Source organism: Rhodococcus sp. 15-649-2-2 (genome assembly GCF_002258645.1).
Classification (GTDB): domain Bacteria; phylum Actinomycetota; class Actinomycetes; order Mycobacteriales; family Mycobacteriaceae; genus Rhodococcoides.
Map to the genome: position 1 here is coordinate 1 of NZ_NPFM01000021.1, position 113543 is coordinate 113543.

The following is a 113543-nucleotide window of genomic DNA, read 5'->3' on the forward strand; positions in this document are numbered from 1 at the left end:
ACAAGCTCTACCAAGGACAACTCCACCGCCCTGCAGCCTAGAATCGTGTCCCACATGTACCGAGACACCCGTGTCCCACATGTATCAAGACAGCACACGTAGCAGGGGTCGAGTTTCCGCTCACATGGGCGGCCTCGAAGTCGTTGCAGTGCAGACAATTCGGGCATTCTTCGGGTGACGGTGATGATTGACGGTCGATTTTCAGGAAGTTGACCGCACATCCTCAGGATCGAGGTCGACAGTGATCGACTGTGACCATCCAATCTGTGAGCGCCGAATCTGGACTCGACGTGAGTCGACCGCGCTGGGCGATGCCCACTCTCGCTGCCCTTCTCGTCGGAACAGCAGGGGCCTACGCCCTCGATCTGAACCGCGAGCACTGGGGTAATTCCTTCTATGCGGCGGCCGTTCAGGCCGGCTCGATCAGTTGGAAGGCGTTCCTGTTCGGTTCGTCCGATGCCGCGAACTCCATCACGGTGGACAAACCGCCTGCGTCGCTGTGGATCATGGAGCTATCGGTACGAATCTTCGGCCTCAACTCGTGGTCGCTGTTGTTGCCGCAGGTGCTGATGGCCGTGCTGAGCGTGGGAATCATGTACGCGATCGTCGCCCGTCGATTCGGCTACGGGGCAGCACTGATTGCGGGCGCGGTATTGGCCACCACCCCGACCTTCGCACTGATGTTCCGCTACGACAATCCCGACGCCTTGCTCACCCTCACCCTGTTGGGGGCAGCGTGGGCGATGCTGCGAGCTATCGAAGACGGACGCGCTCGCTGGCTGGTGCTGACCGGCGCTGTCGTGGGTCTCGGATTCCTGACCAAACAGCTGCAGGCGTTCCTCGTCGTTCCCGCTCTTGCCGTCGCCTACGCCGCGTTCGGTCCGCCCAAACTCGGAACTCGACTTCTGCAGTTGCTGGCCGCCGGTGCCGCGGTGCTCGTCTCCGCGGGATGGTGGGTTGCGATCGTGCAATTGGTGCCTGCGGCGGACCGGCCCTGGGTCGGTGGATCGAAGACCGACAGCATTCTGGATCTGACCTTCGGCTACAACGGCTTGGGTAGGTTGACCGGTAACGAACATGCGGGCACTGCCGGATCGTCTGCCGGTGATGCAGCGCAGGCCGGCGGTTTCGGGCCGGGTGGGCACGGACCGCAGACGGGCATCACCCGGATGTTCGCAGCCGCCCAGGGTGGTCAGATCTCGTGGCTGATTCCGGCCGCACTGGTGCTCGTGGTCGCGGGAATCGTGTTGCGCGGCAAAGCTCCTCGGCGGGACTTTCAGCGCGCCTGGTTCGTGATGTGGGGGCTGTGGCTCGTCGGGTGCTCGGTGGTGTTCAGCTTCATGTCGGGCACCTTCCACCCCTACTACACGATCGTCGTCGCTCCGGCGATCGCCGCCATCGTCGGAGCCGCTGTCCGCGAGCTGTGGGTGAGGCGCGAAAAGGCCGCGTGGCGTGCGGTTCTCGTGCTGGCATCGGCGATCACGACGGCTACCTCGTTCGTTTTTCTGGCGCGAAGTCCCGAATTTCTGCCGTGGCTGCGGTGGGTGGTGCTGGGAGTCGGGGTTTTCGTCGCAGTGGCCCTGGCGTTCCGCCGGTCCCGATCGATGTCGATTGCACTGGGGGCGATGGCAATTGCGGTCGCTCTTGCCGGCCCCGTCGCGTACGTCGCCGATACCGTGGTCACTCCGCACACAGGAGGTGGCCCGTCGGCCGGGCCCGCGGTTGCATCCGACCAGGCCGCGAATCGAAGTGGTCGAGGGGGTGAAGATGCCGAGCGGTCAACGCAATTCGGCTCTCCATCGGCTCCCGACGCGGAGCTGACCGCACTCCTCGAGGCCGATCCGCAGAAGTACACCTGGGCGGCGGCGACGATCGGATCCAATGCCGCCGCGGTCCTACAGCTCGCGACCGACGACCCGGTGATGCCGGTGGGCGGATTCTCCGGAACCGACCCGTCGCCCACACTCGACCAATTCGAGGCCGACGTGGCCGCGGGAAAGATTCATTACTTCATCGCGGGAACGGGCAAGACCAGGCCGTCGGCGATCGGTGACTGGGTGGCCGCGACCTTCGCGCCGAGGACCGTCGGTGATTACACGGTGTTCGATCTGAGTGCCTGAGGCAGTGGTGCGGTTGAGTGCCTCAGGGGGCACTCAACCGCACCGCTGGCCGTCAGCGGCCTTTTTTGATGGCCTCGAATACCTTCGGGTCGACGAGGGTGGAGACGTCGCCGAGTTCGCGGCCTTCGGCGACGTCGCGGAGGAGGCGTCGCATGATCTTGCCGGAGCGGGTCTTGGGTAGCTCGGGGACGATGGAGATCTCGCGCGGCCGGGCGATCGGTGAGATCTCCTTGGAGACTTGGGCTTTGAGTTCGGCGATCAACGCATCGCCGGTGTTCTCCTCGCCGGCGCGCAGGATGACGAATGCGACGATGCCCTGTCCGGTGGTGTCGTCGGCGGCTCCGACGACGGCGGCTTCGGCGACACTGTGGTGGGTGACCAGTGCCGATTCGACTTCGGAGGTGGAGATGCGGTGGCCGGAGACGTTCATGACGTCGTCGACGCGGCCGAGGACCCACAGGGCGCCGTCGTCGTCGTACTTGGCGCCGTCACCGGCGAAGTACCAGCCTTCTTCGGCGTAGCGGGACCAGTAGGTGTCCTTGTAGCGGTCCATGTCGCCCCAGATGCCGCGCAGCATCGCCGGCCACGGTTCGTCGAGGACGAGGTAGCCGTTGCCGCCGTTGCCCAGCGGCTTGGCGTCGTCGTCGACGATCTTGGCCGAGATACCGGGCAGTGGGGTCATGGCGGAGCCGGGTTTGGTGGCGGTGACGCCGGGCAGTGGGGAGATCATGATCGCGCCGGTCTCGGTCTGCCACCAGGTGTCGACGATCGGGGCGGTGCCGCCGCCGACGACGTCGCGGAACCAGCGCCATGCTTCGGGGTTGATGGGTTCGCCGACGGAGCCGAGCAGGCGGATCGAGGACAGGTCGTGGGCTTCGGGAATCTCCTTGCCCCACTTCATGAACGTGCGTACGAGGGTGGGGGAGGTGTAGTAGATCGAGACCTTGTACTTCTCGATGACGTTCCAATGCCGGTGCTCGTCGGGCGAATTGGGGGTGCCTTCGTAGACGACCTGGGTGGCGCGGTTCGAGAGGGGGCCGTAGACGATGTAGGAGTGTCCGGTGACCCAGCCGATGTCGGCGGTGCACCAGTAGACGTCGGTGCCGGCCTTGTGGTCGAAGACGTTGTGGTGGGTGTACGAGGTCTGGGTGAGGTAGCCGCCGGAGGTGTGGATGATGCCCTTGGGCTTACCCGTCGTGCCGGAGGTGTAGAGGATGAACAGGGGGTGCTCGGCCGGGAACGGCTGCGCGTCGTGTTCTGTCGAGGCCGTGGCGACGGTCTCGTGCCACCACAGGTCGCGTGGTGAAGTCCAGGCGACGTCGGAGTCGGTGCGCTTGACGACGAGGACGTGTTCGATCGAGGCCGCTCCGTCGACTGCTTCGTCGACGGTGTCCTTGATGGGGGCGGGTTTGCCGCGTCGCCATTGGCCGTCGGTGGTGATGACGAGTTTGGCTTCGGCGTCGTCGATGCGTGAGCGCAGTGCGGTGGCGGAGAAGCCGGCGAAGACGACCGAGTGGGTCAGGCCGAGGCGTGCGCAGGCGAGCATCGAGACGATGGCCTCGGGGATCATGGGCATGTAGATCGCGACGCGGTCGCCGGAGACGAGGCCGAGTTCGGTGAGGGTGTTGGCGGCTTGGCTGACCTCGGCGAGCAGGTCGGTGTAGGTGACGTCGCGGCTGTCGCCGGGTTCGCCTTCCCAGTGGATGGCGACCTGGTCGCCGTGGCCGTCGAGGACGTGGCGGTCGACGCAGTTGTAGGCGACGTTGAGCTCGCCGTCGGCGAACCATTTGGCGACTGGGGCGTCGGACCAGTCGAGGACTTCGGTGAACGGGGTGTGCCAGTGGAGCCGGCGGGCTTGTTCGGCCCAGAACCCGAGTCGATCCTTCTCCGCGGCGGCGTAGAGATCCGCCTGAGCGTTCGCCTGAGCCGTGAACTCGGCCGAGGGTGCGTAGGAAGCAACCGCGGTCTCGTCGGTTCCGGAGGTACTGGTCGTCATCTCGAATAGCTCTCTTTCGTCCGATGCTTTTCGCCCATGAAACGGCACTCAACAGCCGGTCTCGAGCCCCTAGTGAGGGTAGTCACATGTGATGGCGATCGCACCGTTGCAATCGCCTGCAACCCCCTGATCTGCGGTGATCGGTAGTTTCTGCACGGTGGGCGGTCATCAGGGCGGTCATCAGGGCGCTCGGGGAGTCGGCTCGGCAAGGCTGGAGTCCGCACTGTGAGAAATCGACTTGCTCAAACGTTTCGATCATGTTTCCGACTTACTCGCGGGTCAGCAAAATCTGGGGGAGTTCACATGTTCGTTTCAGGATGTGTCTAAAGTCCATCCCATCAGATCGTTGGAACGGCTCACATGCCGTGCCATGCGGTCGCCCACGAAACCCCCGGGCGTCGCGCCCGAGGAACTGAGCACGGATGACCCCGTGTTCACATCTGGATGGAGGATTTCCTTGCGTATCAAACGTGCCGCGGTAGTCACCACGGCTGTGCTGATGAGTGCGAGCCTGCTCGCCGCCTGTGGCGGTGGTGGCTCGAGCTCCGGCGGCAGCGCCGACGGGATCTACAGCATCTACATCGGCGAGCCCGAGAATCCGCTGGTTCCCGGCAACACCACCGAGAGCGAAGGCAGCCAGGTCCTCAAGGCACTTTTCACTCCGCTGGTCACGTTCAACGACGAAGACAACAGCGTCGAGTACAACGGCGTCGCCGAGTCCGTCGAGTCCGAGGACAACGTCACCTGGACCGTCAAGCTCAAGGACGGCTGGACCTTCCACGACGGCACGCCGGTCACCTCGGAGTCCTTCACCAAGGCGTGGAGCTACAACGCATTGAGCACCAACGCTTTCGGTGCTTCCTACTTCTTCGAGAACATCGAAGGCTACGCAGATCTGCAGGGCAGCGACACCGCCGCGCCCGCCGCGACCGAACTGAGCGGACTGAACGTCGTCGACGACACGACCTTCACCGTCAAGCTCAACGGACCGTTCGCCATCTTCCCGTTGACGCTCGGCTACACCGCGTTCGATCCGCTGCCGGAGGCGTTCTACGCCGACCCGACGGCATTCGGTGCGCGCCCGATCGGTAACGGCCCGTTCAAGGCCGACTCGGACTTCGTCCCCGGACAGGGCTTCACCGTCACCAAGTACGACGACTACGCAGGCGACAACGCGGCCAAGTCCGCAGGCGTCAACTTCAAGGTCTACACGGAGCTGAACACCGGCTACAACGATATCCAGGGCGGTGGACTCGACATCATGCTCGATCTGCCCGAGGATGCTTGGGCCACTGCGCGTGATCAGTTCGGTGATCGTTACGCCGATCGCGCTCGTCCCGATATCACCTCGCTCGGCTTCCCGACGTACGACCCGCGGTTCCAGAACCCGAACGTGCGCAAGGCATTCTCGATGGCCATCGATCGCCAGGCCATCGCGACGGCGATCTTCACCGACACCCGCACCCCCGCAGACTCCTTCGCCTCTCCCGTGGTCGAGGGCTACCGCGCGGACGCGTGTGGTGCCACCTGTGAGCTCAACGCCGACGAGGCCAACCGCCTGCTCGACGAGGCCGGCTTCGACCGCAGCCAGCCGGTCGACCTGTGGTTCAACGCCGGTGCAGGCCACGACTCGTGGATGACGGCCGTGGGCAACCAGATTCGCGAGAACCTGGGCGTCGACTACGCACTGCGCGGCGATCTGCAGTTCGCTCAGTACCTGCCGCTGCAGGACGCCAAGGGTATGACCGGCCCGTTCCGCTCGAGCTGGATCATGGACTACCCGTCGATCTACAACTTCCTGTCCCCGCTGTACTCGTCTGCGGCACTGCCGCCGGCCGGTAGCAACGCCACCTTCTTCAGTGACCCGGCATTCGATGCCGCATTGGCAGAGGGCAACAACGCCGAGGACATCGAAGCTGCGACGGCGGACTACCAGAAGGCAGAGGACATTCTGTTCCAGCAGATGCCCGCTACCCCGCTGTTCTACGGCCTGAATCAGGCAGTGTGGTCCGATCGCGTCTCCGACGTCAAGATCGACAACACCGGCGACATCGTCCTCGAGGACGTCGTAGTCAGCTAATAACGGACACCGGTGGGTGGCAACGGATGTGACTCCGTTGCCACCCATCGGTTCGTTTCGGCGGTGGGCTGTACGCCCGCCGAAGACCTGCGTAAGCGAGACCCGATTCGCAGGATCGCCGCATCCAAGGAGAAACCACAGTGGGTCGCTACATATCCCGCCGATTGCTGTTGACGATTCCCGTCCTGATCGGCTCCTCTTTTCTCATCTTCGCCATGGTGTACGCATTGCCCGGTGATCCCATCCGCGCCCTTGCCGGTGATCGCCCGCTCGCCCCTGCCGTCGTCGCGCAGCTGCGAGACGAGTACAACCTCGACGACAACCTGTTCGTCCAGTACTTCAAGTACATCGCCGGATTCTTCCAGGGCAACTTCGGCACCGACTTCTCCGGCCGCCCCGTGCTCGACACCATCGAGCGGGCCCTGCCCGTCACCATCAAGCTGACGATTGTCGCCGTGGTCTTCGAGACGGTCATGGGCATTGCAGCCGGTGTCCTGTCGGCCCTGAAGAAGGGGTCGTTCTTCGACAACCTCGTGCTCATTTCGACGACGTTGCTGGTCTCCGTCCCGGTCTTCGTGCTCGGCTTCATCGCGCAGTTCACGCTGGGGGTGAAACTGGGTGTCTTCCCGATCTCCGGTATCAACAACGGGTGGTCGAGCTACCTGCTCCCCGGCCTGGTGCTCGCGTCGCTGTCGATGGCCTACGTCGCCCGATTGACTCGTACGTCCGTGGCGGAGTCGATGGCGGCGGATTACATCCGCACCGCGAAATCCAAGGGAATCAGCAACCGCCGCATCATCGTTCGCCATGCGCTCCGTAATTCGCTGATTCCCGTCGTCACCTTCATCGGTGCCGACGTCGGCGGTCTGCTGGGCGGTGCGATCGTGACGGAAACGGTGTTCAACCTGCCGGGTCTCGGCCGCGCTATCTACGACGCACTGGCGCGTCAGGAAGGTGCCGTCGTCGTCGGCATCGTGACGCTCTTCGTGTTCTTCTACATCTTCTTCAACCTCGTGGTGGACGTTCTCTACGCGGTTCTCGATCCAAGGATTCGCTATGAATAAGGAAGATACGAACGCAGCTCACCACGCCGCGGACGAGGGCCAGCCGGGCAACGTCATCACCGGCGAGGCCGTGGATCTGGTCGGCCAGGCCAGCCTGTGGGGCAACGCGTGGAAGTTCTTGCGCAAGAGCCCCTTCTTCATCATCGGGTCGTTCCTGCTCGCTGTGCTCCTGGTGATGGCGGTGTTCCCGCAACTGTTCGCTCGGGGGATCGACCCACGGGTGTGCTCGCTGTCCGACTCGCGCCAGACCCCCAGCGCCGAACACTGGTTCGGCACCGACATTCAGGGGTGCGACTACTACGCCAACGTCATCTACGGTGCGCGGATCTCGCTGTCGATCGGTGTGCTGTCGGTCATCGGCGTGCTCATCATCGGTGTGCTGATCGGTGCTCTCGCAGGGTATTTCGGCGGTTTCATCGACAGCATCCTGGCTCGGTTCACCGATGTGTTCTTCGGAATCCCGCTGCTGCTCGGTGCTCTCATTCTGTTGACCGTGACCGCACAGCGCACGATCTTCACCGTCTCTCTCGCTCTGATCGTGTTCGGCTGGATGACGGCGATGCGACTGGTCCGATCGAGTGTCATCGCGATCAAGAACAGCGAGTACGTCCAGGCCGCTCAGGCGCTCGGCGCGTCCACGTACCGAATTCTGGTGCGGCACATTCTGCCCAATGCCCTTGCGCCGGTGATCATCTACGCCACCATCTCGGTGGGTACGTTCATTGCGGCCGAGGCGACACTGACGTTCCTCGGAATCGGACTGCAAGCTCCCGAGATCTCGTGGGGCCTACAGATCAACCTCGGTCAGAACGTGTTCCTGACGGCACCGTACCTGGTGCTGTTCCCGGCCGCGTTCCTCTCCGTCACGGTGCTCGCGTTCATCATGCTCGGCGACGCACTCCGTGACGCACTCGATCCGAAACGGAACTGACATGAGTATCCAGAAGGACACGGTCCTGACCGTCACCGATCTGACGGTCGAGTTCGAGGTCGAGAAGGTGTGGCGCAAGGCCGCCGATTCCGTCTCGTTCACCGTCGCGGCCGGTGAAGTACTGGCCATCGTCGGTGAGTCCGGATCCGGTAAGTCGACCACTGCCATGGCCATTCCCGGTCTGCTGGCGGACAATTCGCGCGTCTCGGGCAGTATCGTGCTCGGCGACAAAGAATTGGTCGGGCTGCCGGAGAAGCAGCTGGCTCCGATCCGCGGCAAGAACGTGGCGGTCATCTTCCAGGAGCCCATGACGGCGCTCAATCCGGTGTACTCCATCGGGTGGCAGATCACCGAGGCCATCCGCGCGCACACCTCGCTGTCGAAGAAGGAAGCGAAGGCGCGGGCCGTCGAGCTGCTGAAGCTCGTCGAGATGCCTGATCCGGAGACTCGGGTGGACTACTACCCGCACCAGCTCTCCGGTGGTCAGCGTCAGCGCGCCATGATCGCCCAGGCGCTGTCCTCGGATCCGTCGCTGCTGATCGCGGACGAGCCGACCACCGCATTGGACGTCACGGTGCAGGCCGAGATCCTCGACCTGATGCGCGACCTGCGGAACCGAATCGACGCGTCGATCGTGCTGATCACCCACGACATGGGTGTGGTGGCCGACATGGCCGACCGCATCGCGGTGATGAAGGACGGCGTCATCGTCGAAACCGATGCTGCGCAGAAGATTTTCAAGGATGCGTCGCATCCGTACACGCAGCAGTTGCTCGCCTCGGTTCCGCACCTCGGCAGCAGCATCGAGTCGGTGGCCGCGGGGACCATCGCCGAGCCGAGCGCCGTCGAGGACACCCGCGCACTGAGCATCGTCGACGGCGTCATCGACTACCCGGGCCGCACGGTCTTCCGGGCTGTCGACGGGGTCAGTCTCGATATCGAGATGGGTGAGGTGGTCGGTCTCGTCGGCGAGTCCGGCTCGGGCAAGTCCACGATCGGCAAGGCCGTGGTGGGCCTGAACAAGCTCACCGGCGGCTCGTTGTCCATTGCCGGCGTCGACATCACCAACATGTCGAACCGCGAACTGCGCGCGGTGCGCAGCAAGGTCGGCATCGTGTTCCAGGATCCGGGTTCGTCGCTGAACCCGCGCTGGCCGATCGGTCAGTCGATCGCCGAGCCGATGCTGTTGCACACCGAACTCGGCGCATCCGAGCGAAACAAGAAGGTCGAGGAGCTGCTCGACCAGGTGCACCTGTCGCGAACCATGCGCAATCGGTACCCCCACCAGTTGTCCGGTGGGCAGCGCCAACGAGTCGGTATCGCACGGGCGCTGGCCCTGGAGCCGACGCTGCTGGTGGCCGACGAACCGACGTCCGCGTTGGACGTGTCGGTGCAGGCGAAGGTGCTCGAGCTGTTCAAGGAACTGCAGCGTGAGTACGGTTTCGCGTGCTTGTTCATCAGTCACGACCTCGCTGTGGTGGAGGTGCTGGCCAAGCGCATCGCGGTGTTGAACAAGGGCAAGTTGGCCGAATTCGGTACGACGGACCAGATCCTGCGTCGTCCGACCAACGAGTACACCAAGCGGTTGCTCGCGGCCGTCCCGGTGCCGGACCCGGCCGAACAGGCCAAGCGTCGCCAGGCCCGCGCCGAGCTGTTGGCGGCAGGGGCAAAGTAGGGGTGAGGGGAGGGGGTACCGTCGTCTGTCGTGACGGACCCCCTCGCCCCGCTGTTGGAACTGCCCGGAGTTGTCGACTCCGCCGAACGCGCGCGTGACGCTCTGGGCGCGGTGCATCGACACAAGACCAACCGTCGCGGCTGGCCGGCCAACGCGGCCGAGGCTGCTGTGCGTGCAGCTCGGTCGTCGTCCTCGCTCGAGGGTGGTTCGATGGATTTTCCCCGCGAGGGTGAAGAAGGCGACCCCATCCTTGCCGGCGCACTCCGCGTCGCCGCCGCCCTGGACGGTGACGCTCTGCAGAACACACTGTCGACCTGGAAGCGCGCCCCGTTGCAGACCCTTGCTCGTCTGCACTTGTTGGCCGCGGCCGACCTCGTCTCCGACGCGTCCGCCCTCGGTCGTCCTCGCGGCGACGCGGGAGTCGGCGAGCGACTCGATCTGCTTGCTCAGCTGGTGACCGGTGGCACCTCTGCACCCGCCCCGGTGATCGCAGCGGTGGTGCACGGTGAGTTGTTGACGCTCAAAGCTTTCGGATCTGCCGACGGCATCGTTGCGCGTGCTGCATCGAGACTGGTGGCAGCATCGTCGGGATTCGATCCACACAACCTCGGCGTGCCCGAGGTGAGCTGGATGCGTCGAGCGAACGCGTACCGAGACGGCGCATCGGGATTTGCCGAGGGCACCGCGACCGGCGTCGGCAGTTGGGTGATCCTGTGCTGTGGAGCTTTCGAAGCCGGTGCGGCAGAAGCGACTTCGATTGCCGAGGCTGCGCAGTAGTGAGCACGTAAAAGGGCGGCGATGCCGACTCGCGTCGACGTCGCCGCCCGTTAGCACGGAGCGCCTGGTTACCAAGCGTGCACAGGTGGGCTGTGATGGACTACCACGTGGCCTCGGCGAGGATTCGACAGTGATGAGGTCATCCCTGCAACCGGTGCAGGGTTCTTGCTGATCATTGGCGAATTTCGCAGGCCCACAGCGCTTCTGCCATTAGGTGGCAAGCTCCGCGTGGGTGCCGGTGTCCGTGCTGGGAATCCCGGTCGGGAGAGCGAATCTTCTCTTCCGATTCGTTCTTGGCCTTGCGTTCTTCCGTACGTCCTTTGTACCCCGTGACGCGCCTCACATCAAGGGTTTGTGCCTCATCGTTTTCTACGAAGCAGCCCGTAGGTGATCACACCTGCGGCAAGAGCGCTGAAACTTGCTGCGGCACTGACCGCTACGGTCTTTCCGGACGGGGTCTGGATACGCGATCGCAGCGAGACCGGGTTGGAGAACGTGAGAATCGGCCATCCGTTGGAGGCGGCTTCCTTGCGCAGTGCGCGGTCGGGGTTGACGGCAGTCGGGTGCCCGACCGCGCGGAGCATCGGTACATCGGTGATCGAATCCGAATACGCGTAGCTCGAAGCCAGGTCGTAATCATGTTGCGCTGCCAGGGAGTTCATGGCGTCGACCTTTCCCTCGCCGTAGCAGTAGAAGTCGACCTCGCCGATGTACTTGCCGTCCACGGTCACCATCGTGGTCGCCATGCTGTGGTCGGCTCCCAGCAGTTCTGCGATGGGATGCACGATTTCGTCGCCGGACGCCGATACGATCACGACGTCGTGCCCTCTGAGCTTGTGGTCGGCGATGAGGTCGGCCGCCTCGGCGAACACGAGGGGATCGACGATGTTGTGCAGGGTTTCTGCAACGACTGCCCGTACCTGTTCGACGTCCCACCCGGCCGTCATGCTCGCGATGTGGGCGCGCATGCGTTCCATCTGGTCGTGATCGGCCCCGGAGAGCAGGAACAGGAACTGCGCGTAGCTGCTTTTGAGCACTGCCCGCCGGTTGATCAGACCTTGGTCGAAGAACGGCCTGCTGAATGCAAGCGTGCTGGACTTCGCGATGATCGTTTTGTCGAGGTCGAAGAATGCCGCGACGCGCGCTGGGCGTCGGCCGGCGGGGGCGTCGTCGTTGCTCGCGCTCTGGGTCACGTTTGTCACCATAGTGGCAGGTGGTGACCGGAGGATGTCCTGTGGTGGCACTGGCGGACTCGGCCGAAGTTCGTCCAGAAAATCCGACAGTTGAACTTGCAAACAAGGACATCCACGGGTGTAGTATTTTCTATGAGCCCGGTTCATCCCGGGCGGTGTTCAGCCCGACCCCCCGGGGCTGAACCAGACGACCCTCGCCTCCTCCCCCCCTGGCGAGGGTCGTCCTCTTTTCAGGGGTAGGTCGAAAAGTGGTACAGAGGTACCGGTATTCATCCACAGGGCCGAATCTATCCACATTCCCCCAAGTCGCGCGCATCTCGAGCAGATTCTCACGCAGGCTTGGCTCATGAAAACGGACCGGTTACAGCACAGCGCACACTCGTCCGTCGCGATGTCGATCGAACTTCGCGGTCTGCGCGAGGACGTGTATCGAATTGCGGCGGCCGCGGATTGTGTTGTGGAAGAGCAGAACTTACTGGTCGGTATCGATTCGACACGGTCGATCTGGGATCACGCCGGGACTGTTTTGATCGATTTTGCTTCCGCCGAGACTGCTCTGTCGATCGGATATTCGCGACGAGCGGGTGTCGTTCTCGTGACTGCTGCAACGCCGACACTCGACGACTGGCGAACCGCCACCGCGCTCGGTGCCGAACAGGTGATCTCGCTGCCCTCGGACGAGGATGCATTGGTGCGCCTGCTGGGCGAACCGGCGTCGGCACCGACAGGCGACGGGGGAGTCATCGCCGTTGTCGGCGCGCGGGGTGGAGCAGGATCGTCGACGCTCGCCGCTGCGCTCGGTCTGAGTGGTAGCAGCGCGGGTCGGCGTGCATTGCTCGTGGAGGGCGACCGGTACGGCAGTGGACTCGATCTGTTGCTCGGCTGGGAGAACACGCCCGGTCTGCGGTGGTCCGGGTTGGTCGTCGAAGGTGGTCGAGTATCCGCCGACGCCTTGCACGGTGCACTGCCCTCCCGGGACGGGCTGTCCGTGTTGGCCCTCGGCAGATCCGAGAGCCGGAGCCTCGGGCTGACTGCCGTCGCTGTGACGGCTGTGCTCGACGCAGGACGCGCAGCGGGCGATCTGGTGGTGTGCGATGTCCCGCGTCATCCCGGCGACACCTCCGACGCTCTGTACGCCGCCGCGGACCTGGTGGTTCTGGTGCTGCCGGCCGAGCTGCGCGCCGTCACGTCCGCAGAAGCGATTGCAGCGCACGTGGCAGATCGAAATGCCAACGTCGGCATTGTCGTTCGAGGACCTGCACCGGGCGGGCTGCGGGCCGATGATATTGCCGTTGCCCTCGATCTACCGCTGTTGACGTCGATGCGTGCCGAGCCGGGATTGGCCGAACGACTCGAGCGGGGCGGCCTCGTTCTCGGTCGACGTTCGCCCTTGGCGGCAGCGGCGAGCGGCGTGCTGGAGACCTTCGCGCAGAAGCCCGGCGCAGGGCGGTGGGCGGCATGAGCGCCGTTGTCACTGCGGATCTGTTGGACCGCGTCCGTGATCGCCTTGCTCTGTCTGCCGCCGCTCCCGTTCCGGCGACCGTGGCCGCGGCCATCCGAGCCGAGGCAGGTGGTGTCATCGGTGACACGGATATGCTTGCGGCGCTGCGGGTTCTGCAGACCGAGCTGACCGGAGCGGGCCCGCTCGAGCCGCTGCTGTCCGAGCCGGGAGTGACCGACGTGCTGGTCACCGCGCCGGATCAGGTATGGATCGATCGTGGGCGCGGACTCGAACGCACCGAGATTCGCTTCGCCGACGAAGCGGCCGTGCGTCGGCTGGCGCAGCGGCTCGCACTGTCGGCAGGTCGGCGATTGGACGACGCGCAACCCTGGGTCGACGGTCGGCTGCCTGGAGTGGGTCGGGACGTGTTCGGAGTCCGGCTGCACGCTGTGCTGGCACCGGTGGCGAGCGGGGGAACGTGTGTGTCGCTTCGGGTTCTGCGACCCGCGACACAGGGACTAGCAGCGCTGCGTGCATCGGGCGCCGTGACCGACGCCGGCTACGAGCTGCTGCGTCGAATCGTGTTCGGACGCTTGGCCTTCTTGGTCGTCGGTGGTACCGGCGCTGGAAAGACCACACTCCTCGCCGCGATGTTGGGTGAGGTGGATCCGGCCGAACGGATCGTCTGCGTGGAGGACGCGGCCGAGTTGGCACCGGCACATCCGCATGTGGTTCGTCTGGTGGCTCGTGCACCCAATGTCGAAGGGGTGGGGGAGGTATCGGTGCGGCAGCTGGTGCGTCAAGCACTGCGGATGCGCCCCGATCGGCTCGTCGTCGGTGAGGTACGCGGTGCCGAGGTCATCGACCTGATGACGGCTCTCAACACCGGGCACGACGGCGGAGCCGGAACGATCCATGCGAACTCTCCCGCCGAAGTGCCGGCGCGTCTCGAAGCCCTTGCAGCGCTGGGCGGAATGGGACGCGATGCGCTGCACAGTCAGCTTGCCGCGGCCGTTCAGGTGGTGCTACACGTTCATCGCAGCGCGGACGGTACGCGACGGTTGCGGGAGATCGGGGTGGTCGACGTCGATCCGACCGGACGGGTGCACATCGTGCCGGCCTGGTCTGTGGACAGCGACGCACTGCCGGGTGAGAGACGACTGGTCGAACTGCTGGACCGACGCTGCGGCGATGCCCGATGACGGCCGTACTGGTGCTCTTCGCAGTCGCAGTTCTGTTGTGGCCGAACAGTTCCAGGGGACTGGCGCGAGGGAAGCGCAGGGTATCGACGGTGCCGCAATGGCTGGTGCCGAGCTGCGCTGCGCTGGTTGCGGTTGTCGCGGTGTGGTGGCTCGGCGGCGTCTGGGCCGTGGGCGCAGCGGCGGTGGCGGGAGGTACCGGGTGGAGTCGCTACAGGCGGCGGCTGGAGCGCGATCGGCGTGCGATCGAATTGCATTGGTTGGCAACCGGAGTCGAGGTCATCGTCGGCGAGCTTCGGGTGGGGTCTCACCCCGCCACGGCCAGTGCGGTGGCGGCCGACGAATGCGGCGGAATTGCCTCGGCTGCGTTGCGCGGTGCGGCATCGCGGTCCAGGCTCGGCGGCAGGGCTGCCGACGGTATTGCTTCGTCCGATTCGCTGCTGGACGCCGAGCTCGGACGGCTGGCCGCAGCATGGCACGTGGCCGACGAGCATGGGCTCGCGCTCGCTGAACTTCTGGACGCTGTTCGCGACGACATGCTGGGGCGCAGACGGTTTCGCGAGCGAACCGAGGCATCGCTGGCCGGTGCGCGGGCTACGGCGTTGGTGCTGGCTGGTCTGCCGATCCTCGGTGTTGCGCTCGGGCAGCTGATGGGTGCGAATCCGCTGCAGATTCTGCTCGGCGGTGGGGTGGGCGGCATTCTGCTGTGTATCGGAACGGCACTCGGCTGCGCGGGCCTGCTCTGGACCGATGCGATCACCGGCAAGGTGACCACATGATGTGGGCTGCAGTCCTCTGCCTGGCAACGGCGTTGGTAGCGGTGCCTTCGGTCGGCGGCGGACTACGCAGACATGCAGCCGATGGCCGCGCCGAGACCGACACTGTCGATATTTCGAGACCCGACCCACTCGCGGTGGCAACGACATTCGACCTGCTCGCCGCGTGCTTGCGATCGGGCCTTCCGATCGCAACGGCCGCTACAGCCGCGGCGCAGTCCGCTCCCGCCTCGTTCGGGATCGCGTTGCGCAAAGCTGCCGATCTGCTCGAACTCGGGGCCGATGCCGAGACCGCATGGGACGCCATCGCTCACGATCCGGAAACCGAGGCGTTGGCGCGAATGGCACGCCGATCTGCACGGGCGGGCTCGTCCATGGCGTCGGCGATGACGGAACTGGCTGCGACACAACGAACTCGCGCCGAGGACGCGTCGGCCGCTGCGGCCGAACGCGCGGGCGTGCTGATCAGCGGGCCTCTGGGTCTGTGCTTTCTGCCTGCCTTCATCTGTCTCGGGATCATCCCCGTGGTGATCGGACTGGCGGGCAACGTACTGGGTGGCGGTCTGCTGTGACCGCCGCGCCGACAATCTTCCGTTGCGGAACTGCCGCGTCGGACAACAGGGAGGGGAATCGAGATGATCGAGAACGCATTGCAGGAGTTGAAGACTCGAATCGTGCTGTTCGGTGTGGAGGACGATGGCATGTCGACCGCGGAGTACGCGATCGGCACCATTGCCGCCGCGGCGTTCGGGGCGGTGTTGTACACGGTGGTGACGGGGGACAGCATCGTGTCGGCGTTGACCGGGATTATCGATCGAGCGTTGAACACCGCCGTCTGATCGCGACCGGTGATGACGGTGCCGTGACGGTGGAGGCGGCGTTCGCGATCGCGTCCATCGTTGCGGTGATCGTGGTGTGCATCGGGGCGATCGTGTCGGTGACGATGCACATCGGTTGCGTGGATGCGGCCAGGGAGACAGCTCGGTTGGCGGCCAGGGGCGATGGGGCCCGGGCCGTTTCGGTGGGGGAGAGGGTTGCGCCGGAGGGGGCTCTGGTGACGGTGAGGGAGGATGGCGAGTTCTTCGTCGCGCGGGTGGAGGTGGAGAGTCCGCTGCCGGGACTGACGTTGTCGGCGGAGGCGGTTGCGGCTGCGGAACCGGTTGCAGTGGAATGAGAACGGGCCTGCGCGACGACCAGGGTGGCGCGACGGTGCTGGCGGCGCTCGCAATGTCAGCGTTGATTGCGGTGGTGGTGATGGTGATGCACGTCGGCTCGGCGGTGGGTGCGCGCCATCAGGCGCAGTCGGCGGCCGATCTCGCTGCGTTGGCGGGTGCGGGCGCACTGGATCGTGGGGTGGCCGACGCTTGCGAGTCGGCGCGATCAGTAGCGAGCAGGATGTCGACCGATTTGCGGAAGTGCACGATCGAGGAGTGGGACGTGATCGTGACGGTGGGGCAACCGGTGTTCCTGGGTCGCTTCGGAATGTCCGACGCCATCGCCTCGGCGCGGGCGGGTCCGGGGTGACGGCTCGCCCGTCCGCCCGCTGGACTGCCCGAATCCGCAAACGCGCGCGCGTTCGCCAGGTGCGAGCGGAATCGCCCTGTTCGAGCTGGCTATTTCGCGAGCGTTCAGCGAATGCGCGCGCGTTTGCCTCGAACCCCGGCCTCGACGTTCCGCCTGCAGCGTTCAGTGTGGCGTCACTGTGCGGGCCCCGGACTGCAGAGGAGCGAGTCGGGTGAGCTGGGTGACGTGCTCCGGGGTCAGCTCTGCAAGCGAATTGACCTGCAGCAGTTGCATGGTACGCACGATTTCCTCGCGCAGGATGTCGATCATGCGGTCGACGCCCTCGCGACCTCCTGCCATCAGGCCGTAGAGGTACGCCCGGCCGACGAGCGTGAACGACGCACCCATCGCGATGGAGGCGACTATATCGGCTCCGTGCATGATGCCCGTGTCGACGGCGACCTCGAAGTCGGAGCCGACTTCTCGGACGACCTGAGGCAGCAGGTGGAACGGAACGGGAGCGCGATCGAGTTGTCGACCTCCGTGGTTCGACAGAATGATGCCGTCGACTCCCAGTTCGGCAAGACGTACCGAATCTGCCACCGATTGAACACCTTTGACGACCATCTTGCCGGGCCAGATCTCCCGGATGACGTCGAGATCCTCGAACGAGATGGACGGATCCATCGCCGAGTTGACCAACTCTCCGACCGTGCCGCCGGTAGAAGACAACGACGCGAACTCGAGCTTGGCCGTGGTGAGGAAGTCCCACCACCACCACGGACGCGGAATGGCGTTGGCGATCGTCGACGCGGTCAACTGCGGCGGGATGGAGAACCCGTTGCGCTTGTCACGCAGTCGAGCTCCGGCGACCGGTGTGTCGACCGTGAACAGGAGTGTGTCGAAGCCTGCCTTTGCTGCGCGTTCGACCAGCCCGAACGAGATGTCGAGATCTCGCATGACGTAGAGCTGGAACCAGTTTCGCCCATTCGGGTTGGTGGCCTTGACGTCCTCTATCGACGTGGTGCCCAGGGTCGAGAGGCAGAACGGAATTCCCGCAGCTCCGGCTGCGGCAGAGCCGGCGTATTCGCCCTCGGTCTGCATGAGTCGAGTGAAGCCCGTCGGGGCGATGCCGAACGGAAGCGCAGACGGCCCGCCGAACACCGTCGTCGAGGTGTCGACGTGGGAGACGTCGCGCAGGATCGAGGGATGGAACTCGACGTCGCGGAAGGCCTGACGAGCTCTGGACAGCGAGATCTCGGCGTCGGCGGCACCGTCGGTGTAGTCGAATGCCGCGCGCGGGGTGCGTCGACGGGCGATGGTGCGGAGATCGTCGATGGTGAGTGCGGCGTTCAGGCGTCGTCGACGCAGATTCAGATCGGGCTTCTTGAACGATAAGAGGTCACGGAGATCGGAGGGGTTGGGTATCTGCCGGGTGATGGGCATGTGACGGTCTCGATTCTGTGGGCTGATCCTCTCCCCACCACACCACCCGAGGTGTTGGCAACGACGAGCAGGGTGGCGTGCCCGTGCCGCGGCCCGTCAGCTCCGCATCAGCTTGTGCAGCGCATCGGCGATGTCGGGATCGGTGTATCCACCGGTCCGGGCCACGAAAGTCGTTCGGGTGACTGCCAGTACGTCGCCTCGCTGATCGGTGAGGGTGTTACTGGTGACCATCACGTCGCTTCCCGAGGATTGCCGAAACGATTCCAAACACAGGTCGGAGCTGACGCGGTCGCCGACCTGCATCGGTCGGCGGATCAGGATCTGTTGATCTGTGTGTAGGACATCGCTTACGGAATAGCCGATCAGCAGGTGGGCGAACAGTTCGGGCAGCAATCGGGTGCCGATGACGCTGACGAAGGTGACCGGAGCGATCAACGTGGCGTAGCCGAGCGCAGCGGCCGCGATTTCGAGGCGATGGGCGGGATGGTCGTCGTGGACGGATCGAGCGAACTCGCGAATCTGTTCGCGACCGACCTCGTAATCGTGCGGTGGGAGGTAGTGGTACCCCACTTTTTCGACAATGGCCGGAACAGTCACTTGGTCGATCACTGTCATGTCGAACCTCCAGAGGCTCCGAGCCTGTGCCGAGTCATCAGAATTGGAACAGGCTCAGAACTGACACGCCGTCAGAGTCGCGCACATTTGCGATCGATCACAGTCGAGTCGACGGTGTGCTGGAGATTCGCCAGGGCTCCGCATGTTGCCGGGTGCGGATGACAGCGCGCGTCGCGTCCAGACCTCTGACAAATGCGCGCGCGTTTGCCAGAGGCGCGCGGAATCGCTCCGTTCTGGCCGCAACCTTGCGCGCGTTCAGCGAATGCGCGCGCGTTTGCGGGCGAACCCCGCACTCCGAACCCCGCACTCACACCGAAGCGCTCGGGACCCAAGCCGGGTCAACCCTCTCGAGTGATGGCCGCCAAGACCGCGGTCAACACTCGAACAGCACCGTCTTTGTCCAGTGGATCGTTGCCGTTTCCGCATTTGGGTGATTGCACGCAGGATGGGCATCCGGTCTGGCATTCGCAGGAGACGATGGCGTCTTTCGTGGCCGCGAGCCAATCTGCGATGGCCACGTGACCGCGGTCGGCGAAACCTGCTCCGCCGTCGTATCCGTCGTAGACGAAGACCGTCGGCAGCCCGGTATCGGGGTGTAGAGCCGTCGACACTCCGCCGATGTCCCATCGATCGCACGTTGCGACCAAGGGCAGCAATCCGATGGCGGCGTGTTCGGCTGCGTGCAGAGATCCGGGGAATCGTTCGTACGGAACCCCGCTGTGCTCCAACAACTCCGGGGTGATGGTGTACATGACGGCTCGGGTGTCGAGGGTCTGCGCAGGCATGTCGAGTTCGATGGAATCGAGAACCTCGCCCGAGAGCAGGCGTCGGAGATATCCGACGACCTGATGGGTGACGTTCACCTGCACCAGCGCGACGCGCACCTCGCCGTAGTCGACGGATTCGTGCACCGCAGTGATCGAGATGTCGGTGATCTCGCGGGCCGAGGTGTTCCATTCGGGTTGCTCCGCGTGCACCAACGCCAGACCGGCGTCGAGATCGAGTTCGTCGACCACGAACGACTCGCCCTGGTGGATGTGGACGGCACCGGGATGTGCAGTGGCGGGCGCTCGTCCGCCGTCGACCGTACCGAGCATGCGGCCGGACTCACCGTCGACAATGGCGACCTGCACACCGGTGCCGCCGCGGATGTTCACCGCACCGTGCGGCGAGAGTTGCTGGCCCTCGGGCGTGATGAACCATCCGTGCGGCCGCTTGCGTACGTAGCCCTTCAGCTCGAGCTCTTCGAGCACCGATTCCGCGCTCAGTTCCTCGGCCTCGGGCAGGGTGATCGGCAGTTCGACTGCAGCGCAAAGCAATTGCGGGGCCAGAATGTAGGGGTTCGTGGGGTCGGTGACGGTGGCCTCGACGGGCTTGTCCAGCAGGGCCGCCGGGTGATGCACCAGATACGTGTCGAGTGGATCGTCCCGCGCCACGAGAACCAGGAGCGATCCTTCTCCGCGACGTCCGGCGCGGCCGCCCTGCTGCCAGAACGACGCCACGGTACCGGGGAAGCCGGCGACGATCACCGCGTCCAAACCGGCGATGTCGACGCCTAACTCGAGTGCGTTGGTGGTGGCGACGCCCAACAACGTGCCGTCGGACAGATCCGATTCCAGTTTTCGCCGGTCCTCCGCCAGATACCCTGCGCGATAAGCGGCGACGCGTCGCACCAATTGCGGGTCGACGTCGGCGAGAATCCTCTGAGCGCCCAGTGCGGTGACCTCGGCTCCGCGCCTGGAGCGTACGAATGCCAGCGTACGGGCACCTTCCACCAACAGATCGGCCATGATGCGCGACGCCTCCGCGCCTGCGGATTTCCTTACCGGAGCACCGTTTTCGCCGGTGATCTCTTTCAGCAGCGGTGGTTCCCACAGTGCGACGGTGCGGGCTCCGTGCGGGGAGCCGTCCTCGGTGACCTCCTGGCACGGCGCTCCGATGAGGCGGCTCGCAGCCCGCCCTGGCTCGGACGTGGTGGCGCTGGCGAGCACGAACACCGGGGATGCACCGTAGCGAGCGCAGAGGCGTCGTAGCCTGCGGAGCACCAACGCGACGTTGGATCCGAAAACGCCGCGGTAGTAGTGACATTCGTCGACAACCACATAACGAAGATTGCGGAGAAACCGAGACCAGCGCTCGTGCGAACCGAGAATGCCCAGGTGCAGCATGTCGGGGTTGGTGAAGATCCACCGCGCATTGGTGCGTGCCCACTGGCGAATCTCGATCGGAGTGTCACCGTCGTAGGCGCTGGGGAACACCTCTGCGAGTTCGCCTGACAGTTCCCGCAACTCGTCGGTGATCGAGATGGTGGTGCGTAGCTGATCGGCACCGAGGGCCTTGGTGGGAGCCAGGTACAGCGCCGTCGCCCGAGCGTCGGCAGACAGCGTCGTCAGAATGGGAAGTTGATACGCCAACGATTTGCCCGACGCGGTGCTCGTCGAGAGCACCACGTGATTGCCCTCGGCGGCGAGCGTTGCCGCACGTGCCTGATGCGTCCACGGTTGTGCGATCCCACGAGAGGTGATCACCTGCACCACTTCCGGGCCCACCCACGACGGCCAGGAGGCGAACTGCGAGGCCCGTGCCGGCAGTTCGGCGACGTGGGTCAGCGGGCTCTCGTTCGCGGGCGAACCCGCCAGTACCCGATCCAACAAACGCTGCCCGTAGCTCGCGCCATCCGCACCGTCCAGCGGATGCTTCTCGCTCACTGCCGGTCTCCATGCATTCGTTCGATCTACAAGCGCCGTCGGGCTCTTCGCGACCTGGGATCCCCATGCTATCGCGGGCCATCGACGGCTCGTTCGTGCCCTGGTGGGAGCCGCAATTCATCCGTCTCGTGTTGTGCGTTTCCACAACATGGGCAAATTGTTCGAAAAGGGTCGGTTTTCGACTGTTGCGAACGTGGAGTTCATGGTTCACTTGACGCGGTCGCAGCTTCTGTGTTCGTTCTACGCTTCGCAGGATCTCATGTTGCGGGCGCGGTACTGGGAGAGCTCGTCCATCAGGGGGAATCCTGAGGGGGATTCGTACAAGTGCAGCGGTCGGAACCGGCCCGATGGATCGAAAGTGCGCTCCATCGAATCCGGTGTTAGAAAGAGAAGGAAAAGCATGGCACAGGGAACTGTGAAGTGGTTCAACGCCGAAAAGGGCTTTGGATTCATCGCACCAGAAGACGGCTCCGCTGACGTTTTCGTCCACTACTCCGAGATTCAGGGCAGCGGTTTCCGCACCCTCGAGGAGAACCAGCGCGTGGAGTTCGAGGTCGGCCAGGGCACCAAGGGTCCTCAGGCAACGGGCGTTCGCGCAGTCTGATCCGAGTCGAGAACTGTCATCCCCCTTTCGCGGTGGGCTCCGGTGGAGTCGATCGTGGGAGGGGGATGACTCGTATCCGAACCACCCGAGTGCGGCGAAAGCCGTGAGCGTGGCCGCCGATGTCCTAATGTCCTTGCTGTGAACCAGCTGTCCTTCTTCTCCGCCGAATCGTTGCCGCCCGCGGTGACCGATCTCAGTGGGCTGCTGGCTGCCACCGGCCACGTCGTCACCTCCGCGGGCTCGGCCCGTATTTCTGTCGTCGTCGACGCGCAGTGGCGCGCGGAGGCCATCGCCGAACTCATCGCGCAGTGCGGTCTGACTGCAGAGTTGGGGCGATCGGAGGAGAACCGGCCGTTGGTGCGTACCGCGTCGGTGCCCGAACTGTTCGCACTGGCGTCTCTGTGGACCAAGGGTGCTGTCAAAGCCGTCCCTCCCGGGTGGATACCGGGTTCGCGCGAGCTGCGCGCCTGGGTGCTGGCGGCCGGTCGTCCCGAGGCCGAGGGTGAGCGGTACGTGCTCGGACTCGATCCTCACGCACCGGACACCCATTCCGTCCTCGCGCAGTCGTTGATGCGTGCTGGCATCGCGCCGACGCTGATCGGCACTCGCGGCTCCAATCCGGGGCTGAGAATCACCGGTCGACGACGGCTGTTGCGTCTCACCGAGAACGTCGGTGAGGCTCCCCGGAACGTGGACGCACGTACCATTTGGCCGCGCGCGGAGTAGGCCGATATGTGACTGATCTGCGAGTATTTGGTCGACGTATGTCAGTCTGTTAGTAGTGGGACAGGCAAATCTGCCTGTGAAAACGCACTAGGGAAGGTTCGGCAGCAAGGTGGCAGCACGTAAGAACGGCACGGGGGACAGCTCCGCCGAGCCGCGTCGTCTGGTCATCGTCGAGTCTCCGACCAAGGCAAAGAAGATCGCCCCGTACCTCGGGAGCAACTACGTCGTCGAAGCCTCCGTCGGCCATATTCGCGACCTTCCCCGCGGTGCCGCGGACGTCCCCGCCAAGTACAAGGGCGAGCCCTGGGCGCGTCTCGGTGTGGACGTCGACCACGATTTCGAGGCCCTCTACGTCGTCTCGCCCGAGAAGAAGGGCAAGGTCGCAGAGCTGAAAAGCCTGCTCAAAGACGCCGACGAGCTGTATCTCGCCACTGACCCCGACCGCGAGGGTGAGGCCATCGCCTGGCATCTCCTCGAGACCCTGAACCCCAAAGTCCCTGTTCGACGCATGGTCTTCCACGAGATCACCAAGCCGGCGATCCTCGCGGCCGCCGCCGACACTCGCGACCTCGACCAAGACCTGGTCGACGCCCAGGAGACCCGTCGTATCCTCGACCGTCTCTACGGCTACGAAGTGAGCCCGGTGCTGTGGAAGAAGGTCATGCCGAAGCTGTCGGCGGGCCGAGTGCAGTCCGTCGCCACCCGCATCATCGTCCAGCGTGAGCGCGAGCGGATGGCATTCCGCAGCGCCGAGTACTGGGACATCTCCGCCACGCTCGACGCCGGTGCCGAGGCGAGCCCGCGCAGTTTCGGAGCCCGGCTGGTCAACGTCGACGGCAATCGCGTCGCCGCCGGCCGCGATTTCGGTGCTGACGGCAAGCTCAAGACCGAGTCCGTGACCGTGCTGGACGAACCGCGTGCCCGACGCCTCGCCGAGGCTCTCGAAGGCGTCGATCTGACGGTCGCGTCGGCGGAGGACAAGCCGTACACCCGTAAGCCGTACCCGCCGTTCATGACGTCGACGCTGCAGCAGGAGGCCGGCCGCAAGCTGCGCTTCAGCTCCGAGCGCACCATGCGTGTGGCGCAGCGTCTGTACGAGAACGGCTACATCACCTACATGCGTACCGACTCGACGTCGCTGTCCGCGTCGGCGGTCTCCGCGGCACGGGCGCAGGCGACCGAGCTCTACGGCCCCGAGTACGTGCATCCGACTCCGCGGCAGTACACCCGCAAGGTCAAGAACGCGCAGGAGGCGCACGAGGCCATCCGCCCCGCGGGTGACGTGTTCCAGACTCCCGGTCAGCTGCACTCGGCGCTGCAGACCGACGAGTTCCGGCTGTACGAGCTGATCTGGCAGCGCACGGTGGCGTCGCAGATGGCGGATCTGCGCGGCACCACACTGACGCTGCGCATCACCGGAACCGCAGGCACAGGCGAGGAGTGCACGTTCTCCGCATCGGGTCGCACCATCACGTTCGCAGGCTTCCTCAAGGCCTACGTCGAGAGCGTCGACGACGAGGCGGGCGGTCAGACCGACGACGCCGAGTCGCGTCTGCCCGCGCTGAAGGCCGGCCAGGCAGTGACGGCCACCAAGCTCGATCCCGACGGTCACACCACCAATCCGCCGGCTCGATTCACCGAGGCGTCGCTCATCAAGACGCTCGAAGAGCTGGGAATCGGTCGGCCGTCGACGTATTCGTCGATCATCAAGACCATTCTCGACCGCGGCTACGTCTACAAGCGTGGCAGTGCTCTGGTGCCGTCGTGGGTGGCATTCTCGGTGATTGCTTTGCTGGAAGCGCACTTCGGGCGTCTGGTGGACTTCGATTTCACCGCCGGCATGGAAGACGATCTCGACGCGATCGCGGGAGGCCGTGAGCGACGCGGCGATTGGCTGCAGAATTTCTACTTCGGCGGCGAGACCGGAGCCGAGGGTTCGGTGGCGCGCTCCGGTGGCCTGAAGAAGATGGTGGGCCAGAATCTCGAGGAGATCGACGCGCGCACCATCAACTCGATCCGTCTGTTCGACGACTCCGAGGGACGCGAAATCCATGTGCGCGTTGGCCGTTACGGTCCGTACCTGGAGCGGATGGTCAAAAACGACGACGATCCCGACGGCGACCCGATCAGCCAGCGCGCCAACCTGCCCGACGATCTGCCGCCGGACGAGTTGACCCTCGACTTCGCCGAAAAGCTCTTCGCCACACCACAAGAGGGCCGCAAGCTCGGTGTCGATCCGTTGACCGGCCACGACATCGTCGCGAAGGAAGGCCGTTTCGGGCCGTACGTCACCGAGATCCTGCCCGAGCCGGAACCCGAGCCGACGCCGCCTCAGCCCGATATCGTGCCGATCCCGACCGGTAACGACGGTGATGGTGGCGGTGGCGTAAAGACTGCGGTGAAGAAGGCTGCAGCCAAGAAGACACCGGCCAAGAAGGCCGCCGCGAAGAAGGCCACCGGCCCCAAGCCGCGGACCGGCTCGTTGCTCAAGTCGATGGATCTGGCGACGATCACGCTCGAGGATGCCCTCAAGCTGCTGTCGTTGCCGCGCATCGTCGGCGTCGATCCCGAGTCCAAGGAAGAGATCACCGCGCAGAACGGCCGCTACGGCCCGTATCTGAAGAAGGGCACCGACTCTCGCTCGCTCGCGGACGAGGATCAGATGTTCACGGTCAGTCTCGAAGAGGCTCTGAAGATCTACGCCGAGCCCAAGCGTCGCGGACGTCAGGGGGAGGCCAAGCCGCCGCTGCGCGAGCTGGGCGTCGACCCGATCAGTGAGAAGCCGATGGTGATCAAGGACGGCCGATTCGGTCCGTACGTCACCGACGGCGAGACCAACGCGAGCCTGCGCAAGGACGACGAGGTCGAGTCGATCACCGACGATCGCGCGTCGGAGTTGTTGGCGGACAGGCGTGCTCGCGGCCCCGTGAAGAAGAAGGCACCGGCCAAGAAGGCGGCCGCCAAGAAAGCCCCGGCAAAGAAGACTGCGGCGAAGAAGGCTCCGGCCAAAAAAGCTGCTGCCAAGAAGACCGCCACCAAGACCACTGCCGCGAAGAAGGCCCCGGTCAAGAAGGCTCCTGCGAAGAAGACCGAGAGCGAATAGCCTCACGAACTCGAAGTTGTGGACGGAAAGACAGCCGAAAGCCGCCGTAGCTTCGAGTTCGGCGATCGACGGGAACATTCGGTCGACGGGATGCGTCGAACCGTCGTGAAGCGCGGATTGATCGGCCTCGTAACCCTCGGATGCGTCGTTGCAACGTCGACGGGCTGCTCTCAGGTGGTCCAGGGCCGAGCGACGCTAGCCGAGCAGGGTTCGGTGACTCCGTCGGTGTCCAGGCCGGACGTGCCGGCAGGTGAGCTGTTCGATCCGTGTTCGTTGCCGCTCGCGAGCTTGGATCCGAAGGGCGCGCTCGAGTTGAAGGACTCGCTCACTCCAGGGATACCCGATACATCCGGCGTCTGTGTGTGGACGAGTTCGGACTACTCGCTGTCGGTGACCGTGTCCGTTACCGAGTTCCTGATCTTCTCCGATCCGAAGTCGACTCCGGATGTGGAGGACGTGCGGTCGGAGAAGGTGGGTGCCTTCACCTTCGACGTGTTTCGAATCGGTTCGACCCTCGACGACGACGGGAAGAGTCAGTCGTGCAATGCACAGACCACGACGTCCGGGGGAAACGTGAGCTTGAATGTGTTCGAGATCGACTTCGAGCCCACGGAACCGATCGATGCATGCGCGACGACCGAGGGCATCCTGCGATCGCTCGAGCCGTACCTGCCCGCGCCGAAGTAGTCGGTCCCAACCATTAGGGTTGGCGTCATGGCGGGTGTGTTCGATCGGTTGGTCGGTCAGGAAGATGTCGAGGCCGATCTGACGGCTGCCGCGGTGGCTGCTCGTACAGGTGTCGACTCCTCGGCGATGACGCATTCGTGGCTCTTCACCGGCCCTCCCGGATCGGGGCGCTCCGTAGCTGCTCTGTGCTTCGCTGCGGCCCTGCAGTGCACCACCGAGGGTGTTCCCGGGTGCGGTCACTGTCAGGCGTGTTCGACGACGATGGCCGGTACCCACGGCGATGTGCGACGCGTCGTACCCGAGGGCCTGAGCATCAGCACCAAGGAGATGCGCGACATCGTGTCCATCGCCTCGCGTCGGCCGAGCACAGGTCTGTGGCAGGTGGTCGTGGTGGAGGACGCCGACCGTCTCACCGAGGGTGCCGGAAACGTGTTGCTGAAGGTGGTCGAGGAGCCGCCGGCGCGGACCGTGTTCCTGCTGTGTGCGCCGTCGGTCGATCCGCAGGACATCTCGGTGACCTTGCGCTCCCGATGCCGCCATGTCTCGTTGGTGACGCCTACGGTGCCCGCGATCGCTCAGGTGTTGCAGACCCGCGACAAGCTCGACGCCGAGACGGCGGAGTGGGCCGCGTCGATCAGCGGCGGGCATGTGGGCAGAGCGCGTCGGCTCGCCACCGACGAGGACGCTCGCGCGCGGCGCAAACGGGCGCTGGCTCTGGCGTCGGCCGCGGCCCGGCCCAATCAGGCCTACCTCGCGGCAGAGGAACTGGTGAAGGCCGCAGAGGACGAGGCCAAGGAGATGAGCGCCTCCCGCGACGAGGCCGAGACCGAGGAACTGCGAACGGCTCTGGGCGCGGGCGGAACCGGCAAGGGTGCAGCGGGGGCGTTGCGCGGGTCTGCCGGTGTGCTCAAGGACCTCGAGAAGCGGCAGAAGTCTCGGGCCACCAGAACCGGTCGCGATTCACTGGATCGGGCATTGATGGATCTCGTCGGCCTGTATCGAGATGCACTCGCCCGCTCGTACGGATCGACCGCGACGGCAACGCACCCCGACATGGCCGAGCAAGTGGAGCGGATGGCGAAAGCTGTCTCGCCCGAGGCATTGCTGAAGAGCATCGAGGCGATCCTCGAATGCCGAGAGTCATTGGCGGTCAACGTGAAACCGAAGTTCGCGATCTATGCGATGGTGGCGACTCTGGGCGACGTGCTGCGTTAGTCCTTCGCTTTTTTCCGCGCCCGCGAAGCCCGGAGATTGGCAACGTTGCCGCAGGTCTTGACGTCGTGCCAGACGCCACTGTTGTTGCGGGAGCGGTCGTAGAAGGCAGATCCGCACAACGCGTTCTTGCATCGCTTGAGTCGACGCCACGTGTCTGCTTGTTGTGCGAGAAGCGCTTCGGACCAGATCTCCGACGCGATGTACTGGACCCCGCTGCCGGTGGGCGAGAGTCGGACGATGCCATCGGTGCCCGGTATCAATTCGACGCTCACCGCTGGGATCGGCGGTAGTTCTCCGGCGACGGCTGCTTCGACGTTCGCTCGCAGCGTTCGGAGGGCCGCCGCGTCGTCGTCCGACAGCGGCGTTTTCCAGGTTGTGGACGCTGCCTCACCGTCTGCGATGAGGTCGGGAAGTCCGTACACGTCGATAGCTCGCGTGTTCAACAAATTCTGAACCACCTGCAGGCCGTCGGGTGCCGGTGCGAGGTGAAAGCGCTCTGTCGGCGACTGTGACATAAGTGAACAGTATTTGACTATGTCGAACTGGTCAACTAAGACTGACATAGTCAAAAGCTTTTAACCTCTGTCGTAAGGATGAGTTCGATGGTGTCGATTTCGGGAGCAACGGTGTTGGTGACCGGCGGTCAGCGCGGTCTGGGCAAGGCGACGGTCGATGCGTTGCTCGAGCGTGGGGCAGCGAAGGTGTACGCGACTGCACGGAACCCACGCGAGGACTCGGATCCTCGTATCGTCCCGGTAGCACTCGACGTCACCGACGCGGATTCTGTTGCAGCGCTTGGTGATATCGCATCCGATGTGTCGATCGTGTTCAACAACGCAGGCGCTCCAGGAACAACACCGTTGCTGGCGACATCGATCGACGACGTTCGCACGGTGTTCGAGACCAACGTGTTCGGGGCCCTGCGGATCGCGCAGGAATTCGCGCCGATCCTGAAGGTGAACGGGGGCGGAGCACTGATCGACATCCACTCGGTGCTGTCGTGGCTGGGCGGTGCGGGCGCGTACGGGGCATCCAAGGCGGCGATCTGGTCGGCGACCAACTCGCTGCGGCTCGAGCTGGCCCCGCAGGGGACGCTGGTCGTCGGAGTCCATCTGGGATACACCGACACCGACATGATCGCCGAACTCGACGTCCCGAAGAACGACCCACTTGACGTGGTGCGCCAGGTTCTCGACGCCGTCGAAGCGGGCGAGACCGAAGTGCTCGCCGACGACCTGACCCGGCACGTCAAGTCGATCCTCAGCGGACCGGCGGAGGGCCTGGGCCTCGCAGGCTGACCGCCGAGGGGAGGCGATTTTCGTTTCGATGTGATGCTCCGTTAGACTCACCAACGCCGAAAGGCACGCCGCCTTAGCTCAGTCGGTAGAGCATTTCACTCGTAATGAAAAGGTCAAGAGTTCGATTCTCTTAGGCGGCTCCACCAGCAGGCCCCCGACATGCACCAGCGTGTCGGGGGCCTTTTCTGTTGTTCGATTCGGGCCGGATCGACCTGTTCGCCGCGTCGGTCCTGCAGGATCAGTTCATGCGAACCGACGAGGTACACGGTGCCGGGCTGATGACAGCGGTCGTCACCACCGGCACCGGTGGATACGACAAGCTCATCGTGTCCGAGGTGCCGAGACCCGTGCCGGGTCCGGGTGAGGTGCTCGTTCGAGTCTTGGCGGCAGGGATGAACAACACCGAAATCAACACGCGCATGGGCTGGTACCAAGACGGTGGGTGGAACGACACGACACCGTTTCCGCTGATTCAGGGCGCGGACTGCTGCGGGATCGTATGTGCGGACGCCGAGACCGACGAGTCCATCCTCGGTCGCCGTGTCCTGGTTCGATCGTGCATGCGTGTCGACGGATTCTCGTCGGGCGAGACGCGCTGGTTGGGATCGGACATGAACGGCGCGTTTGCCCAATTCGTCGTCGTTCCGGCGAGCGAGGTCTTCGCGGTCGAGTGTGGGTGGGCCGACGCCGAGCTGGCGACGATCCCGTGTGCGTACGGCACGGCGGAGAACATGATTGCTCGCGCGGGAGTCCGTCGAGGGTTGACGGTGCTGATAACCGGCGCGTCGGGCGGGGTAGGTTCTGCCGCAGTGCAACTCGCCGTTCGGCGAGGCGCGCGCGTGGTCGGTATCGCGAGCCCTGCCAAGCACGATCAGCTCCGCGAACTCGGCGTCGACGAGGTCTACGGACGCGACGTGGACGTGGTAGGCACCCTCGGCAAGCGCAGCGTCGATGTGGTGATCGACAATGTCGCCGGCGCAGGGTTCGGTCGGTTGCTCGATCTTCTCGTTCGTGGGGGAACCTACGTGTCGTCGGGTGCGATCGCAGGGCCCCTCGTCGAGTTGGATCTACGGACGATGTATCTGAACGATCTCACGCTCCTCGGGTGTACAGCGTGGGGCGAGGACGTGTTCCCGAACCTCGTGTCGTACATCGAAGCCGGTGAGATTCGGCCGTTGCTGGCCGATTCTTTTCCGCTCGAGCAGATCGCGGCGGCGCAGCAGCGCTTCGTGGAGAAGGACCACGTCGGAAAGTTCGTGCTCGTTCCGCCCGAGGTTCTCGATCAGGCGTGATCGGCAGCCGCGCCGGCACCGTGGCAATGCAGTATTCGCCGTGCACGCCCGAAACTAGCTCACCAGCTCGAAGTCCGCGCGGCCATAACTCACGCCGTTGATCTGGAGCTCGATCGCGTGCGGGCCGGGGTAGTACTTGCGTGTGGTCAAGGTCCTGAATGAATGGTTCCGCCGGACGTCGATGCTCTCACCGGGCGCGATCGTTGTTGTCTTCAGTTTGAACGTCTTTCCGGTCACCCCACCGTTGGCCTTGGTGTGGTGAACGATGTAGTCGATCACTACCTTTGCGGGTTCGAGGCCGAGGTTGCGGATCGATGCGCTGAATTCCAGGCTTTCCCCGATGGGCAGCTCCGCGACGTCGAGGGCCGGGCCTGTCACTTCCAGTTCGGCCGGCGCGAACCCCAGTAGAGCAAGCGCATCGGTGTTTCCGTTCTTGATCACTGTCCGAAGCGCGTGTCGCACAAGCCGGCCGGTGTTCGCATCCGGGTCGTCGAGCCACCGCGCTGCGGCCTGGACGACGATGTCCGGGACATCTCGGCTGAAGTCGTTGAGATGGTTGGCAACCGAACGCCGAACGTACTCACTGTCGTCTCGGTACAGCCTGTCCAGAATCGGCACCGTGACGCCCGGACGCTCGAGGATCTCGGGGACCCGCACCGACCACGGAAGGTACGGGCGGGTCCCTTCCGATGCCAGACGGCGCACGTGCTCGTCCGAAAATTGCGTCCATTCGAGCGCGATGGCGAGAGAGCGATCCAGATCGGCTCGGAGGAAAGTGCGGATGGCGAATTCCGAACTGAGTCGGCCGGTGAGCTCGGCGAGCAACGACATCCCGTCGTCGAAGGCGCTCGAGGTCTTCTCCTCGACGGCCTTCGACGCAACAGCGCTCGTGACGGGCCAGACCAACCAACCCTGGAAGTCCGGATCCGTGGCTGCCCGTCGGATGGTGCCGGCGAACTGGACGTAGGTGTCAGGCAGTCCGGTCAGAAGCGCATCACGCAGCAGATCGGCGCGCGCTCTGAGCGCGAGTGGGCCCAGCAGACCTGCCGCAGCATCGAGTAACGACAGATCAGCGCTCGGTGCAGCGCTGTGTATGGCGCGGAACAGCGAGCGGGCTGTGTCCGGTCCGATGAGTTCGTCGGCAAAGGGCATGAGAGGTTCTTACCCTGAAGCAGTGACATCGTAGGGATGCTAGCTGTTTGCGGTAATTGGGCTGAGGGGCGAGATCGGCTCCGATCGTCGTCGTCGGGCACATTGAGGTCCGAAATGACCGAAGCGACACCCAAATTCGGGCCGCGCGAACATCAGCGCTTCGAATCGGACTGGGATAACCTTCGCGGATCAACATGCGCTGGGCTGCTGGTCGACTGGAGTTCTCCGGCTGGACCGGCCCCTGTGCACCATGGGCCATAACCCTGGGGGGTCGCGTCGTGCCCGTCGTCCGTGTCGAGTTGCATCGGGGTGCGTGTTCCCGGCACCGTTCCGGAGAGCCTTCACTGTGAGCGGGTGGCTTTCGGTGGTGATTCTCAACGGAATCACCGCTGCTGCGTATCTGGGGATCGTGCTGTTCATCGTCCGGGGGCTGCTGCGAACAGGGCAGCTCCGAACCAACCGGTTGGCGGTCGCGACGGCAGCGATCTTTCTGACGTGCGCCGCTCATCACCTGGTTCATGCGCTGCACTTGCTGGCGGGGTTCGACAGTCATGCCTCGCATCTCGCCGCAGGCTCCGACACGGGCATGCTCGACGCGATGCGCGAGTCGATGGGAGGAAGCGTCGACGTTGCGGTGACGGCGTCGACCGCGCTCGCCGGTGTGATCTACCTGGGGATGCGTCGCTTCTACGGTCCGTTGCTCGGCTCGCCGGCGATGTTCGACCATGCGAGCGAGGCCCGGTATCGGCAATTGGCGGCGAACTTACCGCACACGTCGGTGCTGCTCGTGGATTGTGATCTGCGGTTCGTCCTCGTCGAAGGTGGCGGACTCGTCACGGAGGGTTACGACCCGCAGCGGATGGAGGGCCAGCTGTTGCGGGATGCGGTGCCACCGGACGTCTACACCCAACTCGAACCGCACTACCGAGCTGCGGTGGAGGGCAACGAGTCTTCGTTCGACACCGTCGGCCACCGAACGGGCGCGATCTTCCAGGTCAAGACCAGACCTTTGCGCGATGGTTCGGGCCGGATCGTCGGTGCGATGGTGCTCTCCGAGGACGTCACCGCCGAGCGGCAGGCAAGATCCGAGCTCGAGCAGGCGCGAGCTTTCCGTGACGCAGTATTGACGGCGTCACCGGACATCACCACGGTGACCGCTGTCGATACCGGCCGCGTGACGTGGGCTTCTCGTAGTCTTCGATCGCTGCTGGACGGGCCGAATGCGGACGGGTCGGTAGACGACGATCGGCCGTCGTGGAGCGGGCTCGGTAGGCCCGACGACGCGACCGACGGGGACGATCGACTGGACGGGGTGGTGGAAGAAGATATCGATGTCGTTCGTGCCGCGGACCGGGAAGCGGCATCGCTGCCGGAGGGGGAAAGCGTCAGCATTCGGTATCGGGTACGGGCGTCCGACGGCACCCTGCGGTGGCTTTCGCGACGCACCACCCCGTTTCGGCACGGGCCGTCGGGTGCAGTGGCGGAGGTGCTCTCGGTGGTGCGAGAGGTGACCGACGTCGTGGAGGCGGAGCGCGCCCTCGAGCGGGCAGCCTTGCAAGATCCGCTGACCGGTCTCCCCAACAGGATGATGTTGCTGGACCGAATCGGCTCGGCGATCGAGCGCGGCGCGAGTACGGGGGCTGCGGCTGCGGTGCTCTTCTGTGATCTGGACGGATTCAAACGAGTCAACGACACCGGCGGCCACGCTGCCGGTGACGCGGTCCTCGTGGAGGTTGCTCGACGTTTGCGGTCGGTGCTGCGAGCCGATGATTCGATCGCCCGAGTGGGCGGTGACGAGTTCGTTCTCGTCATCGAAGCGCTGCCCGCCGAAAGCGGATTCGACAAGCGAGTGGGCGGTGGATTGGCCGAGCGCGTCGCCGAGCGAATCCGGACGGTGCTCGCGGCACCGATCGTTCACCGCGGTCGCCAGTACGTGGTGTCGGCCAGTGTCGGGATGGTGCTGGTTCGCAAGGGTGCCAGTGCGCAGGAAGTGCTGCGGGACGCGGACTCCGCGATGTACCGGGCCAAGCAGCTCGGCAAGGACAGGATCGAACTGTTCGACGACGCGTTGCGCGCGAACGCACTCGAGCGTGCCTACGTCGAGCAGACTCTGCGGAGTGCGCTCGATTCCGGACGACGTGGTGCCGCGACGCTGAGCGTGGCGTATCAGCCCGTCTACGATCTCGAGAGCCGGCAACTCGCGAGTTTCGAGGCTCTGGCCCGCTTGCGTGACGACAGCGGCGCAGAGATCACGCCCGACAGATTCATCCCGGTTGCGGAGGACACGGGGCTCATTTCGGAGCTGGGCGAGCGGGTGCTCGACGATGCGCTCAGAACTCTCGCGCAGTGGCGGTTCGCGAACCCGCCCACCTCCGTGTCGAACGCCCCCGTCACTATCGCGGTGAACTTCAGTGCCCGGCAGGCTCAGCACGTCGACATGTCAGCGGCGGTGGGTGCTGCCCTCGCTCGGCACGACATGGCACCGGTGGATCTCGTCCTGGAGCTGACCGAGTCGGTGCTTCTCGAATCGGGTTCCTCGATGCTGCGTCAGCTGGGCGAACTGCGCGCACTGGGCGTTGGAATTGCCATCGACGACTTCGGCACCGGGTTTGCGAGCCTGCGGTACCTCGCCACTCTCCCGGTCAGCGCGGTGAAGATCGATCGTTCGTTCACGGCCACCATGACCAGCGATTCGACGAGCAGCAGCATCGTTCGGGCGATCATCAACCTCGCCCGCGATCTGAATCTGGGTTGTGTGGTCGAAGGCATCGAGACTCTCGACCAACTCGACGCACTGCCGAGTTCGGTTCAGGGACAGGGCTATCTGTTGGGCCGGCCTGCGAAGGTCCCCGCTGACACGTGGGGTTCCTGAATTTCTCGCCCGAGCTGCGGCAACCGGGAAGCATTGCGCTCGCCGGTGCGTTGAAGAGAAGTAATGGATGATCTTCTGGTTGGCCCCACCCGACTCTGGACGCCCTCTCGTGTCCTGGTCACCAAATCCGCGTCCGAATTACCGCACACCGCAGAAATTCTTCGCCGTTGCGAGGCGGCCGGGGTCGTTGACATCGACATCCTCCCAGGTGATCGCTTGACCGGTTTGCGCGGTGAGTCCGAGCGAGAGACCTACGCGCGAGCCAAGACGACGATGGCCGTGGTGGTGGCACCGCCGAGTGTGTCGAAACCCCAACCCATTCCGCCCAGTGCGGACTGGCGCATCGACCTTGCGAAGGGGTGCCCGGCGCACTGCCAGTACTGCTATCTCGCGGGCTCGTTGTCGGGGCCACCGATCACCAGAGTGTTCGCCAACCTCGACGACGTCCTGGCCGGTATCGGCACTCATGCGGGCCGTGGTTCCATCACCTCCGGCACCGAGGAGCGGGGCCACGAGGGCACTACCTTCGAGTTGTCTTGCTACACCGACCCATTGGGGATCGAACACGTGACGGGGTCCCTTGCGGAGGCCGTTCGCAGAGTGGGCGCGGGTGTGTACGGCGACGACGTTTCGCTGCGTTTCACCACGAAATTCGACGACGTCAACGAGCTGGTGACGCTGGACCATGGTCGCCGCACCCGAGTTCGGTTGTCGGTCAACGCAGATGACATCGCACACCGATTCGAGGGTGGAACCGCCCGCATGCCGGCTCGGATCGAGGCACTGCGGCAGCTGGCGTTGGCCGGTTACCGAGTCGGGCTCACCATTGCCCCGATCATGCCCATCCCGGAGTGGCGAGAGCAGTACGGGCGATTGCTCACCGATGTCGCCGACGCGTTGCGTGATGTCCCCGATCTCGATCTGACCGCCGAAATCATCACTCACCGGTTCACGCCGTCGAGCAAAGACGTGCTGCTGGGCTGGTATCCGGGAACGAAACTGGAGATGGACGAAAATGCGCGCACCGCGAAGAGAAACAAGTTCGGCGGAGTGAAGTACGTCTACCCCAAGGACACGATGGCCGAGATGCGCAGCTGGTTCACCGACGAACTTCGCGGCGTCCTGCCCGAAGCACAGCTGCTCTACTGGACCTGAAGTACCGGCCGCGCTTGTAAGGCGCTGCGCTGCTTCATCTTTCCGGAGGTCGCCTTGGATAGGAGAGCGTCCCAGGTCGAGACTCCGTTGGCGGCGTGTTATGGTACGAAACGTGCCGTATCGTAATGGGAACGACGAACCTGAGCAGCCGCCCACGTCTGTCGGGCGTCCGCGGGACGCGGAGCGGGAAGCAGAAATCCTGAACGCCGTCATCGGCCTGTTGGGTGAAGTCGGCTACGACGCCGTGACATTCGAGGGGGTCGCACGTCGAGCCGGAGCGTCGAAAGCAACTCTGTATCGACGCTGGAAGACCAAGCGCGACATGGTTATCGCAGCTGTCAAAGCCGGTCCGGCGCAGCGCGTCGACTCGGACGAGATCGACACAGGAACCTTGCGCGGTGACCTCCTGGCGCTGTGTGCACGCCTGCGGCACAGCATGACCGCCGCCGACAGTTCGATGCCGTTACTACTCCTCCAAGCCGGGCTCGAGGACCCTGACCTGTGCGAGGAGATCGAGCGAGCGACCGGCCCAACCGGTTCGCGGCTCCCGAATTCGGTACTCGATGCTGCGATACGTCGCGGTGAGCTACCCGAGGGGGCAGACCCGTTTCCATTCGAGGAAGTGGTCGGCTCGGTGGTTCTGCTTCGGCGCCTCAATGGGCTCTCGATCGATGACAGCTACCTCGAATCACTGATCGATTCAGTTGTCATCCCCGCCTTGAAGGCCTCGGCACTCACGACCCGCCGGCTTCCACCCGGGATCTTCTCCGGCCACCCCGATCACAGAACGAACGAGGAGAAACGATGAACGACATGAAGATCGACGATTTCGACTACACGGTGATTCCGGTCGAGGAAGAGATCGAATCGAGCGTCGCCGTAGCAGGCAGTGGTCCCGCTTTGGTTCTGCTGCATGGCTTTCCTCAGACCCACTACATGTGGCGAGATGTCGCGCGTGAACTCGCGTCCCGCTTCACCGTCATCGTGCCCGATCTCCGGGGCTACGGGGCCAGCTCGAAGCCGGCCGAGCGCGATGCAGCGACCTATTCGAAGCGCACCATGGCGGGGGACGTCGTGCGGGTGACGCAGTCACTCGGGTTCGAGCAGTTCGGGTTGGTAGGACACGATCGCGGCGCGCTCGTCGGCGTTCGTGCGGCACTCGATCACCCGTCGACGGTGCAGTACCTGGGGATTCTGGATGTGTTGCCGACGGCGGATACGTGGGAAGTTCTGCGGGGAATCGACGCGAAGGTGGCCTGGCACCTGTACTTGATGGCGCAGCCTGCGGGTTTGCCGGAGCGAATGATTCGGGCAGTGGCTGCCGAATTCTTCGGTTCTTTTCTCGACGCGTGGGACCCCGACGGCTCGACGTTCTCGGACGAAGTCCGTCAGCATTACATCGACAGCTCGGTCGCCGCAGTCGACTCCATCGTTGCCGACTACCGAGCGACTGCCGGCATCGACCTCGAGATGGATCTACAGGACCGCATCGACGGCAGGCGTCTCGCCATGCCCGTAGGGGTGATATCTCAGGACTGGGGTTCGCAACTGGGCTTCGACGCGGCCGCGCTCTGGGGTGCCTGGGCACCTGATCTGACGTACGAGGCCATCGACGCAGGCCACTTCATGGCGGAGGAGAAGCCGACAGAGATCGCGCGCTTCATCACCCGTTTGTCCGAGCGCGCCGAGGTGTCATCGGTGCCGTCATAGGGCATCGAATCGGTCTCGCGCTCGCTCGATGTCGTCCATATGCGCGGTTGCCCACGCCAGCAGGACGTCGACGGGAGCCCGAAGTGTTTTGCCCAGTCGAGTGATTCGATATTCCACCGCCACCGGGCGGGTGCTCAGAACCGTGCGTTCTATGATCCCGTTGCGTTCGAGCTTCCTCAGAGTTGCGGTGAGGGACTTCTGAGTCACCTCAGGAATCGCGCGGCGGAGATCGTTGAATCGGCAGGGGCGCTCGCACAATTCGTTCAGCACTTGCAGCGACCATTTGTCGAGCACCTGATCCAGCAGTTCACGATGCGGGGCGGTGATCGTCAGTTCTGCGTTGCCGTCGGCGGTATCGGTCATGAAACCAGGTTCCCTTGAAGTGTCCTTTGTGTACCAGGTATCAACGTTATACCTGAATTTCTACGACGAAGGGATCACCTTGAGCGTCACCCGATTCACCCCGTCCGGCATGATGCAACCCACCCCGTATCACCACGTGGCGGTGGGTCAGGGTTCTCGACATATCCACGTCAGCGGCCAGATTGCGCGGAACGGTGACGGGTCGGCGGTCGCCGAGAACGACCTGGCCGGGCAGGTCGCGCAGGCGCTCCGCAATACCGCGATCGGATTGACCGGTGCCGGAGCTACATTCGGGGACGTTCTGCGGTTGACGTTCTACGTCACGCATTGGGCTCCCGAGCTGATCGGTGAGTTCATGGACGGCGTCACGCGCGTCGCCGACGAGATCGGACTGCCGACTCCGATGCCCCCGGCATCGCTGATCGGAGTGGACTATTTGTTCGAGCCCGACGTACTCGTCGAGGTCGAGGCGACGGCCATTCTGGACTGACCCGCCGACCGGTGACTTCTCGTCGGCGCGTAGGTCGATACTGACAAACCGACCCGACCTCAGGAGTGACATGGCCATTCTGACGTACAACATGATCGTTTCCCTCGATGGCTACGTCGAGGACTCCGCAGGCAGTCTCGATTACGCCATGCCCGACGCGGAGACGCATCGATTCTTCAATCGTCAGACGGAGGAGACCGCGGCCTTCCTGTTCGGCCGTCGAATGTACGAGGCCATGGAGGACTTCTGGACGGCCCCGGAACGCGCCGACGGCGAGGATATCGAGGCGGAGTTCGCACGGCTGTACGTAGACACACCGCGCACGGTCTTCTCCGACACCCTCGACTCCGTTGCCGGCGGGTGTCGGTTGGTGCGCAGTGCCGATGCAGTCGCCGAGGTGCAGCGGATCAAACGAGAGACCGAGGGCACCATAGCCGTCGCCGGTGCCGCACTGGCGAAGTCGCTGGTCGACGAGATCGATCAATTCGAGGTCATCCTCCTGCCGACCATCCTCGGCGGCGGGAAGCCCTACTTTCCGGTCGGGCAGCACCTCGACCTGGCTCTGGAAGAGCACCGAGTGTTCGCGGCCTCCGGGTGGGTCTACATGCGCTACAGCGTCTCTCGCTGACTTCGGCCCAGTCCATCGAGCACAGCGCACAATGAACACATGAGCTCCGGACATCGTCGCAATTGGTGGACCCTTCCCTCGCATCAGTTGTGGCTCGACACCGAATCGTCTCGTCTTCTCGATTTCGGAACCTCACTCGACCACCCGGCCGGTGGCGCGGCGTGGTTGGACGACCGCGGGAACCCCGATCTCGATCACCCGGCGCTGACGTACATCACCGCACGGATGGCGCACGTGCACTTCCTGGCGTCGGTCCAGGGGTATCCCGGGTCTCGCAGGAAAGCCGATCGAGTGTTCGACGGCCTACTGACGACGTTGCGGGACAGCACGAACGGCGGCTGGTTCGAGTCCAGCGCCGACGCGACCTCGCCCGATGCTGTCAAGAACGCGTACACGCATGCATTCGTGGTACTGGCCGCTTCGGCTGCCGCCGCCGCGGGGCACCCTGATGGTCGGGGTCTTCTCGGCGAAGCCCTCGACATCGTGGCCGCACGTTTTTGGGACGAGAACTACGGAATGTGTGCGGACACATGGACTGCCGACTGGACCGAACTCGACGACTACCGCGGAATCAACGCCAACATGCACATGGTCGAAGCGCTGTTGGCTGCCGTCGATGCGGGTGCGCCCACGATCTGGCGTGAACGTGCAGTATGCATCTGCGACAACGTGTGCACGTGGGCTGCGGCCAACGACTGGCGCATTCCGGAACACTTCACTGCAGAATGGATTCCGCAGCTCGAGTTCAATTCGGACGACACCGCCAACCAGTTCAAGCCGTACGGGGCGACGGTGGGTCACGGATTCGAGTGGGCACGACTTCTGGTGCAGGCCAGCATGGTTGCGACCAGCGTCCACGGCCACGACTACGTCGAGTCGGCGAAGTCTCTGTATCACCGAGCGGCGCAGGATGGCTGGCAGCCGGGCCCGACCCCGGGGTTCGTGTACACCACCGACTGGTCCGGACGCCCTGTGGTGACCGAGCGACTGCACTGGGTGCTGTGCGAGGCGATCGCCGCCGCCGCGACGCTGGGTCGTCACACCGGAGAAGATCGGTACCACAACGACTATCGCGAATGGTGGGACGTTGCGGCCGACTCCTTCATCGACCACGTCGGCGGCTCCTGGCATCACGAACTCGATTCCGACAATGTTCCAGCGGCGACGGTGTGGAGCGGCAAACCCGATCTTTATCACGCCGTCCAAGCGACGTGGATCAGTCGATACGAGCTTCGCTCGAGTCTTCTGGCCTCATTCGGATAGCCTCTCGCCGCACGCGCTCGCGTCAGATCAGGGTGTTCCCGGATATGCGTCACCGTCGTGTCGGACCATTATGGAGGCATGGCTCGAATACTGCGTCCACGTACCGCGCATCGCACCGTCGCGTACTTTCTCGCACTGTCGAGCGCAGTCTTTGCCGCTGTGCACGTAGCGTGGGCTGCCGGTTGGCGCGGTGGTGTTCCAGCGGAGATCGCGCCCATCGGTGAACGGCCGGTGTTCCTCGCCTACGACCTCGTCGCGACCGCGATCATCGCCATTGGAGCGGGGCTGTTCGCCTGGTTCGGAACCGGCATCGAATCGACCGTGTGGCATCGGCGAGTGACGTGGGCGATGTCGGTCGGATCGTGCTTGGCTTTGGCTCGCGGTGTCCCCGCGCTGATGCTCGATGTCTTCACGCTCGCACGAGGTGATCAGGTGCAGACAGTCGGGATCATCGCCGACCTCTGGTTCGGTGTAGTCGGCATCGGAGGATTCGTGATCGCCAGATCAGCGCGGAAGCTCCAGTCGACGCGCAGTTAGAACGCGCTGTCCAGAAGTGCACCGTCGGCACGTCTCGACCGAGAATGCATCAGCTGGACGTCCGGTGTTCAGATGTTGTTGTGTGCGCTCTATACCCTGGCGAGATCATCCCATCTCGAAGGGCAGATCATGGAGCTCAGGCATCTGACGGCGTTCATTGCCATCTCCGAAGAACTGCACTTCGGACGCGCCGCCGCCCGACTGCACCTCACCCAACCGTCGTTGAGCGCCCAATTGCAGAAGCTGGAGAAGTCGCTGGGAGTGACGTTGGTGGCCAGGACGTCGCACGAGGTGACGCTGACACGAGCGGGTCGCGAATTCGAGAGTCAGGCGCGGCTCATAGTTCGACAGATGGACACGGCGGCCAGGGTCACCCGGGCGGTCGCGACCGGTGAGGAACGGTCTCTCAACATCGGTTACAACTTGCCGGCCAGCCGGCACGTACTGCCCGACGCCCTGGCCCGGATGAATCGCGATCACTCGGACGTCGTGGTTTCGCTGTGGGAGAAGCGAACCGGCCCACAGTTGACGGCTCTGAAAGACGGCACTCTCGATGTTGCGCTCGTCTACGGCCGCCCTGGATCGGGGGAGTTCAGGCATCGCCGGGTGCTGCAGGGTTTACCGCTTGTCGCCGTGGTCGGCAGGAAACACAGTTGGGCAGGTCTGTCCCGAGTTCCGTTCGCGGACTTGGCAGGTCAATCCTGCATCTTGTTCGACCGAGAGCAGTGCCCGGCGATGTACGACTCCATTTTCGCGGCGGCCGCCGACAACCGCATCGGACTCCATGTGGCTCAGACTGCCGATGACCCAGGTGCGACGGCTCACGTGGTGTCGGTGAAGCCATTGGTCGGGTTCGCGTCGTGGTCGCGGGCGACCTCGGCGGGGATGGGAGCCGTTGGGTCGAACACAGTGGCCGTCAAGCTGTTCGATCCAGTCCCGACAATCGATCTGTATCTCGTCTGGCGAGGCAACGAGTGCAACCCCGCAGTCGACGCTTTCGTGCGTTGTATCGAACCGGCGTGATCACTTCAGGCCCGACCTGACGAACGCGTCGACGATGTGCCGTTGCAGAACGACGTAGAGCAGGAACACCGGTAGGCACGCCATTCCTGCGACAGCCATCATCGGTCCCCAGTCGGTGCCCTCGGTGCCCATGAAGCTACGCAGACCCAGTTGCAGGACGGCGTTGCTTCGCTGCAGTACCACTGCAGGCCAGAAATATTCGTTCCAGGAGTTGACGAACAACAGGATCGACAGGGCTGCGAGTGCGGGCCTGAGGTTGGGGACCACCACAGTCCACAGGATCGACCACGAGGAACGTCCATCCATTTGAGCGGCCGAGATCAGCTCTTTCGGAAAGCCTGCCATGTGTTGACGAAGCAGCAGCACGGCCAATGCTGAACAGAGTGTGGGCACGACGACGCCCGCGAGGGTGTTGATGAGCCCCAGCTGATACAGCAGAACGTAGTTCGGCAACATCGTCACCTGGAACGGCACCAGCCACGTGCCGACGAACGCGAGGTACAGCAACTTCTGGAACCGGAACGTGTACATCGCGAAGGCGTACGACGCCAAGACAGCGATCAGCAGCTGCGCCGTCGACGACGCGAGCGCAACGGCAAACGTGTTGCCCAACAGGCCGAACAGGTCCACCTTGTTCGCCGCGTCGACATAGTTGGCCACTGAGAGGGGCCACGGCACGGGGGAGAGCGAATAGACGTCGTCGGGGCGGCGCAACGACGTCGCGAACAACCAGTAGATCGGAAACGCGCACGCCAGCGCGGTGATGCCGAGAATCAGATGTCCGCGTACGCGGCCGATATCAATCGTCATGAAAGGCAACCTTTTCCGACAACCACACGAGACCGCCTGCGAGCGCCCCGAATCCCACGAACAGCACGATGCCGGCGGCCGCGCTCAGGCCGGCATCGAAAGTGCGGAAGCCGTAGTCCCACAGCAGGTAATAAATGTTGGTGGTAGACCGAGACGGACCGCCCTGAGTCAGGGTGTCGATGAGCGGGAACGTCCACTGAGCGCTCAACAACACAGTCATCAGGGCGAGGAACACCAACGTCGGCGACAGCAGCGGCAGAACGATCCACCGGTCGATCTGCCATTTGGACGCACCGTCCGACTCCGCAGCCTCCTGGTACGACGTGTCGATACCGGCCATCCCCGCGGACACCACCAGAACTGCAAAACCCAGGAAGTGCCAACCTGTGATCACGATGACGACGAACTGTGCGGTGTCGGCGTCCTGAATCCAGTTGCGATCGGAGCCGATGACGCGGTTGACGATGCCGGCACCTGGGTAGAGTAGCCACTGCCACACGGCCGCTCCGGCGACGGGCGCGATGAGGAACGGCGCGAAGACGATGCTCTGGTAGACAACCCGTGCGCGTCCGTTCACCTTTCGGGTGGCGAACGCGATGCTCACCGGAAGTACGATGGAAAACGGCAACAGTCCGATGATCAAAATCACTGTGCGCCGGAGGGAATCTCCGACGGCCGGTAGCTCGAGCAGTCGTCGATAGTTGTCGGCACCGACCGGAACCATCGGTGTGGTCGGCAGGAGGTTCCACGAGTAGGTCGACAGTTCCGCGGCCTGCACCAGTGGTCGGTACGTCCACACGATCAACAGGCCGACAGCCGGTGTCAGATACAAGTACGGCTGCGCCGACCTGATCACCCGCCGCCACCGGCCCTGGCGAACGAGGGGCCCTGCATTCGTACTGACGACGGTCTCGAGCGGTCGATCCGCCACGGCGATGAACACCCCTTCTCACCCGGCCTGGTGTGAGAGATGGGCGAGCTTGTCGAGTACCGATTGCCGAGACTCGTCGTACACGGTGGCGGCAGGCGCCACCTCGACGGCGGTTGCGGTGAAACCGGATTCGAGCAGATCTACGCGAGTGAAGCCGAAGCCGGAGAGGCCTCGGTGCCGCCCGGCCGGGGGAAAGGTGTCGACACGGTACGACATCGCAGGACCGACCCACACCGGAACACCGCCGACGGACCCTGCACCTGTGTGGTGGGCGTGGCCGCAGACGATCACCCGCACGTCCGATCCCGCAATCGCGCACTCGAGGTCAGCAGGGTTCTGCAGCCTCAGATAGTCGACCGTCACCACCGGCGACGAAATAGGCGGGTGATGCAGCACCAGGATCGTGCCACGAAGTGATGGCACCGCCAATACCTCTGCAAGCCAACGTAGTTGATGTGGCTCTATCCGGCCGTCGTGCCGCCCCGGTGTCGAGCTGTCGAGGACGACGATGCGAACTCCGTCGACGACCTGCACCGAGTCGAACGTGCGATCCGGGTCCGACGCCCGAGGGTCGTCGAGTAACTCGCGACCGAACGCCGCCCGCTCGTCGTGATTTCCCATCGCGTAGATCGTTGCTGCACCCAGTGATTCGGCCACCGGATCGACAGCACCCCGCAGTCGACGGTACGCGGCCGGATCACCGTCGTCGGCCACGTCACCGGAGAAGATCATCGCGTCGATGCGCTGCCCGGAGGCCGCGAGCATGTCGAGAACACACGTCAGATTGGCAAATGTATCGACACTTCCGTGGACAAGTTCTCCTTCGGCCCGCAGATGCGTGTCGCTCAACTGCACGAGCGTGAATCCTGCCCCCTTGGGTCGTTCCGCGGGCTCCCCTCCTGCCTGCTGGGGTCGTTCCGCGGGCTCCACTCCCAACCCCCTCATGACGCGGGCAAAAGTGTCGCGGCCTGCTCGCGAGCGGCAGTCAATGTCGCAGCCGGGTCTGCACCCTGGTACACGATCGATTCGACGGCGTCCATCATGCCGTCCCGGATCTGAAGATAGTCATTGCCGGGCATCGACACCCACGGCTCCATCGTTTCCAGCTGCGTCAGGTTGGGTTCGATCAGCGGATTGGACTCGGCCCACTCCTTCAACCCGTCGGGATCGTCGACGAGCCCGGTACGCAAGGGCAGGTAGCCGATACCCTTAGAGATCGCGATGTAGGACTCTTCGCTGGTAAGGAACTCGATCAGCTCCCAGGATGCACGCTGCTTCGCGGGGTCGGAGGCGAAGGTGAACAGTGACGCCCCGGAGTTGGTCGGTACGACGGGCTTCGAGCCGAACGACGGCATCGTGGTGGCCCGCAGGTCCCACTTGTCCTTCGCGCCCTTGATGAATGTGCCTTGTATTGCGCTCGTTTCGAGGATCATTCCCATGTCGCCGCGGGCAAAGGCTTCGTACCCCTGTTGCTGGCTGAGCTTCGGCGTGGCCCCGGCGTCGACGAGTCCGCGGGCCATGGCGGTGGCGTCGACGGCAGGTTCTGCATCGAACTCGAGCGTCGACCGGTCCTGCGATATCGCTCGACCGCCGTTGGACCGAACCAGGCTCTGGAAGCACCAGTCCTTGGCCGATTTGGTGAGGCAGTCCAGATACACCCCGCCCTTACCGGTCTTCGACGCGATGGCCGATGCGGCAGTGGCCACCTCGTCCCACGTGGTCGGCGGAGTCGCCGGATCGAGACCGGCCTGCTCGAACAGTGTTGCGTTGTAATAGAAGACAGTCGTGGAGAAGACGAACGGCACTCCATATGTCGTGCCGTCCCAGTCGGCAAGTGCTCGCGCAGTAGGGGCGTACGGGTGCCGTACGCCGTCGAAGTTGCGCTGTACCTCGTCCTTGCCGACGAGATCGTCGAGCGACTTCGCGCCCAGCTGGTGGATGGTGAAGTCGAGGTCACTGAAACCGAGCTGCGCCACGTCCGGCGGTGCCCCGGCGACCATCTGGCTCTGGATACTCGACACGGTGTCGGTGGCGGGATTGGGGCTGTTGCCCTGAGGCTTTTGCGCGGTGACGGTGATGTTCGGATGTTGCTTCTCGAACTCGGAGATCAGGGCGTCGAACGTGTCCGTCCAGGCGCCGGCCAGCCCGTAGTTGTAGCTCTCGAAGACGATAGATACCGGTTGATCAGGGGCGAGTTCTGGAATAGATGCCGGTACTGCTGTCGAGGTGGGGGCGGAGGTACTGCCGAGTCCTCCGCAGGCAGTCAACAGCAGAGCGCTCACTGCCAGCGCTCCCGATCCGATGAGAATGCGTTTCACTGTCTGCACTTTCCGTTCGATGAGACGAGAGGGATGGTCAGGCGACGTAGAGCGGTGATCGGTCTCGGGCAGGTGTGTCCTCGGGTGCCCAGATCAGGCGTCGCCCGGTTTCGGGGTCGAACAGATGCACGTCCGTGGGCTCGACCCGGATGGAGATCGGGTTTCCCACGCAGGCCTGGGACGGGCGAGATGCTCTGATGCACAATGTGTTCAAGCCTGCTAGAACGTGGACGAGCTCCTCGCTGCCGAGGTTTTCCACCGTCGTGACGTCGGCATGTAGGCGAGCGGGTGCGTCCGTGATGTGCATCTTCTCCGGCCTGATGCCGACTGTGACCGGCTGATCGGTATGTGCGCCCGCCTCGATCCCCAGGGGAATGTTCACTCCTGGAGCCACGGCGTGAAGTTCGCCTCGATGCGCCGTGACGGTGGCGTCGAACAGGTTCATCGGCGGGGCACCGAGGAATCCGGCCACGAAAACCGATTTCGGGGTGTCGTAGAGCTCGGAAGGTGTGCCGACCTGTTCGATGCGGCCGTTGTCCATCAGTGCGATTCGCGTCGCCATCGTCATCGCTTCGACCTGATCGTGTGTGACGTAGAGGAAGGTGGTGCCGATCCGCCGATGCAGTTCGATCAACTCGGTGCGGGTGGCGCTGCGGAGCTTGGCGTCGAGATTGGACAGGGGCTCGTCCATCAGAAATGCGCCTGGATCTCGAACCATGGCCCGCGCCAAAGCAACTCGCTGCCGCTGCCCGCCGGAGAGCTCGGCCGGTCGTCTGTACAACAGCTCACTCAGATCGAGGGCTGTGGCAACGGCGGCCACCGAATCCGCAATACGGCTACGGGAGAATCTGCGTGACCGAAGCGGGAAGCCGATGTTCTTGGCAACGCTCAGGTGCGGATAGAGCGCGTAACTCTGAAACACCATCGCAAGGTCTCGGTCACGCGGCGGCACGACGGTGATGTCTTTGCCGTCGAGCAGGATTCGGCCGCCGGTCGGCTGGGTCAGGCCTGCGACCAGTCGAAGCAGGGTCGACTTCCCGCAGCCGCTCGGTCCGAGTAGAACCAGGAATTCGCCGTCGGCGATATCGAGATCTATCTCCGTCAACGCATCGCTGCTGCCGAACTTTTTGGATACGGACTCGAGCTGTATACGGCCCACCGCACAACCCCTCACCTGGTGCTGTCGAATCGATGGCCATATGCCAACACCCGCTGGTGTATCGGAGGTGAACGCAACGCGGTCGTCGCGGCGAGCAGAACGCAGAGCAACCTCGTTGAGCTGGAACGATAGGTTGTCGCACTCAACCGATCGTCAACGCAACAGCGCCGAAACCTTCCTCTGGGTCTGGATCGTCGTCTCGTGCCCGACAGTAGAAGATACAATGCGATCATCCAGATCTCTGTCATCGTCACGGTGGTGGCCCTCGGGTGAGCGCGGCCGGCCTGCTTCGATCACCGGAGTCGGCTGTGTAGTCAGTGATTCCGATGTTGTGTCCGAGCCGATCGACGTATCCGGTGAAATTCCCGGGCTGTTCGGAGGTCGGGCTGCCCCCGTCGAGTGAGGGTGCAATCTCGATCCCTACGATCCAGAGTCCGCGTACGGCCCCGAAAGCTATGACGCCGACATAAATGAACAGCTTCGTCTCCGAGGACGGCACCACACAGCTCACGCGTTCGGTGACAGTGACACGACCGTCCGGAGTACAGGTATCGGTGCGATCGACGGTTGACCTCGACCCCACCCAGTACGCACCGCTGGTGTTGCCGGAACCACTGTCTTTCGAGGTGCTCGATGCTGTGGCGCAGGCTCCGATTGCGCAGTGGCCATGACCGATTCGCAGAGAAGGTCCACCATCCGCGCCGGAGTTGCGGTTGCTGTCGCCGCCGTATCCGTCGTCGCTGCAGTCGTCGTGGTATCGATGCAGGATGTTCCCGTCGAACAGCCGTCGGACGTCCAGGCTATGACACCGACGTTCTCGGAGGAGACAACAACCACGCAGGCACCGACCGGGCCCATCCTCGACCCGACGTGGCAGATCGACGCGGAGACCGTCTACGGACGCGAGTTCGCCGCATTTCGTTCTCCCGCAGCAAATCTGCAATTCGATTCGAGTGTCGCCGGGGTGATCGACGCCGGTGATGTTCTCGTCACTGCCGCGGGACTGCCGAATCCTCGGTCGTATTCCGTGGATTCGATCGAGTTCGTGGCCATCGATGCCGAGGACGGGAGTATCCGGTGGAAGAAGTCACCCGGCAGTGTCGACCAGTGCGCAAGCGAGCTCGTGGGTAACGACATCGTCTGTCTGGATTCGTATTCCGACGTACCGTCCATCGTGAGGATCGGCGTGGACGACGGGGAGGCACGGAGAACGCCGATCCCCGAAGCCTGGTTCCCGTACGCCATCGAGAGCGACGGGCAGTCCGTCTTTCTGCTCGAGGGCAACCCCGAGGACGGCGAATCGGCGTTGCACGGGGGTTCCATCGATGCCCTCGATCGGATGTGGTCGCGCCCGATCACGTCATTCGCGGGCTGGGACGGCGTCGAGGGCCCGCTGATTCACGTGTCCGACGGACGAGGGCTTGTCACCCTCGGCGGTGAGGCCACATTCTTCGATCCCCGTACCGGAACGCCGCTCGACGGTCTCGAATTGACCTCCGACACAACCGTCGTCGACGCAGGCGGTGCGGACGTGTGGACGCTGCGCGATCCGTACGCGTCCGAGACGACCGTCGGCAACACCGCTTGTTCGTTCGAGGAGAACGCGCTCGTGGCCACCACGGAATCGAACGACGTGCGGTGGCGATGGCCACTGCCCGAACGGTCCGACGGATTCACTGAGTCGGGTTCGATCGTCGAGACCGCGTCGGGGGTGTTCTTTCTCGGAACCGATTCGATCGTCCGTCTCGAATCGGTGCCATCATGACCTCGTGATTCACCGAAAGCACAGTACGTCGAACTATTCGCGGTGCGGGGTTCGCTCACCGGTGTTCGGGTCGACGTCGAACAATTGGTCGGTGCTGTCGGGTGCGTAGACGACCGTGTCGATTTCACGAGCGCGGCGTCGGGCACCGTCTCGAACGGCGAAGAACGCGGCACCGAACAGCACGACGACGGTGACACCGGCAACGATGGCCCACCCTTCGAAGCCGCCCGCCAAGGCGGCGATCAGACCGCCTGCGGCCGCGATTCCAGCGAAAATCAGGATGACGGCCAACATGTTCTCGACCGCACGTGCCCAGCTTGTCTTGGAAGGCCTTTTCTCGACCATGGGGGATGTTCCTCTCGCTAAGTTCCATCCCCGGATACCCGGAAGTCCGTCGACTATGCCGTCGGCCTTGCGAAGCGCTCCGCTACTGGGCCTTACGTGCGCGGTAGGCGGCAACTGCCGCTCGGTTGCCGCAGGTCGTGCTGCAGAACCGGCGTGAGCGGTTGCGTGAGAGATCGAGAACCAACCCGTTGCAGTCCGGATCTGCACAGACGTCGAAGCGGGACAGCTCGTCGGCGCGGATGACGTCGATCATCGCCATCGCAGTTTCGACAACGATGCGGGTGGCGAGCGGACTGTCGTCGGCCACAGCGTGAACGTGCCAGTCGAGGTCTCCGTGGCGGACCAGTCGCGGCAGGGCCGAGGACTCGGCCAGCAGTCGGTTGACCTCGACCACGGCGTCTTCGCGGCTGCTGGTGAGCAGAGCGCGCAGGGTCGGCCGTAATGCCCTCACCGCCTCGAGCTCGGCGTCGTCGCCGTCGAAGCGGCCGGAGTAGCCCTGCTCGGTGAAGAACTCGGCCAGCTCGTTGCGTGTGGTCAACGTGTCCGGATCCTCGGCGGAATTGACCAATGCCACGGCGGACAGAAGCGACAGTTCTGCGTCATGAGCAAAAAGCATGTTGACACCTTACCAAGTCGGTCTCTACTGTCACATGTCATGACGGCTTACACTCATGACACGACGGTGGACCTCGCGGCCACGCATGACGCTGCTGCGCGCTCGCGCCGGCTTTCGGGGCTCGGGTTCGCGTTGCTCTCGGCCGCGTCGTTCGGGCTCTCCGGTTCGCTGGCCACGGGATTGCTCGATGCCGGCTGGACTGCAGGCGCAGCGGTGACCGCGCGAATCCTGCTCGCCGCCGCGGTCTTGCTGATTCCGTCGATCCTGGCGCTGCGTGGACGCTGGAGCTTGCTGGCCAAGAACTGGAAGCTGATCGCGGCGTACGGAGCGTTCGCAGTCGCCGGCTGTCAGCTCGCCTTCTTCAACGCGGTCGGGCGCATGGAAGTGGGTGTAGCGCTGCTCATCGAGTTCACCTCGCCGGTAGCCGTCATCGGGTGGATGTGGTTCCGCCATCACCAACGCCCCGGCCGCTCGACCCTGGTGGGTGCGCTGTTGGCCGCAATGGGTCTGGTGCTCGTGCTCGACCTGATCTCCGGTGCCGACGTCGACACCGTCGGCGTGCTGTGGGCGCTCGGCGCGATGGCCGGTGCTGCCGTCTACTGGGTGCTCTCTGCCGACGAGACCAATGGACTTCCGCCGATCGTGCTCGCAGGCGGAGGCTTGCTCACGGGTGGGCTGATCCTGCTCGTCGCCGGACTCGTCGGCATCGTGCCGTTCGCAGCCCCGCTCACCGACGTCACCTTCGTCGATGCCGTCGTTCCGTGGTGGGTTCCGATCGTCGGGCTCGGAGTGGTGACGGCAGCGCTTGCCTACGTCCTCGGGATCGCAGCCGGTCGACGTCTCGGTTCGCGGTTGGCGTCGTTCATGGGTTTGATGGAAGTTGTTGCGGCACTTGTGTTCGCGTGGCTGCTACTCGGTCAAGCGCCGGCGCCGATCCAACTCGCCGGTGGCGCGCTGATCCTGCTCGGCGTAGTCGTCGTCAAATCCGGCGAACGATCCACCGCGGATGCCCCGGTGGAGCCGCTGCAGAGCAGAGCCTGAGCTTTCCGGTTCCGACCCTGCCGCTAGCCGTCGACGCGTCCGAACACCACCGCGGCCAGGATGGTGTGGGCGCTCGCGATCACGGATTCGAGAGGTTCGCGTTCGGGGGACAGCAACCATTGCTGAGCAATGGTGAGGACCGCGCCGACGAGGCCCATCGCCAATGTTCGACGGTTCGGCCCGGCCAGGCCGCGGCTGGCCCCGACGGTCTCGGCCACCTGTAGCACGGTCGTGGAGAACGAGGTGGTGGTCTTGCGGTACAGCGCGTCGACGGTAGGGGACACGCCGAGGATTTCCACGAAGGCAATGCGAGCCGATTTCGGCTGCTCGGCGACGAACGTGAAGAAGCCGGTGAGTGCCCCTCTGAGCACCTGTTCGCTGGAATCCCGCTCTGCGGCTGCTCCGACGAGGATGCTCTCGCGCATCGCGTCGGTCGCCCGGGCGTAGGTGGCCATCAACAAGTCCTCGCTGTTGGTGAAGGACTCGTAGAAATAGCGCTTGGTCAGCCCGGCCTCGTTGCACACCTTCTCCACGGTCGCCGTCCGGTATCCGGTGGTGCCGAATACTTCGACGGCTGCGTCGAGCAGGCGGATCCGACGCTCCTGTTGCCGCTGCTGCGGATCGGCACCTCGGTAGGTGCGGCCGACTTCACTGTGATGGATGGTCACACACAGATCTTGACACCGCTCGGTATCAGATGCAAAGTGTTCGCAGACAAGCATTCGGATCGAGGGGGAGCACATGGCGGCGTCGACGCTACGGAACAAGGTGGTTCTGATCACCGGAGCAGCACGGGGAATCGGTGCCGCCACTGCGCGCGACCTGGCCGGCAAAGGTGCCCGGCTGGTCCTCGTCGACGTCGACGAGGCCCCGCTGCGAGAGCTGGCGACGCAGCTGAAGGCCGAAGCGTTCGTCGCCGACGTCCGAAATCTGGACGACATGCAGCGCGCCGTCGACGGCGGGATCGAGGCGTTCGGAGGCATCGATCTGGTGCTCGCCAACGCAGGAATCGCCAGCTACGGCTCGATCATGCAGGTGGACCCGGCCACGTTCCAACGCGTCATGGACATCAACGTGATGGGCGTGTTCAACACCGTCCGCGCTGCGTTGCCGTCGTTGATCGAACGCAACGGCTACATCCTCGTCGTCTCCTCGCTGGCCGCGTTCACCCCCTGCCCCGGTCTGGCGGCCTACAACGCGAGCAAGGCTGCGGCCGAGCATTTCGCGAATGCGCTTCGGCTGGAGGTCAATTACCGGGGTGTGGACGTCGGCTCGGCTCACATGGCGTGGATCGACACCCCGATGGTGCAGGACGCCAAATCCGATCTCACGGCATTCCAGGACTTGCTTGCGGTACTGCCCGGCCCCCTCGGCAAGACAATGACCGTCGAGCAGTGCGTCGACGCCTTCGTCGACGGCCTGGCCAAGCGCAAGCGTCGCGTGTACGTACCGCGCTGGGTGGGTGCAGCGTCCTGGTTCAAGGCCGTCATCACCTCGCGCGTCGGCGATCGCAGCATGCTGGCGCACGTGCCGACCATCCTGCCCAAGATGGACGAAGAAGTAGCTCGCCTCGGTAGGTCCGAGAGCGCTCGCAACAAGACCAGCTGACCCCCCACCGAAGGAATCGTTGCTGATATGACTGCCGTACTGACTACCCCCGAGGTCGATGTCCTCATCATCGGTGCCGGCCTGTCCGGTATCGGGGCCGCGCGTCACCTCGGGCACGATCTGCCCGGGAAGACGTACACCATCCTGGAAAGCCGCGGGGCGATCGGTGGAACGTGGGATCTGTTCCGTTACCCCGGCATTCGCTCCGATTCCGACATGTACACCCTCGGGTACAGCTTCAAGCCGTGGATGGGTGAGAAGTCCATCGCCGACGGCACCGACATCCGCAACTACATCGTCGAGACTGCCCGAGAAGCCGGCGTCGACAAGCACATTCGGTACCACCACAAGGTCGTCGCCCTCGAATGGTCGTCCGAGCAGCAGTTCTGGACGGTGACTGCGCAGCGTAGCGACACCGACGAGACCGTCACGATCACCGCGTCGTTCGTGTTCTCCTGCAGTGGTTACTACAACTACGACAAGGGATTCAGTCCCGAATTCGCCGGCCAGGAGAATTTCGGTGGGCAGGTGATCCACCCGCAGCACTGGCCCGAGGATCTGGACTACGCGGGCAAGAAGATCGTCGTCATCGGCAGTGGCGCAACGGCGATCACGTTGGCACCCAATCTCGCTCGCGATGCCGAGCACGTGACCCTGCTGCAGCGCTCGCCGAGCTACATCCTCTCGCTGCCGTCCAAGGACCCGATTGCGCAGGCATTGCGGAAGCGACTGCCGAAGAAGCTGGCGTACAGCGTGACTCGACTCAAGAACGTGTCGATGGCCATGTTGATCTTCACCTTGAGTCAGAAGTACCCGGAATTCATGAAGAAGCGGATCCGGAAGCTCCAGGAGGGGTGGCTGCCGAAGGGATACGACCTCGACACCCACTTCACCCCGTCCTACAACCCGTGGGATCAGCGGCTCTGCCTGGTGCCCGACAACGATCTGTTCCGTTCGATCCGCAAGGACGAGGTCTCGATCGTCACCGATCACATCGACAGCTTCACCGAGACCGGTCTGAAGCTGAAGTCCGGGCAGCACCTCGACGCCGATATCGTGGTCACTGCAACGGGATTGAACCTGTCCGCACTCGGCGGCGCGACGTTCCGTGTCGACGGTAGAGACGTGGATCTGCCCAGCACCATGGCGTACAAGGGCATGATGCTCACCGGCATCCCCAACTTCGCTTTTGTGGTCGGATACACCAACGCGTCGTGGACACTCAAGGCCGACATGGTCTCGAACTACGTCATGCGACTTCTCGCGCACATGGACGAGAACGGGTACAGCACCGTCGAGCTCGAACGCGATCCCTCCGTCGACGAAGAGCCGTTTCTCGACTTCGCCGCCGGTTACGTGCTGCGGGCCGTGGACAACTTCCCGAGGCAGGGCAGTGAAACTCCGTGGAAGCTGCGGATGAACTACTTCCGGGACCTGCCGGTTCTGCGGTACGGCAAGCTCGTGGACAAGGCGATGAAGTTCGGGCGGCCCCGCTCGAAGGTCGCGGTCGGTTCCTGACGGGAATAGATCCCGTCCGGGATCGTTTGTTCCGGACATGAAAATTGGCATCATCGGAAGTGGACAGATCGGCGGCACGCTCACGCGCCGACTCGCAGCACTCGGTCACGAGGTTCGGTTCTCCAACTCGCGTGATCCGGAGACTCTCGCCGACCTGGCGGCAGAAACCGGAGCGACCGCGGTGTGGGCCGCGGATGCCGCAGAGGATGCCGACCTCGTCATTCTGAGCATCCCGCAGAAGAACGTTCCGGATCTCGCTCCAGGAATCACCAGTGCCCGCAAGCCCGGAGCGCCGATCATCGAGACGAACAACTACTACCCGCAGCAGCGTGACGGGCTGATCGAGGAGATCGAAGGCGGAACACCCGAAAGCGTGTGGGTGGCCCAGCAACTCGGTGAGCCGGTGATCAAGGCCTTCAACGGAATTTGGTACAAGCACTTGCTCGAGAAGGGCGTACCGGCCGGGACCGACGGGCGCATCGCGCTTCCGATCGCAGGCAACGACGGCGACTCGAAGAAGTTCGTGTTCTCGGTCATCGACGAGCTCGGCTTCGACCCGGTCGATGCCGGAACCCTCGAAGAGTCCTGGCGACAGCAGCCGGGTTCGCCGGTCTACGGCAAGGACTTCGGAGTCGACGCCACCGTCGAGGCCCTGAGCAAGGCAACCGAAGAACGCAGCGAGGAGTGGAAGGCCTGACAGCTGGGCTGACTACAGGTCTGTGTCGACTACAACTGCCTTGAACTACCTGACGCGGCCCTCGCGGAGTGTGCGCTCCGCGAGGTCGCGTAAGGGCCCGGTCAGGGCAGAATCCCCGACTCGGCACGAATGCTCGCCCACCGACACGCTCCAGACGAATGTGTCGCGGGCGTTGGACTCGGCCGCGTCGGTGGCCTGCTGATCGGCAAGGTACGGCTGCGCGGCCTCGACCAACGACTGCCATTCCGGCTCGTCGGTCTCGACGACGCCACGCTTGGACATTCCAGCGACGCCGCCGGTTCGCAGTACCTCGATGCGCAGGCTCATCTGCCCTCGATCACACCCGATCGTCGTTCGGCTTCGGTATGGGCTCGACCCCGGTTGTCTTCACCCCCACGGTAGACCAACCCGAGGCCACAGCCTCGGCAACGTCGGACCCGGCTCCGAATCGCTTGTTCGCCGCCGCGAGTGTTGCGGCGGCAAAGCCGGCGAAGTCCACTGTCGGTGCGAGTCCGCCGACAGTCATCGTGTCGAACCAGACCTGCCCGACGCGGTCCCACGCCGGACCTCCCAGAGTGGTCGCGGCAACGGCGAACGCCCGGTTGGGAATACCCGAATTGATGTGCACCCCGCCCTCGTCCTCGGTGGTGACGACAAAATCGTCCATACTCGCCGGCTGCGGATCCTTGCCCAACACATCGTCGTCGTACGCGGTGCCGGGCTCGAGCAACGAGCGCAGAGCCTTCCCCTGAACGGCGGGAAGGAACAGACCTTCACCGATCAGCCACGACGCGTCCTCGGCGTTCTGCTTCGCGGTGTACTGCTCGACGAGTGCGCCGAAGACGTCGGAGATCGACTCGTTCAGTGCGCCGGCCTGGTCCTTGTACTCGAGCGGAGTGGTGTACTGCGTGAACCCGTGCGCGAGCTCGTGCGCGATGACGCCGAGTGAGACGGTGAATCGAGCGAACACCTCGCCGTCACCGTCGCCGAACACCATGCGCGAGCCGTCCCAGAACGCGTTGTCGTAGTCCTGGCCGTAGTGCACCGTCGCGTCGAGGGGCAGGCCACTGCCGTCGAGGCTCGAGTAGCCGTAGACCTCGTCGAAGAACGCGTAGGTCGCGCCGAGACCGTCGTATGCCTCGTCGGTCGCGGCATCGCCGGTGGGATCCTCACCCTCGGCGCGAATCTGCTGGCCCGGGAGGTCGCGAGTCGATTTCGCGTCGGCGATCGTGCGTTCGAGTGTGCCGCCGGTCCGCGGCGCGATGGCGGTACGTGCCTGGACGACTTCTCGCCCCGCCCGCATCTCACGGTCGGCGAGCAGCGTGGCGCGGGCACCGGCTCCCTGGAGCCGTTCGAGCAGAAACGGTGGAACTACAGAATGGAACGTCACGCGGTGACCCCCTAGGTCCGTGGCATATGTGGTGATGTGTTCCAGTGTGCCCGAGGGCACCGACAATTCTCGTTCCTCGGCGCAGAGCTCACTCGCACATCGTCGACAGATCGACGCGGTCCACCTCGCTCGGGGGACGCAGTGCGGTGACGGTCGCCCAGTTCCGGGCCAGTAGGGAGGCGTCGGAATCGTCGTCCTCGGCTCGGATCGCGTCGAACCGGACGGTGACGAAATCTTCTCCGCGGTCTCCTATTTCGGCCTGTACCGCGCCGTAGCGAGCCAGTGACGCTGGGACGATTCCGGCGAAGTCGGCGAGGGGAACGTCGGGAATGTTGACGTTGACCACGGCATCGACCGTCAGGTGCGCGACCATCCATGTCACGGCCAGGTGTGCGACGTGTTCGGCGGTCTCCCAATGCGACGGCCGAGTGGCGAGCGACGACAACGCCATGGCAGGAACCCCGTGCGTCAGGGCAGTCAGCGCCGCACCCACCGTTCCCGAATGCAGAATGGCAGCACCGGTATTGGGGCCGTGATTGATACCCGAGAGCACGAGGTCCGGTACGTCGCCGAAGGCCCCCCTCGTGGCGACGAACGCGATGAGGGCAGGCGAGGCCTGCACCGCATAGGCCGTCACATCGGGTAGCCCGTCGATCTCGGTCATCTCGATACCGAGGTGGTCGTCGACGCCCATTCCCGTCAACGAAGCGCTGGCACCACTGCGCTCCTCGTGGGGCGCGGCCACCACGACGTCGAGGCCGGCATCGAGGGCGACCCGTGCCAGCAGGGCGATGCCTGCGCTGTGCACGCCGTCGTCATTGGTGATCAGGGCTCTCATTTCTTGCCCGCCTTGCTGTACGGACGCACGTCCACCGATTCGGTCAGCCCGAGTACCAGATCTTTTCGGCCGCTACCGAGGCCGCGGCGGGTGACGTTGGCGGTGCCCGCGCCTCCACCCAGCCGTAGCGACTCCTGCATCGACATTCCCTGGGCGATTCCGGCGGCGATGCCGGCGCTCATCGAATCGCCTGCGCCGTGGTGGTCGACCATCTGCAGACCCGGGGTGACGATCTCGAGCACGTCGCCCTTCACCAGAGCCAACGCCGGGTCTCCCGCTCGTGAGATCACGACGACCTCGGCACCGGCGTCGTGCATCTTTCGCATCGACTCGATCAGGTGCTTCGGGTCTTCGGACTCGGCACCGCCGTCGGCGATGAGATCCTCGTGACTGACCTTGAGCACCGTGAGACCGCCGGTGAGAGCGGCCTGCATCGTCGGTCCCGACAGGTCGGCTACCACCGGGACATCGAGCGCGCGTAGGTCCGCGCACAGCCGCTCGTACACCTCGGCCGGCACGATGTCGTCGGCATGCGGACCGCCGAGGATCGCGACGTCGCTGCGGGCACCGGTGGCGAGCGCGGCACCGAACAGATCGTCGAGTGCATGCCTGGCCAGCGGCGGTGGGTCCACCGTGGCCAGTACCTCACGCTTTCCGCTGCGGCGATCGTGCACGTAGGAGCCACTTTCCTGGCCGATATCGATGGAGACGACGGAGATGCCCTCACTCTCGACGATGCCGCGCAGCACGGCACCGATCTCGCCGCCGAAGACCCCGGCGAGCGTGACATCGAGTCCGAGCACCGACGCCATTCGCGCGATCCAGTGACCCTGACCGCCCGCGTGGACGTGCAGTTCGGTACTGCCGTTCGGGGCGGCGTCGAGAGTGACCGTCAACAGTGGAGACGGTGCGAAGACGAGGGCAGTGGGTGTACGAGAGGAGGAAGGCACCGATCGCGAATGCCCGATTTGTCAGGTCCGAAACGGATAGAGCGGGAAGGGTCGGTCGAAGAAGTCTTCAGAATCGACGACGCAGGCGCATCCCGATGGGGCGTCCGTCCGGGTCGACGAACAGGCGGTAGGCGAGTGCGGCGAGTCGCTGTTGCCAGACGGGCGGCACCGAGATCTCGTGCCTGCGCAGCCGGCCGACGGGCCGGGACTCGGCGGACGGGTTGCGATGCCAGTTGTCGAGAGCGGTCGCGCTGGCCGAGACCACATCGAAGAACTGCTGCGGGTCGACGAGGTCTGCGTCGTCGCCGTCGGCCCGTCCCAGGTGCTCGCGGATCAGTTCGAGTCTCAGGTTCCGTGCGTGGGTTCTGGCACCGTCGCCGAGGCCTGCCGGGTCCAACGGCGCCCGATCGTCGCGCTGCTCGTCGACAATGGCCGCGGTCAGCTCCGAATCATGGGTCCAGGAGCGGCGATTGAAGTTGTCCGATCCCACCGCGGTCCACACGTCGTCGATGATGCAGACCTTCGAGTGCACGTATACCGGTATGCCGCGGTCGTTTTCGATGTCGAGTACCAGAACGCGGTCGCCGCCGGCCGCGCGGATGACCCCGAGTGCAGCCGAGTGTCCCAGCAGCGCAGAGGGAATGGTCAAGTTGCTGTCGTCGTCGAGGTGCTTGGGGACCACCACCACCAACTTCAGGTTCGGCTTCCGGCGCAATGCCGCGGCGAAGACGCGAGCGACGTCGACCGACCACAGATATTGATCCTCGATGTAGATCAGCTCGGTGGCCCTGTCGAGAGCTTTGGCGTACGCGCGGGCCGCGCTGCGCTCGCCCTTCGTGGCGAACGGGTAGGCGGGGCGCCGGCGGGGGTAGGTACGCAACAGCTGCACCGAGCACGTGCCCAGGGGCTCCGGGGGTGCCGCCGCGGGAGGGAGTTCCGACGGCTCGCGCGTGACTCCGCGCAGCAGGTCGGGTATCGCGTGCCATGGCAAACGGGAGAGAGCGGCCGGATCTTCCCAGCGTTCGCGGAAGACGTCTTCCACGTCCCGCACCGCCGGGCCTTCGATCTGCACCTGCACGTCGTGCCACGCGGGAATCTCGCCGTACTCGGGCGGGAAGGGACGTGAGACAGGATCGCCGAAGTGATCGGCGTCATCGCGTCGGGCACGGGCCAGGTCGATGCCACCGACGAACGCGACGTCGGGCAGATCTTTCCTGCCGTACCGCACGACCACGAACTTCTGATGGTGGCTGCCCAGCGTCAGCACGCGCTGGTCGAGGATGACCTCGCCGCCCGCCTCCTCCAGCCGCAGTGCGAGCTTGCGGTTCTTCGGACCGGTGAAACCGAGGGTCTCCATGTGGGAGCGCCACACCATGCCCTTGACGATGCCACCGCGGTGCGCGACGGCGGCCAGGGCATCTTCGACGGTCACGCCGTCGTCGGTGAGCAGCTGCTCCGGGTCGCCGCGCCAATCGGTGAAGAGCACCAGATCGTCGCGCTCGGTCTGCTCGAGGGCTCCTGCGAGTGCAGCGAAGTAGGTCTTGCCGTGCACCAGATTTTCGACGCGGTTGCCCTCGGTCCACGCCGAAATACGGGTGTCGTCGTTGCCCCGCTCGGGCGCGGTGAGAAACCACGGGTGCGCGGGGTCGAAGTGGCGCTCGGGGGCAATCAGAGCGGAGGTGGACCGGCCGAACTTCTCGGCAACTCCGTCTACGACGCGCCGGATGCGCTGCACTATCACGCACGCATCATTTCACCCGGTTTGAAGGCGAGAGTGGGCGGGCACCCCGGCGATATGACTCAGGTACCCAACGTCACGCTCAGAAACGGCAAGCAGATTCCCCAGCTCGGCTTCGGCGTCTTCCAGATCGACCCGGAGGAGACCGCGAAGGCCGTCGAAACGGCGCTCGAGATCGGCTACCGACACATCGACACCGCCGAGATGTACGGCAACGAGAAGCAGGTCGGCGAGGGCATCCGTAACTCCGGAATCGATCGCGAATCTGTCTTCGTCACCAGCAAGCTCAACAACGGCTTTCACCGGCCCGACGACGCGCGGAAGGCATTCGACAAGACGCTCAGCGACCTCGGAACCGACTACGTGGACCTCTTCCTCATCCACTGGCCCCTACCCACTCGCTACGACGGCGATTTCGTATCCACGTGGAAGACGTTGGAGGAGTTCGCAGCCGACGGCCGCGCCCGCAACATCGGTGTCTCCAACTTCCAGCCCGCCCACCTCGATCGCCTCGCAGAGGAGACCGATACGGTCCCGGCGGTGAACCAGATCGAGGTGCACCCGTACTTCGTCAACAACGATGTATGGGCCTACGGCCGTGAGCATGCCATCCCCACCGAGGCGTGGTCGCCGATCGCTCAGGGCAACGTCCTCGACGACGCGGAACTGCAGCGAATCGCCGATGCGGCAGGCAAATCCGTTGCACAGGTGGTGCTCCGCTGGCACATTCAGCGCGGCAACATCATCTTCCCGAAGTCGGTGACGCCGGAGAGGGTCAAGGCCAACTTCGAGATCTTCGACTTCGAGCTCAGCTCCGCCGATGTCGACGCCATCACGGCTCTCGACAAGGGTGAGCAGGGACGTACCGGACCGAATCCGGATACGTTCGACATGATTCCGGACTAGCACGTAACACTGTGGGCCCGAACGTCTTCGGACGTTCGGGCCCACAGTGTTACCACTCTGCAGTCGTTCGATCAGCTCTTCAGAGTCGATCCGGTTGCGGCGGTGACCTGCTCGGTGGTCACGCCGGGTGCCAGTGCCACCAGCTCGAGGGTGCCGTCGCCGACGACGTCGATGACGGCGAGGTTGGTGATGATGCGATCCACGACGCCCTGGCCGGTGAGAGGCAGAGTGCAGGCGTCGAGGATCTTGGGGTTGCCGTCGCGGTCGGTGTGTTCCATGACGACGATGACGCGTCGGGCACCGTGTACGAGGTCCATCGCGCCGCCCATGCCCTTGACCATCTTGCCGGGCACCATCCAGTTGGCGAGGTCGCCGGTGCGGGAGACCTGCATGCCGCCGAGCACCGCCGTGTCGATGTGGCCGCCGCGGATCATTCCGAAGCTCAGCGACGAATCGAAGTATGCTGCACCGGGATTGACGGTGACGGTCTCCTTGCCCGCATTGATGAGGTTGGCGTCGACCTTGTCCTCGGTGGGGTAGGGTCCGGTGCCCAGGATGCCGTTCTCGGAGTGCAGGGTCACCTTGACGTCGTCGGTCAGATATCCCGGGATGAGCGTCGGCAGTCCGATGCCGAGGTTGACGTATTCGCCGTCGATCATCTCCGCTGCGGCACGTTCGGCCATCTGATCGCGGGTCCATCCTGCACTCATGCTCGCACTCCTGAACTGACGGTGCGCTTTTCGATGCGCTTGTCCTGTGGCCCGGTGTGTACGACGCGTTGGACGAACACGCCGGGCAGATGTACGTGGGCTGGGTCGATCTCGCCCGGCTCGACGAGGTTCTCGACCTGCGCGATGGTGATCTTGCCGGCCATCGCAGCGAGAGGATTGAAGTTCATCGCGGTCTTGTCGAACACGAGATTGCCTGCCGTATCACCTGTTTCGGCGTGCACCAGAGCGAAGTCGGCGTTTATGGATTCTTCGAGTACGTATCGCTTGTCGCCGAACACTCGCGTTTCCTTGGGCGGCGATGCGATGGATACCGAGCCGTCGGCGTCGTAGCGCCACGGCATTCCGCCGTCGGCGATGGGGCTGCCGACCCCGGCGGGGGTGAAGAATGCGGGAACGCCGTTGCCGCCGGCGCGAAGTCGTTCGGCGAGGGTGCCCTGAGGGGTCAGTTCGACCTCGAGTTCGCCGGCGAGGTACTGCCGGGCGAACTCCTTGTTCTCTCCGACGTACGAGGCAGTGACCCGGCGAATACGTCCCGCTGCCAACAGGATTCCGAGTCCGTAGCCGTCGACGCCGCAGTTGTTGGAGAACACCTCCAGCTCGTCGGCGTCGGTGTTCGCGATGGCCTCGATGAGAGCGTCCGGAATACCGCACAGCCCGAAGCCGCCGACCGCGATGGTCGCCCCACGGCCGATGTCCGCGACCGCATCGGCAGCGGACGCGTAGGTCTTTCCTGTCACAAGAACTCCTGATGTGTTCGTTGAGCAAACGATGACTTCAGTGAACCTGAGCTGCACTTCGTTGTGGCAAGAACGGCTCTGATTGCTCGGTCGGTGAACGGATTGAGGCATGGTGTCCACTGAATGGACGTACGATCCTCGGGTGACGTCATCGGATGCCAACGCGAGTGTGATCGGGAAGATCTGTTCGTTGCTGAGGGCAGCGGGAGCCGAGGAGCCGTCCGGTGCCTCCACCACTGCCCTCGCGCGGGCGGCCGGTATCGCGCGACCCACCACCCATCGCCTGCTGTCCACGCTCGCCGAACAGGGATTCGTCGATCGTGACACTGCGACCGGCCGCTGGTCGCTGGGGCCGGAGATCTACCTGCTGGGGTCCATGGCGGCCCTGCGGTACGACATCACCGACCAGGCGCGAAAAGTCGTGCAGGCGTTGGCAACCGAGAGTGGTGAGAGTGCGTTTTTGTCGGCCCGCCGGGGTTCGGAGACGGTGTGCCTGCTTCGAGTGGAGGGAAGTTTTCCGCTGCGCTCGCATGTGCTGTACGAGGGAATCCGGCTGCCGCTCGGAGTGGCGTCCGCAGGGTTGGCCATTCTTGCGCACCTACCGGATCGGGAGGTCGACGAGTATCTCGATGCCGTGAACCTGGTGCCGGAGTGGGGAGAGAGTCACTCGGCCGTGGAGATTCGCAGGCGGATAGCGAATACCCGCTCCACGGGATTCGCCGTCAACCCGGCGTTGCTCGTGGAGGGTAGCTGGGGGCTCGGTGCCGCCGTTTTCGATCGCGCCGACAAGCCGGCATGGGCGCTGAGCTTGACCGGTGTCGAGACACGATTCCGCGACGATCGACGACGGGAGCTGGGCAAGATGCTCCTCGACGCGGCGCACCGACTCACCCTGCAACTGGGGGACCGGCCCACACCCGGCTAGCTGTCGAGCTCGTCCAGGATGTCCGCGGCGTCCTGGCTGCCTGCGGCCGCCAGCCTGTGCAGCTCGACGCGATCACCGCGTTCACCGGCAAGTTCGACCAGGATGTCGACGGCATCGGTACTGCCTGCGTCGGCGAGGGAGCGCAGTTCGTCGAGGTCGTTTCGAGAGCCTGCGAGTTCGACCAACTGGTCGAGTGCATCCTGATCGCCGCTGCTGGCCTGGGCACGCAACTCGGCCAGCTCGGCCGCGGTTGAATCGGGCTCGGTCATGGGTCGGAGTGTAGAACGATTCGTCGAATAGTGGCAGGCCAGCCTACCTTTTTGCGGCCTGTGCGTTCTTGTCGGTGGGTCGAGATAGTCTTCTTTCAGTTCGAACGCATGTTCTGAATCGTTGCTCACCGGGGGGTGAAAAATGGGCGCAGTACCGACCGTGTCGCTGGAGGCATTGACCGCTGCTGCGTGTGCAGAAAATCGTCAGGCCGCTCGCAAGATTTCCGCCTGCTATGACATCCATCGGAGCTGGATCACCCACGACACCAAGCACAAGCACTACAGCCGGTACGGACGCACCGAGATGGCAGTGGCGTTGGGCTGTTCGGCGACGGTCGCCGAATCGTACGTCTCCGTGGGCGTCGCCCTGCACACCCGACTTCCACTGCTGCGGTCCGCATTCGAGTCCGGGGAGATCGACTTACCCCGGGTACGGACGGTGTGCCGCATCCTCGACAACCTCTCCGACGAGATCGTTAGAAGGGTCGAGGGCGAGATCGTCGAAGCAGCCCGCCGGTCGTCACCGGGTCCGTTGGAGAAGGAGATCTGGGACATCCTGCTGCGGGTCGCGCCGGAGGAAGCGGCAGCGTTGCGGGAGTTCGCGAAGCGGTTTCGCAACGTCAGCTACAGCCCCGCCGGTGAGTTGGCGCGGATTCGAGCGGAATTGACCGCCCCCGAGGCCGCCGCTGCGTGGCAGCTGCTCGAGGAGATGGCCGACACGCTCTGCCCGAAAGATCCTCGCGGTAAACAGGATCGCTTGTGTGATGCGTTCATGGCCCGCATGCACGGCGAACCCCGCTTGGCGTGCCTGTGCCAGCGCGATGACTGCCCGAAAGAAGATGCGGTGCTGCCGGATCGTCGGGTGCCGTTGACGATGATCACCGTCGACATCGCCACCCTCATCGGACTATTGGCGAACCCCGCGTACCTGGCCGGGCATGGATCCATCGATCCTGATCTCGCGCGGGAGTTGGCGCGCAACAGTCAGTGGCAGATCCTGCTCACCGACGCAGTCACCCTCGCGGAGAAACTCGGCCTGGCGGTGCAGAACCCGGAGACCGGGGAATGGGAACGACGCTCGGACGGCGAGAAGGCCGAGGGTGCACCAGGATCCGACACGGGAACAGACGCCGACGCGGACATGGACATGGACAAAGACGCGGCCGCGGCCGCGGACTCGGCTACTGATGAGGGAATGGGGTCGGCCACGGATTCGGGTAGGGAGGCTGATTCCTCGACCGAACCGACCTCGGCCGGTTCGCCTGCACCTGTACCCGCTCCTGCGCGTGGACCGGGGAGCACCTCGACACCGGCACCGGTACGAGAGTCACCGGCAGATGAGGTCGACGAGACCGGCGATGCCGAGGAGAACGACGAGTCCACACCCGTACCTGCGACCGGCCCGTCGGCAACCCCCGACCCGGACGCTACCGATCCTGTCCGGAAGCACGCGGCAACACGCGCGACGGCAACGGCGACGGACCCGCGAGGGGACGCAACGTCGGACACCGACCGTGAGGCAGCTGCGTCGTCTGATCCCGCATCGGATTCACGATCACCTGCGGAACTGACATCGCCGGCACCTGATATCACACCGAGCTGTTCGGAATCAGGCTCTTCCACAACGCCATCCGGCTCCACAACGCCATCCGGCTCCACAACGGCATCCGGCTCTACAACAGCAGGTCCGACGGCAGTACCTGAACCAGCGGCGGCCACCGCGTCATCGCCTACTCCGAAGCCTCCGGCCGAGCAAGGTTCGTTACCGGATCCAGTCCCAGCAGCGACTGGCCCGACCGACCCGGCACCGGGCGACGATCGACCTCAGCGTCGCCTCCAGTCGCTGACCTCCGCTGCAGCCTTGTTCTGCACCCACACCCCAGTCGGCAGGGGCACACGGCACAGCTCTGCCCTCGATCTGTCCTCCGTAATCCGGCGCAGCAACCGAACCATCCGCACACCTGCCGGCCTCTACCTCGGAAACGCATCGCTGGCCGCTGCACTCGAAGCCGCCATCGCCGCCGACCCCACCCTCGGAAAATCCGTCGCACGCGACCCCCTGACCGACCGAGCCCTGATCTACCGACCCGACACCCTCACCACCGCAGCAGTCCGCCTGCGCGACCGGCACTGCCGCTTCCCCGACTGCCACCGCCCCGCCGCACGCTGCCAACTCGACCACATCATTGCCTTCGACCACGCCAACCCCCTCGGCGGCGGCTGGACCACCGTCAACAACCTGCAATGCCTGTGCGAGTTTCACCACACCGTCAAAACCGCCGGCTACTGGACAGCCGTCATGCTCCCCGGCGGGGCGATCCTGTGGACCTCCATCTCGAAGACCACCCGCATCACTCTGCCCGCCAACGGCACAGCCGTACCCATCCTCGGCAACGACCTGAGACCCCACATCCCCACCAAACCCAGACGATCCAGCATCATCGCCTACCCCCACCCACCCGACAACGAACAACCCGAGACAGACGACACGGCAGCACCACCGTTCTAGGCGATGCTGCCGTGAATCCCTGTGCCTGCTCCGTCAGACCATGTGCCCGCGGCCTCAGACCAAGTGCTGAATGTGGTCGCGCGTGAATTCGATGCGCTCGTCCACGCGGCCGTCGCCCACCTTGTTCACCCACTCCGGATCGGACAGCAACGCGCGCCCGACGGCCACCAGATCGAACTCGTTGTCCTCGAATTGACCGACGAGCGCGTCCAATCCGGTCACACCCGACGCAGCATCCTCCGACCATGCCGAGGTGAAGACCGAGTCGAGCCCGACCGATCCGACGGTGATGGTCGGAACTCCGGTGAGCTTGCGGGTCCAACCGGCCAAGCCGAGCTTTCCATCGTTACCGTCCAGCTCGGGGAACGCCGGGTCCCAGTGGCGTCGGGTGGAGGCGTGCAACACGTCCACTCCGGCGTCGACCAGTGGCGTCAGGACGCGTCCGAGCTCCTCGGGGTTCTGTGCGATCCGAGCGTCGAAGTGATTGCTCTTCCACTGCGAGAATCGGTACACGATCGCGAAGTCCTCGCCGACGGCCGCACGAATCGCGGCAACAACCTGTGCGGGGAACCGGGTACGGGCTTCGAGCGAGCCGCCGAACTCGTCGTCGCGCACATTGGTTGTGGCCCAGAGGAACTCGTCGAGCAGGTAACCGTGAGCACCGTGCAGTTCGAGGCCGTCGAAGCCGGTGTTCTTCGCGTTGACCGCAGCCTGTACCCACTGCGAGGTGAGTTCGTCGAGGTCGGCGTCGGTGAAGGCTCGACCGACCGAGGAGCCGTCGAGTGCAATGCCGGACGGGCTGACAGTGGTGACGTCGGGGAACAGGCGAGGCTCGGTGCCGCGCTCGACACCGAGGTGCCACAGCTGCGGAATGATGGCGCTGCCCTCGGCGTGTACCGCGTCGACGACGCCCTTCCATCCTTCGAGGCTGGCGTCGCCGTAGATGCGCGGAACGCGGGTGTGAGGACCTGCGGCGGGGTCGGGGATGTAGGTGCCCTCGGTGATGATGAGGCTGGTTCCGCCGGCGGCGCGCTTGCGGTAGTACTCGGCGACGTCCGGGCCGGGGATGCCGTCGGGCGAGAAGGCGCGCGTCATCGGGGCCATGGCGAAGCGGTTACGGAGCTTCAGCGACTTGACCTCGAACGGCTCGAAGAGCCCGGTGGTGGACAGATGCTGAGTTGTGGATGCAGTTTCGGTCACGCCTGCGCACAACCTGTACCAACCCCGAGCTATTCCCCGTGCGGGGCTGTTAGCGTCGGATGCTTATGAGCCCTTCGCCGCTGATTTCTGCCGCCGAACTGCACGATCTCTTCGAGATGGGACGGGCCCCCGTCGTCCTCGACATTCGGTTCACGCTTCAGACCGGGAGCGACAGAGCAGGTTACGAGGCCGGGCACATCCCGCACGCGCAATTCGTCGATCTCGATGCCGATCTGGCTGCCCCGCCGGATCAGCGCGGGCGTCACCCATTGCCCGACGAGGAGACCTTCGTCGCAGCGATGCGCGGTGCCGGGGTCAGCGACGACTCCTCGGTTGTGGTCTACGACGGAGGTCCGGCGACCGCGGCCGCGCGCGGCTGGTGGCTGTTGCGTTACTACGGCCACGCGGACGTGCGAGTCCTCGACGGCGGTTTGGCTCAGTGGGTGGCCGCCGGGTTCCCGATCGGAACCGCACCGTCGATCGTTGCAGCCGGATCGTTCACCGCCCGGCCATCCCTGGCACGAGTCCTCGACGTGGACGACGTACTCGATTTCGCCCGAGACAACGTACTGCTCGACGCGCGGGCACCCGAACGATTCCGCGGCGAGGTGGAGCCGGTGGATCCCGTGGCCGGTCACATCCCGGGCGCGATCAACCGACCGACGACCGACAACGTCGATTCGGACGGAAAGTTCCTGGATCCCGAGGTACTCGATGGCACATTCGGTGGACTTGTGCCGGAAGGGAAAGGCGTCGCTGTCTACTGCGGATCCGGGGTGACCGCCGCACACCAGATTCTTGCGCTCGAGCTGGCGGGTATCGACGCTGCGTTGTATCCGGGATCGTGGTCGGGATGGATCACCGACCCGACGCGCCCGAGGGCGTGACGGGCACCCTCTGACCAGCGTGTTCACACGATCAGGGTTGAACTTGAATCCAACTTCAACTATACCTGGGGCATGAACGTTGAAGGCAAGGTTGCCATCGTCACCGGCGGTGGTGGCGGGATCGGCGGGGCCATCGCTGCTCGACTCTCGGAGCACGGCGCACGCGTCGTCGTCTCCGACCTCGACGAAAAGACGGCCCAAGCGGTGGTCGACGCCATCGAACGAGACCGGCCGGGGACGGCCGTCGCGGTGGCTGCGGACGCGTCGAACATCGCGGATGTCGAGCGACTGATCGCACGGGCCGAGGACTCGTTCGGTCCGGTCGATCTCTACTTCGCCAACGCCGGCATCAGCGGCGCACCCGGACTCGACGCCACCGAACAGGACTGGGACCTCTCGTTCGACGTCAACGTGCGCGCGCACATCCGCGCCGCGCAGCTGTTGGTGCCGGGTTGGCTCGAGCGCGGTGAGGGATACTTCGTCAGCACCGCCTCGGCGGCCGGCTTGCTCACCCAGATCGGTTCGGCCACATACGCAACGACCAAGCACGCGGCCGTCGGATTCGCCGAGTGGCTGAACGTCACCTACGGCAACCGAGGCATTCGTGTCAGCTGCCTGTGCCCGATGGGCGTCAACACCAAACTGCTCTACGAGGGACGCGAATCCGGAGATGCATTGGGAGCGGCCGCAACTGCGGCGGTACTGAGCGCCGGTGCCGTCCTCGAACCCCTCGATGTTGCCGATGTGGTGCTCGACGCGATGGACCGTGAGCAGTTCTTGATCCTGCCGCACGAGAACGTACTGGACATGTACCGCAACAAGGGTGCCGACTACGACCGGTGGTTGCGCGGCATGCGTCGCTACCAGGACAGCTTGCTCGACAACAACCGATAGGGGCCCACCGTGGCATTTTTCGAGACCTCCGACCGTGCGAAGAAATACGAGTCGGATCTGTTGGAGTTCATGGACTCTCACATCTACCCGGCCGAGGCCGTCTACGAGCAGCAGATGCTCGAATCGGGTGACCCGCACTTTCAGCCGCCGATCATCGAAGACCTGAAGAAGGAAGCGCGCTCGCGTGGACTGTGGAACCTGTTCCACCCGCATCCCGAGTGGGGCCCCGGTCTGACCAACCTCGAGTACGCCCCGCTCGCCGAGATCATGGGCCGCAGCCTGCTCGCCCCCGAGGCGTGCAACTGCAACGCACCGGACACCGGCAACATGGAGGTGTTCACGCTCTTCGGCACCGACGAGCACAAAGAGAAGTACTTGAAGCCGTTGTTGGACGGCACAATTCGCTCCGCTTTTGCGATGACCGAGCCCGACGTCGCCAGTTCCGATGCCACCAACATCGCGATGAAGATGGACCGCGACGGGGACGACTTCATCCTGAACGGTCGAAAGTGGTGGACGTCCAACGCGATGCACAAGAACTGCAAGGTTCTCATCGTCATGGGCAAGACCGATCCCGAGGCGGCAACGCACCGTCAGCAGTCGATGCTGGTGGTACCCATCGACGCACCCGGTGTCACCGTCCTGCGCAACCTGCCGGTCTTCGGCTACATCGACCGAGAAGGTCACGCCGAGGTGCTCTTCGAGGACGTGCGGGTGCCGGCGAAGGACGTATTGAAGGGGCTGGGTGAGGGCTTCGCCATCAGTCAGGCCCGCCTGGGACCCGGCCGCATTCACCACGCCATGCGCACCATCGGCGTTGCCGAACGTGCGCTCGAATTGCTCTGTCGCCGTGCGGTATCGCGAGTGACGTTCGGGAAGCCGGTGGCGATGCGCTCGAACATTCAGGACTGGATCGCCGAAGCGCGCATCGAGATCGAGAAGACGAGACTGCTCACGTTCAAAGCCGCGTACCTGATGGACACGGTCGGGAACAAGGAAGCGCGCACCGAGATCGCCGCCATCAAGGTTGCTGCACCCGAGATGGCACTGAAGATCATCGACCGTGCCATCCAGGTGCACGGCGGCGGCGGAGTGAGCAACGATTTCCCGCTCGCGATGATGTACGCCCACATTCGCACCTTGCGTCTGGCCGACGGTCCGGACGAGGTGCACAAGATGTCGATCGCGAAGATGGAGCTGAAGAAATACCTCTGAAGGTAGGCCACCGCAGCAAGGTGAGCCTGTGCTAACTTCTGCGGATGAAACGGACATTCCTGGGGTGCGCGCTCGGTCTGACGACCGCGTTGACGCTGGTCGCGTGCAGTAGCGGGGCAGCCGACGACGCCGGACCCGAAGCCCGCACCGTCACGATCGACACGCTTGCGGGACCGACACACATCACGGGAACGCCGGAGCGCATCGTCGCCTTCGGGCAGCAGTGGGTCGACGCGCTGCTGGAATTCGACGTGCAACCCGTCGGGTACGTCTCCGCCGGATCGAACGGCGACGAACGCGGGCTCTACCCCTGGCAGTCGGCAGTGAGTTCCGATGCCGAGATGCTCGACCCGGCTGCGGTCGACCAGATGGACGGTGCGGTGCCGATCGAGCAGATCGCGGCGCTGCAGCCGGATCTGATCCTGGTGTCGGGAATTGCCTCGATCGAACCGTATGCAGGTTTGGCGGATTTCGCTCCGACGATCCTGCCCGAGTCCGACAGGGTCGAGACCTGGGAATCGCAGATCGAGACCCTCGGCCTTGTGCTCGATCGGGAAGACGACGCCCGGCGAATCATCGACGAGGGACACGCCGTCACCGACGACATCAAGCAGGAGTATCCGGCACTCGACGGTAAGACGGCGGTGCTCTCCCAGTTCGTCTTCGACTCCCAGCAGCTGGCGGTTGTCGCCGACCCCGAAGACGGTGCGGCCCAGGTGTTCGGCAGCATCGGCCTCAGTGTGCCGCAGAGTCTGGTCGAATCACCCGACATCTCGCACGGACGCATCGTGCTCAGCCCCGAGCGGCTCGATGTGCTGACGGCCGACCTGGTCGTGATGCTTCCCAATGGGGGAACGCGGGAAGACCTGGAGAAGCTTCCGGGATTCTCCAGTCTCCCTGCGGCGTCAGTTGGTGGAGTAGCCGTGGTGGATTACGGGACGGTCGTCGGATTCAATACACCGTCGAAAGCGTCGGTCGAGTACTCGCTGAACAAGATTCGACCGCAACTCGAGGCAATAGCAAGTTAGCTCCGGGGTGTCCAGGCCGGGTCACGGCCGATGAAGGCCATCAACTTGTCCTGAGTGGACGCGTTGTCGCCGACCGGGACGGCGGGCCCGTACTGCCCGCTGTCTCGTAGCATCTGCTCCAGCGGTCGCATGGCGTCGAGGGCCGCAGCGCAGCGCTCCTCGCCCAAGTCGGGTTCCAGGCCAAGGGCTTTCGCCAGGTCCCAGGTGTGCATCCAGATGTCGGCGGTGTAGAACATGTCGACCGCCTTGTCCACCGGCATGTCTCCGGTGTGCGGGTTGCTCAACACGCGGTCGGAAGGGTCGTCGAGAATTGCCTGGATGTCGGCGACGTGACGCTTCCATGCGGCGACAGGGTCGGCATCGATGTCCAGTGGCAGGAACTCGATTCCCGCACCGTGCGCGAGAAAGCCGCGAGACCATTCGATCAGGTGCTTCACGACATCGATTGCGGCCCAGTCCGATACCGGGCTCTGGCGTGACCAGTCCTCGGGCGAGGCGGACTCGACGAGCGCGGTGAACGTTGCCGCGTCTTGTAGGTGCTGTTGGGCCGGCCCTGTTCGTTGATCGAGCAGTTCGTCGAGTTTGTCGTAGCCCTCCCTCACCCCGACATCCATGCCGCTGGACAGCATCCCGTCTCGAGTTGCGAAGTCCGACATCACACTGAGCACTTTCAGGAGCGTGCCCCCGCCGTCGCGGCCCTCGAACGTGAGTGTCTCGAGGGCAACCGAATCGGGTTGGCCCTCGTAGGTGAACGTCCACACGATCCGCTCGTTGCCTCTGACCTCGTGGAAGCTGCCGAAGAAAGCTGCGATCTCCTCGCCGTCTCGATCGTTGGCAAATGCCCAGGAACCTCCGGTGTGGCCCTCCCACTTCAGAATTCGCGTGGTCAACGATCTAGGCCCCACCCATTGCCGATACAGCTCGGGATCTATGTGGGCGCGGAACACCTGCTCCGGCGTTGCATCGAACTCCCGAACGATCTCGATCGTGGGTACTTTCTCGTCCGCAAGGATCTCGGTTTCGTACATGGTTACGACGCTTCTTTCGTGTGCGGGGCCTTCGTGTGGTTTTCCTCGATGTCCATGCTGCCCAGCAGGGCGTCGAGGCGTCGATAACGTTGTTCTGCTTCCTGTCGATAGCGGTCGATCCATTTCGCCACGAGGCCGAACACCTCCGCGTCCAGATGCACCGGCCGACGCTGGGCATCTTTGCTGCGGGTGACCAGGCCGGCCTCCTCGAGCACCTTCACGTGCTTGGATACGGCCTGCAGGCTCATGTCGTACGGCTCCGCCAATTCGCTGACACTCGCATCCGAGGCGGCGAGCCGTGCCACCATGTCGCGTCGAGTGGGGTCGGCCAAGGCCGCGAACGTCTTGTCGAGTTGCTCCGTGTGATCCTCCATCGGCTCCTCGCTTTCTCGATGAAGCCGAGAGTAAGCCGCGTGACGTGCATAGTCAACCATTTGGTTGAGTACTTCCCTTGGCCTACCCTCGTCGGATGGGCATCGGTGATGACATGGTGCGGGACGTGATCTCTCTAGATCTGGGGCACCCGCTACGTGTGGCGATCGACGGGGTGACGGCATCGGGAAAGTCGACCTGTGCGCGGTGGCTGGTGAGTGCTGTTACAACGCAGGGGCGTCCTGCGATTCATGTGACCATGGACGGGTTCCATCACCGGCGCGCCTATCGGTATCGGCAGGGGCGAGCGTCGGCTGTCGGTTACTACCAGGACGCATACGACTTCGACGCGCTGTGTACGCAGGTGCTGATTCCGTTGGGACCGAACGGAAGCGGCGAAATCCGGCGTCGGATCATCGATCTGGCGTCCGATGAGCCGGTGGAAGATCCGCCTGAGCCGGTGCCTACCGACGCGATCGTCGTGGTGGACGGAACGTTTCTGCACCGGCCGCCGCTGCCTGACTACTGGGACTACACGGTCTTCGTCGACACCCCGATGGACGTCGCACGGGCTCGCGGTACAGCCCGGGATGCGGATGCGCTCGGGGGTGAAGTGGCCGCGGGTATGGCCTTCGACCAGCGCTATCACGCGGCGTGCCGGATCTATCTGGACGAGGTGGATCCGCGCGCGCGAGCCACTCGGGTGCTGCCGGGTATTGACAGCCTGCTGTCAATGGGGTGATGATTGACAGCATACTGTCAATCGATGCGAGGACGTTCCGATGACCACCATTGCGCTCTACGCCACCGACACCATGGCCGACTGGGAATACGGGTACCTCACCGCCGGCCTGGCCATGGCCCGTGAACAAGACCCGGAAGCCAACCGGCTGATCGTCGCCTCGGAGACGGGGGAGGCTGTGACGACGATGGGAGGATTGCGCATCACGCCGGACGTCGGCTTGGCGGATCTGCCGACACTCGACGCGTTGATTCTGCCGGGAGCGGGCAGTTGGGAGTCCGGGCACGACACGGTACTGAAGCTCGCCGCCGTACTCGTTGCGGCGGGGACCCCGGTGGCGGCGATCTGCGGTGCCACCTACGGACTGGCTCGGACCGGACTGCTCAACGACCGGCCACATACGTCTAATGCTGCCGAATTTCTCACTGCTGCAGAGCAATACAGCGGAGCCGAGCACTACCGAGACGACAAAGCGGTGTCCGACGGTACGGTCATCACTGCCGGCGCGACGGCACCCATCGAGTTCGCCAAGCTGGTATTCGAGCGGCTGAACGTGTTTCCGCAACCCGTCGTCGATGCCTGGTACGGCCTGTACACGACAGGCGAGCGAAAGTACTACGACCAGCTGGCGGGGGCATGACCGACCGCAGCCCGGAGGGTGATGCGCTGACGGCGGTAGTGCTGCCCGTTTTCGAGCTCAACGGCGAATTTCTCGCTGCCGCACAAGACATCACCGAGCCGACGGGCCTGACTCCGGCCTGGTGGCAGGTTCTGGGGGCCACCCTGGACGAGCCATTGTCGGTCGCTGATATCGCGCGACGCGTCGGGTTGGGATTGGCACGGCAGAGCGTGCAGCGGACGGCAAATCTGTTGGTGGACAAAGGCTGGGCGGTCTACGTCGACAACCCTCACCACAGGCGGGCCAAGCTACTCGAACCCACCTCCAAGGGGCGCGAGACAGTCGCCGCACTGAGAGATGCTCAACACGCGTGGTCGGACGCCGTGGGTGCCGCGGTGGGTGAGAACGAGTTACGCTCTTTCGCGGAGACTCTGGAGAAGATCCTCGCAGCCTCACGTCACTACCGCGGTGGCCGTGCATAATTCGGCAATGGCTGTGCTCGCACTACTGCTCTCCGGACTGCTGGCCGGTTTGCTGTCGCAATCCGACGGGGTCGACATATTCGGCGACAGCAGCGTCGGCGGCGTGCTGCTCTCCAGCGGTGGAGGGGGAGTTGCGGCAGCAGTGATTGTGGCGTCGGGTCTGGCGATGCTCGTTCGTCGGCACAGTATTCTGGCCGGCCTGTCCATCGCCGCTGCAGTTGTCGCCGGGGTGACGGCACTGCTGATGCCCTCCGACCTCGCCGAGGTGGTGGCAGGCGGAGTTCTTCTGGGATGCACTGCAGTACGGGCGAACGGTGCACGAGTTCGACAAGCGCTGCTGATCGGGTCGTTCCTTCTCGGTCTGCTCAGTGCAGGCGCGGTCGAGGCTCTGCACTACCCGAGTGTCCCGCGTCGCTACGCCGATTACCTCACCGAGTCCGATATCGGCACACCAGTGGTCGTACCGGTCCTCTGCGCCCTCGTGGTGCTGACGGTGTTCTTGGCAGCTCGTGTCGACCGCGGTGACGACTGTTCGTCACCCGAGCGGAACATCCGTACGGTCGGGGCGATACTGCTGGTCTCGATCGGTGGCCTTCTGCTCGATGTACTGTTCGGGCTCAGCGTGTTTCAGAGCGAATACGGGTTCGTCGGTCGTTGGTACTTCGGAATCCTCGTCGTACCCGTACTGTTCGCGGCCGCTGCTCTGCTGCCGGGCCGCGGTGGCAGGCTCGTTCTCGCCGGGACCGCCGTCCTGCTCACCTCGAACACCACTTCCGGTGTGGGTATCGATGTGTCGGAAGGAGTCTGGGTACTCGGGCTGGTGGCCGTCACGGCACTCGCCGTGTCGGTCGGTGTGGCACTCGGAATACGCTGGGGGCGTTCGTGGATCGGCATCACTGCTCTGGCACTGGTCTGTGTGACCGCACTGTTCGAGTACCCGCCGCTGGACAACGTGCACTACGTGGCAAGTCTGGTGGTTTTCCCCGCAGCTGCGGCCTACCTGTACGTCTCGTGCACCCCCTCGACCCCCACGACCGCGACCCCCACGACCTTGACGCTGGGCCTCGCGGTTCCGGTGGCGATCACGGTCCCGATGGTCGTCACCTACGGCTGGACTGCCTACACACCGTTGACGTCGATCGACACGAGCACGTTCTCTCCCAGCATCGACCTGTGGCTCTCGACGGGAGTTGCCTTCACGACGGTGGTGCTCGCCGGCGTCGGGATGTGGGCCCTCGGTCGTCGGCCACTACTGAATTGATCACCGGAGTACCGTTTTCTGCATGGCTTACAGATACCTCGGAAACAGTGGACTCAAGATCTCGGAGATCACCTACGGCAACTGGTTGACGCACGGATCGCAGGTGGAGAACGATATCGCCACCCAGTGCGTACGCGCGGCTCTCGATGCGGGCATCACCACGTTCGATACGGCCGACGTCTATGCCAACGGAGCTGCCGAGACGGTGCTGGGCGACGCGCTGAAAGGCGAGCGTCGGGAATCGCTCGAGATTTTCACGAAGGTCTACTTCCCCGTCGGACCCAAGGGCCCCAACGACACCGGACTCTCCCGCAAACACATTCTCGAAGGCATCGACGCCTCGCTGCGTCGGCTCGGCACCGATTACGTGGACCTCTACCAGGCTCATCGCTACGACGTCGAGACCCCGCTCGAAGAGACCATCGCCGCCTTCGGTGACGTCGTCCGCCAGGGAAAGGCGCTCTACATCGGCGTCTCGGAATGGACCGCCGACCAGCTCCGCGCCGGGCAGGAACTCGCCCGCCAGAACGGCTTCTCGATCATCTCGAATCAGCCGCAGTATTCGGCTCTCTGGCGTGTCATCGAGGATCAGGTGATCCCGACGTCGAAGGAACTGGGCATCTCGCAGATCGTCTGGTCGCCCATCGCCCAGGGTGTGCTCACCGGTAAGTACCTTCCCGGTCAGCCCCTGCCGGACGGTTCTCGCGCGAAGGACGACAAGGGCGGCGACAAGATGATCGCGCGCTACCTCGACGATCAGACGCTCACCCGGGTGCAGCAGCTGAAGCCGATCGCCGACGATCTGGGAATCACCATGGCGCAGTTGGCCGTTGCATGGGTGTTGGCCAACGACAACATCGCCGCCGCACTTGTCGGTGCCTCGCGACCGGAGCAGATCGCCGAGAACATCAAGGCCTCCGAGGTCACCCTCGACGCCGACGTGCTCGCGAAGATCGACGAGGCACTCGGTGATTCCGTCGAGCGTGACGCGGGCAAGACGGGCTCGCCCGAGGCACGTCTGGTCTGAGCACCCGAAGTTGCCGGTCCGACCGACAAGGCGAAGCGAACAGGGTAATAAGGACGTATGGACACGATCACCGTCGATACACCTCAGGGCCAAGTTCGCGGTCGGACCGGCGCAGGCGTCACCTCGTTCCTCGGAGTGCCGTACGCCGAGGCTCCGTTCGGACCCCGCCGATTCCAAGCGCCGTCGCCGCCGCCGACCTGGGATGGGGTGCGCGACGCCCTCGAACTCGGGGCGACCGTCCCGAAGGTGGGCTACCGTCCGCCGACCAGTGAGATCCTCAGTGAGCCGGTGGTACCCGGCGAGGACTGCCTGAACGTCAACGTCTTCACCCCCGATGCCGGCGGCTCGGCACCGGTGTTCGTCTGGATCCACGGTGGCGCATTCGTCAATGGCAGCAACGCCATTCCCACGTACGACGGTTCCGCCTTCGCGCGCGACGGCATCGTGGCCGTGGTGATCAACTACCGACTCGGCGTCGACGGTTTTGCACTGATCGATGGAGCTCCCGCCAACCGCGGGATGCTCGATCAGGTCGCGGCCCTCGAATGGGTACGCGACCACATCGCTGCCTACGGCGGCGACCCGGCCCGGGTGACCATCGCGGGAGAGTCGGCCGGCGCGATGAGCGTCGGCACCCTGATGTCGATGCCTCGTGCCGAGGGACTCTTCCAACGGGCGATTCTGCAGAGCGGAGCCGGCCACCACGTCATCACCGCCGAGACTGCCGCCAAGGTATCCGCTGCATTGGCCGCCTCGCTCGGCGTCGAGGCGACGGTCGACAGCCTGGGGTCGGTGCCGGTGGATGCCTTGGTCGATGCTCAGCGTGAACTGTCCGATCGAATCACGGCCGAGGCTCCGACCGGAGCCTGGGGTGAGCTCGCCCTGAACGTGATGGCATTCGAGCCGTACATCGACGGTGATATCGTTCCGGCGCTGCCGTTTTCGCGAATCATCAGTGATGGCGCGAGCGCACAGGTGGACGTGCTGATCGGAACCACCAGCGAGGAACATGCGTTCTTCATCGTCCCGGCCGGGATTGTCCCGCACCTCACCGAGGACTACGTGAAGATGGTCCTCGCCGGGTATCGAGCCGACCCGTCGGCGCTGGACCGGTACCGCGAACAGCTGCCCGACGCCTCGGCCGGCGAGCTGATGATCGCCGTCATGACCGACTGGTTCTTCCGTATCCCGGCCACGCGCCTGGTCGAGGCCCGCTCCGGTAACGCCTTCGTCTACGAATTCACCTGGCGCTCATCACTGTTCGACGGCGCGCTCGGGGCCTGCCATGCACTCGAGATCCCGTTCGTGTTCGACATGCTGCACAAGGCCGAGACCGCACGAATCACCGGCCCGAATCCGCCGCAGAAGGTTGCCGACGAGATGCACCGTGCCTGGGTCGAATTCGTGCGCGACGGCTCTCCCGGATGGGACTCGTACGGCACCGACCGTGCGGTGATGATGTTCGGGGACGAGCCGGGAGTCGTTCTGGACCCGCGGCCGGCGACTCGCGCGGTGTGGGACGGGATACGCTGAGCACCTGAGCGGCTGCGCCGCATGTGCACGGAACCTCTTACTCTGCTACGAGGTTCCGCGCTCATGGGTCACCGAAGGTGATGCACTTCCTGCAGCCCGTAGACCGGGGTATCGATACCCTCGTAGCGCGCCTTGATCTGGAGCGCGAGGTAGAGCGAATAGTGTCGCGACTGATGCAGATTGCCGCCGTGGAACCAGAAGTTCTCCTGCTGCGTCGGCTTCCACATGTTGCGCTGCTCGCCCTCCCAGGGGCCGGGATCCTTGGTGGTGTCCGACCCGAGGCCCCAGCATTTGCCGACCTTGTCCGCGGTCTCCTGATCGATCAGGTCGGCGACCCAGCCGTTCATCGAGCCGTAGCCGGTGGCGTAGACGATGAGGTCGGCCGGCAGCTCGGTACCGTCTTCGAGGACGACGCCGGTCTTGCTGATCCGCTCCACCTGTCCGGCAACGAGTTTGATCTTGCCGTCCGCGACGAGCTCGGATGCGCCGACGTCGATGTAGTAACCCGAGCCGCGGCGCAGGTACTTCATGAACAGTCCCGAACCGTCGTCACCGAAGTCGTGTTGGAAGCCGGCCTTCTCGAGGCGATCGTAGAAGTCCTTGTCCTGCTCCGCGATCTGCTGATACACCGGGATCTGGAACTCGTGCATGATCCGGTACGGCAGCGACGCGAACGTGAGATCGGCTTTGCCCGTGGTCATTCCGGACTCGACGGCCCGCTCGGAGTACAGATCCCCGAGGGCGATCTCACACAGCGAATCGGACTTGACGATGTGAGTCGACGAACGCTGCAGCATCGTGACGTCGACGCCGGTCTCGTACAGAGCCTTGCAGATGTCGTGTGCGGAGTTGTTGGAACCGACGACCACGACGCGCTTGCCGACATAGGCGTCGGGACCGGGGTGTTCGCTGGAATGATGCTGCTCGCCCTCGAACTCGTCCATGCCGGGGAAGTTCGGGACGTTCTTCTTGCCGGACATCCCGGTGGCCATCACCAACTGCTTGGGCCGCAGGATCACTTCCTCACCGTCGCGGTCGACGACGACCGTCCACTCCTTCGCCACCTCGTCGTAGGTGGCGGACTTCGCGGTGGTCTTGCTCCAGTACGGAACTTCCATGACCTTGGTGTACATCTCGAGCCAGTCGCCGATCTTGTCCTTCGGCGCGAACACCGGCCAGTTCGGCGGGAACGGCAGATAGGGGAGGTGGTCGTACCAGACCGGGTCGTGTAGGCACAGCGACTTGTAGCGTCCACGCCACTGATCGCCGGGGCGTTCGGCGCGGTCGACGACGATCGCAGGCACCCCCAGCTGTCGGAATCGAGCTCCGAGAGCGATACCGCCCTGGCCGCCACCGATCACGAGGGCATACGGCTGCACGCTGTAGCCGAGCTCGTTCTCCTCGATCTCCTTCTTCTCCGCCCAGTTCTGGGTATCGGCGTTCGAGCCGTGCACCGCGCCTTTGATACGGGACTTGCCTTGACGCTCCTCATGGCCCTTGAGCTCCTGCATGGTCGTCAGCAGAGTCCAGGCCACGTCGTCGCCGGTGTCGGCATCGACCGTCAGGCGCAAGTGCCCTTTACCTCGGCTCGTTGCGGTCTCGAACTCGATCCACGCCGAGACGACGCCGTCCGCCTCGTCGGGTACTTCCGTGGTGTGAAAGCCCGTCGGATCGGTGTCGTCGAGTCGCTGCGACAGCATGTCGCTGACGCCGTCGCGACCCTCGACGGTCTTGAGATTCCAGGTGAACGTGACGAGATCGCGCCAGAAGCTGCTGACGGCGAACATGCCGGCAACGCGGGGGATGTCTCGTGCGACCAGTGCGTCCTCGAACTTCGACAGCCAGGCGTCGACCCGTTCCTGCGGGGTGTGTGTGCGGGTGATGTCGACCGGTTCGATGGTCTGCGTCATGAAAACTCCTCGTGGCGAAAGTGTGCTCGTTGTGTGACCCAGCACACTCCCGCGCCGCGGCGAAGTCGAGAGTTGCAGTGGGTTGCAGCGCGCCGAGGTATCGACCGCGTCGAGAATGAACTCGGGTGACCTGCCTACGTCTGAGTGGGCCTGAGAACCAGGGCTCCCAGAAACTGACACACCTGCAGTGCCAGCGCGAGATCGAGCTTGTCCCCGCTGGTCGTGTGTAGTTCGAGAGCTTTGGTCACCCGATACTTCACCGTGTTGCGGTGGACGTTGAGTTCCTGGGCCGCGTGCAGATGACTCTCGTCGTGCGCGAAATATGCATGCAGGGTGTCTCTCAGCACGGCCGCGTTGGGCGTGTCGTCCGCGAGCGTGCCCAGCGTCTCCCAGACCCAGTACCGGGCCGAATCGAGATCCTGGGCGAGCAGCGACACGATGGCCACATTCTTGTCGCCGTAGCCGAGAACCTCACGCACCGGTGTCCCGGGTATCGACGCGATGGAGTAGGCGGCGCGTGCCTGCTCGTGGGTCCGGCGGAACCCGTCGACGCCCTTGCCCGGTAGCCCGACGGCCATGCGGGTGGACTGGTCGAGGCGAAGGGCCGCGGCAAGTTCGGCCGTATCGACCGTCGGCGTGCGGGTACCCAGGGGGATCCAGGCCCACGCGGTTCGGCGATCGATCGCGGTGACGATCGGCGGACCTGCGGAGCGCATCGCCGCGGCGGCGCGGCGGGAAATGACGTCGATCGATCCGAGGGTCGTCGTCGAGTCCGATCCATCGCTCCACACGACGACACCGAGATGATTCTGGTTCAACAGGTAACCGGTGTGGGCCTCGAACGTCGTTGTGGTTCCGCTCCGGTCGGCCAGCAGTGTGTGAATGGTCGACGAATGAACGGTTCCCTTGGCACCGATCCACCGAATGCGTTCGGTCTCGTAGGCGTCGAAGACAAACAGTGTTATCCAGTCGATGTAGTTGTAGACGACGTCCGAAATATGTTTCAGGACAGCGAAATCGAGCTCCGAATCGTTCGAGTTCTTCTTCACTTCCTCGAAGCAGATACTCATCATTTCGTTCTGGCCCAGGTGATAGGCCCGCACCAGCGAATTCGACGGAACATCGCGTTGAGCAAGGCGCAGTGCGTACTCGACGGCTGCGGTGGTCGGCTGCAGGCGGTCGACCGGAATGTCGTTGGCCAGTACATGCACGATCGTCGAGATGTTGCCGTGGACAGAGGCCTCGAGAAGCTGCACGAGGACGGGGTCGTCGTCCAGATGATCGATATCGTGCGCCATGAGCGAGGTCATCGCCCGGACCATGTCGAGTTCTCGCGCCGACAGCGACCGCGCGACCTGTGCGACGGCGGCGAGAACGTCCTCGTGGGCCGTCGCAGGCACATGAGCAAGCCGGCTGCGGGCAACCGCCCGACGGTCCTCGGGTTCGAGGTTCGTCACCCCACGTCCTTCTTCTGCCGCCGTAGGTGTCGCAACGCGGACTCCGCTGCGTTGTATCCGCACATTCCGTGTGCGCCGGCACCCGGGGGAGTCGACGCGGAACACAGATACACGCCGGGAACTCCGATACTGTACGGATCCAACGCAACTCGAGGTCGAAGTACCACCTGAAGTTCGGTGTTCGCGCCCCCGATGATGTCGCCGCCGAGGTAGTTCGGATTCGACGCCTCCAGTTCGGTCGGGGAGGTGACGACGGTGGCGACGACGATATCTCGGAATCCAGGTGCGAATCGTTCGATCTGGGCGATGATCGCCTCGGTCGCGTTGCCGGTGAATCCGTTGGGCACATGGGCGTACGCGTACAGCGGATTGATCGACCCGGCAGATCGCGTCGGGTCGGCCACGTACTGCTGGCCCACCAACACGAACGGCCGATCCGGCATGACGCCCAGATTGATCGCCTTCTCGCTCGCCGCGATCTGCTCGAAGGAACCTCCTAGGTGAACGGTGCCGGCGCGCCCGCACGCGGCGTTCGTCCACGGTACGTGTCCGTCGATCGCGAAATCGATCTTGAACGCGGCCGGAGCACGACGAAACTTGCGGTAGGAGCGCGCGATACGAGAGGGCACCGCATCGCCGTAGATGTCGAGAGCGCCGCGCGGTGACGTATCGAGCAGGACCACGTCGGATCGGGGAATGTCCGAAGCCGTCCGTACTCGAACGCCGGTGTCGATCTTGCCGCCGTGATCGGCCAGCATCGACGCCAACGCCTGCGTTATCGCCCCGGAACCGCCCTCGGCCACCGGCCAGCCGTAGCGATGACCCGAGGCCGCGAGCATCAACCCGACGGCCGACGTTGCCGGTCGGTCCAATCGGTAGTAGGCGTGCGCCGCCAGCCCGCCGAACATCGCTCTCGCCTTGTCCGTTCGCCACCACTTCGCCGACACGGTGGCCGGTAGCAGTGCGCGTGGACCGAAGGCCACAAGGGCCAGCGGGTGCCGCGGCACGTTCGCAATCGGACGCATCAAGTCGGCAGCGAGGACGTCGAAATTGCGGGCCAGGTCCCCGAACATCCGGTTCCAGCGCACCCCGTCGACACCCAGACCGTCGGCCGTTGCCTCTATCGACCGGTGGATCGATCCTGCATCACCGTTGTCGAGCGGATGCGCGCAGTCGATGTCCGCCAGTCGCCACCGCAGACCGTAACGCTCGAGGTCGAGCGTGCGCAGATACGGCGAACCCGCACCCATCGGATGGAACGCCGAACACAGATCGTGCGTCACACCCGGCACTGTCATCTCGGCGCTGCGCGTTCCCCCGCCGATGGTGTCCGCAGCCTCGAGAACATGAACATCGACCCCGGCGCGAGCGAGGCGTACCGCGGCAGCGAGCCCGTTCGGCCCGCTGCCGACGACCACGGCTGTGGTCATACCTGCTCGCCGCGTTGCGGAGTGGGCGCGACGACGGAGTCGCCTGCGGGGCGTGCGGTGTTCTCGCGCATCTTCGGTTCCTTCACGGTGCCGGCATCGGTGGCGGCGCGGTTCGCGTCGATGTCCAGTGTCCACGTCACAGTCACCGGAATCGGGCCGTTCGGCAACCACGGCTGCTCCTCGATGGCATCGGAGACCTTGTACGTACCGCGTTCGATGACTCCCAGAGCCGCATCGATGACCTGATATTGCTGGTAGTTCTTGTGAATGGGCTGCGACTCGATCCAGACCACGAGAAATTCTCCCGGCGCGAAATTGCATCGGCGTTGAATCGCCGCGATCAGCTTGGCGTCGTGCAGATGGCCGTCACCGAAGTTGAACGCCACGATCGAATTGCACGAGAACTCGGCGTCACGCAACGTGTAGGTGTCGATGTCCTCGCCGAGGTGATTCATCATCAGAGAGAACAGTGCGCGACCCTGGCTGTGCATCGAACGCCAGCCGAGCAGCTGGTGCATCACCACGTCGGCGACATCGGCCGGATAGGTCGCCAGCAGTTGAGTGCGAGTGTTCTGGCTCGGCCGCTTGATGAACTCGTCGATCTTGTCCTCGCAACCGGGAGCGAACGCCCACGTCGCCGACGCCCAGTTGCCGGCGTACTGACGCATCGAGGGCAGGAACGAGACCAGATCGGGTCGGAGGTTGCCGACGATCGGGAAGAACACGAGCGCAACGACGATGACGGCCAGCAGCACCGGAGAGGAGAAGTTCCATACGGCGAAACCGTCGGCGTTCGGGAATCCGAGGAAGAGGAACACCGCCGCGAACGCGAAGAACAGATTCCATTCCAGCGGGACGGCGAGCGGGAACGTCGAGGTGATGAACAGGTGGAACGCGACCATCAGTGCGGCGGCAGCGAGAGCGACGACGGCATTGGTGGTGAAGAGCAGGACCAGCGGCGTCGCGACCTCGACCAACGTTCCGAGGACATGGCCGATGCCGCCGGCCATGGTGGACGGGCGAAGGTCGTCCGGGAAGTTGCGGTAATGCGCGCGCTTGAGACGGGTCGAGGTGATCCACGGGGTGTTCGAGAGCATCGGCGGAATGACCATCGAGAAATGGTGGCCGAGCTTGGAGATTCCGGCACCGACCCACACCGAGACCATCAGCAGTTTGAGGGCGATGATCATGTCGACGAACGGCAGTAGCCCGAAGAACAGCACGGCTGGGAAATACTGCTCACCGCGGGCGGCGATGAAGATGACCTTGTCGCGCAACCCGATCACGACGAGAAGGGCGGCGAGGATGATCATCAGTGCGGGCCGCACCAGGCCGTTGTTGTCCGCGATCGCAGAGTCGATCGAGCTGCTGTGCACGCCGGGAAGGATCAGTGCGGCAACGATGTCGACCACGATCGCGGCGTAGACGATGACATCGAAGACCGTCCGGCTGTCACCGGAGGTGAAGGGCACCTTTCCCGGCCACGGTGGCAGGCGAATCGTGTTGGGGCGCAACCAGAAGAGCGCGCCGCCCATCATCGGCTCGAAGTGACCGGCAAGCGGGCCCCAGGATCCGCCCAGGCCGAGCGTTTCGAGGAGTAGCGTCCACAGCAGGATCTTCTGGTACACGATCGGTTCGTTCCACCACGCTGAGAAGTCGAGAGGATTGTGCCCGGAGGTCAAGGTGGCTATCGACACGCCGATGGCGAGGTAGAGGACCGCGAGTTTGAGAATGTAAATGGTGTGCACCATCTTCGGGGTTCCGAAGCCGTGGTCGGCCCAGTGGGTCGACATCGCCCGCAGTCGGTCGCGGAACGGTAGATCGAGGAAGGTGGCCGGGTCGACCGGCGGGAAGTTTCCTTCTTTGAATCCCATGTCGTTACTCCTGTGTGGGTGGTGTGGGTACGGGTGATCGCCTCACCGGCATCGGACGCTGGTGAGTGAGATGTTCGGAGCTGGAAATGTCAGCCGACGGGTGCGGCGGCGGAGCGGAGTTCGGTGCGCAGACGGGGTTTGTCGATCTTGCCGACGGGGTTCTTCGGGAGCGCGTCGACGAGGTGAATCGCAACGGGCAGTTTGACTTTCGTGACGAGATCACGGAGATGGTCCAGAAGATCGGCGGATCCGACGGTTGCGGCCGGGTAGGTCACCACGTACGCGACGGGGACTTCGCCGTACACCTCGTCCGGTGCGCCCACGACGGCAACTTCGAGCACATCGGAATGGGTGGCGAGGGCATTCTCGATTTCCTTCGGATAGATGTTCTCCCCACCGCGAATGATCATGTCCTTGATGCGATCGACGAGGGTGAGGTAGCCATCGACGTCGAGGTGTCCGACGTCGCCGGTGTGCAGCCATCCGTCGACGACGGTCCGTTCGGTCTCCTCCGGGCGACCGAAGTAGCCGCGCATGACATTCGGGCCCGAGATCAGCACCTCACCGACGGTTCCGACGGGCAGGTGGTGGCCGTCCTCGTCGACGATGGCGATGCTCTGGCCCGGCAGTGCCGGACCGACGGTTCCCAACTTTCGGAGTCCGGTGGGAGGATTGCACGCCGATGCGCAGGTCCCCTCGGTGAGGCCGTACCCCTCGACGAGGGCGAAACCGAATCTCGACTCGGCGCGGTCGAGAAGTTCCTTGGAGATCGGTGCGGCCCCGCACACGCCGAATCGGACGGACGAGAAGTCCGATTCGAGGTCCGGTGGCTGCGCGGCCAGCAACGCGTAGATCGTGGGGACGGCCGAGAAATAGGTCGGGCGAAGCTCTTTCACGTCCTCGAAGAATCTCGTTGGACTGAACCGTCCGGTGATGCTGACCTGGCCTCCGGCGATCAATGGAGCGAGAACGCTGACGCAGATGGCATTGACGTGGAAGAGCGGCAGGACGAGCAGGCAATGATCGTCGGCGGTCAGATCGAGATGTGTTGCCATCGCCGACGCCATGTACTGCAGATTGGCGTGGGTCAGCTCGACGCCTTTCGGACGCCCCGTGGATCCGGAGGTATAGATCAGCAGCGCAAGGTCGTCGGACCCGGGTTCGACCGAGCCGAGATCATCGAACGATGATGTGGTGGTGGAGCGGAGTTCGTCGGCCGAGATGTCGTCGACGGTGAGGCAGGCGATGCCGTCGACGCGCGGACTGCCGCTGTCGGTGATCGCGATGACCGCACGCGAGTCCGTGATCTGATGATGGGCCTCGGACGGCGTCGAGGTGGGGTTCACCGGAGTTGCGACCGCACCGATACGCCACGCGGCCATGATCGCGATGATCAGTTCGACCCGGTTGGGAAGTATCACGGCAATCACGTCGCCTGTGCGGACCCCGTGTGCGGCCAACTGCGACGCGAAAACATCTACGCGCCCTGCGAATTGGGCGTACGTCAATTCGGAGTGGTCGTCGCGAACGCACGGTCGATCTGCTCTTTCGGCCGAAGAACGCCACGGGAAGTACCCGATGACCGTCATGTGTGGATCCCCTCGCTAGTGCTGTGATCCACGACACTAGTGACGGAAGGGGGGTGTCGATAGAGCTCGCGAGGCCAGAGATCGGCTCATCTGTTGTTCTCGGAGCATAAACACGACCGACGTCGATCGCCGGTCGTGTCTCGGCTGTTCGTCTCAGGCGGGCGAGAGCTTCTTCAACCCCAACGACTGGAATCCGACGACGTAGATCAAGGTCCAGAGCACCAGCCAGTCGATGAATCCCAGTGCGTTCCCGGAGATCCCGGCGGCGACGGTGGGCTCGTGCAGTATGTGCTCCGCGACGACGTAGTAGTAGGCCAGGAACGTGCCGATGGCCAAGGCGAAGGTCAGCACCGCGCGCCCCGCCGCGGGGAAGCGATTACCGAAGCCGTTGGCCCAGAAAATCATCCAGAAGGCCCAGCACACGCCGATCTGCGCCGGGAACTGCTTGATGACGGAGCCGAGCTCGGCGGTGGCGTCGGACCCGACCAGGAGCTTCGCCAGGGGAACCATCAGGAAGTAGATCACGGTGCCGAGAACCGCGTTGCCGACCGTTGCCGCCAGGGCGGTCCGTCCGCCGCCACCGGCCAGTTTCCACGGCCAGTTGTCGAGGGTCTGGCCGGTGAGGATCACCGAGACGACGATCGAGTAGAACCAGCCCAGTGCGGTGTCGACGGACATCAGTGGATCGGTGGCCGAGAGCGAGACCGACGGCAGTCCGAACACGAAGTACAGCGCGAGAGTCGGGACGGCAACGAAGGCGATCTCGCACAGCCCGATCAGCGGTTGCTTCATACGCAGTACGGTCCACGGCCAGTGCTGCCAGTTCAGGACCACCATCACCCAGGTTCCGAAACCGAACAGCACGAACAGCGCACCGGCGAAATAGCCGAGTCCGCCCTCCCGAGAGCCGGCGAAATCGGGATACAACGACCCGAGGCCGCTACCGAGGATCCAGGTGACGGCCACGGCGAACACTGCCGTCGAGGCCAGGATGGTGAGCCCGCGTATCGGTTGCTTCAGTGAGTCGAATCCGGCGAATTCGCAATCGAATCCGATGAACACGATGAACAGAATTGCCCAGAACAGCGCGGCGTTGAAGGGGAGGGGATAGAAGTTCCACGGACTGGTGGTCGGGTCGGCCAGCAGATACCACGTCGCAAGCGACACGGCCACCACGACGGCGAGGTTGGCAACTCCGAACACGAGCCAGTTACCCTGTGGTGGAGTGATTTTCGGCTTGCTCAGTGGGCGGTCTGCGGTAGCGGTCATGTGCTGCTCGTTTCGTTCGAGGCGAAGGTGACGCCGTCACTATGAGCTGAATCACACCCGACCGTCAGGGTTGCGGGAGGTTGCACTGCGGCCGGCGCAGTGCAACGCGGTGCAACCCTGGCGGTTGTGCTCCGGGTCACATAAACCTGAGTGCATCCAATCCAGTCAGGAGTGAAAACCGATGCGCGCAGCTATGTACTACGGACCCAACAAGGTGGAGATCACCGACGTCCCCGAGCCTCATCCCGGTGAAGGGCAGGTCAAGATCAAGATCGGGTTCAACGGAATCTGCGGAACCGACCTGCACGAGTACTACGCCGGCCCCATCTTCATCCCCACCTCGCCGCATCCGCTGACCGGTCAGGAGATGCCGCTGATCCTCGGGCACGAGTTCTCGGGAACCGTCACCGAGCTCGGCGCGGGCGTGACCGGCATCGCGGTCGGCGACCGCGTCGCCATCGAGCCGCTCTATCGGTGCGGACACTGCGGGCCGTGCCGGGCGGGCAACTACAACATCTGCGCGCAGATCGGCTTCCACGGACTGATGTCCGACGGCGGAATGGCCGAATACACCGTGGTCCCCACCGACATGATTCACGCCTTGCCCGACAACGTCTCGCTCGAACTCGGTGCGCTCGTCGAACCGATGTCGGTCGCCTATCACGCTGCGACACTCGGAGATCCGAAGACCGAGGACACCGCGATGGTGTTCGGAGCAGGGCCCATCGGCATCGGACTGTGGTTCGCGCTGCGCGGCAAAGGACTCGACAACGTCTACGTCGTCGAACCGTCGCCGACGCGTCGAGCATCGATCGAGGCCCTCGGAGCGAAGACCCTCGATCCGACAGCTCTCGACATCCCGGCCTACATCGCCGACCTCACCTACGGCAAGGGTGCCGACGCCATCTACGACGCAGCCGGCGTGCAACCTGCCGTCGAGGCCGCGCTCGGTTGTATCGGTGCGCGTAAGCCGCTGATCAGCGTCGCTATCTACGAAAAGCCTCTCACCACGCCGCTGCAGAAGCTGGTGATGAACGAATCCCGAATTCAGGGCTCGCTGTGCTACACCTCCGCCGACTACGAGGCCGTCATCGATCTGATGAGCCAGGGCCACTACGACACGACTGGCTGGGTGGACAAGATTGCGCTCGACGGCGTCATCGACGACGGGTTCGAGGCGCTGCACGCAGGCACGAAGATGAAGGTTTTGGTCGATCCTTCGACTGGAGCATCCGCATGAGCGCGGTGTTGGTGACCGGAGCGGGTCAGGGCATCGGCCGCGCCATCGCGTTGCGGTTGGCGAACGACGGTCACGACATCGCATTGGTGGATTTGGCCGAGGACAAGATCGCAGGCGTCGCCGACGAGGTGCGTCGAACTGGCTCGAAGGCAACGACATTCGTGGCCGACGTCAGTGATCGCGACCAGGTGTTCGCGGCCGTCGACCACGCGCACAGCGCGCTCGGCGGGTTCGACGTCATCGTCAACAATGCGGGAATAGCGCAAGTGGCCCCGCTCGACGATGTTCGGCCCGAGGACGTCGCGACGATCTGGGCCGTCAACGTCGACGGCGTGCTGTGGGGAATCCAAGCGGCCGCAGCAACATTCAAGTCTCTCGGCCAGAAGGGCAAGATCATCAACGCGTCGTCCATCGCGGGTCACGACGGATTCGCGATGCTCGGGGTCTACAGCGCAACAAAATTCGCGGTTCGGGCACTGACCCAGGCTGCGGCCAAGGAATATGCCGCTGAGGGCATCACCGTCAACGCGTACTGCCCCGGAGTGGTGGGCACCGACATGTGGGTGACCATCGACAAACGGTTCGCCGAGCTGACCGGCGCCGCGGAGGGCGAAACCTACGACAAGTTCGTCGGCGGTATCGCTCTCGGTCGGGCGCAGACGCCCGAGGACGTGGCAGCGTTCGTTTCGTATCTCGCTGGACCCGACTCGGACTACATGACGGGCCAGGCACCGTTGATCGACGGTGGCCTGGTCTATCGGTAACCCCCGTTGATGTCGATCTGTGAGCTGGAGCACAATTGACTGTGATGACGCAGTCGACAGGTCCTGAACCTGCGCTGGCGGCCGGCGAAGACCCGCGCCGCTACGCGCAGATTCTCACTGCCGTGTACGACGCGACCATGACCGGCGGCAAGTCGCCCGCGCGTCCCCGCGAGGTCATCGGTGACTCGTGGCGGCGGTTGCAGACCCTGGGAATCGACCCCGAACTGGGCAACCCCGCCGAGACGCAGATGGACGTGTCCGATCTCGAGCTCAGCCGTCGAGAATCGGGGTTGTTCGACATCCTGGACGATCTGGCCCGCGGCCTGGAATCGGTGGTGCAGGACGGGGACAACATCCTCGTCGTCGCCGATCGGCACGGCCGGGTGCTGTGGCGGAGCGGATCGACGGCCGTACTCGACCGCGCCGACGACCTCGGATTCGTCGAGGGGGCCAACTGGGCGGAGGACTCGGTGGGCACCAATGCCATCGGCACTGCGCTGGTCTCGCGGCGCGCGGTCCAGATCTTCTCGGCCGAACACTATGTGCGGAGCCATCATTCGTGGACGTGTGCCGGAGCACCCATCCGTGATCCGCGAACCGGTCAGGTACTGGGAGCCATCGACGTCAGCGGTCCGGCCAAGACGGTGCACCCCACCACCATCGCGCTGGTCGACGCCGTCGCACGGTTGGCCGAGTCCCAACTACGCGAGATTCATCGGTCCACCCTCGATCGACTGCGTTCGGTGGCCGCACCGATGCTCGCGCGGTTGCAGTCCCCGGCGCTGGCCGTCGACGCGAACGGATGGGTTGCGGCCGTCGAATCGGTGGCACTGCGCAATCGCATCCTGCTTCCCGAAGATCTGGCGACGGGCCGATTCTGGTTGCCGACCCTCGGCGTGTGCGACTTCGAGCCCCTGCCCGGTGGATGGCTGGTGCGACCCACCCCCGAGAGTTATTCCGCAGGCTCCACTTCCGGCGTCGCAGATGTGGGGTCGACGAGAATTCGCATCGACCTGCGCAATTCGCAGAAGCCTCGCGTCGAGGTCCGCAGTGAAGTGGGGGAGTGGACCCACGAGCCGACGCCCCGGCACGCCGAGATTCTGTACCTTCTCGCCACGAATCGGCACGGGCGAACGGCCGCCCAGATGGCCGCAGATCTGTTCGGCGACGACGGCCGTGCGATCACCGTGCGGGCCGAGATGTCGCGACTGCGCAAACACCTCGCCGGCATCATCTCCACGCAGCCGTATCGGTTGGACGAATCGGCGACCGTAGAGGTGATCACGCCGTCGGACATGAGTCGGTTGCTACCGCATTCGTCGGCCCCGGCGATCCGGGCGGCACGGGGCTGAGCCGTAGCGCAGAATCGAGGAATGAACCGCCTCGCCCGAATCCTCGATGCCTCGGATCCGGGACAGGTACGGCTGCGCAGTGCGTCGGCGACCACGCTCACGGTGCTGCTGGCGATGGTGACGCTGGTGTTGACCACGCGCGCCATCGGGCAGCCGGTGACGGTCGCGATGCTCGGAACCGTGGTGGCGATGCAGGCTTCGGCGGCAGTGAAGGACAAAGACCAGCACAGTCGGCTCATCACCACCGCGCTGATGGCGCTGCCTGCCTCGGCGGCAGTGACGTTGGCGGCGTTGCTCTCCGAGCTCGGCAAGGTGGCCGACGTCGGCTTCATTGCGGTGTTGTTCGCGGCCGTGTGGGTCCGCAGGTTCGGTCCTCGCGGCACTGCGCTGGGGATGGTGGCGTTCATATCGTACTTCTTCGCACTGTTTCTCCGCGCGACCCCGGGGCAGCTGCCGATGCTCATCGCAGCGATCCTCGGCGGTTTGGTGATCGCGCTGTTCGTGCGAGCGGTGATCTTCCCGGATCGGCCGATCGTGGAAGTCCGTCGGTTGCTGTTCGCCATGCGGGCGGTGTCGGTATCGGTGCTCGAGGCGGCGTCGAGGCGAGAAGACCGTGACTTGAACCTGTTGCGCCGCAGACTCGACCGGCTCGGCAACACCGCGCTGATGATCGACGACTGGCTCGACCGACACGACGCCGGTCAGTTGCTCAGTGTCACCAGCACCGATCTGTCGCTCCGCGTGTTCGACGCCCAGATCGCGACCGAACAACTCGTCAGCTCGCTCTGGGCTCTCGATCCGGCCAAGCCATGGCCCAAAGCGCTGGGCCAGGCAACAACGGCACTCGGGTCGGTCCTGCAGAACACGCCGTCCTCGGAACAGCTTCGGGCCGCCCGTCGGATGGCCGCGACGGCCGCCGAACGTGCCGATCCGTCGACCCCCGCAGGCATCGCTACGGTCTCCGCGCAGCGAGCCGTGCAGGCGCACATCGCTATTCATCACATCACCACCAACGCAGTCTCGGTTGCCGCGAGCCCCGAGCCCGAATCGACCGAGCCCGCGGCAAAGGACGAGCCGAGCGGACTGAACCCCAGCACCAAGGCCGCAATTCAGGTGGCCGTGGCCACCAGCGCGGCGACCGTGTTGGGTGAACTGGTCTCGCCCGACCGCTGGTACTGGGCGGTGCTGACGGCGTTCCTGGTGTTCACCGGGGCGTCGACTCGGGGCGAAATCCTCACGCGCGCAGGCCAACGCGTCCTCGGAACCATTGCAGGCGTGCTGGCCGGTGTGGTGATCGCCGCACTGGTGGGCAACAATCAACCGCTGCAGCTGGTGTTGATCGTCGTCTGCGTCTTCTTCGCGTTCTACCTGGTGACCGTGGCGTACGCGTTGCTGTCGTTCTTCGTCACGATTCTGCTTGCGATGCTCTACGGGCTGCTGGGCACCTTCAGTATCGAGGTGCTCGAGCTTCGTATCACCGAGACCGCCGTCGGCGGCGTGGTCGGTATCGTCTCCGCGTACTTCATCTTCTCGACCGGAACTCGAAAGACGATGGTGGACAGGGTCGATACCTACCTCGAGCAGTTGGACGCGTTGATCGAGGCCAGTGTCGAAGCGGTTGTGGCGCCGGGAGAAGAGACCGACCTGGTGGCGTCGACCCGCGCGCTCGACAACGCATTGAAGGACGTCGTGACGGCCGGAAAGCCACTCGTACTGGGGCCGACGACCCGCAGCAGGCGAGGCGCGAAACGACTGCTTCGAGTGTTGGCCGTCAGTAGCCGATCTGCCCATGCATTGGCCCGAGCAGGCGTGCTGGCCTCTCGCGCCGATGCGCAGACGGCCCCGTCGGACGACACGGCCCGGGCTCTGCGCGATGCTGCGGCTCTGGTGCGCGAGACCGTACGTCACGTCGAGGCGGCCGCGGCGGGCAAGCACGTCGAGCCGCCGGAGAAGGTCACCGAGACGACAGTCCTGGATGTCATGCTCACCTCCACCAACGCGCCCGGTCCACTGCGGGGTGCGGTGCGCGCGCTGAACACGATGAACCGAACTCTCGCGGACGTGCTGAGTCGGGGTTGACCTTGGCACGGTGACAAGGTCTTGGCTGGGCCGCATGAACTCGATGAATTCGGTAAACGGGGCACTGCACCACAGCAATCCGTCGGCTCGGCTGCGGGCCGCGCTCGATCTCGGTACGACACCGGATCTGCAGTTCCTCGACGCACTGCTGCAGCGGTGCGCCGTCGAACCGGATTTCCAGGTTCGGGAAATGTTGACGTGGGCGCTGATTCGGCTACCCGCGTCGTCGACGGTTCCGCGGTTGATCGAGGAAGTGCGATCCGGCGGGGTCCAGGCTCGCAGCCAGGCGTTGCACACGTTGTCCAAGATCAAGGATCGGGCGGCGTGGCAGGTCATCACCGAGGCGTTGATCTCCGACCCCGACGACGAAGTCGCACGTAGCGCGTGGCGAGCTGCGGTGGTTCTGGTTCCGACCGGAAGCGAAGAGCAGCTGGCCGCGATGCTGGGCACGCACCTCGGGCGAGGTGGCTACGACGTCCAGCGGAGCCTGAGTCGCGCTCTGGTCGCACTGGGTTCGGTGATCGAGCCGATGTTGCGGCACGCCGCGTCGAGCAAGGATGTTGCTGTTCGTGCCCACGCGCGGGCAACCGAGACGCTGCTCCGAGACCCGGATGCCGGGTTCGCAGTGTTCGAGGCCAAGCGTGTCGATGCCCTTGGCGTAGTCGACACGGCAGGGTGAGATAGGACGATGTTGATCGGTGAGGTGGCGCGGCGGTCCGGGGTCAGTGCGCGCATGCTCCGGCACTACGACCGGCTCGGGCTGGTGCAGCCGACCTCGCGGAGCAGTACCGGTTACCGCGAATACTCCCCGGAGGATGTTCGACGCCTGTTCCACGTCGAATCCCTGCGTTCGCTCGGTTTGTCGCTGCACGACGTCGGTCGTGCGCTGGACGATCCGAGTTTCGCGGCCTCGGGACTCGTCGACGAGCTCGCGGGCCGAGCCGAAGAACGCATCGCGCGAGCTACCGAATTGCTCACCCGGCTGCGTCGCATCGGCAGTGCCCGACCCGACGATTGGGAGGACGTGCTCGGCACGGTCGCGATGCTCGGCGATCTGCAGTCGGTGAGTGCAGGAAAGCGACAGTCGGCGGCGCTGGCGTCCGTCGGAGATCGACCCATTCCGGCGGAGGCCCTGGCCGAGGCAGTGCTGCGCGAACCCGCAACCAACGTGGCCGGCGCACTTCGGTGGGCTCTCGCACAGACGGGTGGCGATGCGATGGGGCCGCTGCGCCAGGGCCTGCACGCACCGGACCCCGAGGTGCGCCGCCGGGCCGTCGATACCGTCGTCGAGATTGCCCACCCCGACGCCACCGACGTGTTGCGCGAGGCGCTGGTCCACGACGACGAGCAGGTCAGGCGGGTCGCTGCGGTGGAGCTGGCGGCCCGGGGAGTGGCCGACGCCGTCCCGACGCTGATCGAGATGGTGCACGACGGAACGAACGATGTCGACGCCGCGGACGCACTCGGGGTGCTGGGATCCGACGCGTCGACAGTTGCGGCGTTGATGGACGGGCTAGACGATGTCGCCGTGAGGCTGCGAGTGACGCAGGCGTTGGCGAGCATCCCGGGACCGGCAGCACTGCAGGCGCTGCAGGAATTGACCGGCGACGCGGACCGATCGATTGCCCTGACGGCCCAGTACATCCTCGGCCGGAGGGAATGAGCCCTTTCGGTACCGTCGAGGTCATGAAGGCATTCGGATTGTTCGCGGCACTGCTGATCACGTTGACTGCCTGCTCCACCGCCACCACCCCGGCCGCGTCCACCGAACCCGTTGCCGATAATCAGGTCACCGTCGCCGATCGGATGTACTCGCCGAAGACACTGACCATCTCCGTGGGAGAGACCGTCACGTGGGTGTTCGCGGACAAAGGCATGGCACACAACGTCGTCGCCGACGACAACTCGTTTCGCAGTCAACTCATGGAGACCGGCCAGTTCACGCATACCTTCGACACCGCGGGCACCTTCACGTACCACTGCACGCCGCATCCGGACATGACGGCATCTATCGTCGTCGAGCCCTGAAACTCCTAGGCTCAGGGGCATGACGGCACCGACCCGATCGCGCAGCATCGCCGCACCCCTCGGTGTGGCCGCTGCGGCTGTCGGTGGTGCAGTGCTGCTGCACGTTCGCGACCCTCGCACCTCGACCTACCTTCCCTGCCCGTTCCATGCACTGACCGGACTGTGGTGCCCCGGATGCGGAGCCACCCGTGCTCTGGGTGACCTCAGCCGCGGAGACGTCGCGGCGGCCGCGTCGAGCAATGTCGTTGCGGTTGTCCTTGCGATCGTTGCGGTCGGGGTGTGGGCGCTGTGGCTTCGAGCGCGCTGGACCGGCCGTTCGCTGCCGCGCCCGCGCTTCACCCGTCCGACGGTGATCGTCCTGATCGCTGTTCTCGCCGCCTTCACAGTGGTGCGCAACACCTCGTGGGGCAGCGCAATCGCCCCGACCTGAACCGAAGGAAATGCTGTGCTGCTGGAAATCTTCTCGATCATCGTGCTGCTGGGCGTACTCATCGCGCTCATCCCCACTGCCCGACGCGTGTTCAAGAAAGGTGACGACGAATGAGCGATTCCCTGAAGGACCGGGTGCGAGCGAAGCTGCTCGCACAACTCGCCGACGACGGTGGAACGGCCGCCGAGCAGGCCGAGGGCGACGACCCGCGGCTCAACGCACTGCGCGACGACCTGGAGGCACTCGAGTCGGCGCAGGACGGGGATCCGGTGATCGACGACATCGCCGCACGCCACTGGGTGCCCTGACCGTTCTGCCCCTGGGGAGTCAATGTGACGTTCGGTGGCCTTTTCGGTAGTCAATGTCACGTCGAGTGGACTTTTTCGGGTCCCGAATTGGTGCACAGTTGAGGTGCATCTAGTATCTATGTTGTGCTCGAGACGAAATCTGCCGCCGATACGGCGTATGCGACGGTCAAAGAGCTCATCGTTTCGGGTGATCTGCCCGGCGGTGAGCTCGTCAGCGAGGGTGAAATCGCGACTCGGCTCGAGATCAGTCGCACGCCCGTACGCGAGGCGTTTCTGCGTCTTCAGGTAGAGGGGTGGATGCGTCTGTACCCCAAGCGCGGGGCACTGGTGGTGCCGATCGCGGTGGGTGAGGCGGAGAGTGTCGTCGATGCGCGTCGCCTCGTTGAGGCAGGAAGTGTTCGCGCGTTCATCGGCGACGTCACCGCCCGGACATCTGTGGTGAACGCGCTACGCGAGAACCTGCAGCTGCAGGAGAAGTTGGCGGTCGACGGCACCGCCGCGCAGTTCAGCGCAGTCGACGCCGACTTTCATCGCACCGTCGTCCGAGCCGGTGGCAATCCCTTGCTCGACGCGTTCTACGACGGACTTCGCGAGCGTCAGCGCCGGATGACCGCAGCCTCGGTGACGCGCGATCCGGGTCAGATCTCGCGCATCGTCGACGACCATCGCCGACTCACCGACCTGATCGAGGCCGGCGACGCAGACGGATTCGAGCGGGCCGTCGAACAACACATGCTCGGGGTGCACGGCCTACGACCGGACAGGTCAGTCGGAGCAAACAGGGGGGGAACACGATGAGTGAAACGCTCACGAACGAACGAGACATCGAGCTGACTGCGCGACGCTGGCTGCTGGTCGCGTCGGGCATGTTCGCCGTCGCCTGGGGCGGTAACGAGTTCACGCCGTTGTTGGTGATGTACCGGCTCGATCACGGCTTCTCGGCCGTGGTGGTCGATACGTTCCTGTTCGCCTACGTCCTGGGCATCATTCCGGCGATGCTGATCTGCGGGCCGCTGTCCGATCGACTCGGCCGACGCCCGATCATGTTGCCCGCCCCCGCAATTGCCGCGGCCGGTTCCATTCTGATAGCACTCGGACCCGACAACGCCTTCATGCTCTTCGGTGGCCGTGTGCTCAGCGGCATCGCACTCGGAATCGGCATGGCCGTGGGCGGCAGCTGGGTCAAGGAACTCTCCAGCCGCGATGCCACCGCCAAGCCCGGTGCCGGAGCGCGCCGAGCCGCGATGTCGCTGACGGCGGGCTTTGCCCTCGGTGCCGGAGTTGCCGGTGTGCTCGCGCAATGGGCACCGTGGCCGACGCACCTCGCCTACAGCGTGCACGTGCTCATCTGCATCGTCGCCGGCGTCGGCATGCTCTCCGTTCCCGAAACACGCACCGCGACAGTGACATCGAAGAGCAAGAAGCTGCTCGACGACCTGAGGATCCCGTCTGCTTCGCACCGCCGGTTCCTGTTCGTCGTGCTGCCGTTGGCACCGTGGGTGTTCGGTGCCGCAAGCGTCGCCTACGCGGTGCTGCCGTCACTGATGGCGGATGCTCTGGCCGACGAGCCCGGGGGCGGCTATCCCGTGGCCCTCTCGGCGGCGATGGCGGTGATCGCCCTCGGCTCCGGATTTGCGATCCAGGCCGTCGGGCGACGGATCGACACACCCGCCAGTGCGCGAGGCGCTCTGGTTGCACTGACTCTGTTGGTGGTCGGCATGGCTGTCGCGGCGTGGGCGGCGTCGGTGCTGACCATTGCCGCAGCGCTGATCGCGGCAGCGGTACTCGGATGTGGATACGGCATGGCTTTGGTTTCGGGTCTGCAAGAGGTGCAACGTATTGCGGGCCCCGACGATCTCGCGGGCCTCACCGCAGTGTTCTATTCACTGACATACCTGGGCTTCGCGGTGCCTGCCGTGCTGTCGGCGCTCACCGAGACCTGGCCCGGCGTGGTGACCTACCCGATCATCTTCGGATTCGGCGCGGTGATGGCTGGAATCTGCGGCCTGGTGGTGCGATCGAACACGTCTGCTCACTTGCCGAGCGCGTAGAGGCGGTTCGGCTCTAGGATCAGCGGCATCATGCTGCAGTCCGCGCGCACTGTCCCGCCGCACCGAGTGCCTTCGACGGCGGCGCTCGCGGCTGCAACCGCATGGAACCGACGCGAGGCGTACTGGTTTCTGATCGCCGTGATCGTGCCGGCTGCCTGCTGGTCGAGGTATCCCGAGCTGGTGCCGTACTTGTTCGCGATCGTTCTGTTCGGGGCGCTGGTGTGTCGCTGGAGACGGATCGGTCAGTGGATGTCGATGCTGCGATGGGGAGTGATTGCAGACGTCGAGACCGTGGACACGGCACTGCGCGGCGACCGCAACCTTCGGCTCGCGCACGCGACCGGCTGGAACGTCCAACGACGTTGGTACACAGGCGTTGTGACCGAGTCTGCGGTGCGGTACCGGGCTGGGGAGGCGCGCGGTCACCTGTTCGTTCGGGGACTGCCGTTCACCACAGGGGTGGTGCTCGTGCACTCGAAGCAACCGGCCGCAGCGATGGTCATCAGCGACTTCCCCTGCGATCTGCAACTGGACGGCAAGGGACGCTGGGCGGCGTCGTTCCCGCACGGCTTCTGGCGTCAAGCACTGGCAACGACGGCACTGTACGGCTACGCGGTTGCTGGGTTGACGGTGTCGCTCGGGTATCGCTGACGCCGGCCGATTCGAGGGCGCGACCTACGGCAACGACGGCAACTGCTTGTCGATCAACCATGCGTCCCACAGAGTTCGGGGGCAACCGAAGCGGGAGGCGAGGTCGGTGAAGTCCGCGGTCGCCACCGTCGAGTAGCGGTACTTGGAGGTCCATTCCTGGATCAGTCCGAAGAAGCGCTCGTCGCCGATGGTGCGCCGGACCGCGTGCAGTGCGAGAGCACCGCGCTTGTAGACGCGATCGTCGAAGATGCGCTCGGGCCCAGGATCGGTGAGCTGCAGATCCATGGCCAGACCACGCTGAATGGTGTGCGCGCGCTTGGCCTTGTCGTGAGCTGTTGCGCCGCCGGAGTTCTCGGCCCAGATCCACTCCGAGTAACACGCGAATCCCTCGTGCAGCCAGATGTCGGCCCACTTGCCGAGGGTCAGCGAATTGCCGAACCACTGGTGCGCCAACTCGTGTGCCACCAGACGCTCGTAGTACCGGGAACCCGAACAGTGATTGGCCCCGAAGATCGACAGCCCCTGCGCCTCGATCGGAATCTCGAGATCGTCGTCGGTCACCACCACGGTGTACGACGCGAAAGGGTAAGGGCCGTACAGCCGTACGAAAGTGTCCATCATCTGCGGCTGACGGCCGAAATCGTGGTCGAACTGTGCGCGCAGTCGCGGGGGAGTGATCGCCTTCATCGGCACCGGCCCCGGGCTGACGATGCGATGCTCGTACGGACCGATCTGGATGGTCGCGAGATACGTGGCCATCGGCTCGGGCTGCTCGTACACCCACGTGGTGCGGCTGGCACGAGTTTGCTTGCGCACCAACGTTCCGTTGGCCACCGCGTAGTACGGCGAATCGGTGGTGATGGTGATGCCGTAGCTGGCCTTGGACACCGGATGATCGTCACACGGAAACCACGACGCAGCACCGTTCGGCTGACTCGCGACGATCGATCCCTCGGTGAGCTCTTCCCAGCCGACCTCACCCCACAAACCGTTGATCGGCTTGGGAGTTCCGCCGTACGCCACCGTCACCACCAATGCCGCACCCGAGGCGATCGGTTTGGCGGGCGTGATCTTCAACTTGCCGCGTTGATGGGTGAACTTCACCGAACGCGAACCGTTGACCGATACCTTCGTCACGTTCATCGCCGGGCCGAGATCGAACGCGAACTTCGACACCGTCGCAGTGGTGACCGCCGTGATCTTCGCCTTGCCCGTCAACCGGTTGCTCTCCACCTTGTACTCGAGGTCGAGCTCGTAGCGTGAGACGCGGTAGCCGCGGTTGCCGTTCTGCGGAAGATACGTGTCGATCGGGTTGTCGCTGGAATCGACGTCGAACACCGGTGCCACCAATCTGCCTCCCACGATCACCCCTCGTTTCGGTCGTCGCGAATACGCGGAAAGGGATCACCCTTGGCCCACGGCGCGATCGGATTGCCTTGCCAACGAGTATGCGCGGGAACCGTATCGCCGCGCATCACCAGGGAGGCAGGCCCCACCGTCGCACCTTCACCTATACCCGAAGCGGGCAATGCGACACAGTGCGGTCCCAAAGTTGCGCCTGCGCCGAGATCGACAGTGTCCATGGACATGATCCGATCATGGAACAGGTGCGTCTGCACAACGCACCCTCGGTTGACCGTCGCACCGTCGGCCAACGTCACCAGATCGGCCTCCGGCAGCCAGTACGTCTCACACCAGACACCGCGGCCGATGTCCGCGCCGAGCCACCGCAGCCACATGTTCAGCACGGCGGTGCCCTCGGCTGCGCGTGCGAACCACGGCGCGGCGACGGTCTCGACGAACGTGTCGGCCACCTCGTTGCGCCACACGAACGAGCTCCACAGCGGGTGGTCGGTCTTGCCGATCCGGCCCACCCACAACCACTTCGCCAACGCCGACACTGCCGCAGCCACGAAACCGGCGACGAGCAGCACGACGCCACTGAGCAGCGCAGCCAACCAGTACCCGACGGAGTCGGCGATGGCGGTGAGCCCGAACAGCACCCCGAGCCCGATGCCGAACGTCACGACGACGGGAATCAACCGGCATGTCTCGACGAGTGCACGGGCGATCTTCAACTTCCTGGGCGGATCGAACGTGCGCGACGAGTCCGCGCTACCGGCCGCCCGACGCAATCGCACCGGTGGGCTGCCGAGCCACGACGAGCCCGACTTCGCCTTGTCCGGCGTCGCCGACAGCACCGCGACCAAGCCGTTCTTCGGAACGGTTCGCCCTGGCCCGGTCATGCCGGAGTTACCGAGAAACGCCCGCTTGCCCACTTTGGCGTCGCCCAGATGCATCCAGCCGCCGCCGAGTTCGTAGCTGGCGACCATGGTGTCGTCGGCCAGGAAGGCACCGTCGGCGACGGTGGTGAACTTGGGGATCATCAGCACGGTCGACGCTTCGACGTCCTTGCCGATCTTCGCGCCGAGGAGTCGGAGCCAGTGCGGTGTCAGCAACGATGCGTAGAGCGGAAAGAGAAACGTGCGCGCCGAGTCCATCAACCGTTCGGTGGCCCAGACCTGCCAGCCGATACGGCTGCGCACCGGGTGGTATCCGCCGACGAGTCCGATGCTGAGCAACCGGACTGCGACAACGGTGATCAGTGCGAACACCGCCAGTGACACCAGAGTGGCGACGGGCAACATCACCAGTCCACGTTGGAAGGCGTCGAGCACGGAGTCGGCAGTGTGAATCCACCAGCCCATGAGCACCAGGCTGACACCGATGGAGAACAGTGCCATGCCCGAGAGGAACAGGGATGCGACGCCGTACGCGAACACCCAATGGGTCGCGCGCGGAGGTGTCTCGGCGGGCCACGGATGATCGGCCTTGCCGACCTTCTGCGCCGGCGAACCGGACCACATCTGCCCGGCCTTGACTCGGCCGACGACGGCAGAGCCGGCGGTGACAACCGCGTTCTTACCGACCTTGGTTCCGGGAAGGAGTGTCGAGCGGGCACCGACAGTGGCACCGGCACCGATCTCGATGCCGCCGATGTAGACGAGATCGCCGTCGATCCAATGCCCGGACAGATCCACCTCGGGCTCGATGGAACAGCCGTCGCCCAGCTCGAGCATGCCGGTGACCGGCGGCAGCGTATGCAGGTCGACGCCTTTGCCGATCTTCGAACCGAGAGCGCGCGCGTAATAGACCATCCACGGCGCACCCGAAAGATTGGAGGCACCGCTGGCATCGGTCAATCGTGTTGCCGCCCAAAGCCTTATGTGCATGCTCCCGCCGCGCTTGTATGCACCGGGTTTCAACCCGGCCAACAGGACGCGAGATCCGATCACCGAAATCGCCATCCGCCCGACCGGCGTGATGAACAGGACGAAGGCGAGCAGAATCCACCACCACGACAGCGTCGGAGCCCACGACACGTCGCCGAACCACGACATGACGTTGAACAGCAGCCCCAGCCAGGTGACCCACTGCAACCCGGTCAAGGTGGTCAACGGAACCGTCGCCAGAATCTGCGCCCATTGGGCGGTGCGCGATGTGGGGGCGACCTCACGCGGAACGGCCTCGACGACCGGCTTCAGGTCGTCGAGATACTGTGCGAGCGAACCCAATCGGGGATGGTCGTACAACTGCGCGACGGTGACCTCGGGGAACCGCTCACGCAGTGCCGTCACCAGCTGCGCGGCCGAGAGCGATCCGCCGCCGTTGGCGAAGAAATCGGCGTTCTCGTCGGACACCTGAGCACCGAGGATGTTGGTCCACAGCTGCGCCACCCACCCCGCCGTGCCGCCGAGCGCCGACGCACCCGCCAATCCGGGCAGTGGCCACGGCAGAGCATTGCGGTCGACCTTGCCCGAGGTGCGCGTGGGCATCTCGTCGACCAATGCGAGGCGCGGTACGAGCGCCGACGGAAGCTGCTCGGCCAACAGTGTTCGGGCGGCCTCGAGATCGAAATCGGGGTCGGTGCTGGCGAGATAGCCGACCAGAACCGAGTTTCCCGCACCGGTCTTGCGCACGGCCGCAGCAGCACCGCTGACGCCCGGAAGTGCTTGCAGCGCATTGTCTATCTCGCCGAGTTCGATGCGTCGACCACCGAGCTTGATCTGATCGTCGGCGCGGCCCTGAAAGAGCAGGCCCTCGAGTTCGAGCTTGACCAAATCGCCGCTCCGATACGCCCGCTCCCATCCGAGTGAGGGCATGGGCGCGTACTTCTCGGCGTCCTTGGCCGGATCGAGATACCGCGCCAGTCCGACGCCGCCGATGACGAGTTCTCCGATGTCACCGACCTGTACCGGAGCGCCCGACGCGTCTACCACGGCCAGGTCCCACCCGTCGAGGGGCAGACCAATCCGGACGGGACCCTTCCCGTCCATGATGGCCGCGCACGCGACGACCGTTGCTTCGGTGGGGCCGTAGGTGTTCCAGACCTCGCGGCCCTCGACGGCGAGTCGCTCGGCCAGCTCCGGGGGGCATGCTTCACCGCCGAAGATGAGCAGCCGCACCGCCTCGAGTGCGACCGCGGGCCACAGCGACGCGAGGGTCGGCACCGTCGAGACGACACTGATGTCGCGGGAGACGAGCCACGGACCGAGATCGAAACCGGATCGCACCAGCGAACGCGGCGCGGGCACAAGGCAGGCACCGTGTCGCCACGCCAGCCACATCTCTTCGCACGACGCGTCGAACGCCACCGACAGGCCGGCGAGCACGCGGTCGCCGGGGCCCAGTGGATCCTTCTGCAGAAACATGCGCGCCTCGGCGTCGACGAACGCCGCCGCATTGCGATGACTGACCGCAACGCCCTTGGGTGTGCCGGTGGAACCCGAGGTGAAGATGACCCATGCATCGTCCTCGGGAGTGGGTGGCACAGCATTGTGTTCGGGTTCGTCCTGAGGGATGTCCTGCTTGGGGGCGGTCCCGGCCGCGATACCGCCTGCGGTGACGATGGCCGTCACCTTGGCCTCCCCGAAGACCAGCTCGGCGCGCTCTTCGGGGTCGTCCGCGTCGACCGGAACGTAGGCAGCACCGGCCGCGAGGATGGACAGAATGGCCACGTAGAGCGAAAAGGAACCCGACGGCATGCGGATGCCGACGCGATCGCCGCGCCGGACGCCGGCATCGGCGAGCCACTTGGCACCCTCGGCGATGTCGTCCAACAATTCGGAGTAGCTGACCGACACGGCACCGTCGTCGATGGCGGGGGCGTCGGGAAAACGATGGGCGGTGTCTCGGAGAACGTCGATGAGCGTCCGGGCGGGAGGAGCGAGAGACGAGCGAAGAAACGCCGCCGGTGCAGGCGCGATGTCCGCGCTCGAACCCGGCAGATCGTTCTCTTGATGCACAGACAACCGGGCGTCCTTATCGATTCGTTGGCAAGTGACTCTGTGGTGCTGGTGAGCAGCAGCGCCGTTGGTTATCTCACGTTCTGTTTGCCAGCAGGTGAACGAGCGCGCGTTCCCACCGCGGAAATCCTACTGCTGCACACGTGTGAGTCCCGGCTTGACAAAACCGCAGCGGGTTTGCAAAGGTTTTGTCCACGGTCACGAGTACCAGCATCAAGCCCCGGCTCGCTGGTCGGCAACCCTCCTCCGCGGTGGGGTGCTCCGGGTGACGACCAGGCTGTTGCCGGAAAACCGGCGCGGCAAGCGCGGACTCGTTCACGAACTCTTCGGTTGCGGGTCCCTCGAACGTGAGGGCTTGATCTGTCATGACATCTGTACTTTCCCGCCCCTGTGCTCCTTTTGCCCCTGTTTCGGGCACGGATCTGCAGGTACCCCTGGTGCAGGGTGGCTCGTGCACGTACGCCAACTTCGACTACGCGGCCAGCGCGCCGGCCCTGGCGGCAGTGACCGATCGGATCGCGGACCTGCTGCCGTTCTACTCGAGCGTGCATCGAGGTGCCGGCTACGCCTCGCGCGTTTCGACGGCTGCCTACGAGAAGGCTCGGGTGACCGTCGCAGATTTTGTTGGTGCGCAGAAGGATTCGGTAGTGGTGTTCACGCGGAACACCACCGACTCGCTCAATCTGCTAGCCGCGTGTGTGCCGGGCGACACCGTAGTGCTCGATATCGAGCACCACGCGAACCTGCTTCCGTGGCGTGATCGCCGCGTCGTGGTGGCCGCGTCGACACTGGCCGAGACCATCGACCGACTCGACGCCGAGCTGGCCGTGAAACCTGCTGCACTGCTGGCGATCACGGGTGCGTCGAACGTCACCGGCGAGGTTCTTCCCATTGCGGAACTCGCAGCTCTGGCACATCGGCACGGCGCGCGGATCGCGGTGGACGGTGCTCAGCTGGTTCCGCATCGCCGCATCGACATCGCTGCCCTCGGCGTGGACTACCTCGCCTTCTCCGGGCACAAGCTGTACGCGCCGTTCGGTGCGGGAGTGCTTGTGGGCGCACGTGATTGGCTCGACGCCGGTGAGCCGCACCTGGCCGGTGGCGGCGCGGTACGCAGCGTGAGCATCGACCACACGGAGTGGGCCCCAGCACCTCAGCGGCACGAGGCAGGCACTCCCAACGTGCTCGGAGTTGCCGCACTGGCTGCAGCCTGTGAGGCCATCGCGGGATTCGACGACGCCGAGCTGCAGGCACACGAGCACGAATTGTCGTCCCGACTGCGGGCCGGCCTGGCTGCTCTGGACGGCGTCGAACTACTGCAGGTGTGGGCCGACGCGCCCGACACCGTCGGCATCGTCACCTTCACGGTGGCCGGACGCGACCCGGGTGAGGTGGCCGCGTACCTCTCGGCCGAGCACGGCATCGGAGTGCGGGACGGAAAGTTCTGCGCGCATCCACTGCTCCGCCGACTGGGCCATGCAGACGGCGCGGTTCGAGCCAGCATCGGCCTCGGCAGCTCGTCGGCCGATGTGGATCGACTCGTCGGCGCACTCGCCGCTCTGGTCGAGTCGGGACCGAACTGGCACTACGCGGAGGACGCCGGCTGGTGGAACCCCGTACCCGACCCGCGACCGTTCCCAGACCTCGCCGATGGGGCGGCCGGGGTTGGATCCCCGTGCACCCCTTCGGACGGTTAGCATGGCGTCATGACCGTGAGTGTCGCGTGGCTGGGCAACCGCCACTGGTGCAACAGATACGTGGATCTGTGCCGCACTGCGTCCGGCTCGTGTTCGATTTCGGCTCCGCTCCGACCGAATGCGTTCTCCGACTTCTAGAATCAGGACCACCACTCATGTCGCACAACCACACTCGCGTCGCCGTCGAAATCGACTCGATCTGGTCCGAACTGACGCTGGGTCCGGACGCGGACATCGTCCGAATCCAGGCCTCCGACCTGCGGGAAGCACAGCAGCAACGCGCGCGGCTACGCGCAGAAGCCGTCGAGCGCGGCGAGTCGGCCGACGGTACAGCTGTGTTCCTCGACCTCGAGATCCACATCGCGGCCGATGCTCGGACGGCTCGTCGCGAGTTCGCCGGACTGGACGCGCCGATCAGCCCGTCGTCCATCCGCTACGTCGGCACACCGTCGGGATTGGCCAGTCTGATCTCCGACGTCACCGCGGCCGACGTCGCCGACGGGGTGACGTTGACAGTGCTCGGCGATGTGGCTCGCCAGGCGGTTCTGGTCAACAACGCTGTACTGCCGCTGCTCGAATCCCGCGGGACCAGACTCGACATCGACGTCGTCGACACGGTCCTCGGCGCACCGATCGCCCCGACGCTCGCATCCTGACCAGACGGTCAGGTGACGTCGATCGCCAAGCCCGCGGTGATCCGCAACAACTCGGTGTACGTCGACCGAAAGATCGTGTTGGTGTGGCCTGCCGCGGCCCACACCTCGGGGTGACCGGCCAGATCCTGGTCGACGAAGGTGTCCAGGTTCGTGGGGTGGCCGACCGGTGCGATACCACCGATCGGCTGCCCGGTCGCGTGTTTGGCCGTGTCGAGATCGGCCCGTGCCAACCTGCCACCGAGACGCTCACCCGTGTGCCCGAGATGGACATTGTGTGCTCCGGACACGAGCAACAGCACCGGCTCGTCGTCGAGTAGAAACACCATCGACTTCACGATCGCACCCACCTCGACACCCAGTGCCGCAGCGGCATCGGCGGCAGTGTGGGTGCCCTCCGGACTGTTCACCACCACTCCGTGATGACCACGTGAAATCAGAGTGTCGGCCACATGGGCTGCATTCGGATGAAGTAGCCGGGACATGACCCAACCCTATTGCCCCGCGACCGTTTACGCAGATGCGTCCAGATCACCGAACAGTCTCAATCGCGCCATGCCGCCGTCGGGGAAGATGTCCATTCGAACCTCGGAGACCGGAGTCTCGTGGTCGAGTACGAAGCGATGCCGGGTGTCGGGCTGCAACGTCGTTCGCGGCAACAGCTCGATCCATTCGCCGTCGCCGAGCCGGCCGCGCAACGATGCGGCACCCGGCGCATTGCCGAGGAAGCACGTGGTGTCGAGCTCGGCGAGGCGGACGAGTCCGGTGCCCGCCAGCTGCACCTGGACCCAGTCGTTCGCATCGTTGCGTCGACGCGAGGTCTCCCAGCCCTCACCCATCGACCGCGGAGGGCCGGGGAACAGCAGATTGTTGGGGGAGCTGTAGAACATGTTGGAGCATGCCGAGACGTAGGCACCGTTCTCGAGTGCGGCCAGGTCGACCGGCCCGGCCGCGAGGAACTTGGGGTCGGGCTTGCCGCGGCCGAGTACTCGCAGGCGAGCAACTCCGCCGTCGGGATAGATCGACAGCTTCACGTGCGTCCACCGAGCGTCGGAGGTGACCTGGAATCTGTTCTCGCTGTCACCGTTGACCGGACTACGGGCGACGATGGTGGTCCACTCGGTCTGCGTGCGTAGCTCGTCCGGGGAGGCAAACCCCTCGACCTCGGCGGCCTCGATCGAGATTTCCGGCGGATAGTTGCCGGTGAACCACGAGGTGTCGACGACGATCGCCGATACGACGCCGGGTGCCCCGAGACGCACGATGGCCTCGTCGTATCCGGCCTCACGTCGCCGACGCGTCTCCCAGCCGTCGTAGATCTGACCCTTGTGCCCGAACGTCGCCGTCGAATAGTCGGCTTTGCCCGGACTGACGAGATTCTCCTTCTCCGCGAACGTCTCGTCGTTCGCCCACACCACTGCGCCTCCGAGAGTGCGGACGGCGAGATCTGGCAGGGGCAGGGGGAAGGTGGCAGTCATGGGATCACACTTTACTGGTCTCGCGCGAGCTCACCGGGTTGTGTGCCCGCCGACGCCGCAGTGCCGCGGTACCAAGGAGTGCCGTACCGGCCAGGAGGTAGAGCGCAAGTCCGAGTGCCGGCTGCCCCAGCCCGGTGCCGGAGAAGTACACGATGCTCCGCACGCCCTCGGTGCCGATGCCCGGGGTGATCCAGCGCCCGATCGAGGCGTAGAACGACGGCAATACATCGGCTCCGAAAGCTCCTCCTGCGCTGGGGTTTCCGAGGATCACGAACAGCACGATCGCGGCAGGCACCGCAGCGACGCCGATCAGTGCGCGCAGGCCCATGGTGACCAGTCCGGTGGCGAAGACCACGCCGGTACCCAGCAGGGTGAGTGGGAACCAGTGGCCGGCAAAGGTTTCCAGAACGTGGGTGGTGAGGAAAGCTCCGAACGCTCCGGATGCGAGGGAGTACACCGCGAGAATGCCGACGTGCATGTAGGTTTCGCGGCGCGAGGACGGTGCCCCGATCAGCAATCCGAATGCCGCGGCCAGCAGATAGCCGCCGACGACCCAGCCGGCCGAGAGGTAGAAACCGGACAACCCTCGGTTGTCGTGGACCCCGACCGGGATCTCGTCGCGAACCACGAACTGACGGCCCTGCGCGGCGTCCACTTCGGTGAAGATCGATTGCAACGCGGTGGCCTCGGAACTGCCTGCCGCACTGGCAGTGATGAGCGTGTCCGTTCCGTTCGCGCCGACGACATAGGCCCCGATGATGTCGCGGTCGCGGAGCAGCGAGCGAACCTCGGCGGTGTCGACCGCGGTGCGTGCGTCGAGCGGCGCACCGTCGATGGCGTCCAGACGATCGGCGGTCTGCTGATCGAGTCCTTCCGGGAGGCCGGCTTCGGTCACCACCGCGATCGGGATCGCGTGCGGCGTCGGCTGATGGAACGCCGAGACGTAGCTGAGGATGAAGCCGAGCTGTAGCACCAGGACTGCGGCGGCGAGCAATGACATCTTGCGCATGGGTGAACTCCTGAACGGTGTGAAATCTGCGGGGTCGATTCCCGTGAGTCTTGTCGATACCCGAGGTATTCAATACTCTAGGTATCGTGATTGCCGAGGAGCAAGAAAAGTGGGGGTCGACACAGTCGCAGCGACGACCGCAGCGTGCCGACGTACGAGACCGACTGCTCGCCGCCGCAGCCGACGAGTTCACCGAACGTGGTTATGCCGCAGCCAAACTCGTTGACATTGCGGACCGCGCCGGCTTCACCAAGGGGGCCGTGTACTCGAACTTCGAGTCCAAGCAGGCGCTGTTCGCCGAGTTGCTCGCCAAACGCTCACTCGACCTCGCGGCCCGCGTGCTGGCCCACATCTCCGATCTGGACTCCGGTGCCGCAGCAGGAGCAGGCGGCAACGAGATCGCCTCGTGGGTGGTAGCCGAACCCCGCTGGCCGCTGCTCACCGTCGAGTTCGGCATCCTGGCCGGCCGCGACCCGGCCGTCGCCGATCGTTACCGCACCGACCGTCGAGCGCTGCGGCGTGAGCTCGAACGTCTCATCGCCGAACGCGCGGACCAGTGGGGCGTGGGCGACAAGTTCGATGCCCGACGCGTCGCGACGTCACTGACGGCCTTGATCTCCGGATTGGCCGTCGAACATTCGGTGGATCCGGAGGACATCGACGAGGGAATCATCGCCGACGCGGTGTCCGAATTGTTCGCCGGAGCGATAGCTAGGGCACATCTCGATTGAGGGCGACCGCACCGGGTAACCACGCAAGATGAATGCTCAGAATCCGGATCCGGACGTCACCGCAGGACTCGAAGCGGGTGGCGGCGTCACCCCAGGAGACACCCCGCCCGCCGAGACAGGTATCGGCGGACCCAACCACGAACCGCCGCAGCGCAGCCGAGTGATGCCGATTGTGATCATCTGCGTGGTCGCATTGTTGGCCATTTTGATCGCCGGTGGATTGATCGGTCGCGTCGTCGGCCTGTTCGGCTGATCTCGCTCAGAACAGGGGCCAACCACCCTCGGGGCCGAGAAGTCGGTTCAGTCGGATGTGGTTGATCTCCGCGAGCTCGTTGCGCATGATCTTGCGCTCGGTGCGGTCGTCGTTGTCGAGTCTGTGTCCCAGATCCACCAGGATCTCGCGTGGCTCGAACCCCTCGGGTCCGAACATCACACTGGCCACGTACGGAAATCCGAAGCGCTCGCCGTAGGCGCGAGCAGCGGTTCCCAGCGCTCCTCGCGTGTTCGCGTCCATGGCGGCGCATACTTTGCCGGGCTCCGGAAGATTCGCGGCGAGCGAATCGACGTCCTGGTCCGACAACTCGGCCAGTTCGGTATCGGCTGCGGAGAACAGGTCGGCGCGGGAGCGATAGCTGCGGCCGTCGGCCACCCGTGAGGCCCACGCCACCGAGCAGCAGCACTCGTACAGTGCGTGCACCGCTTTGCGACGCGGCAGGTCGTTGAACGTTTCAAGTCCCAATCCCTGGTGCATCAGCATGTGTCGATAGTGGGCCGACTGCGCCGGATGTACCAGAGCTGAGCAGGGACTTAGCGCAGACGTTACGCGCCGTAACATGCGGTGCGGCAATCTCGGGCGATCCCGCTAGGCTCGCACGCATGACGGAACGTACCTGGAAAGCCTTCTCGGTCGAGATCGCGGACCACATCGCGCAAGTGACACTTCTCGGGCCCGGCAAGGGCAACGCAATGGGCCCCGACTTCTGGAGCGAGAGCACCGAGCTGTTCGCGCAGCTCGACGCCGATCCCGAGGTTCGGGCAGTGGTGCTCGCCGGCTCCGGCAAGAACTTCACCTATGGACTGGATCTGGCCGCGATGGCAGGTACGTTCGGTCCTCTCATGGCAGACAAGGCGCTGGCCGGTCCTCGAACGTCCTTCCACGACACCATCAAAACGATGCAGAAGGCGATCAACGCCGTCGCGGACTGCCGCAAGCCCGTCGTTGCAGCGATCCAAGGCTGGTGCATCGGCGGTGGCGTCGACCTCATCACCGCCGCCGACGTGCGATACGCCAGCGCCGACGCGAAGTTCAGCGTGCGCGAGGTGCGGGTCGCGATCGTCGCCGACATGGGTTCTCTGGCCCGGCTCCCCGCGATCATCGGCGACGGCCACCTGCGTGAGCTCGCGTTGACCGGCAAGGACATCGACGCGGCCCGCGCCGAGAAGATCGGCCTGGTCAACGACGTGTTCGAGGACCACGATGCCACCCTCGCCGCCGCCCGTGAGTGCGCGGCCGCCATCGCCGCCAATCCGCCACTGGTGGTGCAGGGCATCAAGACCGTACTGGACCACTCCCGGTCCTCCAGCGTCGACGACTCGCTGCGGTACGTGGCGGCCTGGAACGCCGCCTTCCTCGCCTCGCACGATCTCACCGAGGCGATCACCTCCGTGTTCGAGAAGCGGCCGGCTCAGTTCACCGGTAGCTGACGTGGTCGAGTTCGCCGAGGAGTTGGGCACCCAGCTGGTTCGATTGCAGCGTCTACGCGAGCGCAACATCGCGCAGATCTCGTCGTCGGGTGGCGTCGAGGGTGCCGCCTACGTCTGTCTGTTCCGGCTCTTGCGTGACGGGCCCATGAGGTCCAGTGAGCTTGCCGCCATGGTGAATTCGGATCCGTCGACGGTGAGCAGGCAGGTGGCTCAGCTCGTCGAACTGGGACACGTCGAGCGGCTGCCCGACGAACGGGACGGTCGGGCCTTCGTCCTCGCGGTGACGCAGTCGGGCCAGGAAGTTGCCGCGGCGATTCAGCAACGCCGAACCGAGGCGCTCGGGCGAGTCATCGAGAAATGGGACAGGGACGACAGATCGGCGCTGGTCGGGCTGTTGGACCGATTCTTGACCGATTACGAAACCGTCAGGCCGGACCTACCCGATCAGCGCACGGGTAACGTCTGAGCCGCGAGGAACCTGAACAACGTCGGATCGCGAGTTCGTCCCGTGCTCGTGATCCCAGCGACGATCGGGACGCAGGCGATGCCTTACCCGGACGCTCGAACTGCCCGAACGGACGGAGGGAATGTGGTGCCAACCGATCACGACAGACCTCCCCGGTCCTCCGACCGGGGACCAGGATCGGGTTCGGTTCGGCTCGAACGCCGCGTTGCGAGAGGAATCGCATTTCTCGTTCCGTCCTTCGGGTTGATCGGCTCGATCATCATGCTGTCCGCCGACGGCCCGGTCGGCGCGACGGCCGTCGTGATCTGCATGATCGTGCTGCTCTCGACCGTGCCGGTGGGAGCGTGGTGGTGGCTGCGCTCGGTCGACGCGTCGCACATGCCCGGGTGGTTCGTGATCTACGCCGACGTGGGCGTCGCGGTCATGCTGCTCACCTTTGCCGACCGGAGCTTGGCTTTGTACGGTGCAGCCCTGTTCTCGGTGATCGGCACCTACATCGCCTACTTCTCCCGGCGCAACGTCCTCAAATTTCACACCGCATTCGTCAACGCCGTGATTCTTCTGCTCGCCGTGCTGGCCGTCGTCGAGCAGCCGGGCGATCCCGCGTCGATCGTCGCGCGGGCACTGGTGACGGTGTTGGTGGTCAACTCGGTGCTGGCGTTCAGAGCCGTCATTCAGCGCCAGCTCGACCTCGCCAATACCGACTCTCTGACGGGCCTGCTCAACAGGCGAGGCCTGGAACTTCGGCTGGACCGAATGATGGCCCGTTTGACCGAGGAGCAGTCGGCGGCGCTGATGGTGGTCGATCTCGATCAGTTCAAGCTGGTCAACGACACCTACGGTCACGCCGTGGGCGACCGAGTTCTACGCCGAACGGCCCGGCGCCTCACCGCCGCGACGGGTGGACGGCCCTGCGTGGCGCGCACCGGGGGCGAGGAGTTCACGATCGCGGCACCGGTCTGCGGCGACTCGGCCGACCACCTCGCAGACGATATTCGCGAGGCGGTGCACGATGCGAGTGACGACGTGCCGGTCACGGTCAGCATCGGTGTCGCCGTACTCGATGCCGATCGGTGGCGAGCGGCCGTGTCCTCGTACGCCGCAGCCGAGCTGGTGCGCAACGTGCTGCTCGATGCCGACACGGCAATGTACGAGTCCAAGCACGCGGGTGGAAACAGAACGACGGTGTATGCCGGCGATTGATCAGCCGACACACACCGTCATTCGTTCGGGGAGAACGATCAGCGCAAGGCGCTCTTGGGGTCGTTCCACAACTGGTCCGTGAAGTCCTCGAGCGCGACGAGAACGATGGTGTCCTCGGTGCGGCGCAGGATCGACTTGCTGGCGCGTACCTGAACGACGTCACCGGTCTTGTCGGTCATCCGCCACAGCGAATCCGCGCGGGTGGCCACCGTCGTCAGGAACATGTCGGCGACGTTGACCCCCTCCGGTGCCCGGTCGGGAAAGATGTCGTGCAGGTGGAAGTCCACGCGTTCGGTGCGGTCGAGACCGAACAGATCGTCGAAGGCCTCGTTTGCGAACACGATCGCACCGCTGGGATCGACAGCGAGGATCGGCACCGGAATTCGGTCGAGAACGACCGTCACCGGCAGATCGGGGAACTGCGTCGGATCCGAGATCGCCCGCGAGTCGAGATTGCGCCGATCACCGGCGGCGCCGTTGGAACTGCTGTCGGTCATAGGTCTCCCCAAACTGTGTTTCGCCGGCGCGCGGCCGAGACGAAGTGTGTAGTGCCGAAACGATCAGTGACCCGGATTGTCCGTCAAGCGCTTGAACGATGCGGCGATTTCGGCCTCGGCCTCTGCGCGCCCCACCCAGTCTGCCCCGGTGACGTGCTTGTTGGGTTCGAGATCCTTGTAATGAACGAAGAAATGCTTGATCGCGTCGAGTTCGAACGTCGATACGTCGCTCAGATCCTGGATGTGATCCCAGCGGGTGTCACCTGCAGGCACGCACAACACCTTGTCGTCGCCGCCCGCTTCGTCGACCATCTTGAACATCGCGACAGGCCGCGCCTCGACGATGACACCCGGGTAGACCGACTCGGGCAGCAGCACCAGTGCGTCCAGCGGATCGCCGTCCTCGCCGAGCGTGTTCTCGATGAAACCGTAATCGGCTGGATACGCCATCGCGGTGTAGAGGTAGCGGTCGAGGCGTACACGTCCGGTGACGTGGTCGACCTCGTACTTGTTGCGCTGCCCCTTGGGGATCTCGATGGTGACGTCGAACGGCACGTGCAGTCCTTACTGTCTTCGTCGAGCCGCAGGGGCCCGAGCGGTTGCGAATGTCTCGATGGTGGCGGCGCAAGGCTACCG

The 113543-nt window shown here is 64.6% G+C and carries 107 protein-coding genes, 1 tRNA gene, 1 pseudogene and 1 riboswitch; of the genes and pseudogenes, 68 read left to right on the forward strand and 41 right to left on the reverse strand.

Annotated elements, in window-relative coordinates; translation table 11 throughout:
* The first annotated feature begins 266 nt into the window (after positions 1-266).
* Positions 267-2120 (forward strand): glycosyltransferase family 39 protein, encoded by a 1854-nt coding sequence (locus tag CH305_RS11885; RefSeq protein WP_306436920.1) that lies wholly within the window; start codon positions 267-269, stop codon positions 2118-2120.
* Positions 2121-2172: 52 nt separating this feature from the next.
* Here the strand turns inward: CH305_RS11885 and acs are convergent, their stop codons facing one another.
* A complete protein-coding gene (gene acs / locus CH305_RS11890; RefSeq protein WP_094703812.1) occupies positions 2173-4116 on the reverse strand; it encodes an acetate--CoA ligase in 1944 nt (647 codons plus the stop codon).
* 457 nt (positions 4117-4573) lie between these two features.
* On the opposite strand from acs, the gene CH305_RS11895 reads away from it, so the two are divergent.
* The 5 genes from CH305_RS11895 to CH305_RS11915 all read left to right on the forward strand — a co-directional run bounded on the left by CH305_RS11895 (position 4574) and on the right by CH305_RS11915 (position 10643).
* Positions 4574-6196 carry an ABC transporter substrate-binding protein gene (locus tag CH305_RS11895; RefSeq protein WP_032380685.1) on the forward strand — a complete coding sequence of 541 codons (1623 nt, stop codon included), beginning with the start codon at positions 4574-4576 and terminating at the stop codon, positions 6194-6196.
* 140 nt (positions 6197-6336) lie between these two features.
* Entirely contained in the window at positions 6337-7260 is a 924-nt protein-coding gene (locus CH305_RS11900; protein WP_032380042.1) for an ABC transporter permease, read from the forward strand.
* A complete protein-coding gene (locus CH305_RS11905; protein WP_094703813.1) occupies positions 7253-8191 on the forward strand; it encodes an ABC transporter permease in 939 nt (312 codons plus the stop codon). Before CH305_RS11900 ends, CH305_RS11905 begins: the two co-directional genes overlap by 8 nt.
* Position 8192: 1 nt before the next feature.
* Positions 8193-9866: an ABC transporter ATP-binding protein gene (locus CH305_RS11910; RefSeq protein ID WP_037149938.1), complete on the forward strand. Its 1674-nt coding sequence runs from the start codon at positions 8193-8195 to the stop codon at positions 9864-9866.
* A gap of 30 nt (positions 9867-9896) precedes the next feature.
* Positions 9897-10643 carry an oxidoreductase gene (locus tag CH305_RS11915; RefSeq protein WP_094703814.1) on the forward strand — a complete coding sequence of 249 codons (747 nt, stop codon included), beginning with the start codon at positions 9897-9899 and terminating at the stop codon, positions 10641-10643.
* A 359-nt stretch (positions 10644-11002) separates the two neighbouring features.
* Here CH305_RS11915 and CH305_RS11920 read toward each other — a convergent pair whose 3' ends face one another.
* Positions 11003-11848, reverse strand: coding sequence for an HAD family phosphatase (locus CH305_RS11920; protein WP_230592590.1), 846 nt, complete (start codon positions 11846-11848; stop codon positions 11003-11005).
* 334 nt (positions 11849-12182) lie between these two features.
* Between CH305_RS11920 and ssd the strand changes: the two genes are divergently transcribed.
* The 7 genes from ssd to CH305_RS11955 all read left to right on the forward strand — a co-directional run bounded on the left by ssd (position 12183) and on the right by CH305_RS11955 (position 16776).
* A complete protein-coding gene (gene ssd / locus CH305_RS11925; protein WP_179278269.1) occupies positions 12183-13298 on the forward strand; it encodes a septum site-determining protein Ssd in 1116 nt (371 codons plus the stop codon).
* Positions 13295-14479 (forward strand): TadA family conjugal transfer-associated ATPase, encoded by a 1185-nt coding sequence (locus CH305_RS11930; RefSeq protein ID WP_094703976.1) that lies wholly within the window; start codon positions 13295-13297, stop codon positions 14477-14479. Before ssd ends, CH305_RS11930 begins: the two co-directional genes overlap by 4 nt.
* Complete coding sequence (locus CH305_RS11935; protein WP_094703815.1) at positions 14476-15255, forward strand: type II secretion system F family protein; 780 nt, start codon at positions 14476-14478, stop codon at positions 15253-15255. The genes CH305_RS11930 and CH305_RS11935 overlap by 4 nt, the downstream gene beginning before the upstream one ends.
* On the forward strand, positions 15252-15824 hold the full coding sequence (locus CH305_RS11940; protein WP_094703816.1) for a type II secretion system F family protein: 573 nt from the start codon (positions 15252-15254) through the stop codon (positions 15822-15824). The genes CH305_RS11935 and CH305_RS11940 overlap by 4 nt, the downstream gene beginning before the upstream one ends.
* Positions 15825-15887: 63 nt before the next feature.
* Entirely contained in the window at positions 15888-16091 is a 204-nt protein-coding gene (locus CH305_RS11945) for a DUF4244 domain-containing protein (protein WP_032380048.1), read from the forward strand.
* 23 nt (positions 16092-16114) lie between these two features.
* Positions 16115-16426 carry a TadE family type IV pilus minor pilin gene (locus CH305_RS11950; RefSeq protein WP_094703817.1) on the forward strand — a complete coding sequence of 104 codons (312 nt, stop codon included), beginning with the start codon at positions 16115-16117 and terminating at the stop codon, positions 16424-16426.
* Positions 16423-16776, forward strand: a complete 354-nt coding sequence (locus CH305_RS11955; RefSeq protein WP_094609312.1) for an Rv3654c family TadE-like protein — start codon at positions 16423-16425, stop codon at positions 16774-16776. Before CH305_RS11950 ends, CH305_RS11955 begins: the two co-directional genes overlap by 4 nt.
* 162 nt (positions 16777-16938) lie before the next feature.
* On the opposite strand, the gene CH305_RS11960 is transcribed toward CH305_RS11955, so the two are convergent.
* From CH305_RS11960 to CH305_RS11970, 3 genes are all read right to left on the reverse strand, one after another.
* Positions 16939-18201, reverse strand: coding sequence for an alpha-hydroxy acid oxidase (locus tag CH305_RS11960; protein WP_094703818.1), 1263 nt, complete (start codon positions 18199-18201; stop codon positions 16939-16941).
* 96 nt (positions 18202-18297) lie between these two features.
* Positions 18298-18816, reverse strand: coding sequence for a MaoC family dehydratase N-terminal domain-containing protein (locus CH305_RS11965; protein WP_094609314.1), 519 nt, complete (start codon positions 18814-18816; stop codon positions 18298-18300).
* 338 nt (positions 18817-19154) lie between these two features.
* A complete protein-coding gene (locus CH305_RS11970; protein WP_179278270.1) occupies positions 19155-21524 on the reverse strand; it encodes a DEAD/DEAH box helicase in 2370 nt (789 codons plus the stop codon).
* Positions 21525-21924: 400 nt separating this feature from the next.
* Between CH305_RS11970 and CH305_RS11975 the strand changes: the two genes are divergently transcribed.
* From CH305_RS11975 to CH305_RS11995, 5 genes are all read left to right on the forward strand, one after another.
* Entirely contained in the window at positions 21925-22128 is a 204-nt protein-coding gene (locus CH305_RS11975; RefSeq protein WP_005248460.1) for a cold-shock protein, read from the forward strand.
* Positions 22129-22266: 138 nt separating this feature from the next.
* Positions 22267-22854, forward strand: a complete 588-nt coding sequence (locus tag CH305_RS11980; protein ID WP_032404600.1) for a hypothetical protein — start codon at positions 22267-22269, stop codon at positions 22852-22854.
* A gap of 109 nt (positions 22855-22963) precedes the next feature.
* Positions 22964-25957 carry a type I DNA topoisomerase gene (topA, locus tag CH305_RS11985; protein ID WP_094703819.1) on the forward strand — a complete coding sequence of 998 codons (2994 nt, stop codon included), beginning with the start codon at positions 22964-22966 and terminating at the stop codon, positions 25955-25957.
* Between the two features lie 18 nt (positions 25958-25975).
* Positions 25976-26644, forward strand: a complete 669-nt coding sequence (locus CH305_RS11990) for a DUF3558 family protein (RefSeq protein ID WP_094703820.1) — start codon at positions 25976-25978, stop codon at positions 26642-26644.
* 27 nt (positions 26645-26671) lie between these two features.
* Positions 26672-27859: a DNA polymerase III subunit delta' gene (locus tag CH305_RS11995; protein ID WP_094703821.1), complete on the forward strand. Its 1188-nt coding sequence runs from the start codon at positions 26672-26674 to the stop codon at positions 27857-27859.
* Here CH305_RS11995 and CH305_RS12000 read toward each other — a convergent pair.
* A complete protein-coding gene (locus CH305_RS12000; protein WP_094703822.1) occupies positions 27856-28374 on the reverse strand; it encodes a CGNR zinc finger domain-containing protein in 519 nt (172 codons plus the stop codon). The two genes, CH305_RS11995 and CH305_RS12000, sit on opposite strands and share 4 nt — an antisense overlap.
* Positions 28375-28461: 87 nt before the next feature.
* Here CH305_RS12000 and CH305_RS12005 point away from each other — a divergent pair, with 87 nt between their 5' ends.
* The 3 genes from CH305_RS12005 (at position 28462) to CH305_RS12015 (ending at position 30449) form a co-directional block, all read left to right on the forward strand.
* On the forward strand, positions 28462-29157 hold the full coding sequence (locus CH305_RS12005; RefSeq protein WP_094703979.1) for an SDR family oxidoreductase: 696 nt from the start codon (positions 28462-28464) through the stop codon (positions 29155-29157).
* A gap of 67 nt (positions 29158-29224) precedes the next feature.
* Positions 29225-29300 (forward strand) — tRNA-Thr (locus CH305_RS12010).
* A 102-nt stretch (positions 29301-29402) separates the two neighbouring features.
* A complete protein-coding gene (locus CH305_RS12015) occupies positions 29403-30449 on the forward strand; it encodes a zinc-binding dehydrogenase (protein ID WP_256983705.1) in 1047 nt (348 codons plus the stop codon).
* A 54-nt stretch (positions 30450-30503) separates the two neighbouring features.
* On the opposite strand, the gene CH305_RS12020 is transcribed toward CH305_RS12015, so the two are convergent.
* A complete protein-coding gene (locus CH305_RS12020) occupies positions 30504-31601 on the reverse strand; it encodes a DNA alkylation repair protein (protein ID WP_094703823.1) in 1098 nt (365 codons plus the stop codon).
* Positions 31602-31947: 346 nt separating this feature from the next.
* Here CH305_RS12020 and CH305_RS12025 point away from each other — a divergent pair, with 346 nt between their 5' ends.
* The 4 genes from CH305_RS12025 (at position 31948) to CH305_RS12040 (ending at position 37338) form a co-directional block, all read left to right on the forward strand.
* Positions 31948-34473, forward strand: a complete 2526-nt coding sequence (locus CH305_RS12025) for a bifunctional diguanylate cyclase/phosphodiesterase (RefSeq protein WP_179278271.1) — start codon at positions 31948-31950, stop codon at positions 34471-34473.
* Positions 34474-34536: 63 nt separating this feature from the next.
* The gene (locus CH305_RS12030; protein ID WP_094703825.1) at positions 34537-35628 is read left to right on the forward strand and encodes a spore photoproduct lyase family protein; all 1092 of its coding nucleotides are present in this window, start codon (positions 34537-34539) and stop codon (positions 35626-35628) included.
* Between the two features lie 112 nt (positions 35629-35740).
* Positions 35741-36436: a TetR/AcrR family transcriptional regulator gene (locus CH305_RS12035; protein ID WP_256983706.1), complete on the forward strand. Its 696-nt coding sequence runs from the start codon at positions 35741-35743 to the stop codon at positions 36434-36436.
* Positions 36433-37338 carry an alpha/beta fold hydrolase gene (locus CH305_RS12040; protein WP_094703827.1) on the forward strand — a complete coding sequence of 302 codons (906 nt, stop codon included), beginning with the start codon at positions 36433-36435 and terminating at the stop codon, positions 37336-37338. The genes CH305_RS12035 and CH305_RS12040 overlap by 4 nt, the downstream gene beginning before the upstream one ends.
* Here the strand turns inward: CH305_RS12040 and CH305_RS12045 are convergent.
* Complete coding sequence (locus CH305_RS12045) at positions 37333-37701, reverse strand: helix-turn-helix domain-containing protein (protein WP_032404607.1); 369 nt, start codon at positions 37699-37701, stop codon at positions 37333-37335. The genes CH305_RS12040 and CH305_RS12045 overlap by 6 nt on opposite strands.
* Before the next feature lie 109 nt (positions 37702-37810).
* On the opposite strand from CH305_RS12045, the gene CH305_RS12050 reads away from it, so the two are divergent.
* From CH305_RS12050 to CH305_RS12070, 5 genes are all read left to right on the forward strand, one after another.
* Entirely contained in the window at positions 37811-38191 is a 381-nt protein-coding gene (locus CH305_RS12050) for a RidA family protein (RefSeq protein ID WP_371828283.1), read from the forward strand.
* Between the two features lie 70 nt (positions 38192-38261).
* On the forward strand, positions 38262-38819 hold the full coding sequence (locus CH305_RS12055; protein ID WP_032404608.1) for a dihydrofolate reductase family protein: 558 nt from the start codon (positions 38262-38264) through the stop codon (positions 38817-38819).
* A 39-nt stretch (positions 38820-38858) separates the two neighbouring features.
* Entirely contained in the window at positions 38859-40082 is a 1224-nt protein-coding gene (locus CH305_RS12060) for an AGE family epimerase/isomerase (protein WP_094703828.1), read from the forward strand.
* 78 nt (positions 40083-40160) lie between these two features.
* Positions 40161-40619, forward strand: coding sequence for a hypothetical protein (locus CH305_RS12065; protein WP_032404610.1), 459 nt, complete (start codon positions 40161-40163; stop codon positions 40617-40619).
* 129 nt (positions 40620-40748) lie between these two features.
* Entirely contained in the window at positions 40749-41642 is an 894-nt protein-coding gene (locus CH305_RS12070; protein ID WP_032404997.1) for a LysR substrate-binding domain-containing protein, read from the forward strand.
* Here the strand turns inward: CH305_RS12070 and CH305_RS12075 are convergent, their stop codons facing one another.
* The 5 genes from CH305_RS12075 to CH305_RS12095 form a co-directional block, all read right to left on the reverse strand.
* Positions 41643-42452 carry a carbohydrate ABC transporter permease gene (locus CH305_RS12075; protein WP_037149115.1) on the reverse strand — a complete coding sequence of 270 codons (810 nt, stop codon included), beginning with the start codon at positions 42450-42452 and terminating at the stop codon, positions 41643-41645.
* Complete coding sequence (locus CH305_RS12080) at positions 42442-43383, reverse strand: carbohydrate ABC transporter permease (protein ID WP_094703981.1); 942 nt, start codon at positions 43381-43383, stop codon at positions 42442-42444. Before CH305_RS12080 ends, CH305_RS12075 begins: the two co-directional genes overlap by 11 nt.
* Before the next feature lie 18 nt (positions 43384-43401).
* Positions 43402-44238 (reverse strand): metallophosphoesterase, encoded by an 837-nt coding sequence (locus tag CH305_RS12085; protein WP_256983709.1) that lies wholly within the window; start codon positions 44236-44238, stop codon positions 43402-43404.
* An 86-nt stretch (positions 44239-44324) separates the two neighbouring features.
* The gene (locus CH305_RS12090) at positions 44325-45701 is read right to left on the reverse strand and encodes an ABC transporter substrate-binding protein (protein WP_094703830.1); all 1377 of its coding nucleotides are present in this window, start codon (positions 45699-45701) and stop codon (positions 44325-44327) included.
* A 37-nt stretch (positions 45702-45738) separates the two neighbouring features.
* Positions 45739-46860 carry an ABC transporter ATP-binding protein gene (locus tag CH305_RS12095; RefSeq protein WP_032404613.1) on the reverse strand — a complete coding sequence of 374 codons (1122 nt, stop codon included), beginning with the start codon at positions 46858-46860 and terminating at the stop codon, positions 45739-45741.
* Positions 46861-47330: 470 nt separating this feature from the next.
* Here CH305_RS12095 and CH305_RS12100 point away from each other — a divergent pair, with 470 nt between their 5' ends.
* Positions 47331-47531, forward strand: a complete 201-nt coding sequence (locus CH305_RS12100) for a hypothetical protein (RefSeq protein ID WP_032404614.1) — start codon at positions 47331-47333, stop codon at positions 47529-47531.
* Entirely contained in the window at positions 47528-48625 is a 1098-nt protein-coding gene (locus tag CH305_RS12105; RefSeq protein ID WP_094703831.1) for a hypothetical protein, read from the forward strand. The genes CH305_RS12100 and CH305_RS12105 overlap by 4 nt, the downstream gene beginning before the upstream one ends.
* A 33-nt stretch (positions 48626-48658) precedes the next feature.
* On the opposite strand, the gene CH305_RS12110 is transcribed toward CH305_RS12105, so the two are convergent.
* Together CH305_RS12110 and CH305_RS12115 are read right to left on the reverse strand one after the other, a co-directional pair.
* A complete protein-coding gene (locus tag CH305_RS12110) occupies positions 48659-48970 on the reverse strand; it encodes a hypothetical protein (RefSeq protein WP_141215839.1) in 312 nt (103 codons plus the stop codon).
* An 82-nt stretch (positions 48971-49052) separates the two neighbouring features.
* Positions 49053-49586: a CGNR zinc finger domain-containing protein gene (locus CH305_RS12115; RefSeq protein WP_032404616.1), complete on the reverse strand. Its 534-nt coding sequence runs from the start codon at positions 49584-49586 to the stop codon at positions 49053-49055.
* Between the two features lie 39 nt (positions 49587-49625).
* On the opposite strand from CH305_RS12115, the gene CH305_RS12120 reads away from it, so the two are divergent.
* Positions 49626-50627: a DMT family transporter gene (locus CH305_RS12120; protein WP_032404617.1), complete on the forward strand. Its 1002-nt coding sequence runs from the start codon at positions 49626-49628 to the stop codon at positions 50625-50627.
* A 23-nt stretch (positions 50628-50650) separates the two neighbouring features.
* Here CH305_RS12120 and CH305_RS12125 read toward each other — a convergent pair whose 3' ends face one another.
* Entirely contained in the window at positions 50651-51295 is a 645-nt protein-coding gene (locus CH305_RS12125) for a TetR/AcrR family transcriptional regulator (RefSeq protein ID WP_032404618.1), read from the reverse strand.
* Positions 51296-51368: 73 nt separating this feature from the next.
* Here CH305_RS12125 and CH305_RS12130 point away from each other — a divergent pair, with 73 nt between their 5' ends.
* The 3 genes and pseudogenes from CH305_RS12130 to CH305_RS12140 all read left to right on the forward strand — a co-directional run.
* A complete protein-coding gene (locus CH305_RS12130; protein ID WP_032404619.1) occupies positions 51369-52235 on the forward strand; it encodes an SDR family oxidoreductase in 867 nt (288 codons plus the stop codon).
* A gap of 27 nt (positions 52236-52262) precedes the next feature.
* Entirely contained in the window at positions 52263-53753 is a 1491-nt protein-coding gene (locus CH305_RS12135; protein ID WP_094703832.1) for an NAD(P)/FAD-dependent oxidoreductase, read from the forward strand.
* A 22-nt stretch (positions 53754-53775) separates the two neighbouring features.
* Positions 53776-54450: pseudogene (locus CH305_RS12140) on the forward strand (NADPH-dependent F420 reductase); the annotation flags it as partial.
* A 45-nt stretch (positions 54451-54495) separates the two neighbouring features.
* On the opposite strand, the gene CH305_RS12145 reads toward CH305_RS12140, so the two are convergent.
* The 5 genes from CH305_RS12145 to CH305_RS12165 all read right to left on the reverse strand — a co-directional run bounded on the left by CH305_RS12145 (position 54496) and on the right by CH305_RS12165 (position 59369).
* Positions 54496-54777 (reverse strand): protealysin inhibitor emfourin, encoded by a 282-nt coding sequence (locus CH305_RS12145; protein WP_052058257.1) that lies wholly within the window; start codon positions 54775-54777, stop codon positions 54496-54498.
* A 10-nt stretch (positions 54778-54787) separates the two neighbouring features.
* Positions 54788-55840 carry a M4 family metallopeptidase gene (locus CH305_RS12150; protein ID WP_256983711.1) on the reverse strand — a complete coding sequence of 351 codons (1053 nt, stop codon included), beginning with the start codon at positions 55838-55840 and terminating at the stop codon, positions 54788-54790.
* Between the two features lie 88 nt (positions 55841-55928).
* Positions 55929-56678 (reverse strand): 5'/3'-nucleotidase SurE, encoded by a 750-nt coding sequence (gene surE, locus CH305_RS12155; protein WP_037149093.1) that lies wholly within the window; start codon positions 56676-56678, stop codon positions 55929-55931.
* Positions 56675-57628 carry a 1-phosphofructokinase family hexose kinase gene (locus CH305_RS12160; RefSeq protein ID WP_256983712.1) on the reverse strand — a complete coding sequence of 318 codons (954 nt, stop codon included), beginning with the start codon at positions 57626-57628 and terminating at the stop codon, positions 56675-56677. Before CH305_RS12160 ends, surE begins: the two co-directional genes overlap by 4 nt.
* Before the next feature lie 67 nt (positions 57629-57695).
* On the reverse strand, positions 57696-59369 hold the full coding sequence (locus CH305_RS12165) for a phospholipase D-like domain-containing protein (protein WP_094703835.1): 1674 nt from the start codon (positions 59367-59369) through the stop codon (positions 57696-57698).
* Positions 59370-59423: 54 nt separating this feature from the next.
* Between CH305_RS12165 and CH305_RS12170 the strand changes: the two genes are divergently transcribed.
* Complete coding sequence (locus CH305_RS12170; protein ID WP_094609330.1) at positions 59424-60272, forward strand: aldo/keto reductase; 849 nt, start codon at positions 59424-59426, stop codon at positions 60270-60272.
* Positions 60273-60343: 71 nt separating this feature from the next.
* Here the strand turns inward: CH305_RS12170 and CH305_RS12175 are convergent, their stop codons facing one another.
* The gene (locus CH305_RS12175) at positions 60344-60982 is read right to left on the reverse strand and encodes a 3-oxoacid CoA-transferase subunit B (protein ID WP_094703836.1); all 639 of its coding nucleotides are present in this window, start codon (positions 60980-60982) and stop codon (positions 60344-60346) included.
* Positions 60979-61740, reverse strand: coding sequence for a CoA transferase subunit A (locus CH305_RS12180; RefSeq protein ID WP_032404628.1), 762 nt, complete (start codon positions 61738-61740; stop codon positions 60979-60981). Before CH305_RS12180 ends, CH305_RS12175 begins: the two co-directional genes overlap by 4 nt.
* A gap of 109 nt (positions 61741-61849) precedes the next feature.
* Here CH305_RS12180 and CH305_RS12185 point away from each other — a divergent pair, with 109 nt between their 5' ends.
* Positions 61850-62665: an IclR family transcriptional regulator gene (locus CH305_RS12185; RefSeq protein ID WP_094703837.1), complete on the forward strand. Its 816-nt coding sequence runs from the start codon at positions 61850-61852 to the stop codon at positions 62663-62665.
* On the opposite strand, the gene CH305_RS12190 is transcribed toward CH305_RS12185, so the two are convergent.
* A complete protein-coding gene (locus tag CH305_RS12190; RefSeq protein WP_094703838.1) occupies positions 62662-62934 on the reverse strand; it encodes a hypothetical protein in 273 nt (90 codons plus the stop codon). The genes CH305_RS12185 and CH305_RS12190 overlap by 4 nt on opposite strands.
* A gap of 142 nt (positions 62935-63076) precedes the next feature.
* On the opposite strand from CH305_RS12190, the gene CH305_RS12195 reads away from it, so the two are divergent.
* Positions 63077-65443, forward strand: a complete 2367-nt coding sequence (locus tag CH305_RS12195) for a DUF222 domain-containing protein (RefSeq protein ID WP_094703839.1) — start codon at positions 63077-63079, stop codon at positions 65441-65443.
* 54 nt (positions 65444-65497) lie between these two features.
* On the opposite strand, the gene CH305_RS12200 is transcribed toward CH305_RS12195, so the two are convergent.
* Positions 65498-66643, reverse strand: a complete 1146-nt coding sequence (locus tag CH305_RS12200) for an NADH:flavin oxidoreductase (protein WP_037149069.1) — start codon at positions 66641-66643, stop codon at positions 65498-65500.
* A 65-nt stretch (positions 66644-66708) separates the two neighbouring features.
* Between CH305_RS12200 and CH305_RS12205 the strand changes: the two genes are divergently transcribed.
* The 4 genes from CH305_RS12205 to CH305_RS12220 all read left to right on the forward strand — a co-directional run bounded on the left by CH305_RS12205 (position 66709) and on the right by CH305_RS12220 (position 70667).
* Positions 66709-67530, forward strand: a complete 822-nt coding sequence (locus CH305_RS12205) for a sulfurtransferase (protein ID WP_032403729.1) — start codon at positions 66709-66711, stop codon at positions 67528-67530.
* Between the two features lie 72 nt (positions 67531-67602).
* Positions 67603-68424 carry an SDR family oxidoreductase gene (locus CH305_RS12210; protein WP_094703840.1) on the forward strand — a complete coding sequence of 274 codons (822 nt, stop codon included), beginning with the start codon at positions 67603-67605 and terminating at the stop codon, positions 68422-68424.
* A gap of 69 nt (positions 68425-68493) precedes the next feature.
* The gene (locus CH305_RS12215) at positions 68494-69639 is read left to right on the forward strand and encodes an acyl-CoA dehydrogenase family protein (protein ID WP_373454557.1); all 1146 of its coding nucleotides are present in this window, start codon (positions 68494-68496) and stop codon (positions 69637-69639) included.
* Between the two features lie 44 nt (positions 69640-69683).
* Positions 69684-70667 carry an ABC transporter substrate-binding protein gene (locus tag CH305_RS12220; RefSeq protein ID WP_080734309.1) on the forward strand — a complete coding sequence of 328 codons (984 nt, stop codon included), beginning with the start codon at positions 69684-69686 and terminating at the stop codon, positions 70665-70667.
* On the opposite strand, the gene CH305_RS29690 is transcribed toward CH305_RS12220, so the two are convergent.
* Both CH305_RS29690 and CH305_RS12230 read right to left on the reverse strand, forming a co-directional pair.
* A complete protein-coding gene (locus CH305_RS29690; RefSeq protein WP_052077687.1) occupies positions 70664-71695 on the reverse strand; it encodes an SRPBCC domain-containing protein in 1032 nt (343 codons plus the stop codon). The two genes, CH305_RS12220 and CH305_RS29690, sit on opposite strands and share 4 nt — an antisense overlap.
* 2 nt (positions 71696-71697) lie before the next feature.
* Entirely contained in the window at positions 71698-72069 is a 372-nt protein-coding gene (locus tag CH305_RS12230; RefSeq protein ID WP_094703842.1) for a helix-turn-helix transcriptional regulator, read from the reverse strand.
* A gap of 95 nt (positions 72070-72164) precedes the next feature.
* Here CH305_RS12230 and CH305_RS12235 point away from each other — a divergent pair, with 95 nt between their 5' ends.
* Genes CH305_RS12235 through CH305_RS12260 form a run of 6 tightly spaced genes read left to right on the forward strand, consistent with a single transcriptional unit; the run spans position 72165 to position 77731 of the window.
* Positions 72165-72809: a hypothetical protein gene (locus CH305_RS12235; RefSeq protein ID WP_094703843.1), complete on the forward strand. Its 645-nt coding sequence runs from the start codon at positions 72165-72167 to the stop codon at positions 72807-72809.
* A 40-nt stretch (positions 72810-72849) separates the two neighbouring features.
* Positions 72850-73449 carry a DJ-1/PfpI family protein gene (locus CH305_RS12240; RefSeq protein WP_094703844.1) on the forward strand — a complete coding sequence of 200 codons (600 nt, stop codon included), beginning with the start codon at positions 72850-72852 and terminating at the stop codon, positions 73447-73449.
* A complete protein-coding gene (locus CH305_RS12245; RefSeq protein WP_094703845.1) occupies positions 73446-73910 on the forward strand; it encodes a MarR family winged helix-turn-helix transcriptional regulator in 465 nt (154 codons plus the stop codon). The genes CH305_RS12240 and CH305_RS12245 overlap by 4 nt, the downstream gene beginning before the upstream one ends.
* 7 nt (positions 73911-73917) lie before the next feature.
* Positions 73918-75171, forward strand: coding sequence for a hypothetical protein (locus CH305_RS12250; RefSeq protein WP_094703846.1), 1254 nt, complete (start codon positions 73918-73920; stop codon positions 75169-75171).
* A 22-nt stretch (positions 75172-75193) separates the two neighbouring features.
* Positions 75194-76198 (forward strand): aldo/keto reductase family protein, encoded by a 1005-nt coding sequence (locus CH305_RS12255; protein ID WP_037149047.1) that lies wholly within the window; start codon positions 75194-75196, stop codon positions 76196-76198.
* 57 nt (positions 76199-76255) lie between these two features.
* Positions 76256-77731: a carboxylesterase/lipase family protein gene (locus CH305_RS12260; protein WP_094703847.1), complete on the forward strand. Its 1476-nt coding sequence runs from the start codon at positions 76256-76258 to the stop codon at positions 77729-77731.
* A gap of 68 nt (positions 77732-77799) precedes the next feature.
* Here CH305_RS12260 and CH305_RS12265 read toward each other — a convergent pair whose 3' ends face one another.
* The 6 genes from CH305_RS12265 to CH305_RS12290 all read right to left on the reverse strand — a co-directional run bounded on the left by CH305_RS12265 (position 77800) and on the right by CH305_RS12290 (position 87260).
* A complete protein-coding gene (locus tag CH305_RS12265) occupies positions 77800-79641 on the reverse strand; it encodes an NAD(P)/FAD-dependent oxidoreductase (RefSeq protein WP_094703848.1) in 1842 nt (613 codons plus the stop codon).
* A gap of 134 nt (positions 79642-79775) precedes the next feature.
* Complete coding sequence (locus tag CH305_RS12270; RefSeq protein WP_094703849.1) at positions 79776-81098, reverse strand: CdaR family transcriptional regulator; 1323 nt, start codon at positions 81096-81098, stop codon at positions 79776-79778.
* The gene (locus CH305_RS12275) at positions 81095-82528 is read right to left on the reverse strand and encodes an NAD(P)/FAD-dependent oxidoreductase (RefSeq protein WP_094703850.1); all 1434 of its coding nucleotides are present in this window, start codon (positions 82526-82528) and stop codon (positions 81095-81097) included. Before CH305_RS12275 ends, CH305_RS12270 begins: the two co-directional genes overlap by 4 nt.
* The gene (locus CH305_RS12280; protein ID WP_094703851.1) at positions 82525-84402 is read right to left on the reverse strand and encodes a DUF3556 domain-containing protein; all 1878 of its coding nucleotides are present in this window, start codon (positions 84400-84402) and stop codon (positions 82525-82527) included. Before CH305_RS12280 ends, CH305_RS12275 begins: the two co-directional genes overlap by 4 nt.
* Positions 84403-84491: 89 nt before the next feature.
* Positions 84492-85991, reverse strand: a complete 1500-nt coding sequence (locus CH305_RS12285) for a class I adenylate-forming enzyme family protein (RefSeq protein ID WP_094703852.1) — start codon at positions 85989-85991, stop codon at positions 84492-84494.
* A 153-nt stretch (positions 85992-86144) separates the two neighbouring features.
* Positions 86145-87260, reverse strand: coding sequence for a hypothetical protein (locus CH305_RS12290; protein ID WP_094703853.1), 1116 nt, complete (start codon positions 87258-87260; stop codon positions 86145-86147).
* A gap of 181 nt (positions 87261-87441) precedes the next feature.
* Between CH305_RS12290 and CH305_RS12295 the strand changes: the two genes are divergently transcribed.
* The 12 genes from CH305_RS12295 to CH305_RS12350 all read left to right on the forward strand — a co-directional run bounded on the left by CH305_RS12295 (position 87442) and on the right by CH305_RS12350 (position 98163).
* On the forward strand, positions 87442-88500 hold the full coding sequence (locus tag CH305_RS12295; protein ID WP_094703854.1) for a 2,3-butanediol dehydrogenase: 1059 nt from the start codon (positions 87442-87444) through the stop codon (positions 88498-88500).
* Entirely contained in the window at positions 88497-89264 is a 768-nt protein-coding gene (locus CH305_RS12300) for an acetoin reductase (protein WP_094609357.1), read from the forward strand. Before CH305_RS12295 ends, CH305_RS12300 begins: the two co-directional genes overlap by 4 nt.
* A gap of 44 nt (positions 89265-89308) precedes the next feature.
* Entirely contained in the window at positions 89309-90616 is a 1308-nt protein-coding gene (locus tag CH305_RS12305) for a GAF domain-containing protein (protein WP_094703855.1), read from the forward strand.
* Between the two features lie 21 nt (positions 90617-90637).
* Positions 90638-92695, forward strand: coding sequence for an FUSC family protein (locus CH305_RS12310; protein WP_094703856.1), 2058 nt, complete (start codon positions 90638-90640; stop codon positions 92693-92695).
* A gap of 43 nt (positions 92696-92738) precedes the next feature.
* Positions 92739-93374: a HEAT repeat domain-containing protein gene (locus CH305_RS12315; protein WP_218828589.1), complete on the forward strand. Its 636-nt coding sequence runs from the start codon at positions 92739-92741 to the stop codon at positions 93372-93374.
* 9 nt (positions 93375-93383) lie between these two features.
* Positions 93384-94358: a HEAT repeat domain-containing protein gene (locus CH305_RS12320; RefSeq protein WP_094703858.1), complete on the forward strand. Its 975-nt coding sequence runs from the start codon at positions 93384-93386 to the stop codon at positions 94356-94358.
* Positions 94359-94381: 23 nt separating this feature from the next.
* Positions 94382-94723: a plastocyanin/azurin family copper-binding protein gene (locus CH305_RS12325; RefSeq protein ID WP_094703984.1), complete on the forward strand. Its 342-nt coding sequence runs from the start codon at positions 94382-94384 to the stop codon at positions 94721-94723.
* A gap of 19 nt (positions 94724-94742) precedes the next feature.
* The gene (locus CH305_RS12330; protein WP_032403751.1) at positions 94743-95153 is read left to right on the forward strand and encodes a DUF2752 domain-containing protein; all 411 of its coding nucleotides are present in this window, start codon (positions 94743-94745) and stop codon (positions 95151-95153) included.
* A gap of 110 nt (positions 95154-95263) precedes the next feature.
* A complete protein-coding gene (locus CH305_RS12335; RefSeq protein WP_032380110.1) occupies positions 95264-95461 on the forward strand; it encodes a hypothetical protein in 198 nt (65 codons plus the stop codon).
* A 123-nt stretch (positions 95462-95584) separates the two neighbouring features.
* Positions 95585-96259 carry a GntR family transcriptional regulator gene (locus CH305_RS12340; RefSeq protein WP_094703859.1) on the forward strand — a complete coding sequence of 225 codons (675 nt, stop codon included), beginning with the start codon at positions 95585-95587 and terminating at the stop codon, positions 96257-96259.
* Positions 96256-97512, forward strand: a complete 1257-nt coding sequence (locus CH305_RS12345; protein WP_094703860.1) for an MFS transporter — start codon at positions 96256-96258, stop codon at positions 97510-97512. The genes CH305_RS12340 and CH305_RS12345 overlap by 4 nt, the downstream gene beginning before the upstream one ends.
* A 30-nt stretch (positions 97513-97542) precedes the next feature.
* The gene (locus tag CH305_RS12350; protein ID WP_094703861.1) at positions 97543-98163 is read left to right on the forward strand and encodes a hypothetical protein; all 621 of its coding nucleotides are present in this window, start codon (positions 97543-97545) and stop codon (positions 98161-98163) included.
* A 24-nt stretch (positions 98164-98187) separates the two neighbouring features.
* On the opposite strand, the gene CH305_RS12355 is transcribed toward CH305_RS12350, so the two are convergent.
* Positions 98188-99525 (reverse strand): M1 family metallopeptidase, encoded by a 1338-nt coding sequence (locus CH305_RS12355; RefSeq protein ID WP_094703985.1) that lies wholly within the window; start codon positions 99523-99525, stop codon positions 98188-98190.
* Positions 99526-99527: 2 nt separating this feature from the next.
* A complete protein-coding gene (locus CH305_RS12360) occupies positions 99528-103469 on the reverse strand; it encodes a Pls/PosA family non-ribosomal peptide synthetase (protein ID WP_080734308.1) in 3942 nt (1313 codons plus the stop codon).
* Between the two features lie 196 nt (positions 103470-103665).
* A riboswitch (SAM riboswitch) is annotated at positions 103666-103781 on the forward strand.
* A gap of 53 nt (positions 103782-103834) precedes the next feature.
* On the opposite strand from CH305_RS12360, the gene CH305_RS12365 reads away from it, so the two are divergent.
* Positions 103835-105166, forward strand: coding sequence for an aminotransferase class V-fold PLP-dependent enzyme (locus CH305_RS12365; protein ID WP_094703862.1), 1332 nt, complete (start codon positions 103835-103837; stop codon positions 105164-105166).
* Between the two features lie 155 nt (positions 105167-105321).
* Positions 105322-105822, forward strand: a complete 501-nt coding sequence (locus tag CH305_RS12370; protein WP_094703863.1) for a hypothetical protein — start codon at positions 105322-105324, stop codon at positions 105820-105822.
* Positions 105823-105830: 8 nt separating this feature from the next.
* Here the strand turns inward: CH305_RS12370 and CH305_RS12375 are convergent, their stop codons facing one another.
* Genes CH305_RS12375 through CH305_RS12385 form a run of 3 tightly spaced genes read right to left on the reverse strand, consistent with a single transcriptional unit; the run spans position 105831 to position 108306 of the window.
* On the reverse strand, positions 105831-106304 hold the full coding sequence (locus CH305_RS12375; RefSeq protein WP_094703864.1) for a YbaK/EbsC family protein: 474 nt from the start codon (positions 106302-106304) through the stop codon (positions 105831-105833).
* Positions 106305-106331: 27 nt separating this feature from the next.
* Entirely contained in the window at positions 106332-107297 is a 966-nt protein-coding gene (alc, locus tag CH305_RS12380) for an allantoicase (RefSeq protein WP_032403757.1), read from the reverse strand.
* 4 nt (positions 107298-107301) lie between these two features.
* On the reverse strand, positions 107302-108306 hold the full coding sequence (locus CH305_RS12385) for a hypothetical protein (protein WP_094703865.1): 1005 nt from the start codon (positions 108304-108306) through the stop codon (positions 107302-107304).
* 86 nt (positions 108307-108392) lie between these two features.
* Between CH305_RS12385 and CH305_RS12390 the strand changes: the two genes are divergently transcribed.
* Together CH305_RS12390 and CH305_RS12395 are read left to right on the forward strand one after the other, a co-directional pair.
* Entirely contained in the window at positions 108393-109037 is a 645-nt protein-coding gene (locus tag CH305_RS12390; RefSeq protein WP_094703866.1) for a TetR/AcrR family transcriptional regulator, read from the forward strand.
* A gap of 28 nt (positions 109038-109065) precedes the next feature.
* On the forward strand, positions 109066-109290 hold the full coding sequence (locus CH305_RS12395; RefSeq protein WP_032380119.1) for a DUF6480 family protein: 225 nt from the start codon (positions 109066-109068) through the stop codon (positions 109288-109290).
* A 6-nt stretch (positions 109291-109296) separates the two neighbouring features.
* On the opposite strand, the gene CH305_RS12400 is transcribed toward CH305_RS12395, so the two are convergent.
* Complete coding sequence (locus CH305_RS12400) at positions 109297-109794, reverse strand: 2-oxo-4-hydroxy-4-carboxy-5-ureidoimidazoline decarboxylase (protein WP_094703867.1); 498 nt, start codon at positions 109792-109794, stop codon at positions 109297-109299.
* A 119-nt stretch (positions 109795-109913) separates the two neighbouring features.
* Between CH305_RS12400 and CH305_RS12405 the strand changes: the two genes are divergently transcribed.
* From CH305_RS12405 to CH305_RS12415, 3 genes are all read left to right on the forward strand, one after another.
* On the forward strand, positions 109914-110741 hold the full coding sequence (locus CH305_RS12405) for a crotonase/enoyl-CoA hydratase family protein (RefSeq protein WP_032380121.1): 828 nt from the start codon (positions 109914-109916) through the stop codon (positions 110739-110741).
* Between the two features lies 1 nt (position 110742).
* The gene (locus tag CH305_RS12410) at positions 110743-111207 is read left to right on the forward strand and encodes a MarR family winged helix-turn-helix transcriptional regulator (RefSeq protein ID WP_032403760.1); all 465 of its coding nucleotides are present in this window, start codon (positions 110743-110745) and stop codon (positions 111205-111207) included.
* Positions 111208-111333: 126 nt separating this feature from the next.
* A complete protein-coding gene (locus CH305_RS12415; protein WP_052077691.1) occupies positions 111334-112410 on the forward strand; it encodes a GGDEF domain-containing protein in 1077 nt (358 codons plus the stop codon).
* Between the two features lie 38 nt (positions 112411-112448).
* Here the strand turns inward: CH305_RS12415 and CH305_RS12420 are convergent, their stop codons facing one another.
* A complete protein-coding gene (locus CH305_RS12420) occupies positions 112449-112907 on the reverse strand; it encodes a PAS domain-containing protein (protein WP_032380123.1) in 459 nt (152 codons plus the stop codon).
* 63 nt (positions 112908-112970) lie between these two features.
* The gene (locus CH305_RS12425) at positions 112971-113462 is read right to left on the reverse strand and encodes an inorganic diphosphatase (RefSeq protein WP_032380124.1); all 492 of its coding nucleotides are present in this window, start codon (positions 113460-113462) and stop codon (positions 112971-112973) included.
* Positions 113463-113543 lie beyond the last annotated feature (81 nt).

What these genes read in the sequence shown, in the direction of transcription:
- CH305_RS12205 (WP_032403729.1), top strand. Translation starts at nt 66,709, where the DNA reads ATGAGCCCTTCGCCGCTGATTTCTGCCGCCGAACTGCACGATCTCTTC.
- CH305_RS12290 (WP_094703853.1), bottom strand. Translation starts at nt 87,260, where the DNA reads ATGACCGCTACCGCAGACCGCCCACTGAGCAAGCCGAAAATCACTCCA.
- CH305_RS11930 (WP_094703976.1), top strand. Translation starts at nt 13,295, where the DNA reads ATGAGCGCCGTTGTCACTGCGGATCTGTTGGACCGCGTCCGTGATCGC.
- CH305_RS12070 (WP_032404997.1), top strand. Translation starts at nt 40,749, where the DNA reads ATGGAGCTCAGGCATCTGACGGCGTTCATTGCCATCTCCGAAGAACTG.
- CH305_RS12145 (WP_052058257.1), bottom strand. Translation starts at nt 54,777, where the DNA reads ATGAGCCTGCGCATCGAGGTACTGCGAACCGGCGGCGTCGCTGGAATG.
- CH305_RS12310 (WP_094703856.1), top strand. Translation starts at nt 90,638, where the DNA reads ATGAACCGCCTCGCCCGAATCCTCGATGCCTCGGATCCGGGACAGGTA.
- CH305_RS11965 (WP_094609314.1), bottom strand. Translation starts at nt 18,816, where the DNA reads ATGACAGTGATCGACCAAGTGACTGTTCCGGCCATTGTCGAAAAAGTG.
- CH305_RS12065 (WP_032404610.1), top strand. Translation starts at nt 40,161, where the DNA reads ATGGCTCGAATACTGCGTCCACGTACCGCGCATCGCACCGTCGCGTAC.
- surE (WP_037149093.1), bottom strand. Translation starts at nt 56,678, where the DNA reads ATGAGAGCCCTGATCACCAATGACGACGGCGTGCACAGCGCAGGCATC.
- CH305_RS12295 (WP_094703854.1), top strand. Translation starts at nt 87,442, where the DNA reads ATGCGCGCAGCTATGTACTACGGACCCAACAAGGTGGAGATCACCGAC.
- CH305_RS12210 (WP_094703840.1), top strand. Translation starts at nt 67,603, where the DNA reads ATGAACGTTGAAGGCAAGGTTGCCATCGTCACCGGCGGTGGTGGCGGG.
- CH305_RS12055 (WP_032404608.1), top strand. Translation starts at nt 38,262, where the DNA reads ATGGCCATTCTGACGTACAACATGATCGTTTCCCTCGATGGCTACGTC.
- CH305_RS11945 (WP_032380048.1), top strand. Translation starts at nt 15,888, where the DNA reads ATGATCGAGAACGCATTGCAGGAGTTGAAGACTCGAATCGTGCTGTTC.
- CH305_RS12400 (WP_094703867.1), bottom strand. Translation starts at nt 109,794, where the DNA reads ATGCTGATGCACCAGGGATTGGGACTTGAAACGTTCAACGACCTGCCG.
- CH305_RS11910 (WP_037149938.1), top strand. Translation starts at nt 8,193, where the DNA reads ATGAGTATCCAGAAGGACACGGTCCTGACCGTCACCGATCTGACGGTC.
- CH305_RS12040 (WP_094703827.1), top strand. Translation starts at nt 36,433, where the DNA reads ATGAACGACATGAAGATCGACGATTTCGACTACACGGTGATTCCGGTC.
- CH305_RS12195 (WP_094703839.1), top strand. Translation starts at nt 63,077, where the DNA reads ATGGGCGCAGTACCGACCGTGTCGCTGGAGGCATTGACCGCTGCTGCG.
- CH305_RS12365 (WP_094703862.1), top strand. Translation starts at nt 103,835, where the DNA reads ATGACATCTGTACTTTCCCGCCCCTGTGCTCCTTTTGCCCCTGTTTCG.
- CH305_RS12115 (WP_032404616.1), bottom strand. Translation starts at nt 49,586, where the DNA reads ATGCTTTTTGCTCATGACGCAGAACTGTCGCTTCTGTCCGCCGTGGCA.
- CH305_RS12285 (WP_094703852.1), bottom strand. Translation starts at nt 85,991, where the DNA reads ATGACGGTCATCGGGTACTTCCCGTGGCGTTCTTCGGCCGAAAGAGCA.
- CH305_RS11920 (WP_230592590.1), bottom strand. Translation starts at nt 11,848, where the DNA reads ATGGTGACAAACGTGACCCAGAGCGCGAGCAACGACGACGCCCCCGCC.
- CH305_RS12275 (WP_094703850.1), bottom strand. Translation starts at nt 82,528, where the DNA reads ATGACCACAGCCGTGGTCGTCGGCAGCGGGCCGAACGGGCTCGCTGCC.
- CH305_RS12305 (WP_094703855.1), top strand. Translation starts at nt 89,309, where the DNA reads ATGACGCAGTCGACAGGTCCTGAACCTGCGCTGGCGGCCGGCGAAGAC.
- CH305_RS12235 (WP_094703843.1), top strand. Translation starts at nt 72,165, where the DNA reads ATGGGCATCGGTGATGACATGGTGCGGGACGTGATCTCTCTAGATCTG.
- ssd (WP_179278269.1), top strand. Translation starts at nt 12,183, where the DNA reads ATGAAAACGGACCGGTTACAGCACAGCGCACACTCGTCCGTCGCGATG.
- CH305_RS12335 (WP_032380110.1), top strand. Translation starts at nt 95,264, where the DNA reads ATGAGCGATTCCCTGAAGGACCGGGTGCGAGCGAAGCTGCTCGCACAA.
- CH305_RS11935 (WP_094703815.1), top strand. Translation starts at nt 14,476, where the DNA reads ATGACGGCCGTACTGGTGCTCTTCGCAGTCGCAGTTCTGTTGTGGCCG.
- CH305_RS12050 (WP_371828283.1), top strand. Translation starts at nt 37,811, where the DNA reads ATGATGCAACCCACCCCGTATCACCACGTGGCGGTGGGTCAGGGTTCT.
- CH305_RS12300 (WP_094609357.1), top strand. Translation starts at nt 88,497, where the DNA reads ATGAGCGCGGTGTTGGTGACCGGAGCGGGTCAGGGCATCGGCCGCGCC.
- CH305_RS12250 (WP_094703846.1), top strand. Translation starts at nt 73,918, where the DNA reads ATGGCTGTGCTCGCACTACTGCTCTCCGGACTGCTGGCCGGTTTGCTG.
- CH305_RS12320 (WP_094703858.1), top strand. Translation starts at nt 93,384, where the DNA reads ATGTTGATCGGTGAGGTGGCGCGGCGGTCCGGGGTCAGTGCGCGCATG.
- CH305_RS12100 (WP_032404614.1), top strand. Translation starts at nt 47,331, where the DNA reads ATGAACAGCTTCGTCTCCGAGGACGGCACCACACAGCTCACGCGTTCG.
- CH305_RS12005 (WP_094703979.1), top strand. Translation starts at nt 28,462, where the DNA reads ATGGTGTCGATTTCGGGAGCAACGGTGTTGGTGACCGGCGGTCAGCGC.
- CH305_RS12075 (WP_037149115.1), bottom strand. Translation starts at nt 42,452, where the DNA reads ATGACGATTGATATCGGCCGCGTACGCGGACATCTGATTCTCGGCATC.
- CH305_RS12060 (WP_094703828.1), top strand. Translation starts at nt 38,859, where the DNA reads ATGAGCTCCGGACATCGTCGCAATTGGTGGACCCTTCCCTCGCATCAG.
- CH305_RS12280 (WP_094703851.1), bottom strand. Translation starts at nt 84,402, where the DNA reads ATGGGATTCAAAGAAGGAAACTTCCCGCCGGTCGACCCGGCCACCTTC.
- CH305_RS12330 (WP_032403751.1), top strand. Translation starts at nt 94,743, where the DNA reads ATGACGGCACCGACCCGATCGCGCAGCATCGCCGCACCCCTCGGTGTG.
- CH305_RS11940 (WP_094703816.1), top strand. Translation starts at nt 15,252, where the DNA reads ATGATGTGGGCTGCAGTCCTCTGCCTGGCAACGGCGTTGGTAGCGGTG.
- CH305_RS12375 (WP_094703864.1), bottom strand. Translation starts at nt 106,304, where the DNA reads ATGTCCCGGCTACTTCATCCGAATGCAGCCCATGTGGCCGACACTCTG.
- CH305_RS12110 (WP_141215839.1), bottom strand. Translation starts at nt 48,970, where the DNA reads ATGGTCGAGAAAAGGCCTTCCAAGACAAGCTGGGCACGTGCGGTCGAG.
- CH305_RS12135 (WP_094703832.1), top strand. Translation starts at nt 52,263, where the DNA reads ATGACTGCCGTACTGACTACCCCCGAGGTCGATGTCCTCATCATCGGT.
- CH305_RS12105 (WP_094703831.1), top strand. Translation starts at nt 47,528, where the DNA reads ATGACCGATTCGCAGAGAAGGTCCACCATCCGCGCCGGAGTTGCGGTT.
- CH305_RS12350 (WP_094703861.1), top strand. Translation starts at nt 97,543, where the DNA reads ATGCTGCAGTCCGCGCGCACTGTCCCGCCGCACCGAGTGCCTTCGACG.
- CH305_RS12015 (WP_256983705.1), top strand. Translation starts at nt 29,403, where the DNA reads ATGCGAACCGACGAGGTACACGGTGCCGGGCTGATGACAGCGGTCGTC.
- CH305_RS12175 (WP_094703836.1), bottom strand. Translation starts at nt 60,982, where the DNA reads ATGAGTGCAGGATGGACCCGCGATCAGATGGCCGAACGTGCCGCAGCG.
- CH305_RS12345 (WP_094703860.1), top strand. Translation starts at nt 96,256, where the DNA reads ATGAGTGAAACGCTCACGAACGAACGAGACATCGAGCTGACTGCGCGA.
- alc (WP_032403757.1), bottom strand. Translation starts at nt 107,297, where the DNA reads ATGACTGCCACCTTCCCCCTGCCCCTGCCAGATCTCGCCGTCCGCACT.
- acs (WP_094703812.1), bottom strand. Translation starts at nt 4,116, where the DNA reads ATGACGACCAGTACCTCCGGAACCGACGAGACCGCGGTTGCTTCCTAC.
- CH305_RS12030 (WP_094703825.1), top strand. Translation starts at nt 34,537, where the DNA reads ATGGATGATCTTCTGGTTGGCCCCACCCGACTCTGGACGCCCTCTCGT.
- CH305_RS12245 (WP_094703845.1), top strand. Translation starts at nt 73,446, where the DNA reads ATGACCGACCGCAGCCCGGAGGGTGATGCGCTGACGGCGGTAGTGCTG.
- CH305_RS12265 (WP_094703848.1), bottom strand. Translation starts at nt 79,641, where the DNA reads ATGACGCAGACCATCGAACCGGTCGACATCACCCGCACACACACCCCG.
- CH305_RS12045 (WP_032404607.1), bottom strand. Translation starts at nt 37,701, where the DNA reads ATGACCGATACCGCCGACGGCAACGCAGAACTGACGATCACCGCCCCG.
- CH305_RS12325 (WP_094703984.1), top strand. Translation starts at nt 94,382, where the DNA reads ATGAAGGCATTCGGATTGTTCGCGGCACTGCTGATCACGTTGACTGCC.
- CH305_RS12240 (WP_094703844.1), top strand. Translation starts at nt 72,850, where the DNA reads ATGACCACCATTGCGCTCTACGCCACCGACACCATGGCCGACTGGGAA.
- CH305_RS12215 (WP_373454557.1), top strand. Translation starts at nt 68,494, where the DNA reads ATGGACTCTCACATCTACCCGGCCGAGGCCGTCTACGAGCAGCAGATG.
- CH305_RS12000 (WP_094703822.1), bottom strand. Translation starts at nt 28,374, where the DNA reads ATGTCACAGTCGCCGACAGAGCGCTTTCACCTCGCACCGGCACCCGAC.
- CH305_RS11995 (WP_094703821.1), top strand. Translation starts at nt 26,672, where the DNA reads ATGGCGGGTGTGTTCGATCGGTTGGTCGGTCAGGAAGATGTCGAGGCC.
- CH305_RS11955 (WP_094609312.1), top strand. Translation starts at nt 16,423, where the DNA reads ATGAGAACGGGCCTGCGCGACGACCAGGGTGGCGCGACGGTGCTGGCG.
- CH305_RS12255 (WP_037149047.1), top strand. Translation starts at nt 75,194, where the DNA reads ATGGCTTACAGATACCTCGGAAACAGTGGACTCAAGATCTCGGAGATC.
- CH305_RS11960 (WP_094703818.1), bottom strand. Translation starts at nt 18,201, where the DNA reads ATGCCCATCACCCGGCAGATACCCAACCCCTCCGATCTCCGTGACCTC.
- CH305_RS12170 (WP_094609330.1), top strand. Translation starts at nt 59,424, where the DNA reads ATGACTCAGGTACCCAACGTCACGCTCAGAAACGGCAAGCAGATTCCC.
- CH305_RS11905 (WP_094703813.1), top strand. Translation starts at nt 7,253, where the DNA reads ATGAATAAGGAAGATACGAACGCAGCTCACCACGCCGCGGACGAGGGC.
- CH305_RS11975 (WP_005248460.1), top strand. Translation starts at nt 21,925, where the DNA reads ATGGCACAGGGAACTGTGAAGTGGTTCAACGCCGAAAAGGGCTTTGGA.
- CH305_RS12405 (WP_032380121.1), top strand. Translation starts at nt 109,914, where the DNA reads ATGACGGAACGTACCTGGAAAGCCTTCTCGGTCGAGATCGCGGACCAC.
- CH305_RS12020 (WP_094703823.1), bottom strand. Translation starts at nt 31,601, where the DNA reads ATGCCCTTTGCCGACGAACTCATCGGACCGGACACAGCCCGCTCGCTG.
- CH305_RS29690 (WP_052077687.1), bottom strand. Translation starts at nt 71,695, where the DNA reads ATGTACGAAACCGAGATCCTTGCGGACGAGAAAGTACCCACGATCGAG.
- CH305_RS12130 (WP_032404619.1), top strand. Translation starts at nt 51,369, where the DNA reads ATGGCGGCGTCGACGCTACGGAACAAGGTGGTTCTGATCACCGGAGCA.
- CH305_RS12420 (WP_032380123.1), bottom strand. Translation starts at nt 112,907, where the DNA reads ATGACCGACAGCAGTTCCAACGGCGCCGCCGGTGATCGGCGCAATCTC.
- CH305_RS12230 (WP_094703842.1), bottom strand. Translation starts at nt 72,069, where the DNA reads ATGGAGGATCACACGGAGCAACTCGACAAGACGTTCGCGGCCTTGGCC.
- CH305_RS12185 (WP_094703837.1), top strand. Translation starts at nt 61,850, where the DNA reads ATGGTGTCCACTGAATGGACGTACGATCCTCGGGTGACGTCATCGGAT.
- CH305_RS12120 (WP_032404617.1), top strand. Translation starts at nt 49,626, where the DNA reads ATGACGGCTTACACTCATGACACGACGGTGGACCTCGCGGCCACGCAT.
- CH305_RS12395 (WP_032380119.1), top strand. Translation starts at nt 109,066, where the DNA reads ATGAATGCTCAGAATCCGGATCCGGACGTCACCGCAGGACTCGAAGCG.
- CH305_RS12315 (WP_218828589.1), top strand. Translation starts at nt 92,739, where the DNA reads ATGAATTCGGTAAACGGGGCACTGCACCACAGCAATCCGTCGGCTCGG.
- CH305_RS12190 (WP_094703838.1), bottom strand. Translation starts at nt 62,934, where the DNA reads ATGACCGAGCCCGATTCAACCGCGGCCGAGCTGGCCGAGTTGCGTGCC.
- CH305_RS12385 (WP_094703865.1), bottom strand. Translation starts at nt 108,306, where the DNA reads ATGCGCAAGATGTCATTGCTCGCCGCCGCAGTCCTGGTGCTACAGCTC.
- CH305_RS12370 (WP_094703863.1), top strand. Translation starts at nt 105,322, where the DNA reads ATGTCGCACAACCACACTCGCGTCGCCGTCGAAATCGACTCGATCTGG.
- CH305_RS12220 (WP_080734309.1), top strand. Translation starts at nt 69,684, where the DNA reads ATGAAACGGACATTCCTGGGGTGCGCGCTCGGTCTGACGACCGCGTTG.
- CH305_RS12260 (WP_094703847.1), top strand. Translation starts at nt 76,256, where the DNA reads ATGGACACGATCACCGTCGATACACCTCAGGGCCAAGTTCGCGGTCGG.